This is a genomic window from Microcoleus sp. Pol8_D6, assembly GCF_036700965.1.
GTDB lineage: Bacteria > Cyanobacteriota > Cyanobacteriia > Cyanobacteriales > Microcoleaceae > Microcoleus.
In genome coordinates, this window is sequence record NZ_JAUBPW010000004.1 from 1 (window position 1) to 115,343 (window position 115,343).

A 115,343-nucleotide genomic window follows, 5' to 3' on the forward strand; every position below is an offset into this window, starting at 1 on the left:
TTTATAATCTTTCCAATAACATGGTTCACCCTTGCTTTCATTGCGTAGCCTGACTTTACCTCCATCTAAGGTAATTTTCTGAACTCCTTGTTTAGATGTAGGTAATTCAAATTCTTGGTTCTTTACTAATCTATGTAATGTACTATGAGACACGGGGATTCCTGTGAAGGTTTCTAAATCTTTTTCTCCTTTTTGATAAGACTCATTGGCACTGATTATCAGAGCACACTTTTCCATCATGGGACTGAGTTGACTATAAGGTTTTAACCCGAAATATTCCGCCTGATTATTTGTAATCCTGAGCGACCCAACTACAGATTTTACTGTTCGCGTTCTTCCTGTTTTTATTCCTGATGCTGTTGAAAAAAAAAGCTACCTAATTCTGGCCCCACTTCTGATAATATTTTTTGACGGAGAGATTTTTCGATACTTTCAAAATTTGACAGTTCGGTTGAATCTGTATTTCTGTAAAGAATGGATGCTACCTCTTTTAAGTGTGCTTTTAGGCGCTTTTGGTCTTCGGGTGTCATTTTTTTCCTCATCTTTTTTCACAGTTTTACTAGCTTTTTCATTTTCGCCCTTTTTTCATATATTTGCAAACGTGAGATGCACCCTTGTTGCAACCGTCGGATGGTTAGGTGAGTTTCGACACGAGCTAATACTTCTTCAACTTGAAACGGCTTAGCAATATAATCTACGCCACCAACAGCCAGCCCCTGAACCTTATTGAAAGTTGCATTTAGAGCACTCAAAAAAATTATTGGAATGCCTGCGGTTTTCTCGTCAGATTTTAATTGTATACAAACTTCATAGCCATCCAAATCGGGCAATTTAATGTCGAGTAAAATTAGTTCCGTCCATGGCGATTTGGCGGCTCGGATCGCCATGGCACCTGTTGTGGCACTGCGAACTTTATAACCATGTGCGCTCAAAGTACGGCCCAGAAGACGCAGGTTATCAGGCAGATCGTCAACAATTAAAATATTGCCTCGGTAGTTGGTAGCTGGATCGCTAACTATATCGCTAGTTATATCGAGAATCCTACTGCTTTCCATACTTTTCTGGTAGAGGACTACAACCCTATGAACAAGAGTATACTTTAATTATTAGGTTATCCACTCACTTGACGTAGAAACAAGTCATGCGATCGCAGAGTTCTAGGAGTGGCACGCTGGCACAGCCCCTACAATATCTGACTTGTTGAGGTAGGAATAATCCCTCCGTGGTTGCCCTTCTTCGTTTCGGCTAGCATGAGGAGAAGATTTTTGCAACCCAAGCAGCCGATTTATGAACAAGCACATTTCTTAAAGGGCAAGTCTACTCGTCATTGCGATCGGATGTCTCGTGCTGCTGGGTTGGCAATTTGACATCTCCGTACTCAACATTGGTTTTCCCGGTATGACTTCGATGATGAAGCGGGCAATGGCAGAACTCAATCGCTAAACACTTCAGCACTCATTAATAATGCAGGTTAGATATGATTACACAATTTTTTGAGACTGGAGGATTCATTCCTCATGGTCACTGCTATCTCTGGCAAACAAACTTAGTAGGATTACATATTTTATCCGATGGTTTAATCGCTTTAGCATACTACTCCATCCCAATCATGCTAATTTACTTTGTGCGACAGCGCGAAGATACTCCTTTTCAGAAAGTATTTTTTCTGTTTGGCACCTTCATAATTGCCTGTGGTACAACTCATATCATGGAAATTTGGACGCTTTGGTTTCCTACTTATTGGCTTTCTGGAGGACTTAAAGCTATTACTGCTCTGATTTCTATATATACTGCATCTGAGCTAGTGTTTTTAATTCCATCAGCCTTAGCTTTACCTAGTCCAGCTCAACTTATTACGGCAAATCAAGCCTTAGAACAGGAGATCAATGAGCGCAAGCGGGCTAAAAACGAACGCAAACAAATTGAGGTGGCTTTACGAAACAGTGAAGAGCAGTTTCGCAATGCGTTTGAAAATGCGTCAATTGGAATGGGGATCGTTTCACTTGATGGGCACTGGGTGAAAGTCAATCCTGCCTTATGTCAGATTCTTGGCTACTCCTCAGAAGAGTTGTTAGCGTTAACTTTCCAAGACATTACCCATCCCGACGATTTAGACCTGGATCTTAGTTATGCACATCAACTATTAGCAGGAACAATTTCAACTTACCAAATCGAAAAACGGTATTTCCATAAACAAGGACATATAATTTGGATTCTTCTTGATGGCTCGCTAGTACAAGATGAACAGGGAAATCCGCTGCATTTTATTGCTCAAATCCAAGACATCACCGCTCGAAAAAAAGCTCAAAAGACGCTAGAGCTTCAGAGTGTTATTATGAATAACATGGCAGGTGGAGTGTGTTTAATTAAAGCCTCAGATCTCAGGATAGTCTACACTAATCCCAAATTTGATGCTATGTTTGGCTACACAGATGGCGAACTCGCAGGTCAATCGGTTGTTGTCTTGAATTATGTCGATACAGAGGTTACACCAGACGCAAGCGTTGTAGATATTGTCACTCAACTTGAGCAGAAAGGGGAAGCACAATATGAAGTCTACAATAAGAAAAAAGATGGAAGACTTTTTTGGTGCAGGGCTCATACGTCTAGGTTTGAACACCCTGAATACGGAACTGTCTATGTTTCCGTTCAGGAGGACGCAACAGAGCTAAAACTGGCTGAGCAAGCTTTGCAGGCTACCACAAATCGCCTCAACTTTCTCCTGAACTACAGCCCGGTAGTTATTTTTAGCTGTAAACCGGGTGGCAATTATGGAGCAACGTTCATCAGCGAAAATGTCAAAGATGTATTGGGCTATGAAAGCATTGCGTTTTTAGAAGATTCTGAATTTTGGGCGCATAACTTACACCCCGATGATGTAGAACGAGTAATTAAGGGCTTAGCAAATCTATTCGTCAATGATTTTTATTTCCATGAATACCGTCTTCGTCGCTCAGATGGGGTTTATCGCTGGATACTCGGTCAACTCAGACTAATTCGAGATCGTGCAGGTATACCAGTGGAAATCTTGGGATATTTAATTGACATTAGCGATCGCAAACAAGCCGAGTTGGAACTTCAGCAAGCTAAAGAAGCTGCAGAAACAGCAAGCCGAGCCAAAAGTATGTTCCTGTCCAATATGAGCCACGAACTCCGTACTCCTCTCAATGCTATTTTGGGATTTACGCAATTGATGAGTTACGATCCGGTTCTGACTCCCGAACTCCAACAAGATCTGGCGATCGTCAATCGTAGCGGCACACATTTATTGGAATTGATTAACGACATTTTAGATTTATCTAAAATTGAGAGCGGACAGATGACACTCTCTCTTTCTGACGTTGACCTCAAGTTTTTGCTGATTTCTCTTGAAGAAATGTTGCAAATTAAAGCCCAATCGAAAGGATTGAAACTAATTGTCGAGCGAGATACCAATCTTCCCCAATTTGTGCATACCGATGAGAAAAAACTGTATCAAGTTTTAGTCAATCTGCTCGGTAATGCAATTAAGTTTACTAATCAAGGAAGCGTCACCTTACGAGTAAGATCAGAACATATCGACCAAACGTCCTGTCGCCTATGTTTTGAAATTGAGGATACTGGAGTGGGAATTGATCCTGCAGAAGTTGAGAGCTTATTTAAGGCGTTCGTGCAAGCTGAAGCGGGGAATAAATTGAATCAAGGTACTGGTCTAGGTCTTGCTATCAGCCAAAGATTTGCCCAACTCATGGGTAGTCAGATTCGGGTTCAAAGCACATTGAATCAGGGCAGCATTTTTTACTTTGAACTTGCGGTAAAGATACCTCAAGGAGTCTGCCTTGCTTCAGAATTGCTTAAACAAAGAGTGATTGGTATAGCTTCAGGACAACCAACTTACCGCATCCTTGTGGTTGAAGATGTAGAGGAAAATCGCCGCTTATTGGTCAAACTCCTTACCTCAGTCGGTTTTGAGGTGCGCGAAGCAACACAGGGAGTTGAAGCACTATCCCTGTGGGAAAGTTGGTCCCCACACCTGATTTGGATGGATCTACGAATGCCGATCATGGATGGCTACACAGCCACTAAACGCATTAGAGAACACTCTCAGGGACAAGAGACTGTCATTATTGCTTTAACTGCCAGTGCTTTTGAAGAAGACCGAGAGAAAGTTCTTATGGCTGGTTGTGACGACTTTATGAGCAAGCCATTTCAGGAATGCCTCGTCTTTGACAAACTCGCTCAATACTTGGGAGTAGAGTACATCTACACAGTTGTAGGAAAAGATTCCCAAAAACTATTTGTTGATTCTTTATCTCCCAAAGATCTAGCCGTAATGTCCTCTCAGTGGTTAGAAGAAATGTATCAAGCTGCCTACTATGTTGATCCTGAAGTCATGAACGAGCTAATCAAACAAATTCCCGCATCTCAATCAACCCTTTCCAGTTCGCTAATTGATTGTGTCAATAACTTTAACTATGACCAAATTCTGGAGTTAATTCGACCTCTGCTCCCGAATCCAGTTTAGTTATCGATTTTAAGGACAAAGAAGCTATAGGGAGCATCTCATATTTGTAAAAACACTTTTTGTGGCTTCTTCGTTCTTCCTCTTCCCTCTTCCCTCTTGCCTCCTGCCTCTTCCCTCTTGCCCCGCAGCCTCAAAACCCTCCCGCTCCAACTCGCTCTGACTTGCATTCCTCACTATGAAATGGTAACGGTTATTTTATTGAAGATGATATGATATAATAAGTCAAAAGTTAATTCTGCTAATTCCAAATTTTTTGCAAATTGAGAACAAATCCCGGCAAAACATTTTCCCCAGAAAGAGTGAGAGGAGATTGTAAAACTTCCACATCTTGACCGGGGCGATAAATTTCAACTTCGCGTTTGTTGCGGTTAATCAGCCAACCCAAACTGCAGCCATTTTCCATATATTCTTGCATTTTTTCCTGACTTTTTTTCAAACTGTCGCTGGGCGAGACTAATTCAATGACAAAATCGGGACAAAGGGGGATAAATTTTTCTCTTTGTTCTGGCGTCAAAGCTGACCAGCGAGATTTTTCTACCCAAGAAGCAGCGGGAGATTGATCGGCTTTGTTGGGAAGGGTAAATCCTGTGGAGGAATCAAACACTTCTCCGAGTTCGGTTTGTTCGTTCCACACATCCATCCAATTGGGTAGTCAATTTGACATTGCGTTTCCCTGTTTCTCCTCCGGTTGGCGGCATGGCGATTAATTCTCCATTGGCGTTGCGTTCGAGTTTCACGTCTGGGTTTTCTTCGCACAGTTGATAAAACTGTTCTGAAGTTAGTTTAATCAGGGAGTTGAGGTTTAAGGTGATAGCAGTCATGGTTATTTACCTGCTGTTTTTATGAACTACATTAAGAATTAAAAATGGGATTACTCATTTTTAATTCTTAATTATTAACTTCTCATTTTACTGCAATTGTTTGATTCTGTTGAGCGCGTCTTGATAGGCGCTGGTTCTGCCGCCTTGCTTGTAAAGTTCTGCTGCTTTTTGAAAGTCGGCAATTGCTTGGGGTTGGTCTTTGTTGTCCAGGTAAGCTAAAGCTCGGTTGTAGTAAGCGTCGGCAAAACCGGGATTGGCTTCGATCGCCCGCGTGTATGCTTGAATAGCAGTGGAACCGCGTGTGGGTTCGGTTTGAGGCAAGCCGGCGGTGATCAAAGTGCGGGCATTGCCGATATTAAAATACAATTCAGGGGTATATTTGGGCTTGAAAGCGAGTGCTCTGTTGAAATCGGCGATCGCCTCCCAAGCATCTCCTTGATCTAACAGCGAAAGTCCTCGAAAATAATAGGCTTGGGCGTCTTGCGGATTGGCGGTGGATACCGGGCCGATCATTGCGGGAGTATTATCTACTTTTAAATCGGATTTGTTTATTCCCGCCGCCACTAGCTTCGCGATAAATGTATTGATGGGAACTGCTGCGTTAAATCCAGTTTTAATTGGGGCGACTTCGCCGGAACTGGTTTGAGCAAAACCAAATTCCCCTTGTCCGTGTAAACCGATGACTCGCGCTTCGGAGTCAAAAACTGGGCCGCCACTCATGCCACTCCAAGTTACGGCCTGATACCGCAAAGTGTAACCTTCCGGGCGGTTGCGCGGGCGGCTGGTAACGAGTCCGGGAGAGAGTTCGGGTTCTCGTTCGGCGCCGAAAAGTCCGCCCGTAGCGGGATAGCCGTAAACGAAGATTTGAGTGCCGATGACGGCTTGATCGGAATCTGCGATCGTCGCGACTGGATATTCTTCGGGGCTTTCAAATTTGACTACGGCTAAATCCGGGTCTGTTTCGGCGGTTTGCAAACGGGTGACCGAGGTTGCTTGATAGTTTTTGCCTTTAGACGTGCGAACGGTGTATTTCACGTCTGCTTTCTCTACGACGTGGTTGACTGTTAAAACTGTGTAAGTTTTGCCGTTTTTGGCAATAATTACCCCAGAACCGTCTCCGAGGGAACTGTTAATTTGTACAGTCAGTGGCCCAGCAATGCTGGCGACTTCTTGGGGGGTTTTGGCGATCGCACTTTGGCTGATGACTATGGTTAAGGCTGCCGTAGTTCCTGCTAGCAGGGTGGTTAAGGTGTCGTAACGAGAAAAATTTATATTCATGGCTATTGCTAATTAGTAGTTGGGTAGGGGGATTTGCGGGAGAAAGGGCGATCGGCGGTTGGTGCTATTTTCTGTTTAGTTTTATTACTGATTTGACGCAAAGGATCTCGGCTTTGTTCTTTAGTGATAATTTTACTCGCTTTTTTGTTCCGCGATTCGCTATTTCCATTTAGGGTGAGTACGCCACACCTTACTTAATCTCCATGAAGGCTGCCCAACTTACTTATTAACACTCAATAATACATGACTTAAACTCGGTGGTTAGTTCTTCCTTAGTCATGGTTCCCCGTGCGACTCCCATCACTAAATCATATACTCCATCGTCCGTCAAATTTAGAGTGCAACCATTTAAACGCAAAAAGGTATCTGTCACCGCAAAACCCGATCGCTTGTGACCGTCAATAAACGGATGATTCATCGCTATATGATAGAGATAAGCAGCAGCTTATTCGGCAATTGTCGAATGCAACAATTGACCGCCAAAAGTTGATTTCGGTTGAGCCAAAGCCGACTCTAACAAGCCTTCATCTCTGACGCCGGGAGTGCCACCAAATCTTTCTATCTGTCTGGCGTGGATATTGACAACCATACTTTTGCTGACAAAATTAGGAGTTGGCAAGGCGACGATAAACCTCCTTTCTTTCGCGTTCTGAATCTAGATATGCCTGCCATGCTTTGGCTTCTAGTTTTTGTGGTTCTTCTTCTTCAGTCTTTAAGGAACGGACAAATTCAAGCACTTTCAGCAGCAAGGGTTCTGGCACTTGGTCGAGTTCTTGAAGAAGTTGGTCTTTTGCGGTCATGTTTCTTTCCTCCTAATGATCGTACAACTATTTTACAACCTCGCTTGTGCCCATTGGACGATCGCCTCAGTCAATCCGTCTAAGGTATATTCCTTAGCTTCCACATCTAACTGACCCAATAATTTCTGACAGCTTTTGGAAGTTTCAGGACCGATGGAGGCGATGCAAACGCTTTCCAACCAATCCTTAGACAAGGACAATTTTGGGCTTTGTTGTATGAGATTGCAAAAGTTATGTACGGTTTTGGAACTGGCAAATGTTATGATATTTATGGCTTGATTTTGGAGTGCGGATAGGGCGATCGGATCAATATTTTCTGGACAGCAAGATTGGTAAGCTGGCACTTCTATTACTTGCGCTCCTTTGGCGGTGAATTCTTTTACTAAAACTTCTCTGCCGCCGCTTTCTACTCTCGGAAATAGGATTTTGCAGTTTGTAGGGGCGGTGCCCCCGTGCCCGCCCTGCCAGGGGAAGTTCTCGACTAGGGAATCGGCGACAAAGTTGGGGGGAATAAAGTCTGGTTGTAGAGAGTGCGATCGCAAACTTTCGGCTGTTTTTTTGCCGACAACTGCAATTTTAATACCAAACAAGCTGCGGGCGTCTTTGCCTTTTGCTTGTAATCGTTGGAAAAAGCAGTCTACAGCGTTGTGGGAAGTGAGAATTAACCAGTGAAAGCTTGACAATTGTGCGATCGCACTGTCTAATGGTTCCCAACTCGAAGGTGGCCCAATTACCAAGGCGGGCATTTCGATAACGCGGGCTCCTTGTTGCTGGAGTCGATCGCTAAATTCAGCCGACTGAGAAATGGATCGCGTGACTAAAATGGTTTTTCCTGCTAGCGGCAATTTGCTGTTATTAGTGTTGACTGGTGTATCGATCATATTTGTGCTTTCTGGCTGGATTAAATATTCGCGCAATCTAACTACTTCCCCAATTACGATCACGCAAGGCGATAGAGATTGACCTGCTGTTTGCTGTACAATGTTGGAGAGAGTGCCGAGCCAAATTTGCTGTTCGGGGCGGCCACAATCTCGGATAATGGCGATCGGAGTTTCGGTCGATCGTCCGTGCTTTTGCAATTGCCAAATTATCTCGCTTAAATTGCGCCCTCCCATCAATATTACCAAAGTTTCTATCTGCACTAATGCTTCCCATTCCAAAGCATCCGGTTCATGGGCGCTCATCACTGCAAAACAGCGGCTCATTACCGGATCGGTGAGGGGAATTCCTGCTAATAAAGGTGCGGCTAAGGCGGAGGAAATTCCGGGTATTACTTCAAACTCACAGCCCGCTGTGATTAATGCTTGAATTTCCGAACTGGAGCGACCAAAAATAAACGGATCGCCACTTTTTAAGCGGATTACTTGTTTTCCAAGTTGGCAATGTTCTACCAGCAAACGGTTGATTTCTTGCTGCTGGGTGGACGGTTTACCGCCACGTTTCCCGACTTCGATTTTTCGACAAGTTGCTGGGATTAATTCGAGTTGCGGGATGTCGATTAGAGCGTCGTAGATTAAGACTTCGGCTTGGGATAGCAGTTTGTGCGATCGCACTGTCATCAAGTTACAATCTCCGGGCCCCGCACCGACTAGATAAACTTTCCCTTTTTGGTTTTTCACAATTCCTCCTCGATAGTATAGTTGTATGAATATTGCTAGCCTATAGTAAGACGCGCCAAGGCGCACCCTACACTATAGTAAGACGCGCCGAGGCGCACCCTACGGTATACTCCGCAGTTTATTGTATTAGAAAAGCTATTTATGCAGATTATCATCATCACGGCCGCCGATGCAAATTACTTTGAATTGGTGCAAGGTACTATTTTATCGGTGCGGGAAAAACCAGAGGGTGAAAATGTGGCGATCGGCTTTTTCGATCTCGGCTGTACTCGCGAACAGTTGCAGTGGCTGGAAAGACAAGTTAATATCATTCAAAAACCAGATTGGGACTTTGACTTTCCGGGCAGAAATGAATCTCCCGAACATTTAAAAGGACTATTAGTTAGACCTTGTTTGCGAAAATACTTTCCCAATTTTGATATCTACCTTTGGATTGATGCGGATGCTTGGGTTCAAGACTGGAGAGCAATTAATTTGTTGGTTGAAGGAGCATCGCGCCGGGGACTGGCAATTGTTCCCGAAGTTCACAGGGCAAGCTTGCAGCAGTACGGGCAACTGCCTCAGTTTTGGCAGTGGGTTTATCAACAATATGAGGCTAACTTTGGTGAAGAAACTGCTAAAAAATTCTACAGTTATCCTATATTAAATGCCGGAGTTTTTGCCCTCCGAAAAGATGCTTTGCACTGGGAAATCTGGGCTGAAAAACTCCATCAAGGATTGCAGAGATCTGGCTGTGTCATGACCGATCAATTTGCCCTCAACCTCGCTGTTTACAGTGGGGAATTGTTCAATATGACTGAAATGCTGCCAGCTTGGTGCAATTGGATATTCAACGGTTTTCCGGTTTGGGACAAGCAGCGAGGCTGTTTTGTGGAGCCGTACTTGCCGCAGGAGGCGATCGGCATTTTGCATTTAGCTGGCCGCCAGCAGTTTGACCAAGTACAATTGATGGCAAATGACGGCGATATCCTAGAAATTAGCGTCCGTTATCAACCTAAAAAACAGCCAGCAATACGAATATTTCAAGAACCAAAAATGACTTACCAACAACCTGAACTGAGCAAAAATAATTTATTACAACCAGGGGATTACGTTTCACCAGGGTTCCAAATAATTATACCTGACTCCTATTTCCCCAATATGATTATTGCCGATCCAAATGCGAGTAACTGGCCTTACTTGCGCCGGGAAATTCCGCATAATTGGTATGCAGACAAGCGCTATCCATTCATCGGGTTTTTGAATCGCGACGAAGCCCACATCCTTTACAATACAGCTCTGCAATTCAAAGGTAAAAAAGCCTTAGAAATAGGCTGCTGGCTAGGGTGGTCTGCCTGTCACTTAGCCCTGGCAGGAGTTGAATTAGATGTCGTAGATCCGCTGTTAGAAAGAGAGGACATTAGACAAAGCATAATCGACTCAATTCAAGGTGCTCTAAATGCGTCTGGCGTTAAAACATCTGTCGAGCTAATACCAGGCTACAGCCCCCAAAGAGTAGAAGAATTTTCCGCTCAATTCAACCGCAAATGGTCGTTAATTTTTATTGACGGAGAACACGGAGGTGATGGGCCGTTAAATGACGCAATTGTTTGCGAAAAATTGGCGGAAGAAGATGCAATAATTTTATTTCACGATTTAAGTGCTCCCGATGTTGCTAAAGGTTTTGATTACTTAAAGCAAAGGGGATGGAATACTGTAATTTATCAAACAATGCAAATTATGGGTGTGGCTTGGCGGGGAAATGTCGAGCCTGTAAAACATCAACCCGATCCCAATATTTCCTGGCAGTTGCCAGCACATTTACACGGTTACAATATTAGCAGTTTAGAGAAAATTAATTATCAAACAGCCAGCCAAATTAATCAAAACCAACAGTCATCTTATACCAGAGATTTTCACCAATTAATCGGAGAAGGAGCTCGCAGTTCTGCTAGAGAAATTATTCCCCTGCTTTTAGACTTGCTGCAACCCATTTTACCTAAAAGTGTGGTAGATGTGGGCTGCGGTACGGGAAGTTGGTTAGCTGCGTTCCACAAGTTGGGAATTGCTGATTGTTTGGGAATAGATGGTGATTATGTCGATCGCACTATTTTACAAATTCCTTTAAATCAGTTCCAATCCGCCGATTTAAAGCAACCGCTGCAAATAAACAGAAAATTTGACTTAGCAATTTCTCTGGAAGTTGCCGAACATTTGCCGGCTACCTGTGCCGAAAACTTTGTTAATTCTCTCACTCAACTAGCACCAGTGATTCTGTTTTCTGCTGCGATACCATTTCAAGGAGGCGTGGAACACGTTAACGAACAGTGGCCACAATATTGGGTTTATTACTTTCAGAAAAACGGGTATGCAGTTATTGACTGCTTGAGAAAAAAAATATGGAACAATGACAAAGTAGAGCCTTGCTACGCTCAAAATATCTTGATTTTTGTTAAACAAGAATACTTGTCGAGATATCCGAGGTTAGTAAATGAATATCACAATACCGATCTGAATCAATTAGCCATTGTCCATCCCAAGATTTATTTTTACAGCTTGCAATCGGCTAGAAATTCGGCACATAATTTACAATCAGAAAGTGTCAAACAAGTTACAGCCTCGCCACAATTGGCAGATCGACCTTTGGTATCTGTGATTATTCCCTGCTACAATCAATCTCATTTTTTGGTGGAAGCAGTAACTAGCGTGATTAACCAAACTTACAAAAATTGGGAAATTATCATTGTCAATGACGGCAGCTTAGATACTACCAGTACAGTAGCAAAAAATGCGATTGCAGCAAATCCCCAGCATCAAATTAGGCTAATAGAACAAGCTAATCAAGGGATATCAATGGCTAGAAATACTGGCATATCGGCAGCAAAAGGTCAATACATAATGCCCTTAGATGCCGATGATATTTTAGCTCCAAATGCCTTGATGTGTCTTTTAGAAATATGTCTAAAATCCAAAGTACCTTGCATAGCATTTGGTTCTTATCAACTTTTTGGCGGCAATGAAAATCACACAATACCCAGTTATGATTTATATTCACCAAAAAATATCAAACAATTTAATATGATTTGCACGTCTTCATTGTATCACAAATCTGTTTGGAATTTGGTCAACGGTTACAAAGCAGAGATGAAAGAAGGTTATGAGGATTGGGAATTTTGGGTTAATTGTCACAAACATAGCATTCCTTTTTGGGGAACGAGAGAAATAGTTCTTAATTATCGTAGCGTTCATGGTTCTAGGAATGCAACTGCTCAACAATATCATCACAAATTGGTAGCACAAATTGTTTCTTACAATCCAGAACTATACGAGATTGAAAGTGTAAACAGTGCTAACAAACTATTGGAATCAATCGGAAATCAATCTTTTTTATAATGAGTAAAGTCTTTACTACGAAGAATTTTCCGAAAGTTTGTAGTCAGGATTTTAGTGTTATCTACATATCTGCCATCACATCCAAAAAACGCTTAACCTGTTTTTCCCAAGTCCAATCCAGCATAAAATTAGCCGCAGCTAAACCGATCCGTTTTGCTTCTTCGCGATTAGTATAAACTTGCTCCAAAGCCTCGACAACTTCTGCCACATCAGACTCTCCCCAACCTTCTACACCAGAAAAAGGAGCCGTCAGTTTAACTCGTCCTTGATTCCATAAAGGATAGCAAATGTGGCTGTAAATCAAGTCTAAATGACCAGTATTTGCTGATAAAATAGTCGGAATTCCGCAAGCCATACTTTCCATTGCGACTAAATTAGTGCCCCCTTCACAGCGATTGGTGAAAACAGCGCAGTCGGCTTCTCGCAAAATTTGTCCAGCGAGGTGATTGGGAATTAAGCCGATGTCGATAAAAGAGTCAATCGGCAAACCGTTCGCCACTAACCATTGGGAAATTCCTAAACTTCCGTCGCGGTTGATATTGGGAAGCCCAGCCACGTTTCCAGTTTGTTCGATTCCTAACATATACTGAGGCCAGAAGTTGTGCCATGTTGTTAGTAACAAAGCCTCTGGATGTTTGGCGCGAAATCGTTTGAAAGCGGCAATTACAATATCTTGACCTTTGCGATATTCTAGTTTGCCGCCGGAGAAAATCACGAAGCGATCGCCAAATAGATTAGATTTGGGTGCAGGATGAAAAATTGTTGGGTCAATTCCTTGATGTACCATCGCTACATTAGTCAAGCCCCGGCTTCTCAAAACATCTGCATTCCAGTTGGAACCTGCGACAATCGCGCTATATTTTTTGGCTGTTTCTAGTGCTTCTGCTTTGATTCGTGTGTCTTCAAAAAATATGACTCCTATTTGACAAGCGCTGGTAATTTGATTGTCAACTCCAGAGGATGCTAAATTATTCCCCAAAGCGTAAAGTACGGGAAAATTACAACTGATTTGTTTGTCGGAATTTGCTGCTACTAATTCCTGAAAAGTTTTTTGCTTTTCAATTACAGGTAGTAACAGGGATTTATGCAGCGGATTCATCGCTTCTGAGGTGATTGATGGCGCTGCTAAAAGTGCAACTTCCCAGGCAGGATTTTGCCGCAGTTGTAGTGTTAAATTCATGGCGTAAATTCCCCAGCCACTGGTTATACTGAGGGGCCAAGTAATGCCGATTCCGGTAATTTGTGCGGGAGTTTCTGGGGGTTGGATTTGAGGCTGAGCCTCTGGATTGGCGTTACCAGGCTGAGCCTGAGAACGAGTAGATTGTAGGGGCGGTGTCCCCGTGCCCGCCCTCTCTAGCAAGGCTGCTTTTATACGATCGCAAACTCCATCCCAATCACCGGCTTTTTGCTGCCTAAACAACCGCACAGTGGGATACCAAGGGCTATCTTCGCGTTCCAGCATCCAGCGCCAATCGGGAACAAAAGACAGCAAAATCCAGACTGGTTTGCCCAAAGCACCGGCCAAATGCGCCACAGAAGTATCTACGCAAATTACTAAATCGAGTTGCGAAATAATTGTTGCCGTGTCGGCAAAATCTACGCAATGGTCGCTCAAATCTTCAATTTGGTGTTGCTTTAATAAAGTAATATCGCCTCCTGACAAATCTTTCTGAAGGCTGTAAAAACTCACTCCCGGAACATCTACAAATTTCACAAAATCGCTCAATTTACACGATCGCCGATGGTTGTTGCGGTGCAGCGGGCCGCCCGCCCACACAATACCTACTTTTAGGTTATTATTCGGATCTAGGGAAAATTTAAAATCCTGTGGCGGAGCTAAATAAGGAATATTCGCCGGTATATTTTCCAAAGTCGTTCCCAGAATTCTGGGCAAACTTAGCAGCGGGGCTTGCACTTGAAAATCTATCAAATCGCTCGGCTTGACTCCAACTCTATCGACTCCTGCAATTCCTTCAAATAAACGCTTCAGCAAGACATGACAAGCAACAATAACTTTGCCACCTTTTTGCTTAACTAAAGGAGCGTAGCGGATAAACTGTATCGTATCACCAAAACCTTGTTCAGGGTGCAATAAAATTGTTTTTCCCTGCAAATCAGAGCCATCCCAAAGCGGTTGCTCAAAAGAGCGCCGATCCAATTGTTCAGTTTGCCAGCGCGATTCGTACTCCGCAAAACCACGCTCAAAATTTCCAGTTAAGAGCAAAGCTAAGGCTAGTCTCAAGCGCCAATTTGGCGAGTTGGGACGTAGTTGAATTGCTTTATTGTAGAAGTCGATCGCCTCTGCTACTTTTCCTTCTTCTTCGAGGGCAGAACCCAAGTATAAGTTTGTTTCGCTCAGGTTGGAATTGGTTTCTAACGCTTGTTTGTAGTGCGAAATTGCCTCTGTTATTTGCCCGTTTTCCTGTTTGAGATAACCTAAATAACTGTGGGCTTCGGCGTAGCTGGGTGAGGTGGCAATTACTTGTTCGTAGCGAGCGGCTGCCTCTGCTTTTTTACCTTGTTTTTCTAAGGCTTTTGCTATGTGAAATTGTACCTGTGCGGGCGATAAAGAAAATCGAGGCGGAGCCTCTGGATCTGCGTTACCAGGCACAGCCTGGAAACGAGTAGATTGTAGGGGCGGTGCCCCCATGCCCGCCCTCTCTAGCAAGGCTGTTTTTACGCGATCGAATACTTCTTCCCAATCGCCCGGTGTTTGCTGCCGAAACAGTCGCGCCGTCGGATACCAAGGGCTGTCTTCGCGTTCCAGAATCCAGCGCCAATCCGGCATAAAACACAGCAAAATCCATACGGGTTTACCCAAAGCACCGGCTAAGTGCGCGACAGCGGTATCCACGCAAATTACTAAATCTAGTTGCGATATCACCGCCGCAGTGTCGGCAAAATCGTTCAAATTGTCGCTCAAATCTATCACGGGAATTTGAGTTAACAAACTACGATTGTCAGGCGATAAGTCTTTCTGAAGACTGTAAAAACTTACACCGGGAATATCTAACAATTGCAGAAAATAGCTTAAATCGCTCGATCGCTGAAAATCCTTCAAATGTTCCGAACTTCCAGCCCACGCAATCCCAACTTTAAACTTACCATCGGAATTTAGGGAAAATTGCCAATTCGGTGGCGCAGCTAAATAAGGAACATTTGTCGGTATATTTTCTAAATTTGTTCCCAGAATATGAGGCAAACTCATCAGCGGTGCTTGCACTTGGAAATCCGGCAATTCATCCATGCGAACAGCCACTTGTTCGATGCCAGGAATCTGCTTAAATAAACGCTTCAGTTCTTGATAGCAAGAAATGATTACTTTGCCACCTTTTTGCTGCACAATTGCCGCGTATCGCACAAATTGAATGGCATCGCCTAAACCTTGTTCGGATCGGAGCAAAATAGTTTGTCCGTTCAAATCTGAACCGTCCCAAACTGGTTGATCAAAATTCAACCGTGGTAATTTTGTCGCCTGTTCAGTTTGCCAGCGCCACTCGTATTCTGTTAAACCGCGCGACAAATCCCCAGTCAACAGCAAGACTAAGCTTAAATTGAAGTGAGATTTAACACAATTTGCATCAAGTTCTATAGCTTTACTGTAACACAAAATTGCTCGATTTACGTCTCCTAATTGTTCAACAGCACTGCCTAAATTAGTAAGAGCTTCTAGATAATTAGGGTTCAAAGATATGGCTCGTTCCAAGCTAGAAATTGCCTGTTCTATTTTTCCCGCCCCCAAGCATAACGTTCCCAGGTGATAGTGTCCTTTAGGATTGTTTGGTTCTGCTTCAATTGCACGCTCGTAAAGGCGTTCAGCCTCGGCTAACTGAGATTGTGTTTGCATCGCCGCACCCAAATTTACCAGCGCGGGCGCATAATTGGAATTGACCGAAAGCGCCTGATGAAAACACGCGATCGCACTCGGCAACTCGCCCTGCTGCTGGAGTATCGCACCGAGATTGTTGAGAGCTTTGACGTAAAGGGGATTCAGGGCGATCGCCTTTTGAAAACAAGATACAGCATCGGCTATATTGCCTTTATCTTGCAGCAAAATACCCAAGTTATTCTGCGCTTGAGCGCAGTTAGGGTCGATTTCGATCGCGCGCTGATAATAGGTGGCAGCTTCGGCTAAATTGCCTGTTTGGTGGAGTGTCACTGCCAAATTAGTGGCGGTTTCGATCGAATTCGGCTGCAAAACTAAAGCATTTTTAAAACGAGCGATCGCCTCGGAAAATCTACCTTGTGCTTTCAGCACATTTCCGCTATTAAACTGTTTTTGAGCTAAGTCAACATTGGGCTGACTTTCTATTAGTGATTGAGCTTCCTGATGCTGATAAATTCTGTCTCTGAGCGCGAAACCCGCTTCTTCTAAAACTCCTTCCCAATCTCCCACTGTTGACTGGCGAAACAGTCGCGCCGTCGCATACCAAGGACTATCTTTGCGATGCAACATCCACCGCCAATCCGGCACAAAACAGAGCAAAATCCACACTGGTTTGCCCAAAGCACCAGCCAAGTGTGCCACACAAGTATCTACAGAAATAACTAAATCCAGAGCGGAGATAGCCGCCGCAGTATCCGCCAAGTCGTGCAAATAAGAGCTTAAATCTGTTACTGGCATTTGCTCTAACAAAGCGCGATCGTCTGTCGTCATTTCCTGTTGCAAACTGTAAAAATCTGCTCCGGGAATATCTAACAGTTTTGTCAATAAATTCAGGGGTAACGATCGCACCTTATTTTGGGAATTTTTAGGATTGCCAGACCACACAATCCCTACTTTCAAATTAGTAGTTGGATTGAGAGTAAATTCCCAACCGGGCGGCGGAGCTAAATAAGGAACATTCGCCGGTATAGTTTCTAAAGTTGTTCCCAGAATGTGTGGCAAACTCATTAGCTGCGCCTGAACTTGAAAATCCGGCGCATCCTCTGGATTAACTATTAACCCATCGATTCCCAAAACTTGTGCAAACAAGCGCTGCAAGTGCGGCAAACACCAAACAATTACCCTGCCGCCTTTTTGCTTGACTAAATCTGCATAGCGGATAAACTGAATTGCATCGCCTAAACCCTGTTCCGGGCAAAGCAAAATAGTTTTTCCCTCCAAATCTTTACCATCCCAAAGTGGCTGAATAAAGTTGTGGCGCCGGAACTGTTTTTCTTTAACTAGGAGTCGCCATTCGTACTCGCAAAAACCACGCTGCAAGTCTCCAGACAGCAGCAAAACTAAACCTAAATTTAGGTGAGCTTCCGGGTTAGCGACATTAAATTTTACTGCTTGGCTGTAGCAGGTGACAGCATTTGTAACTTCGCCACGATCGTGCAAAGCACTTCCCAAACTGGTGAGGGGATTGATATAACCGGGTTTGAGTTCGATCGCCCGACGGTAACAATCGATCGCCTCTGCCATTTTTCCCACTTCCTCAAAAGCTTTGCCGAGATTGTTCAAAGCTTGTGGAAAGTCGGGTTCCAGGCTTAAAGCTTGCTGATAGCAGGCGATCGCATCTTCAATTTTGCCCTGTTTATGCAGGACAATTCCTAGATTGCCGTGAGCCTGTGCACTGGCTGGCGATGCCTGAATCGCTTGCTGGCAAACAGCTAAATCCTCATCCAACTTATCTGGGCTAGACAGCGAACTCCCGCAAGCGAGATCAGTTTCTGCCCCATCCGGTTGCAGCGCCAGAACTCGATCATAGTATGCGATCGCGCGGTCAATTTTGCCCTGTCGGATCGAGGCGTATGCTAAATGCTGCAAAGCCTCCACATCATTGGGAGCGATCGCGATCGCCCGTTCGTAATTCGCGATCGCGCGTTCGTAATTCGCGATCGCATCCTCCCCTTGTGCCTCCAAAGCAATTCCCAAATTCAAATAAGCCACCGCGCAATTAGGATTGACTTTAATCGCTTGCTCGTAGCAGCTTATAGCCTCCGCCACATCCCCTTGCTCTTCCCGCAACAGGCCCAAATTAATCAGCGCTTCCGCGCAATTCGGGTTCAAAGAAAGCGCCCGCTCATATTGTGCGATCGCCTCTTCAGTCTCCCCTGCTTCCGCGAGCGCGCTGCCCAAATTGCTCGCAGTTTCCGCCAAATTCCCGTCGATTGCTAGCGCTTCTCGGTAGTGCGCGATCGCCTCTGTTAGCCTGCCCGCTTGCTGTTTGACAACGCCTAAATTGCTGTGAGCGGCCGCGTAATTAGGATCGATCGCGATCGCTCGCTCATAACAAGCGATCGCACCGCCAAAATCGGCTTGCTGCTGCAAATCCACGCCCAACCGAAACTCTGCATCCGCCGCATCCGACGGCACAAATGCTGCTGCAACCGCGCCTAGAGCTGCCGCAACCCGATCGAAAACGTCCTCCCAGTCGCCCCGCTGATGCTGGCGAAACAGCCGCGCCGTGGGATACCAAGGACTATCTTCCCGTTCTAGCAGCCACCGCCAATCCGGCGAAAACGCCAGCAAAATCCATACTGCTTTGCCCAAAGCCCCCGCCAAATGGGCGACAGCGGTATCGACACTAATGACTAAATCCAGTTTGGCGATCGCAGCAGCAGTATCAGCAAAATCGCCAAAATACGGGCTCAAATCTACGATCGACGTTTGATTCAACAGCGCGCGATCGGTCTCGGAAACCTCTTTCTGCAAGCTGTAAAAACTTACCCCCGAAACGTCCAAAAGCGGCAGAAACTGGCTTAAACTGCACGAACGCTGCTTGTTTTTGCGGTGTTTTGGATTCCCCGCCCAGACAATGCCAACTTTCAAATTGCGATCGGGCAAAAGTCCAAATTCAGCACCCGCAGGCGGAGATAAATAAGCAGTATTTGCCGGTATTGTTTCCAGCTTTGTACCAAGAATATACGGCAAACTCAACATCGGCGCTTGCACGTCAAATTCCGGCAGTGGCTCGCCTTTAACTATTAGCAAATCAATGCCATCAACCGTTGCAAACAAACGGTGCAATTGCGGGTAACAGCCCACAATGACCCTACCGCCTTTATTTTTGACGATCGCAGCGTAGCGAATAAACTGAAGCGAATCGCCTAAACCTTGTTCGGCGTGCAGCAAAATAGTCTTTCCCACCAAATCAGAACCGTCCCACAGCGGTCGGTATTCTCTCGCCGAAACACTATTATCCGGCCCCGTCAAAAAACAGGAATGACCAGTGTGAAATTCTTTAATTTGCCAGCGCCACTCGTATTCAGCGAGACCATTTTCCAAATCTCCCACCAACAGCAAAGCCAAGGATAAATTCAGGTGAGCGCTCGCGTGATTGGGGTTTAAATGAATCGCTCGTCTGTAGCAGGTGATCGCATCTTCTACCGCGCCTTTTTCCAAAAACGTCCTGCCTAAATTGTTAATAGCTTCCACAAAATCCGGCAGCAATTCTAGAGCTTTGTGATAATACTCCAGTGCATCTTCTAAATTGCCCTGTTCTTGCAACACTGTTGCCAGATTGTTGTAAGCTTCCCAGCTATGCGGATGAATTTCCAGCGCTCGTCTATAAAGGTTTACAGCCTCTAAAAGTTCGCCTTTTTCTTGCAGCGCCACGGCTAAATTAATCAGGGCGGGTACGAAATCCGGTTGAGCTACAAGAGCTTGTTCGTAATGTGCGATCGCCTCTTCCACTTGACCTTGTTCCTCAAAAATCTTTGCCAAGTTGTAAGCTGTCTGAGGAATATTTGGATCGATGACTAAAGCTTCTCGATAATGCGGGATGGCTGCCTCCAATTCGCCCTTTTCTTGCTTGAGAAAACCAAAATTAATCCGCGCTTGAACGCAATTTGGCTCAATAGATATAATATGTTCGTAAAGGGCGATCGCCTCTTCCCGATCTCCTGTTTCCATTAACTGTTCTGCTTGCCGCAATAAATCCTCTAAAACAACCGGGTTATCGCCACCCGTTCCGATCGCAACCGAGGTCTCAATTCCCTGCGATTGCTTAGCTGCGGAGCCTTCTGCTAACCCTTCGCTCCCCATCACAAATATTTGTTTACTCTCTTTAACCACGCTTGCACCTGTCATTTTGAGAGCCACAGAATCGAGGTCAGGCGTATTATTAGCAGTCATTGCGAGGGAAACGAAGTCAAGCTGGCCGTGGGCAGAACCCTCGGAATAACTAGCAGTATTGGCGATCGCAAATAAACTCAAAGCCGCCTGTACTTCCTCAAACAATTCTTGCCAACTTTCCGGCTGACTTTGGCGGAAAAGCCTCGCAGTTGGATACCAAGGATTATCTTCACGATCCAGCAGCCAGCGCCAGTCAGGAGCAAAAGAAAGCAGCACCCAAACCGGTTTTCCTAAAGCACCGGCTAAGTGCGCCACAGCCGTATCGACAGTAATGACTAAATCCAGTTGAGATATAGCCGAAGCGGTATCAGCAAAGTCGTTCAAATGCTGAGTTAAATCCGGTACTAAGTGTTGGTGCAACAAAGTGCGATCGCTCTCGGACAAGTTTTTTTGTAAACTATAAAAAGCAATTCCCGGAACATCCAAAAATCGAATAAAATCGCTCAAGCTGCAAGAACGCTGATTGTCTTTGCGGCGCTTCGGACTCCCCGCCCAAACAATCCCCACCTTCAATTTGGCATCAGAAGAAAGCGCAAACTTGCACTCAGCAGGCGGATATAAATAAGGAACATTGGCAGGTATTGTTTCCAGAGTTGTCCCGACAATTCGCGGCAAACTCATCAGCGGTGAGTGAACGTCAAATTCTGGCAAACCTTCCAGACTAACTGATAAATATTCAATACCAGGAACTGTCGCAAACAACCGCAGCAGTTCTGGATAGCAAGCCACCATAACTTTAGCGCCTTGGCTGCGAAGAATTGGGGCGTAGCGAATAAACTGAATCGAATCGCCAAAGCCTTGCTCGACGTGGAGTAAAATAGTTTTCCCATGCAAATCCGAACCATCCCAAACTGGCTGTTTAAATTGCCTCGGTTGTAGTTGCGGAGTACGCAACCGCCACTCATATTCAGCAAAACCTCGCTGAAAATCTCCAAACAATAGCAAAGTTAAGGCGAATTCCAGGTGGGCGGTGGCGTTGTCTGGCTGCAATTCCAATGCTCGACTGTGACAAGAAAAAGCCTCTTGAAACTCTCCTAAATCGACCAAAGCGTGTCCGAGATTGTTAATAGCCTCCACGAAGTCTGGCTTTAAGTTTAATGCTTGTCGGTAGTGGGATATTGCTGCTTTTGCATTGCCTTGTTCGTGGAAAAATGCTCCTACATTGTTGTGAGCTTCGGGATTGTTGGGGTCGATTTTTACCGCTTGCTGGTAGCAGTTGAAAGCTTCAGCTAATTTACCTTGCTGCTGCAAAACTGTTCCCAATCCCATCAGAGAATATATCAAATTAGGATCTATTTTTAAAGCGTGAACGTAATAAGCTACCGCCTCGTTTAATTGATTTTTTTGTTTAAATAAATTTCCTAAGTTGTGCGCTGTTTCGTGCAGGTTGGGGTCGATTCGCAGCGCTGTTTGGTAATATAAAATAGCCTCGTCTATTTCACATAATTGCTGTTTAATCCAGCCCAAGTTATTGTAGGCGATTGCGGAATTTGGCTGAATTTTGATGACTTGTTCGTAACTGGCGATCGCCCTTTGATACTCGCCTACATCCAGCAAAAGATTAGCCTTATTTAAATGTGCTTCTACAAAATCTGGCTTTTGGGCGATCGCTTCTTCGTAAAAGTCGATCGCCTCGGCAATTTTTCCCTGCTGTCTCGACGCTATTCCCAACAAACACAGCACGTTTGCTGATTCCGGCTGCACTTCTATTATTTGCCGGTACAAATTCTCAGCTTCTAACAAACGGCCCGCTTGGTGATGTTCCCAAGCTAATTTCAAAGAGTCTTCGGCACCCAGTTTGCAGGCAGATTTCCGCGATTTTTTTTGAGAAGCCATAGTTGTCTTGCTTGTTTGGGAGTTCGCTAACTTGTAATTGCCAACTTGTTCTAATGTGTTAACTCTTCCTTCCTTCTTCCTCCTTCCCCCTTCCTTCTTCCTTCTTCCTTCTTCCTTCCTTCTATCCTTTACATCCGTTACATAATCCGTTGCCGAACTTCCTTCTTCCCTCTTCCTTCTATCCTTTACATCCGTTACATCCGTTACATCCGTTGCCGAACTTCTACCCCAACAAACAAGCTGCGGGAAAAATCAGATATTCTAAGAAAAACAACTTCCAGATAAACTGATAAAATGCAGCAATTTCTATTTTATCGTCCAAATCAACTTTCGTGCTCCAAAACCACATCAAACCCAAAGCCGCCAAATGAGAAACTGCCAGAAACACTAAATTAACATTAGACAATACGATCGCTCCCGCCAAAGTCGCGCCCAAATAACAAACCGTCAATACCCAGCGAGATAAATTAAAGACGGCAGGCTTGCCCAGCTCAATGGTAAACGTAGTAATATTATATTGCTTGTCCCCTTCCATGTCGGGGATATCTTTAAAAATGGCGATCGCAAACGTAAACACCACAACAAAAACCGTCAGCACCCAAACTTCCGCAGGAATCCGAAAAGACATACTCTCCAAACTCCAGCCAGAAAAAGCGCTTTTCGCCCTTCCCAAACCCAACACCCAATTAAAGTGCAAAAATAACCCTAAATTTACGATCGCGCCCCGCACCGTAAAAATGCACAGCGCCGCCCAAAAAGGAAACCGTTTCAGCCGAATTGGGGGCAGAGAATAAGCAGTCCCGATTGCCAAACTAACGCCAACGGTAGCCAGCAAAAACGGGCCTTGTAAAACCGCCGTCAAAATTGCTATAATGCCCGTAGCAATTACAATTAATTCCCCGGTTTTCTGAGAAAACACTCCCGAGGCGATCGGCAAATACGGCTTATTTATTTTATCAATTTCAACATCTTCTAACTGGTTCAATCCCACAATATAAATATTGCCGCAAATGCAAGCCAACCAGGCAAAAGCTAGGGGCCCAAATACAGGATTCACAAACAGCCGCGCACTTTGGGAGATCGCATACAAAGCCAATACACTCAAGCTAGTACCCACAATTGTGTGCGGCCGAGAAAACTCCCAAAATGCCCTCACCCAGCTTTGCGGAGCCGAGCTATTTTTATCACTCCAAGACTTGCCAATCGAATCATTGCCCATAAAACTCACACCCACGCCAAACAAATAATATTCTGTAGGGTGCGTAATACGCACCTTACTCATCAACTCAAGACTCAAAAATTCTCTGATATATGCCTGTTATTTTACAGCACAAATCAGCCCAAAACGAATCAACCCGCTCTGATATCCACGGCTCATCAATCCGAGAGCAAGTGCTGCTTGAATAGTCGTCCAACCGCTAGTTAGCAAACCCCAAATCGCGCTCGGAGTCAAAGCAGAATCGATCACCACATCCCAAAAAGGAGCCACAGCTTTTGACCAATCAGCGGTGCGAATACTTGTCAAAGGCAAACTGCGGACAATTTCCTCGTATTCCGGTAAAGAAATCACATAAGGCAAAGCATAAACCCGGTAAATTTCTGCCAATTCCTTTCTCTCTTCATCAGTTAATTCTCCCGCCGTTTCTCCCAGCGGGCGGTGACACCAAGTTGCCAATATCAAAGTTCCTCCCGGCTTGAGTACGCGGCAGCATTCCTGCAAAAACTTAATTTTGTCTGGCATATGTTCGCCACTTTCGAGCGACCAAACCAAGTCGAATGACTCATCAGGAAAAGGCATATTCAAAGCATCGGCAACCAAAAAATTCACATTGCTTTCAAGCCCAGCAATTTTAGCGCGTTCGGTCGCTCTGTTGGCCTGTACCGGACTCAGAGTAATCCCGGTAGCTGTAACGCTAGCGCCCGTTTTGTTGAGTTCGGGCGATCGGCTATAATTTTGATCCGCCTCGCCATCCAACTTTAAATTATTTTGAGCGATCGAACTAAACTTTTCGGTCAAATACAGTGTGCTGCCGCCGATCCCGCAACCGACATCGAGAATGCGGTAAGATTCACACAGTGCCTTCTCTGAGGGTACTCCAGCCCAGCCCAGCAGTTCTTCTATCAAATCTATCTGAGCCTGTCGGCGCTCTTTTTTCAAATTGCCATCCGGGCCGTAGTAACCGTGGTGCATATGTTCGCCCCACACCTGCTCCCACAAACCGCTAGAAGCGTCGTAAAGTTGCTGAATTTGCTGGTAAAGTGTTGATGTCATCGCCGGATCGCAAGTTATTAAAGGAATTCTACCGTTATTTTCCCGCTGTTGTCATAGAAATTGGCGATTGAGTTTGATCGGTCTCCGGCCTTCGCCAGATAGAGATGTCCTGATTTCAAGCCCGACGCTCTATTTGTGGGTTCCCTCTCAAACCTCAAATCTCAAATCGATTTGTGGCTTCCCTCTCAAACCTCAAATCCAAAATCGATTTGTGGGTTCCCTCTCACATCCAAAATCTCAAATCTAAAACCTAAAATCGAATGACTGTCTCGCGAACCATTGCTTTGGGCTTTCTCGCTGTCATCCTCGCAGGTGCTTTATTGCTGATGATGCCCTTTTCCACAATTGATGGAACTTGGAGCGATCCAATAACAGCACTGTTTACCTCTACTTCCGCTGTCTGCGTCACGGGCTTGTCGGTTGTGGATGTCGGAAAATATTACTCTTTTTGGGGGCAACTGTGCCTAGTTTTACTGGTGCAAATAGGAGGCTTGGGCTACATGACAGCCACGACTTTCTTGCTGCTGTTATTGGGGCGCCGCTTTGGCTTGAAAGACAAAATTGCTCTGCAACAATCTCTCGACAAATCCGGGCTAGCCGGCGTAGTACAACTCGTGCAGTCAATTCTAGCAACAACGCTTTTGTTTGAATTAACAGGAGTGTTTTTGCTGATGACGGTTTTCGTCCCCCAATACGGATTTAAAGAGGGTGTGTGGTCTGCTATATTTCACAGCGTTAATTCCTTTAACAACGCGGGTTTTAGCATCTATTCAGATAATTTGATCGGCTACATCAGTTCGCCTATGGTTAACTTCACAGTCAGCGGTTTAATCATATTTGGGGGAATCGGCTATCAAGTAATTATGGAAATGTACCTGTGGCTGCGCGATCGTTTCAACAAAAGCCCTATCTGCACAGTTTTTTCCCTGAACTTCAAAGTTGTTACCACTACAACGGCTGTCCTTTTAATTTTAGGAACCCTAGCCTTTTTGGTGCTGGAATACGACAACCCAGACACTTTCGGCTCTCTAACTTTTCCTCAAAAGCTGATGGCAGCTTGGTTTCAATCTGTTACTCCCCGCACGGCGGGGTTCAATACAATTAGCATTGGCCAAATGACCGAAGCCTCGCTATTTCTGACTATCGCCCTGATGTTTATCGGCGCCAGTCCTGGCAGCACCGGCGGCGGAATCAAAACCACAACTTTTAGAATATTGTTTTGCTGTACCACAGCAGTTCTCGAAGGCCAGGAAGATGTAGAGTGCTATCAGCGTCAAATCCCGCCAGCAATGATTCTAAAAACCATTAGTGTAGTCTTCGGTTCCATGTTGGTCGCGTTCACATCTGCAATTTTAATCGAGCTGACCAATCCCCAAGTAGAATTTATCGCAGCGCTGTATGAAGCAGTTTCAGCTTTTGGCACGGTCGGTCTTTCCACTGGGATTACACCCACGCTTTCAGCGCTCGGTAAGCTGGTTTTGATTGCTACAATGTACATAGGTCGGGTTGGCGTGTTGCTGCTGATGAGTGCTGCCTTCGGCGATCCTAAACCCAGGTCTTTTAAGTATGCCGAGGAAAGTTTGTTAGTGGGATAAAAAATTCTCCCTCGTTGCTGATAATCTAAACAATGGGTGACAACCCAAATCCACTTTTACTACTTACCCAAAAATCAAAAGGAGGCGGCGCTGTCTCTGCTAAAATTTAAACAGCAAGACGCTCAGCGCTGGATATTCAGTGAACCTGTCATCTTTAAATTTTTTTCGCACTTTGCGCGCCGACAACAAGCAGTTTGCAGTTATTGGTTTGGGACGCTTCGGCAAAGCTGTGTGTTCGACTCTGCACGGTTTGGGTTACGAAGTCCTGGGAATTGACACCGATGAAAAAAAAGTAACTCAAGCTTTGAACGATCGTATTGCTGCTCACGTTGTGCAGTTAGATTCTACTGAGCCTAGCGCTCTTCAGGAAGCTGGTATATTTGAGTTTGAAACAGTGATTGTGGCGATCGGCAATTACCTCGCAGAAAGCATTACCACCACCCTAAATCTTAAGGAAGGCGGGGTAAGTCACGTAATAGCCAAAGCTTCTTCGGAAACTCACTTAAAACTGTTGAAAAAAGTCGGCGCAGATCATGTAGTTTTTCCAGAACGAGAAATGGGGTGCTCTTTGGCCCGGATTCTTACACAACCCAGCATTTTAGAACGGTTTGACCTCGACCCAGAGCACAGCATCGTTGAGGTGCTCGTTCCTGAAAAATTTGACGGTAAAACCATCTCGGAATTGGAGCTCCGGCGCAAGTATGGTTTGAACTTGCTAGCAGTCGGGCGCGCCGACAAGTTCGAGATCAATCCGCAGCCAAGCGAACGCTTGAAAAAGGGCGACGCGATGGTAGTAGTTGGTTCTAATAAAGATATCAGTCGCTTGCCAATTTAACAGCTCGACATTTTACGCAGATACAGCAACACTCCTGGACTCAGAAACCCACTTTCTTGTATTCCGAGTGTCGAAGTCCTCAGCAATTCTTGCGGGATGTGTGAAAATTTCAGAGCTTAACAAACCCGGTTGATCTAAAATAAACCGGGTTTCTCTGTCGATCTTTATGTTCTAATTTTTAACTGAAATATGTAAATTGAATTTCACCAGTTCTGGGGTTGGTTCCGTCTTTGCGACCCCCTCGGAGAACCTAGCCAGAAAAATCGCGAAAAATTTTAACAAGGTAGCAGCACTCGATCATCGCGCTCCCACAAATCATAGGAGCGCTAGCCCTGAAAATTCAGCCGACTTTCAAGATTTTTTGCAAATAAGCTTTGCCGAAAACCAGCACCGCCAATACTAGAGCAAGTTCAACAGGCCAAGGACACGCCGCCACCAACCAAATTAACGAACACATTCCAATAATTGCAGCTATGGGAGCCGGAATTCCGTCTAGCGTTCTGTTGTCAGTCCCGGCAGTCACCCACCAAGCAATCAAGCATACAGTCAACGGAATCAAGCAACTTGTGATCATGATTTTTACCCCATCAATTTTTTGACATATGGCATCTGAGCATATTGTAACAATACATCAAAGATTCGGAAATGCACCAATAATTACGATAAAATTTAAGGTTAGGTAATTCATACGCTGGAGTGATAAATTTTTTAAATTTTTAGCTTTGGCTCTCTCCGAAGGCATAATTAGGCGGGCATCAAGCATGATTTAGGGATTTTTATTTCTATAAAAGTGCTTTTCTTTTCTACCTTCAGATGAATTGCGATGCGCTCATCTCTGCAAGTTATACTCAGGATGGCAGTCAGTTACTGTAGAGCGTGAATCAATGGTGGGCAAATTTTTTCGCAAGCCAGAATCAGAAAACATCGATCGCGTCCCCCCGGGTCAATACATCGCCAACGGCTTTCCTGTGCTGACCTACGGCGATACACCCTCCGTCAGCATTGAAAGTTGGGAATTTAAAGTCTGGGGATTGGCAAAACCACAAACTTTCACTTGGTCGGACTTCCAGGCCATGCCCCAAAATAACTTTACGGCGGATTTTCACTGCGTCACCCGGTGGTCAAAACTCGACGTGCAGTGGACGGGAGTCAAAGTCACAGATTTTATGAATTATATAGAAGTCGATCCGAAAGCTCTGCACGTCCTAGAACACTGCTACGGCGGCTACACTACCAACATTGCGATCGCCGACTTCCTCCGAGAAGAAAACTTTTTCGCCCACACCGTCTTCGGCGAACCTCTATCCGCAGACCACGGCGGCCCAATGCGGCTCGTAGTTCCCCACCTGTACGCTTGGAAAAGCGCTAAATGGATTAACGGCCTGGAGTTTACAGAAACCGAAGAACTCGGTTTTTGGGAACGCAACGGCTACCACCAGCGGGGCGAACCTTGGGCAGAGGAACGCTACAGCGGTCTGTTTTGATGCGGGCGATCGGGAGCAAGGACGGAACCACAGCTTCTCTATAGAATCTTTGTTGAGGGGCAATCCGCTCTTTTACCGCTTCAATCTGCGGAAATTGCATCTCCTCGATCGCATCTTGGGGATATCTCACACCAGGGGCTCTATTTAATTCAACCAAAATACGTAGACCCAACGATCGCATTTTGTACGTAATTTACCCGATAGATAAACTACTTTAACTCCCCTACACCAGCCCCAAAAAACACATATTCCCAGTTTCTGGCTAATAGAAAACTTCTGGAACTGTCAGTACCCACGAATATTACCGTATTTATACTTAAGTGTTTGCTATTGAGAATTTAGACTTGAGAATATCATAAAAAATTAGCATAAACCCGATCCAAATTACTTGGGCTGACCCGCGCTCCATGCCCGCGAATGCAAGGTTTCAAGCCACAATATTGATAATTATTTAGTGGGTATTATTAGGGAGCGCTCGCCCGTCGGCAGATGCGATCGACAGCATTTGTGAAGGTTATGTAAAGGCTTGATAAAGAATATGTCAAAATTCACCTAAAGTGAACCAAATACAAACAAAGTATCGCATAATGAAAATATTAAGACCATCGCACAAAAGGAACAGGTTATGAATACCAAACTCTTATCCGCCCTAACAGCTACCGCCGCCGCCACAGCTCTGTTTGGCGCCGGAGCTCCAGCTCAAGCCTTCTCCTTTGGTACCAACGGCATCACATTCAGCCAAGATACAAGCGTCAAGTTTAGCTTCAAAGAATCTCACGGTATGTACCAATCCTCTTTGGGAGTCTACAGTGTGAAGGACTCGGCGGTCTCTCTAGTTAGCACCCTGTTTTCGGAAACTAAATCCTCAGACAACCAGTGGGAAAACGAATGGAAAGGAACTCTGGGCAATACAGTCGTGGGTTCTGGCTCGGCAGTATTCACATTCCTGGCAAATCAAGTTTACACTTTGGGGCTCGACAGTGGCTGGGGTGGCAGTGTCTACTCGACCTCAAGCTTGAACACTGGCAGCCAGCAAGCGGTGTTTGGCGCGCAATCGCAACTGTGGGACGCACTTGGTAAAGAAGACACCAAAGTCTTCCAAGCTGCCGGACAATTCACAAACGGCACAAGTTCTCTGTTTAATGGAGGCACGCTAATCTCCTTCGACGATCGGGGTAACAAAAACGACGCAGACTTCCAAGACTTCGCAGTGAGCGCAGAAGCAGTTCCAGAACCGATGACAATGACTGGTTTGGCTCTTGGTTTGGGTGGCTTGGTTGCAGCACGCCGCCGCCGCGCTAGCAAGACGAGTTCATGATTTTTTTCAAATGGGAACAATCTCCTCATTTACGTTTTACAAAATAAAATTCAATTAGGAGGCGCGCTAATGAGAAATCGGCTCGCCTTTTGCTTGATTTGAAAAGTCAGAAGGGAGAAGTCATATCAATTCTGGTTGCACTCCTCATGATTGTTGACTGTTGACTGTTGACTAGGGGTCGCCAAACTGAATAATGGTTGAGTGTTGGATGTTGACTCGATTTTACGCCCGACGATGAAGCGCGGATTTGATATCAGAGGGAAGTTCGGCAACGCCCAGTCTACGGGATTTAATCGATTTAACAGATGGGTGTTGAGGGAAGAAGTCAAGCGTGAAGAAGTCCAGCGTGAAAAAAGAGGATTTGTCCCACTCTCCCACTCTCCCACTCTCTTCCTCTCCCAACTCAAAATTCAAAACTCACTCACGGTAAATTGTTCGATCGTACAAAGTCACCAGTATCGGTTGAGGAATTTTAATGTCCGCCCGGATGCACGCTACTTTAATCGCCACCACAGCCCTAGTGTTTGTCCGTCGCACCTGTGCTTGTTCGCGCAGCGTCCAATAGCGGACAATAAGATGCAAAGAACCATCGCTAAAGCCTGAATTATCAACATCGGCGTTGGTGAATTAGGGTATGATGATTTGAGAGTGCGATCGCCAAAAAATAACACTTCAAAAAACGCAGAGCTTATGCAATGTCCTGAATGTCTGTCAACTCATGTTAATAAAAATGGTCATAAAAAAGGTAAACAGAATTATATTTGTGTCGGTTGTGGCAGACAATTTATAGAGGGCTATCAACCTCATAAAGGTTATTCTGAAGATGTGAAACGTGAATGTCTCAAAATGTATGTCAATGGTCTGGGTTTTCGAGCAATTGGGAGAGTCAAAAATGTGCATCATACGACAATCATTAATTGGGTCAAACAAGTAGGAAAACTCTTGCCAGATTTTTATGAGGCCGAAATAACTCCACAAGTGGGAGAATTAGATGAATTAGAAACATTTGTTGGCTCAAAAAAAACTTGCACCTGGTTATGGACAGCAGTAGACCATTTTAAACCAGGTATTCTAGGATGGGTTTTAGGATCCCATAGTGCCAAAACCTTTGAACCACTATGGGAGATTGTTAATAAATGGAAATGCCATTTTTATGTGACAGATGGATGGAAAGTTTACCCTAAGTTTATTCCTGATGGAGATCAGATTATTAGCAAAACATATATGATAAGAGTTGAGGGTGAAAATACAAGATTAAGACATTATTTGGCTCGCCTAAAACGAAAAAGTCTTTGTTATTCTAAATCTGAACAAATGCTAAGATATTCAATTCAGTTACTAATTCACTATCTAAAATTTGCCGATGTTCCAGTTCCGTATCAAAATCAAAGAAATCATTTTCTGGCGTTGCTTAATCAGGGTATGAAAAAAATAACTTTAAAATCCCACAGCTTTGTGGATACTCGTTTCTATGACGGTCATATTTAGCGTTTCATACCGTAAATCAGCAACGCCACTTCACCAATAATCTCTGGATATCTCAGCTCATCTGGCATTTCCATAATTGCTCGTATTACTGGTTTCGCCATCGGGTTATCATATTCCAAATCATCAAGCCGATAGCGCTTGGCACGCTTAGCAATTTGAACAGTAATGCGGTAGCGATTGGAAGATTCCACCAAATCTTCAGCACGTTGGATGACTTTAAACGAATCAAATTGAGGACGTTTATATGACATAATTGAGTACCTTCTGGTAGAAATTTACAAGTAATAGGAGGGTTACTTCTTAAGATTAAATAAGAGCTAGTCGAACTTCTCAACAGGGTAGGCAAGCGACGCTTTTTTTCCTACCCTTATCGCTTAAAATCAGCGCTTTTTCAGTTTCTTCAAGTGCGATCGTCTCAAATTTTCCACCAACCCCCGCAACTGGTTCAAATTACCCGCTTCGCCCCCGTACTTCCACCGCACGTATGCCTGCGAAACCTCATCAATCACCTCAGCTTCATCAGTTGCATGATTCCCGCGCATAGCCTCAGCATACTCCAAAGGCGTTTGAGCGCGAGGTTTCACAAATCCCCTACTCGCCAAATCCTTCAGCATTTCCTGATAAACCCCCTCCACGGGCGGCAACTTCGCCAGCCAGCGGCGGTGGCGCCACTTGCGCCACAGTTGCCAAATTAACCAGCCAATAAAGCCAAAGCCGATCGCAGCAATCAAACCAGTAAATAACCCCACCCAACCCTTAGCAAACTGTCCCAGAAACCAGCCCACAATCAAAGTTATCCAGCCAATTACAAAACCTATGACTGAATCCAGCCCGCTTCTGAGAGGAGTCGGTAGCCAACCCGCGATCCAATTCCAAAACGATTCCAGCGCACTAAAAGTCTGGTTGTCTTCCACCGATGCCGGAATCAGCGGATAACCGGGAATCGGATTAAAAGCAAACCAGCCGTGATTGGGAAAATATACCTCCGTCATTAAAAAAGCGTCGGTATTTTTCACAACATAGTAACCAGTAAACGGGTTGAATTCCCCCGTATCGAACCCGCCAGCCATTCGGGCCGGAATCCCGATCGATCTGAGCATAATTGTCAGTACCGTCGAAAAGTGGTCGGGATATCCCCCTGTAACTTTTTTGCCGCCCTGAGTGTTTTTGTAGCCAAACAGAAAACCCTCCACTAAATCTTCACCTTCCTCTAAGTAAGGCAAAGCTTTCTCAATTTTATAATTAGGGTTTTGCTTCAAATATTGAGCTAAGTACAAAGCTTTTTCGTAAGGAGAATCAATCGGTCTGTCCGACTGAGATACTCTAGTTCTTGCCGCCAAGATTTCTTCAGTTTTTTCTCGCACCTTCTGGGCAACTTTCGGCGGCACATTCAAATAGAAGTTGCGAATATTTTTCGGGTAATTAGTACCAGTTTTCCCCAACAAAGAGCGATCGCGAAAAGGCACATTAGAAATTACCGTATAAGTCACACCCTCTCCCAATTCCGCAGGCGCTCGCAAACCCCCCTCCGCATCAATCGCCGCCTCTGGACTCGGAAAATAAAGCTCCTTCGGCTTGTTTAAAGCCGGAATCAAATTCGGCATTGGAGCAACAATAGTATAACTTTGAATCACCTCTTGAGTCCGAGGCGCATTGGGAAACGGATTCAAATAAAATTGATAAGACCAGCTAGGTCGAGTCAGCTTTTGAGCTTGTTCGTTGCGAGAAATTTCCCAACCCTGACCAGTGTATTTGTCAAAGCCTAATACCCGCCAAAAACCCGCAGCCTGCGATCGTACCCGCATCACCACTTGAGGTTTCATTTCCCCCCGCAAATTTTGATTAATTCGCTGGTTGAAACCGTAATAAAAAGTAGAGTCTACCTCTCCTGGCCCAGAGTCTGGGTTTCTCCCCCTTCCTCCGCCAGTCCCTTTTTCATTTCCCCCTCTAACATACCCCGGATTCAGAATGCTGCGCGAGTCAAACTCCCCCTGATATTGAATAGGAGCACTCACCGGAAAAGTCCGCAACTGATAGCCAGGGATGCGTGGCAAAAACGTAAAAATAGTCAGCCCCAACCCGACAGTTATCAGCAGTAGCCAAGCAAAATTCTTTGGGGATAAAGTAGCCGCAAATAGCGACAGGCTATCATTTTTTCCTTTACCTTGTGCTTTTTCGCCAATGGCTTCTGGCTTCACAAATCCCAAGCGCGATCGATAATCCAACACCAAAGTCGGAAGCGCTAAAGCCAAAAACACCAATAACAGCGGCCCAAAAGTCAAGGTTTGGCTAAGAGTCGCTGCTACCCCTAACAAAATTAGCCCGATTACCATCGAATAGCCTAAATCCTTGCGGCGAGGCAAATCGAAACTGTGCAGCACTTGAAGTTGGATTAACAGTTGCGCCAAAACTAACCGCGTATCATTCAATTCTCCCACCAAACGGCTAAAAAAAGCGAACAGCGCCACCAGCATTCCAATAGCTATGCAGAACTTAGCAGCTACATTGCGATCGCGGCGGCGGTACCAACTCCAAGTTGCTCCCACAATACTAACAGGCACAGCCCACAAGTTCAGAGCTTCTTCAGCAGCAACGTCAGTAGCTACAATTCCCACAATTACCAACAACTGAACTAGGATTCGCAGCAGTAAAGAATCCTCAATCACCGGCGGAGGCATGGCCTCAATCTGCTCCCACAGCTTACCCAACACAGGTATATTTCGCAGGTTATCAGTTGTCATGTGCACCCATCCAACTATTTTAGATTTTAGATTTTAGATTTTAGATTGAATCCACAGATAAATCTGGATTTTAACTAATATCTAAATCTTATTTCCCTGTCAAACGATTTTAGATTTTAGATTGAACCCACAGATAAATCTGGATTTTAACTAATATCTAAATTTTATTTCCCTGTCGTTAGATTTTAGATTGAACCCACAGATGAATCTGGTGGCTTTAACTAATATCTAAACTTTTTCGCTTTCCACGACCGAAGTCGAGGGATTGCATCTGTTTTTGTGTGAGGTCAAACCACAGAGTAAACACCTAGATTATTTACTCTAAATCGACCTTTCTAGTTGCTATCTTGTCCTGCCCAAATTGGACGAATAGCAAACATCAAAGGTCTGGTCTCGAAGTTTTGGAATCGAACTTCTAGGGCATAAGTCTTGTTAGGTTGCGGGTCAAACAACTCCACACTTAAATGCCCGGAATTCGGACGGTGTGCAGTTGCTTCGGCATCTCCTCCCTTGAGTTCCAAACTTCCTGCCCCGGGAAATTGGCACTCAACTCTTAAACACGGCATTGGCTGTTCTCTGTTGGGGTTCGAGAGGTATTGAGCCTCCAGAGTCAGCGAACCCAAACCAGTCAGCCACTCCCGCGAAACCGGCGGCTGATTCACAGGACAATCGAGAGTTAGAGACTCAATGATTTCCTTGGCGGCCAACAGCGACAGCACCATTTGTTGATCGGTACTGGCTGCTTCGTAATTTGGGAAATCTTCTAAATCTAGAAGTCCTCGCAAAGAACCTCGGAGCACTAAACCAGCTAACTCGTTGAGTTCCTGAGACTGGCCCGGAAATAAGCCATCTACAGCACGAACTAACTTTGAGCCTTGCCGCAGCGACGACATTACCAGTTCCTGACAAGGTTCTAGCAGTTGAGCAAAAACCCCTTGGGCGATCGGAATTGGCAGGCGGCCCCACCTGATATTTTGTAGTTGGGGAGTCCAGATGTGTAGGGGAGGAACCCATTGCGGGGCTACATCGTCTGGGTAATCGTGGTCGTAGCTTTTGAATTCTGTTTCCCAGGGGAACAGCGGCGGGTTAGATTCAATTTCGGCTCTAAGCCTTTCTTTTAACAAGGTCTGAAAACGGTCTTGCACGGTCGGTATTTCTCCAATTGTCAGCGGTTGTGCGGGTGCATTGTTGTGCGCCCCCACTTGATAGTCCAGCGGGTCTGGTTCGTCCCATTCCCAGTATTCCACCCCGGAATTGTCTTCTGTGTCGCCCCACTCTTCTGAGCGAGGGGATGGATTGAGGTTTTCCTCATTTTCGTTAGAGGTATTCGCGATCGGCACCTGCAATATCCAGTCTAAAAAATGGCGATCGAAAGCCTCTGCATCCCTGTTCGTTTCGTTATTCATCACTAGATGCCCCTTCTCCGGAATCTGAACGATTTCGCAATTCCCACGCAAGTTCCAGCAATTTAAACCACCGCTTCTGTACCTGGGCTACCGTGCTACCCAGGGTTTGGGCGATCGCTGACTCTGACAGACCCTGTTGTTTCAACTTTAGCAAACGCTGTCCCTCTGGACCAATTTGCTCGCCAAACGCCTGCCACTGAGAAGGCAGCAAACCCAAATTGCGGTCTAAGTCTGCTTCCAGCCACTGGTGAACAAGTTCCCAGCGGTGCGACATGGCGAACCTGAGCAAATGGTACTTGAAGCGCTGCTGTAAATAGTCTCTTTGGCGGGGAGTTATGCCCAGAAGCGACTCTATTTCATTAGTCGGCAAGTCTTGCAAGCGCAGCACGAAGTAATCGGCGCAGTCTTGTTGATTGCGCTCTTTCAAGTAAGCCACTAATTCGTCAATCACGTTTAGCCGCAGAGATTCTGACTCGTCGCCTTGGGGGCGAATTGCAGCGGAACCCTGTCCGGCCATCGCTTCCCGCACGGAGTGTACCGAGGTGTCGTTCCAAGTTTGGTCGGAATCGGAAGCCCCTCCGTCAGCGGCTTGTTCCATATCTACGGAGGTTTCTTTGGGCTGCTGCTGGGAAAAGGTTTGGGCCCGTAAAATAATTAGTTGCTGACTGCGGTTCCGAGGTAAAGGAATGCGCCGCTTGCCGAAGCGCTCTACAAAGGCCATGTACTCTGCTAGTTCTAAGCGAGTGCGGGGACTGTAGGTAGGTGGCAGTTGGGTTTCGCGCCGAAATGCCTTTAAAGCTTCCAGATAAAATCCTTGCAAAAAATCTTTGATCAGTTCTACTCGCGCCTGATAGCTAGACTGCACCTGCGGAGGGGTGATGTAGCGATAGACGATCGCGCTGAGGGTACTGTGCAATTCTACTCGCCCGGGCCCGGAGCCTAAATTGTAATAGTGGAGGCATTGTTGCAAGCGGTGCTGAGCTAGGCTCTGGGCTGAACCTTCTATATCTCCAGAGGCCTGAATCCGCTGGCTTTCAGTGCATATCCTGTTGACTTCTGCTGTGAGTCGCCCTGCTACATCTTGGCAGTTCTGCTCAGACGCGCGAGTGGACTTTTTGAGTTCGTCTAACAGCAGTTGAAATATGGTTTCCACGCTCTGGCAGATTTCCCGCATGATGGTTTACAGCTAACAATGAAAGTAGCACAGTTAGTCAAAGTATGGATAAATATTTCCTACCGCTACTTTACCCCGTCTTCCCCAGATAGGACAAACTGCAATGCCCTCTTTCTCCTCCTTCGCGCAAACACAGAGGACTGCTTTTTTTATCTGTCCTGGAGACGCCATCCGCCAAGAGCCAGGTTTAAACAGTTGCCATAACGATGGTTCATCAGAGTGTCGGGTTTGACAAAGCATTCATGGGGGCCCAAAACGCTACACGGCCGTTGATACCTTCGGCTGAGTGCTGTGGTGGTCACAGCAGCGCAAGTCCTTCCCAAGGTGAAGCGAGCACACAGGTTCTCTCTTTCGGTCTACTAGATGGGGTCAAGGGTTATATTTAATTGCAAGTTCCTTATGCCCTCATTTAAACCCGCCCGCACAATTAAGTGTGTGTGATGTTCGTTAACTTCGGCATAAATTCCTTGATTTTTACTAACAATCAGAGTGCAGCCTTTTTATATAGCGGGATTGAGCGGGGGATCCCCTGCTGCCCAATCGATGCGATCGGCAAACAAAGGCGCTTCGGAACAATAAGTTTGATTGCATCTATCTAAGGGTATCAATATTGCAATTACTTTAACCTGAAAAGCAGATATTTTACTAAAATGCGATCGTCTTCGATCGTCCTCTGGGTTGATGTAAGTGGTTGGGGAAATTTGTTCTAATAAATGTAAAGTTAGATTTGAAGGAACAATTTCAATGCGTAAGTTAAACATAGGTCTATCTGACGAGCAGCGTGCAGGCGTTATCGAACTATTGAATCACGACCTGGCAGATGCTTATCTGCTGTTAATCAAAACCAAAAAGTATCACTGGGATGTAGTTGGCCCGCAGTTTAGATCGCTCCACCAATTGTGGGAAGAACACTATCAGGCGTTAACACTAAATATCGATGCTATGGCTGAACGGGTGAGAACTTTAGGTGGCTATCCAATTGGTACTGCTGAGGGTTTTCTGAAGTATGGCTCGATAAAAGAACATATCGGCGATTTGCCTTTGGCTACGGAAATGGTATCGCGTTTAGTTGACGACCACGAACTGATTATTCGCAATCTCCGCAAACACGTTGAACAGTGCGGTGAAGAGTTTAAGGATGACGGAACCGCAGACTTTTTGACTGGTTTGATGGAACAGCACGAACAAATGGCTTGGATGTTGCGATCGTTTATTGAAGGGGAATCTATTTCGCCCGATGGTAAGCAGCCCCAAGCTCAAACTGCTACAGCTTCTCACGCTTAGAGAGATTAAGTAGACGGAAGAAGGAAGTTCGGCAACGGATTCGCTCCACGGATGTAACGGATGTCAGGAAGCAGGAAGCAGGAAGAAAAGGAAGAAGTAAGAATGGAAAATTCATTTTTTTTATTTAACCCTCTTTCCTGATTCTCGATAGACCAACCAGTCATAATTAAACGCCCTCTAGCTTCCTCAAAAACCCGGTTTCTTCAAAAAACCGGGTTTTTCAACGTAGGGTTTATGTAGATTTTCGATTTCCTAAACTATTGAATCGCATTCTTTCGTATAGCTGCGATGGCAACATTCTGTGAGCCTTGGTTCGCGCCTCAATCCTAGCAAGTGTCGTCCCTTCACTCGATTCTGATGCTTGTTTTAACTCTAACCCTGATTCAGTTGGCGGTGGGAGTATTATTTTTAATATACTTTCTATTGACAGCAGATACAAATTGTGGCGTAAAACTGCCATTAATAAATCTTCTTTGAAAGCTCGATACAGCCAAGATAATGTACTGCGGTGATTGCCGCTGCGGTTGCTTTTAACAGCTAAGTAAATGTAAAAATTGCTGCTAGACCAGTGATAAATTCTGCTGGGAATTTCGGGATGTTGCTGCCGGACATCTGCCATAATTAAAGAGTGAGATTTGGCCATTGCTGCATAGTTGCTAGACATACTGCTGGCAATCTGCCGATAGCCAACTAAGTATTCTGGTACGACTTTAAATTGATAATGTTCGGCTATGCGGAGGTGCAGTTCCCAGTCTTCGCAGCCTTGAGCATTTTCTAGTTTAAGTTTGCCGTTGTAACCGCCGACTTTTGCAAAACAAACGCGGCGGATTAGAGATGAGCTGGCATTGCCTATAAAATATTTATAAATTAATGCTGTGTAAATTTCTCCTTCGATGGTGGAGTTATAAAATCCACCTGTGAGCAAGTCTTTTTCATTTATATCAACTGACCAGGAATAGACAACTCCGACAGATGGTGCTGAGGAATTGAGGCAGTTAACTTGTTTTTCTAGGTTTTGCGGATACCAAATATCGTCGGCATCGATGGGAGCAATATATTCGCCTTTTGATTTTTCAATTGCTAGGTTGCGGGCGACGGCGACGCCGGAATTTGGCTGGTGGAATAAGCTGACTCGGCTATCTTTTTGAGCAAAAGATTGGACGATTTTGGCTGTTGTATCTGTAGAGCCGTCATCAACTACTAAAACTTCTATGTTTTGATAAGTTTGAGATAAGACAGACTCTAAGGTTTTAGCAATAAAATTGTCAGCGTTGAAAGCTGGTATGATGACTGAAACTAAGGGCTGATTTAAAGTGTTTTGGGAGTTGTTCATGTAATATAAAAAAGGGTTTATGTAAAAGTTTTGGTTCAAAGGGAGCTAGCTAAGGGTATGTTAGCAAATTACGAAAGCTCGATCGTACAGCGTCAGAAATTTTAAGACGTATATTTGACGTATATTTAAAATATATTGCCAAAAGTAATAAAATGTGCATTGACTCGGCAGTCGCGATCGACACTTGGTGCAGGAGTCACTCGCGGATGAGGTCTGTAAAAGAAATTGTACCGCGCAAGTCCTGACAGTTCCCGGGTATCCGTAGAAACTATGTTTTATTTTATACGGTGTACTTACTTATAAAATCACAATCTTGTGCGGTGCAACACAGCCGCACAAAAATGCTGTGGGTGCTTTTTCGCAAGTTTACACAAACAATCCTATATTTAAAGATTTTGTAAAGCTGTTGTCGGCGTCAGGTCAGTCTCAGCAAGATATGGCGTAGAATGCAGGTATGAATTGGGGAAAATCCAATCCAGAATGCCAGCAAAAAATCTAGTTGAATACAAACAGCAATCGAGTTATAAATAAAAAAGTAGAGCTAATTTTACCCTTCGTAAAGTAGCAACAATAAAATTCCAGCAAACTTTAGCCCCTGCAATTTAAACAATTTAGGTAATGATTTCTACCGCCGACCCCACTGTATCCGTTATTATCCCAGTCCACAACGGGGGCTCTTACTTCCGCACCTGTTTGTCAAAACTGGCTCAAGCTGTGCCCAAACCGATCGAAATTATTGTAGTAGCAGATGGCGAAAGCGACGGTTCTTGGCGTCTAGCCAAGGAATTCGGTGCCAAAGTCATCAGGATTCCCGAATGCGGGGGGCCAGCGCGGGCAAGGAATTTGGGTGCTCAAGCTGCAAAGGGAGATATTCTGTTTTTTGTGGATGCTGATGTCGCTGTTTGTCCAGAAGCTGTGGGCTATGCGATATCGGTGTTCAAAAATAATCCCTACTTAGCTGCTTTTATTGGCTCTTACGACGATGCTCCTGGAGATCCTGATTTTCTATCGCAGTACAGGAACTTGCTGCACCACTACGTGCACCAAACAGGTAATGAAGAAGCTTCGACTTTTTGGGGCGCTTGCGGAGTGATTCGCCGGGAAATCTTTTTGCAGATGGGTGGCTTTAATGAGAGTTACCGCCAAGCTTCGATCGAAGATATTGAGTTCGGCTACCGTTTGAAACAAGCAGGTTATAACATTCGGCTGTGCAAAACATTGCAGGTGAAACATTTAAAGCGGTGGAAACCTATGGGTATGGTGAAAGCTGACTTTTTCTACCGAGCACTGCCTTGGACAGAACTGATTTGGCGCGATCGCCAATTGAATAACGACCTCAACTTGCAAGTTTCAAACCGCATCAGCGTGATTTTAACTTATGCAGTGCTGCTGGCAGTTTTGGGAACGTGCTGGTCGCTGAGCTTTCTGTTACTGGCTAGTTTGCTGGCCATACCACTAGTAGCAATTAATGCACCGCTTTACCGATTTTTTCACCGTAAACACGGTATCCTATTTGCCCTGAAAACTATTCCGTGGCACTGGCTTTTCTACTTTTACAGCGGACTGGCATTCGCGATCGGCACTGGTCGTTACTTATACCAAAAAAAGCCTGTGACTGGCAAAGTTAGCTTGCCGGTATCCGCTCAATAAATCAAGGTAATTTGTGCTTAAACATCAGGTAGATCGATAGTTTATCAGGGTATTCACTGGTGCATCTATCCCTTTGACAAGTTATAAATAACTGTATAGTTTCGATAAAAAAGCTGGAGGTAGGCTGAGTGAAACATTATCCTGTTGCGATCGTCGGTGCAGGCCCTGCGGGCTTGACTGCTGCCTATGAGCTCGTCAAGCAAGGCATCATCCCTGTTGTACTAGAAAAAGGTGATAAAGTTGGGGGAATAGCTCGCACAGAAACCTACAAAGGCTATCGTTTCGACATTGGCGGCCACCGCTTTTATACTAAAGTTGAAGCCGTGCAGCAGTTGTGGCAAGAGGTGCTGGGAAATGAGTTTATTAAAGTGCCACGATTGTCGCGAATCTTTTATCGAGGTAAATTTTTTAACTATCCGATCAGTGCCTTCAATACTCTCTTTAATTTGGGCATAATTGAGAGTACGCTGATTATTTTGAGTTATCTGAAAGTGAGAATTTGGCCACTTACCGAAGAAAAAACTTTTGAACAGTGGGTGATCAATCGTTTTGGCGAACGCTTGTATAAAACATTTTTTAAGACTTACACTGAAAAAGTTTGGGGCATTCCTTGTTCGGAAATTCAAGCAGATTGGGCGGCGCAACGGATTAAAGGATTGTCGCTGACGACAGCAATTATTAATGCTTTGTTTGGCAGCAACGACACTAAAACATTAATCAAAGAGTTTGATTATCCGGCTTTGGGGCCGGGGATGATGTGGGAAAAGTTCGCGGAAGCTGTGGAGAATAAAGACGGCAAAGTTTATCTCGATACTAAAGTGATTAGCTTTGAGCGTGAAGGGAATAAAATTAAAAGTATTACTGTTGAGCAAAACGGAGAATTAATTCAATATTCGGCGGATAATTTCATTACGAGTATGCCGATATCGGCGCTGGTAGCAAGAATGAAACCGCAGCCGCCCGAAGAGGTATTGCACGCCGCGCGATCGCTCAAATATCGAGATTTTTTGATTGTATCGCTGATTGTAGATCGCAAGAATTTGTTTCCTGACAACTGGATTTACATTCACTCTCCCGAAGTCAAAGTTGGACGAATTCAAAACTTTAAGAATTGGAGCGTCGCTTTAGTTCCCGATGTCAGCAAAAGTTGTTTAGGAATGGAATATTTCTGTAGCGTAGGCGACGAGATTTGGGAAATGTCGGACGCGGAACTTATCGAATTAGCAACTCGCGAATTGGTTGGTTTAGGGTTAGCAACAACGGCTGATGTGGAAGATGGAGTTGTCATACGGCAACTTAAAGCTTATCCAGTTTATGATGGGGAATATCGAGGACACTTGCAGGTACTTGAAGGTTTTTTGAAGGGATTTGAGAATTTGCAGACGATCGGGCGCAACGGTATGCACCGATACAACAACCAAGACCATTCCATGCTAACGGGGATGCTGGCTGTGAGAAATATTCTCGGCGAAAAGCACGATTTGTGGGATGTGAATACTGAGCGATCGTACTATGAAGACTTTAGTGTCGATCGCTCAAAAGAAAAGAAGGATTCGGATTTGATTTCGCAGTCAATATAGCCAACCGAAATAGGGATTGCCATGAAAAAAGCGAACCTGCCAAACTTAATCGGCTTCGCAGCAAGCATCTTCGCGATCTTGCTTTCAGTGCAGTGGTTTGTGCCTATCCAACTCGACTTAATGGAAGCGATAGCCACGATCGCTTCTGCTTGGAGCGCTTGGCTGCTTGCTAAAAACAATCCCCTAGGCTGGTGGATCGGCTTAATCGGAGTGATCGCCTACGCTGCGGTGTTTTATCAAGTTAAACTTTACGGCGAAGTTGCGATTCAATTCTTCTATTTAATCACGAGCTTGCAAGCAATTTATATTTGGCTGCAGGGCGGTGAAAACAGCACAGAAAAACCTTGATGTCGCCTTCCCCAACGCTGGCTCATCCTCACCGCAGTCTTAGTTACAGTAGGCGTATTGGGCTTGCGAACAGTATTAGTATCTTTGGGCGGTGCAGCACCATTCTGGGACGCCCTGACCACCATCTTAAGCGCGATCTCCCAGTTGTACCTGATGGAACGCTATCTCGAAAGCTGGTATTTGTGGATTGTTGCAGACACGATTTACGTTCCCTTGTATGCCTCGCGCGGGCTATATCTGACGAGTATTTTGTACGCGATATTTTGGTTGATGGCAATTTACGGACTGCAAAATTTTCAGCGAATTTACTCCGAAGAAAAGTTAAAACAGCAGCAATCTTTATGAGATTCGGTGTTACTGTAGGCAAATTTTACCCCTTCCACAAAGGATACGACTACTTAATTCGAGAAGCTAAAAAAAGGTTGACCGTTTAATCGTTCTCGCCTGTTACAAAACAAATCAAGCAGTTGCAGGAAGCGTTAGAGCCGACTGGATTCGGTTTTTGCATCCCGACGCAGAAGTTATCGAAATCCTCGACGATTTGCCGGAAGCCACCGAACCTTGGGCTCAGAGGACTCTAGAGGTGCTTTCCGGGCGAAAACCCGATATCGCTTTTACTTCAGAAGATTACGGCGAACCTTGGGCCAAACTGATGGGATCTCAACACTGTGCAGTCGATCGCGAACGGCTCAAATTCCCGATTTCTGGAACGCAATTGCGATCGCACCTAGCCGAACACTGGCAAATGCTGACTCCCCCAGCCAAAGCCTACTTTGCCAAACGAGTCTGCGTGCTGGGTGTAGAATCGAGCGGCACAACTACCCTGGCACGATCGCTCGCACAGCAGTACCAAACTGTTTGGGTTCCCGAGGTATCAGAAGAAGGAGGCTGGACTCCGGCGGCACTGAGCCGCGTACTCATCCGCTTCACGGCCCCACTCAAACTTTTGTCGGGAGCGAGTACCTGGGATATCATCGCCCACAATGTGACTATCGGTGTGTAGATGCTTTGGTCGTAGGTGATTTTCTCATTCGCTAGAAGCTCCTGGACTAACGAACCTGGCAGCAGCTTCTCCCAAGGTGAGGCAACGCTCGGCAAAAATTGTTGTTTGAGAATGCACGCACGATTTGGCATAATCGAGAGAGATATTTTGGTTGGTCAGGCAATTATCTATGTAGATATTGCCTTACAGATTTTTTGGGGCTCACTTTTTCAGTGCCATTGGACTACAGTCCTCACTACGAACCAATGTGAATGTGGTTGTTTGACCGGAGATAATAGGACTCTACGATTCTTTAAAGAAGCGGATGATTTCGCGGACGTGGTTGAGAAATTGTCCGTCATCGGTGAGTTGGGCGATCGCACTTTCTGCATCTCTTCTCAGTTTAGTGTGCTCTGCCTGATTTGTCGCTTGCAAAGATTGTAGAGATGCGGATAAAGTAGTTAGTTCTCTTCTGATAGCTTCCCGTTCCCGATTTTGGACAGCCGCCCACGAATTCGGATCGTCTGAATTTAATTGATCGGTCAAATTTCTAACAGTAGATTCTAAGTTTGCAAAGCGGCTGCGGAGTTCGACAATATCTTCGCGGGGGTGCAAAAATTGGCGGCGGATACTTGTCAGCCTTTGGGCTAAATACTGATAACCTCGGATAGCTGGACGCAGTACAGTTAACAGCAGTGCAGCACCGGAACTGAGATAGCCAATAGCACTAATTCCGGCGGCGGCTAGGGCGTAAAGTGCGATCGCGCTAAACAGGTGAAGTGCGATCGCCACAAAGAGCGATCGGCTAACTAATACAGTAACGTATTTGACTTGTTCCTGATCGACAGCAATGTTTTTTTTAGTCGATTCTGCGGCTTGCGCTAAAACTTCTTTAGCTTCAAAATGGATATTCCAGGGAACTGTAACTATCAGCAACAGCCATTCAAAAATAGCAATGGCAATTATCCAATCAATAAAACTGCCGGCGGAGACGTGCAGCCATTGCAGAATGGCAAAAACTAGCAGCAAAAATATGCCTGTGGCGGCACCAAAACCTGCGAAAGTGTAATACATAGCGATCGCCTTGGTGGAATGTTGTTTTGATTGTGGGTAGGTGTTTTATGTCTGGAGTAATAAACTGTGACAGTTAAGTGAGCGTCCTATTAATCCCGCTTCATTAGTTATGAGTAAAAGTGCAGGGCAAGGGTTGCGATCAACCTGTTTTTTCCCACAAATGCTTGCTCTACCTCAATCCTGCAAGTTAGTTGAGATTTGGGGTAGGTTGTTTAGGTATGGATTCATAAGGTGTGACAGTTAAGAAATCGTCCTATTGAACCCAGTTTATTAGTAATTAGTAATACTCCCGGAGACAAGGGTTTCCAGACGCCTAGTTTGTTCCAGGAACGTACACGGGCTTGAGCCCATCCATAATAGTTAATTAAATGAAACGATTTGCTGGTTTGGAAGTGCGTAAGTCCTCAATAATTACTCATTGGCGATTAACTAGAGTGGCACAAACAACATTGAAAATGTAACAAAATGTAAACGAATCACAACCTCTGGGATTGCTTCATTTCACTGGCAATGACATACTTATGTTTTTCGCAGTTCATCTAGTTAGTAATCAGGATGAAGTCAATCGATTTTAGATTTTAGATTTTAGATTAAAGAATTGAAGCATTGACCCCACGGATGAATCCGGGGGCTTGTATCCTGGATGCTTTCGGTCACTTTCTCCCCTACTCATACCATTTGAGATTTGAGATTTGAGATGGGGAATAGTTGATTATGTATGGGTTTCCAGTTTGTCTACAGTTGCATTCATTTTTTGAACTGGTATCGCTAACGGCGTTACGCGGTGCTAGTGCTAGAAAAGCAGGAATCTCAAAACGCTCCCTCTATCGATTTTTATTTTCCAGAGCTGCTAAATCACCTGTGGCTGAGATAAACTGATTTGGAAGTAGAGCGCGCGTTTTGCAAGTTGCCTCTGTGTAACCGAGACACTGCTACTGCAACCTGCCCTCAGCCACAGCAAGATAGATGCCTAAATTAACTCTACATTCTCGGATTTCCATTAACAGGGCGTCTACAATCTAAAATCAAAAGTGAGCAGCAAGGACAAACCGATGGCGAACTCAACTCTTGGCCTAGAACATCAACTTTACGATTATCTGTTATCTATTTCTCTGCGGGAGCCAGATATTCTCGCTTCACTACGAGAAGAAACTGCTAAGCATCCTATGGGGATGATGCAGATTGCTCCCGAACAAGGTCAGTTTATGGAGCTCATGGTGCAGCTTATGGGAGCGACCAAAACCTTAGAAATTGGCGTTTTTACTGGTTATAGCGCGCTGTGCGTAGCTTTAGCACTGCCTCCTAACGGTCAAATTATTGCCTGCGATGTCAGCGAGGAATATACTGCGATCGCACGACGCTATTGGGAAGCTGCGGGCGTTGCTAATAAGATTTCTTTGCAGTTGGGCCCAGCAATAAATACTCTCGACAAACTAATAGCCGAGGGACAAGCAGGAACCTTTGATTTTGCCTTCATCGACGCCGATAAAGAAAATTATGAGGCTTATTTTGAGCGATCGCTGCAACTTGTACGCAATGGCGGTTTAATTGTAATTGACAATGTTCTGTGGTCTGGACGAGTTGCTGACCCTCAAGTACAAGACGAAAGCACCACCGCCATTCGTACTTTTAACGAGAAATTGCGTAACGATCCCAGAGTTACTCTCAGTGTTGTCCCCATTGCTGACGGGCTGACTTTGGCCCTGAAACGCCGTTGGGCTAATCTGATGGAACCTGAACAGCATAATTAAAGAGTTATTTGCGGTTTGTGGTGGATTTCTAAGGACTTATACAAAAGCTATGAAGAAACGAGATTTCTGAGTCAAGCTTCTGGGATAAAACGGATATTTTTTTTTCAGAAACCCCGTTTATGCGTTCAGGACTATTTTTATTTGCTGCAAACCGCGAAGGAATAACAATTTAAGAATATTATATCTAAACAACGTAATTAATTGATTTGAGGCGTAACTTCGGGTGTCTAATTTACAACTAAAATTACCAATTCATGAAACTTTTCAGTGTACTGTTCAAGGCGAAGGTTACTGGACGGGGACTTTAGTTGATTTTATCAGATTGGCCGGTTGCCCTGTGCGGTGTCCTTGGTGTGACACCGGTTATGCCAATGGGGGCAAAGGTTTGCCGTCTGTACCGCAGTCGATCGCACAATTGCTCGCTCAATTGCAGTCTCCGAGAGTGGTAATTACTGGTGGCGAACCTTTCATTCACCAGAATTTGCCTGAGTTAGTTGAAGCTTTGTTACAAGCTGACAAGCAGGTGAGTATTGAAACTTCGGGTGCTTGCTGGCAGGATGTTTCCCCGCAGGCTTGGATTACTCTTTCTCCGAAGGAATACGTCAATCCTAAATATCCGGTGCAAGAGCTTTTTTGGACTAGAGCAAATGAAATTAAGTTAGTGATTAGCACTGGCGAAGAAGTTGAATTTTATCACAAGTATTTGCCAAATAATGTGAATGTTCCGGTTTTTTTGCAACCAGAATGGAACTCGAAAGATTCAGCGATTCCCATTATCTTAGAATTGCTGAAACAAAATCCTAGTTATAGGTTATCTTTGCAAACTCATAAGTTTATTGGCGTGCAATAATTTGAAAAATCAGTCAGAGATGTTCGTCTAGTTGGCGGTGCAGAATGGGGAGTGCATCGCCTTAAAATATGTGGAAATATGCGCTATAATTAAAGCAGTAATTTATTGTATTATGAAAGTTATGCAAGCAGCTACTGAAAATCAAATGGGAAAAGTTATCACAACCCTAGTAATTACGAATCGGATCGATGAAGCTAAAGCAGAAGATGGTCTGATTCCAATCGAGCAAGTGAGGTCTGTTACTCTAGAAAATGTTTTGGTGGATACGGGCGCGACTACTTTGTGTTTGCCTAAAGATGTCATCGCCAGACTGGGTTTGAAAATCCTCAAGCAAGTGGTTGTGGAAACAGCCACGGGCATTAGTGAGGCGAGGATTTTTCGGGATGCTTCGATTTCTCTGTGCGGGCGCGAAGGGACTTTTGAGTGTTTGGAATTGCCGGAGGGGAAAACGCCACTTTTAGGCGTGATTCCGATGGAAGCGCTGGGAATTGAAGTGGATTTGAAGCATCAAAGTTTGAAGGTTTTGCCCGACGGGCCGACGGAAACTTATTTGACTATTCTTTGATATTCTTGAGTTTGGATGCCAGCTATTCGATCGGCAGCGCTAAGATGGTTAAGCACTGTTTTGCACTACTCTCATGTCCCAACGCGCCGAAACCTCAAACAGCCAGCCAAGTGCATCCCGCAACGGGCATAATGTGACGAATTCTCACTCTAACAACCAAAATACGATTCGGGTTCGCGGTGCGAGACAGCACAACCTGAAAAATATCGATCTGGAACTGCCGCGCGATCGACTGATCGTTTTTACTGGCGTATCGGGTTCTGGTAAGTCTTCCCTGGCTTTCGATACAATTTTTGCCGAGGGACAGCGCCGCTACGTGGAGTCTCTCAGCGCCTACGCGCGCCAGTTTTTGGGACAGTTGGACAAACCGGATGTGGACGCGATCGAAGGCTTGAGTCCGGCTATTTCGATCGACCAAAAGTCAACTTCTCACAACCCGCGATCGACTGTTGGCACTGTTACAGAAATTTACGATTATCTCAGATTGCTCTACGGCAGAGCCGGCGAACCGCACTGTCCGATTTGCGATCGCTGCATTGCGCCGCAGACAATTGATGAAATGTGCGATCGAGTCATGGCACTTCCCGACGGCACTCGCTTTCATCTTCTGGCACCAGTTGTGCGCGGCAAAAAAGGCACTCACCGCAAATTATTGTCGAGTTTAGCTTCCGAAGGATTTATTCGCGTTAAAGTTAACGGAGAAATTTTAGAACTGTCGGAAAATATCGAATTAGATAAAAATCATACGCACAATATCGAGATAGTTGTCGATCGGTTAATTAAAAAACCCGGTTTAGAAGAACGTTTAGTTGATTCTCTGGCAACTTGTTTGCGCCATTCTGAGGGAATTGCGATTATTGAAGAGTTACCGACGGATGAAAATTCCGAACCACAGGGGCCGATGGTATTTTCCGAAAACTTTGCTTGTCCCGAACACGGCGCAGTAATGGAGGAACTTTCACCCAGGTTATTTTCGTTTAATTCGCCCTACGGCGCGTGCCAAAACTGCCACGGTTTGGGGAGTTTGCGGACTTTTGCGCCGGAGTTGGTAGTTCCCGACGAGAAAGCGCCTCTTTATTGTGCGATCGCGCCTTGGTCAGACAAAGATAATTCCTATTATCTCTCTTTGCTTTGCAGTATTGCTGATAGTTGTGGGTTTGATATCGACACTCCTTGGTATCGATTAAAGCCCGAACACCAGCGGGTGATTTTGTACGGCAATGAGCAAAAGCGCAGCGCAGAAAGTAAAAAGCGCGACGGCAGCACTGATTTTAGGAGAGATTTTAATGGCGTAATTTCCATGTTGCAGCGCCAGTACGACGATACTGGTTCCGATCTGATCAAGCAGAAGTTGGAACAGTATCGGGTCGATCGCTCTTGCGAGGTTTGTCACGGCAAACGCTTGAAACCCGAGGCGCTTTCGGTGCGGTTGGGACAGTACGGAATTGTGGATTTAACCAGTATTTCGATTCGCGAATGCCGCGAAAGAGTCAATAATTTGGGATTGAGCGATCGGCAATTCCAAATATCGGATTTAGCCCTGAGAGAAATCAAAGCAAGGCTGCAATTTTTGCTCGATGTCGGGTTAGATTACCTGACTTTAGACCGCGCAGCAATGACGCTTTCTGGCGGAGAAGCCCAGCGAATTCGGCTGGCGACTCAAATCGGTTCTGGTTTGACGGGGGTTCTCTACGTTTTGGACGAACCGAGCATCGGACTCCACCAAAGAGACAACTTTCGCCTGCTGCAAACCTTAACAAAATTGCGCGATTTAGGCAATACTTTGATTGTGGTAGAACACGATGAAGAAACCATGCGAGCGGCAGACCACATTGTCGATATCGGGCCCGGTGCTGGCGTGCACGGCGGCAAAATTATCTCGGAAGGAAGTTTAGAAAATTTGCTAAAGGCAGAGGAATCTTTGACCGGGGCTTATTTGTCGGGAAAGCGAGTAATTGAAACGCCTAATGAAAGAAGAAAAGGCAACGGCAAAGCTCTCTCAATCATAAATGCGACGCGCAACAATTTAAAAAATATTGATGTAGAAATTCCCTTGGGAAAACTCGTCTGCGTGACAGGCGTTTCCGGTTCGGGAAAATCCACTTTAATCAATGAATTGCTGTACCCGTCGCTGCAACATTATATCACCAAAAAAGTGCCTTTGCCACCCGATATGGACGCCCTCAAAACTAAAGGCGAACGCTCTCTAGAGGATGTGGTTGATAAAGTAATTGTAATTGACCAATCTCCCATCGGTCGTACTCCGCGCTCTAATCCCGCTACTTACACGGGAGTCTTTGATGTGATTCGGGATTTGTTTGCCGAAAGCATTGAAGCGAAGGCAAGAGGTTACAAAGCGGGGCAGTTTTCTTTTAACGTGAAAGGGGGAAGGTGCGAAGCTTGCGGTGGCCAAGGCGTGAACGTGATTTCGATGAATTTTCTGCCGGATGTTTACGTACAGTGTGAGGTTTGCAAGGGTGCAAGGTACAACCGGGAAACGCTGCAAGTGAAGTACAAAGGCAAGTCGATTTCTGATGTTTTGAACATGACTGTCGAGGAATCTTTGGAAATGTTTAAAAATATTCCCAGGGCTGGCGTCAGACTGCAAACTTTGGTTGATGTTGGTTTGGGTTACATTCAGTTGGGACAGCCGGCGCCGACGCTTTCTGGGGGCGAAGCGCAGCGCGTAAAATTGGCAACGGAACTGTCGCGCCGCGCTACTGGGAAGACGCTTTATTTGATCGATGAACCGACGACTGGTTTGTCGTTTTATGATGTTCACCATTTGTTAAATGTGCTGCAAAGATTGGTGGATAAGGGTAATTCAATTTTGGTAATCGAACACAATTTGGATGTGATTCGGTGCTGCGATTGGGCGATCGATTTGGGGCCTGAAGGGGGAGATAAGGGCGGCGAGATTATTGTGGCGGGGACGCCGGAGGAGGTGGCGGCAAATCAGAGGTCTTATACTGGGAAGTATTTGCAAGCGGTTTTGCAGCAGCATCCTTTGGGGGAGGCTGTAGCCGCTAGTTAATACTAACAGGAATTACGCCATTCTCATAATTAATAAGGTGCGTCAGATATTTAAACCTTCAATAATCGTTTAAGAAACTCCCCTGACGCACCCTACAATTAAAATACGTCGTATAATTGATAGAATATAGGTGCGAATCCTTCGCCCTTCCGGATATATTTACAAAATTGGGATAATCGTTCATGAATCGGAAATACTATTCTAATCGTACTGGCAAAAATCCTGATGCGAGTCGCTACGAGCTACCCATGTTCGTTCAACTTTTCAAAGCTTTTTATCTTGATTTCCGAAATAAAGATTATTTTCAGCAAAACTTGGGTTATCAAGGTGCTGATATAGAAGCACAAATGTTTCTCGCCATCAGGAAATCTGACTTATGGCCAATTGAGGAAAAATGTAAGAATTATTCAGAGGATGACTTGTTTGATGTCATCGAGTTTCTTTACGATAATGTTTCTGAGCCGATTTATCGAGACGATGAATGGAGTAATCATGGAGATTCTTATGACACCTTCGATAGGGATACTGGTAAGCAAGAATTTAGAGATAGGATTAATCAGCTCTTGTGTGACTATAGAGAGGGATATGAACTCTCCGAAAAGGGTGAAATTCTAGAATTTCCCGAGCAAGGATTGAAGGAGTTAGTTCTTGCAGAACTGCCTCCTTACGATCTTGAAAATGTTGAGCAGCGAGTTGAATCCGCAATTCTTAAATTTAGACGTTCTCGCTCATCTCTAGATGAAAAGTTTGATGCAGTTCGAAACTTATTTGATGTTCTTGAGTGGCTGCGCGATCAAATTAAGGAAGTAAAATTAAGCGAAGCCGAGAGCGCTTTATTTAATATAGCTAATAACTATTCAATACGACACCACAAGGATGGCCAAAAGCAGGATTATGACAAAGCCATTTGGTATAATTGGATGTTCTATTACTCTCTGGCAACGATACACGCTTGTTTAAAGCTAATTAAAAAGGATGAAAGCCAGTCACCATAAGCGCTAGGGGTAACAGTTTATGGCAGCGGACGAGCAAAAACCACTGCTGATGAATTCGAGGTTATTTCTCGCCGCTGCATTTTACGGCTGATTGTCTCAATCCGTTATGACATCGGAAGCTGAATCAAGAGTTAGGAATTCCCGCTGAGATTCTCATCCAGCCCTATCAGTCAATACAAACCCCCGCTTAACAATAGAACACCATTCCAGCAACAGCACAGTAAACTGAGAGCAATTCCATTAACCCCAATTTACCTATGCCACGCTGGTTCAATACCGCAGGCCCCTGCCAAGCAGACATTCATTACGTGCTACCCCCAATGCTGCGCTTACCGGGCTTAGAAAGGTTAATTGATCAACGCAGCTATTTCGTCATTCATGCACCCCGACAAGTCGGTAAAACCACCGCCATGCTAGCTTTAGCCAAACCACTCACCGACAGCGGACAATACACCGCCGTCATGGTTTCGGTGGAAGTCGGTGCACCCTTAAGTTCCGATGTAAATCCTTGGGTAAAATCTAAAAATGGCAAAGAACCTCTTCCACAACACGGTCAAAATCGCCCTACAAAAAGATGGCTGAAAGATTACCCACGATCCCTACCAGTTACGTTATGGTGTTGCTGATGTCTACATCGATCTTCTTGCAGCCGAAGAAGCGATCGCCGCTGAAAAAGAAGGACGTAAAATAGCTGTAGAAGTCAAAAGTTTCGCAGGTGGCTCCACCATTTCTGAATTCCACACCGCCCTCGGTCAATTCCTAAACTATCGCATTGCCATCGAAGTCTCTAGCGAACCAGAACGGGTCCTGTATCTGGCAGTGCCCACCGATACCTACCAAATGTTTCTCAGATTTGAACCCGCAAAAACTGTCATCGAACGTTATGAAATTAGACTAATTATTTACCATCCAACTCGTGAGGCGATCGACCAATGGATAGACTAAACGAATACCGCAAAATTGTTTGTGACTTTCTCGAAGACTTTTCTAAAAATGACGCAAATGCTCAGCTAATATTCGATTTCGCCCGCGATAGATACCTTGTTATGCACAACGAATGGCGCGACGAATATCGCATCTATGGGTGTGCCATGCAGCTCGATATCATCGAAAATCAAATCTGGATTCAACACAACAGTACCGAAATCTACATCGATCGAGAACTGATTCAACGCGGTGTGTTTTCTCAAGATATCATTTTTGGGTTTCGCTCCCCCAGTATCCGAAAAATCCTTGCCGCCAACTCTTGCTAGAGAGAAAGGTTTGGAATAGTTAGATGGATATCTGGCTCGATTGGGAGAGGATTCTGGTTGGTTGGTAATATTCGATCGCCTAGAGAATGCACCCGAACTCGAAGAACGGTTGAACACTGAGATTCATCCTACTCCAATGGGGGGATCGATTACAGGAATTCGAGCGTGAAATCCTGGTATATTATGTACTAATAATAGAGGCGATATTAACTATCTTGAATTGTGGGAGACATTGCCATATTTTGTGCTTGTTGCTGCATGAATTCAATGTCCGATCGCGACCAAGTGCGGGGCCCGCTACACTGATGAGCAATTAACAGCCCCCACAGTCCTTTGTTCGTTAAAATTGGCACGACTAAATTGGCGCGAACTTTCAGGCTACGCAGAAAATCTCGGTGGCATGGGTTAATTGGTTCTACTTCAATATCTGCAATTGCTTTAACTCTGCCGGCTTCGTACAAAGCAGCGTAGTCGCCGTTAAAACAATCATCTGGCCCTGTTGAACCCAAGATTGAGAGTTCGATCGCACTCAACATCTCGTAAGTCACTCGACCTTGCCACTGTCTGTAAAAATAGTACAGTACGGCGCGATCGCTCTGCAAAACTTCTCGAATGTCGTAGAGGGATTTTTCAACTAATACATCGCGCTTTAGACGATCTGTCAAGCGGTTAACAATGTTTTGCAGCCGATCGCCCGACATAGTATTAACTCCTTTAATTCCTAGTACACTCGCCAGATATTAATTATTGAACTGGCACTTACACAAAAGCTCAAATTGTTGCGCTTCGGGATTTTAGCGCGCTCAAAAATGAGTAATTTTTGGCTTAACAGTTGTCTGGATGCCAGCAACATTATACTATTATTTTGACAGAGATAGCAATCTTTTTGGGAAACGGGCGATCGCGTCGGGCACCGCAAGCTATGGCTTTTTTTGCGCGAAGAACCACCGATGGGACGCCTGTTCCACAAATGAAGAGAAAAGGAAGAGTTTACAAGTGCTGGGAGAATTGCTAGATATGCCTAAAGTTGGTTCCTCTGAAAGAGAGGAATTGCTCAGCTATAGCAATCCTCAATGAGTCGTAAAGGTTTGACCCCACCCCAACCCTCCCCTTATCAAGGGGAGGGAGTAAGAACTTTACAAATGATTTAGGATTGCTCTATCTTGATAGCTAGAGGAAGCATCAAATATGTCTGTGCTAGAAGCTGCTTGGAAACACGAATTTATCCCTACAAACGGCATTAAACTGCACTATGTCACTCAAGGTTCGGGGCCGCTGATGCTGATGCTGCACGGATTTCCTGAATTTTGGTATTCTTGGCGACATCAAATCCCAGAATTTGCATCAGATTATAAAGTCGTCGCTGTAGATCTCAGGGGTTACAACGACAGCGACAAACCTCGTCCTACTTGCTGCAAAAGTTCTTGTATTTCTTTTGAACTCATTTCATCAATGTCTAACATTTTTATGCTCCTTTAAGACTTATTATAGAGAAATCCATCGATGTTTTAGGTTGCTTCACGAGGAGGGCTTTTGGTCTAATTATTGCGTTTTTGATGCGCCTGTTTTGTGGCTATAAACAAGTAGATAATTTCCGTAAACATAACCTGGGTTAGTCACAAATATCATCTACCTTGAGACCGAGATATTTTTTGTTGGAAAACTTGTAGGATTTTGAAAATAAACCCTCGGCAATTGCTGAGGGTTTATTGTTTTTGTTAAATGGCGATCGTCTAATTAATTAATAAAAGCGTTTTTTCCTAACGGGACTTAAACAAATTTTCAGCCTTGATCAAGCCCAAACTCGCTTTATCTGCAGCTTGGGCGTCCATGTTTTCTTGTTACCAGTGAACAAAAGGCGATCGTCCCTTGGAATGCTCTGACACCAGATATCATCCGTGCTCAAAAAACATTGCCGCATAACCGCAGCGCGCAATTTAAGGATGGTTCACGCTGCGGTTATGCGGCAAATGCGATCGGCTTGATGCTGATGACCCGCCCTGTCTGGCGTGACTGCCGATCCTGGTCTATAACTCTCTTCAACGCCTGAAATCTCGTAGTTTGTGGGTGCACACTGCCCTCATAGCGTATTGGTGCGATCGACCGGCTTTACCTCATCCTACCGGCTGGCGATCGGCAATAAACCTAGTTTATGCTTAATCACCTGTTAAAAGAATCAGATTTAACGATCGCAGCCTTCGATATTTCAAGGGTTTGAGGGTCTTCTTCAGCACCTTGACAGGGCTGGCGCTTATAACATAGAGTAGAATTTTTGCAGCATCCTAAGAGCGATCGAGTACGGCCTAGGCTTGACATTGTAAATGTTTTGACTGTTGCTATAAGTTTGAGTTAAACTGATATTTTTATTTATGAAGTATCATCGATTTCAAGAATTAGATATGATGAGAGGCTTTGCTGCCTGCTGGGTAGTGGGGGTTCATTTTTGGTTGTTCAATTTCTTGCCTCCTTTTTTTGGATATAGCCACTTTTTCGAGTATGCAAACGTAGTAGGTCCAGCCTCGACGATTGCTAAGTTTTTTCCCCTACCCTTTAATAGTGTAGGCAATATAGTTTTTGATTTGGTGAATATATTTTTCTTGCTTGGATATCAGGGAGTTCATATTTTTTTCATTCTCAGTGGTTTTGGACTGGCTTATTCAAGAATTTTAAAACCTGATGAAAACTGGATAAATTTTATGAGGAAAAAATTTTTCCGGCTCTACCCTACCTACTGGATACTTTTAGCTGTATCTTTGATAATTCCTCGGTTAAGAGCGGATTTATTTTATGGCTATTTTGATTGGTGGTCATTTTGGAGAAGTTGGATAATTCTCGATAAAGCAATACCATTTTCTTGGTTTATGTTTCCACTAATTCAATTTTATTTGTGTTTCTTTTTTATATTGAAGTTTTTACAAACATTTTCTATTCGACAGTTTCTTTTAACTTCTTTTTTCATTAAAGTAACCTATACATTTTTAGTTTTACTGTTAGGATTTAACCTGTTTGAACCAATATTGGGGGACATGATTTATCCCGGCTATTTAGCTATTTCAAGGTTATTTGAGTTTTGTTTAGGAATGGCAATGGCGAAAGTTTATGCAAGTAATCCTACTTTATTAATTAATTATCTAACCAAGCCAGTCACAATAACCCTAGCAATAATTTTTGAAATATTGGGGATTATGGGTTCCTTCACATTTTCAAATCAAATAAAATTTTTTGGCGTGATTTTACCTGTTGGACTGTCTTTTTATGATGCTTTCATTGGATTTGGCATATTTGTAATTGTTTTTAATTTTTGTAGAAATTTAATAAATTTGTCTGATTTGACAACGAGATTTTTAACATGGATTTCTAATATTTCCTATGAACTATATTTGACGCAATTTATAGGGTTAATTGTTATACCTAAATATTTTACTGTGGTTGTTCGAGGTGAACCTTCACTTTTGACTGCTACCCGTGCTATTTTACTTTATGTATTAATTATTGAAATTGGTATAGTTAATGCTTTTTTATTACAACAGCTAACAAACTCGATCGCCCGTCGAGCTAGATTAGCGATGGGTGTCTTTACCTCGGGCAGAAAATAACCTAAATTAGTAGTTAATAATCACGTGTTATCAAAAACTAGAATTCTGAATTTGTTTCTAGGCCTTTTAATTGCCCTTAGCCTAGAGTTGTTCATCGGAACGACAACTTTTGCTCAAAACATCGAAACAATTAAAATTTCCGGTACTGCTGCGGGTGTCAGCACTCGCTACATCGGTGCAGTCGAGGGCAATATCAATTTCGACATCAAAGATTTGCAAGATTTGGGAATTAATACCTACCGCATTTACGGCGGGATGTCCCGGTGGGAATCTGAAGACGACGACGGTAAATACGGTTGGCCATCTATTGACGAAATTAAGACAAATCCAAATATAATTAATTGGGCGCATTGGGATCAGATTATGACTAATCCGCCCGAGGGTAGCGATTATTGGTGGTCGGGACAACCCGGTACTGTTTGGCAAGGCAATGCCAGGACTATTTTTAATAGTCTTAAACAAGCAAATATTCGCCCGGTGGTGAGTATTCGGAATGTAGATAATGGCTGGAAGCCGAGTTGGGCGCTGCAACTGAATCCGCCGCGCACAGGAGAAGATTGGAACGAGTGGTGGGAACACGTTTTTGGTACGGTTTATTGGCTGAATGTTCGCAATGATTACCGCGTTGATGATTGGGAAATTCACAACGAACCGGACAATCGCGATCAGGGTTGGGGCGGGACTAGGGCTGACTATTTTGAATTGGTTAAGGTGGCAAAAGATGCGATCGACTTTGTTTATAAAACTTATTTGCCCGATCGCACTTATCGCATCCATGGCCCGAAAACCGTAGGCGGCAGCAATTGGCCGGCTAGTGCTTTGCAGGAAATACCGAATTATTTCGATACAGTCAATGTCCACAACTACGATGCAGATATTTCTAACTACACCCGCAAAGTCCGCGGCTGGATGAACGGTACTGTCCGCGCTAACTCGCAGCTTTGGGTAGGAGAATGGGGAACTTACGAAATTAGCTACGGCGATTTATCTTTAGCTTTAAATTTGATTAAGAATTTGATTCGAGGTTCCCAACCAGGGGATAATTATATTGACGGCAGTCACATATTCTGTTTGTACGACTGGGGAAAGCAGGGACTGGCGGAAGGTTTGCTAGGAGACGGGGGAAAACGGCGCGCGGGCTACTATGCTTTGCGGATGGGAATTAGGGCTTTGCAGGGCGGGAAAGCTACCTTTTTTCCTATCACTAACAGTTCGGATTTAATGGCAGTTGCAACTCTTGATGCTAGCAAGAATGTTTACTTGCTGGTTGTCAATGACAGAGCAACATCTTACACTGTTAATGCTGATATTTCGGAGCTGATAAAAACTGGTAATGGCACGGTGCGAGAGTTCAGTTCTCAAACAATGGATGAGGTTGTTGGTAGCTTAAGGCTGAGGGGCGGAAATGCGAGTTTTGCACTGGCGGGGAACAGCGCTATTCTCATCAAGTTCGATCGCCAGAAGTGAAGCTTAAATCCTCTGGGCCATAATTGGGATAAGATAGAATTAGTTATGCTCAGAATTATTTATTTTCTGCCTGTTTGGCCCTGGAACCCTGGAACCCTCGAACCCTCGAACCCCTAATTGCACAGTTGCCATACCTAAGTCGTCCTGTTGTGATTCCCCTCCTGTCGCTGGTAAATTGGTAGGGTGCAGGTATCTTGCCTCAAACAGAATGCGAGCGAGAGTTCCGTTGAGGGGCAGAAAGTAGGGTGCAGTCCAGACAATCGCAGAAATTCTTGCTCGTAAACCCGCAGCAGTTATGCTAAGCGAGGAATTGCCCGCCAGCCTTCAAGTCCGCCCTCTGGCAGATAGCATTGGTTCTGAAAGTCAGAAGCCGTCAATTATCAGGATATGGCACGGAATTAATTTTAAATGCCAAGATGCTGGAAGTATGGGTGAGTTGAATCGTACAGAAACTTTGAGCGCGCTTGGAAATCTCGCGGGTAAAGCCTCTCAATCAACCTGCTGCTCGCGATCGGCTTTTTCCAACAAATATCACTTTTATGCCCCCTGATGTTTATTCCCTCCCTCAGTCAGGTCATCAACCGCAATCCCCTCACCGTCACCCCTGAGACGCCCGTAGAAAAGGCGATCGAGCTGATGAGTAGCACAGGAGCCAGTTACGTCCTCGTGGTAGAACCGCGCGGGCATTCTCAACTCGGAAATTCCACCAACGGGACTTCCCCACAATCGCGGGAACAGTCGGGTTTCTACAACGGCATACGGCCTGCGATACACGCAGGAGGCAACGGGCTGCGTCTCAACGGCTCAAAAGCTCCCTATCCGAGCAGCCAGACAGTGCTGGGGATTTTTACAACGCGAGATATCGTACAGCTAAATTCCATCGGCGCTGCTTTGAGGGGATTTGCGATCGAGCAAATCATGATCAGAACCGTAACTGTAGCCCGAGAATCGGAAATTCCCGACTTTTTTGCCTTAGCAAATCTGCTGGAGAAAAATCAGATCAGCCATCTGCCCGTCGTCAGCGAGGCTGAAGAACTTGTCGGTTTAATTAGCTCTCAAAGCTTGGTGCAAATGTTGCAGGGAATTGGGGAATCGACACCAAAAGCAACTAGCAGCACTTCGCCACCTGCGGCTTTCGCCTTCCCTCCGCCGCTGCCAATTGTGCATCAGAAATTAGAGCTGCCCGCAAGTTTAATTAAACTTTATCAAATCCCTCAAATCGCAGCCTCACGAATTATTCACGCTCCTGCTAGTTCTTCGGTTCGCTATTTGGCGCAACTGATGTTTAGACACAATGTTAGTTATGTATTAATCACTGAAACCCCCGATCAACACTCGACTGGTGCGGCTCACAATTCCAAATTTACAAATCCCAACATTCACAAACTGGTTGGGGTGGTAAGTTCGCGGGATATTGTGCAGTTGCAGGCGCTGGGAAGAGATTCTAACAAAATTAAAGCGGGAGCAATTTGCAGCAGTTCGCCGCCGCTGGTGCGATCGCACTCTACCCTCGAAGCAGCCGTCGCGCTGCTGCAAAAACACTACTGCCAGTTGCCTTTATTAGTCATCAACGAAACAAATCACCCGATCGGGATTATTAATCCTAAAACTATCATTTTACAAGCGCTGGATTCAAAATCTCTGCATTCTGGCTTAATTGCTTTGCAGCGCCAGCTAGAATCTAGCAACGCTCAATACAAAAAACTCTCAGCAGAAATACAGCGGACAGCAGCAAATAGCCACGAGATAGCTGAAATTTCTCACCACACTTTCGTAGAGCGGCCAAATCTCCCCCCTGCAGTCAACAATCAGGGGATTTGGGACTGGAATCTCGAAACAGATGAGTTTTTTTATTCGGCGCGGTGGCAAGAAATGCTGGGCTACCAAGAAGGGGAAATCTCGAATCGCCGATCAGAATGGTGGAGTCGCATCCACAGAGATGATATTGACTCGGTAAAGGCAGCTTTAGAAGAACACTTCGCCCAAAAGACACCGGATTTTGCAGCAGAATATCGGATGTACTGTAAAGACGGCAGCACTGTCTGGGTGCTGAACCGGGGTCAAGTTTTACGTAGCGCTACTGGCAAACCGCTGCGGGTAGTAGGAACTCATACAGATATTACTCTAAACAAGGAGTTTGAAGTCACAAACCGCGAGCAGGACCGAGAACAATTCCATCTATTTGACTCTTTGAAAGCAACAGTAATTTTCCACATAGATGCGGCGGGGGTTTGGAAATTTCTCAACCGCGCTTGGACGGAAATTACGAATTTTCCGGTTTCCGAAAGTTTACAAACTAATTTTTTAGACTGGGTGCATCCAGATGAGCGCGAGCAATGTGCAAATTTATTGGAGTCTTTGCTGTCGGGGAAGTCGGAATTTGAACGGCGAGAACTACGATTTAAGTCCAAATCGTTGGCTGGGAAAAACTCCTTGGGAATTCACAGTGATTCCGGCTTTGTTTCCGTTGAAATATTTGCCCAAGTCCGGCGGAGTTCCCAAGGCGAAATAGCTGGAATTTTTGGGACTTTGCACGATGTCTGCAACCGCCTCGAAGGAGTTGAGGAACTGCGGGAAAGTGAGCGGGCAATTCGATCGCTCTACGAGGTAATGGTGAGTTCGGAAGGCTCTTTTGACGATCGAACGATCCGGTTGCTGGCAATGGGTTGCAGTCAGTTTGGGATGGATATCGGGCTGTTGGGCAGGGTTTTGGGCGATCGCTACGAAGTGATTGCGGCTTATGTACCGGAAGATTTTCCCTTTGGATTTGCTAAAGGAGACGGTTTTGCTTTGAGCAGAACCTTTGAGCGAGAGGTTTTGCGATCGAGCGAACCTATTTCTGTGGAATCAGCCGGCACTACTCAGTGGCGCAACCACCCCGCTTACAGCGTCCGCAAGTTGGAGGCTTTTGTGGGGACGAGGGTAATAGTGCAAGGGCGGATTTTTGGCACTTTGAGCTTTACTTCCCGCACCACTAAATCTCCTTTTAAACCGCTGAATTTTGAAATTTTAAAGTTGATGGGCAATTACATCGGCGCAGAAATTGCCCGCGAAGAGCGAGAGCGAACTTTGCAACGTCAGTACCAGCGCGTTTTACTACTCAAACAAATTACTCAAAAAGTGCGATCGACCTTAGACACTCAAGAAATTTTCCAAACTACCGCCACCCAAATCGGCCGCGTATTTGGTGTCAATCGCTGTACAATTCATACCTATCTTTCCGAACCTTATCCCCACCTTCCTTGCGTTGCCGAATACTTGGAACCCGGTCACGAATCGGCTTTAGATTTAGAACTTTCTGTCACTTATAACCCGTACACCGAAAAACTCCTCGCTGAGGATATAGCCCTAGCATCTCCCGATGTGTTTGCCGATCCTTTGCTGGAATCTTCGGGGCCGATGTGTCGCCGCATCGGATTAAAATCTATGTTGGCTGTTCGCACTTCCTATCAAGGAGAACCGAATGGAATTATTACTTTGCACCAGTGCGATGCAACTCGCCAGTGGAATCCCGACGAAATTGAACTTTTAGAAGATGTGGCCGCGCAAGTTGGAATTACCTTAGCTCAAGCACAACTTTTAGAAACCGAAGTTCAGCGACAGCGACAGTTAGCAGAGCAAAATGAAGCTTTGGATCAAGCGCGACAAGCGGCGGAAGTTGCTAATAGAGCTAAGAGCGAATTTTTAGCGACTATGAGTCACGAAATCCGCACTCCGATGAATGCGGTCATCGGGATGACGGGCTTGCTTCTGGATATGGAACTAACTCCTGAACAGCGAGATTTTGTGGAGACAATTCGTACCAGCGGCGATGCTTTGCTGACTATTATTAACGATATTCTAGACTTTTCCAAAATTGAATCTGGAAAATTGGATTTGGAACGCAGCCCCTTCGAGCTGCAAAACTGTATAGAAGAATCTCTGGAATTACTGGCTCCGAGAGCCTCAGAAAAAGGTTTAGAGCTGGCTTACTTTATTGATGATTCTGTTCCGAAAAACATTTTAGGAGATGTCACGAGACTGCGCCAAATTTTGGTAAATCTGCTGGGCAATGCAGTTAAGTTTACAGAATCTGGAGAAATTGTGGTGTGCTGTACGGCTAGGCAAATTGAACAGGTAGCTGCTAATAGTTCACCAGATAAAATTAATATTCTAGCGCCACAACCGCTATTAATTAACCAGGGAGAGTTGGCACGTAGCAAACAATACGAGATTCAATTTGCTGTCCAAGATACGGGAATTGGCATTCCGCCAGACCGGATGGATCGCCTCTTTAAAGCTTTTTCGCAGGTGGATGCTTCGACAACGCGACATTACGGCGGGACGGGTTTGGGACTGGCTATCAGCCAGCGTTTGAGCGATATGATGGGCGGTACAATGTGGGTGGTCAGCCAGGTTGATCCGCGAAGTTCTAAGTCTCAACCGGGAGTTTCTGCGATCGGACAAAGTATCGCTGGAATGTCGCCTGCAGAATTTACTCCGCCGTCGATATCGGGTTCGGGTTCGATTTTTTATTTCACGGTGACTGCTGAAGCGAATGACATCCGGGCTGAGGAAAAAAGGCCCGAATTTGCCGCTGGTAAGCACTTGTTAATTGTTGAGCATCATGCCATTAATCGGCAAGTTTTGATCCGGCAGGCAGAGTCTTGGGGAATGATACCCGTGGCTGTAACTTCGGGTGCTGAGGCTTTGGAAATCATCAAAGGAAACTCGCCGCTCGATTTAGCTATTTTGGCGATGAATCTACCAGATATGGACGGTGTGGCTTTGGCTGTGGAGATTCGGAAATTTGAGCTGAGCAATTTGTCTGGCGGCGACGGTCTAAATCCGAATGTCATCGTTAAAAACACTCGCAAAATAGCACTACCTTTGGTGCTGTTTACTTATTTAAGTAAGGCGGAAGTTTGGAAAAAACTTGAAACTACAGAAGTACATTTTTCTGCTTTTTTAACTAAGCCTTTAAAACAGTCCCAGTTTTATAATGTGTTGCTGCAAGTTTTTGGATATGTTACTGGCAGAAGCGGCAGGGGAGAAGTTTCAAATGTGGTGACTGTGACTTCGGGATTGAAGTATTTTGAAAATTCTCAAGAACAGCACCGCGTGCAGCGGACGCCTGCTGTTTTGAGGCAGGTTGCGGCGAATTCTGCCGGACAAGATGCAACTAATTCTAGTCAGATTCGGATTTTGCTGGCTGAGGACAATGTGGTGAATCAAAAAGTCGCTACGCATTTACTCGACAGGATAGGATATCGGGCTGATATTGCCGCTAATGGGTTGGAGGTTTTGGAGGCCCTGAAGCGGCAATCTTACGATGTTGTGCTGATGGATGTGCAGATGCCGAACATGGATGGGTTGGAAGCGACGCGCCGCATTTGTCAGGAATGGCCTGCTAACAAGAAGCCGAGAATTATTGCGATGACTGCTAATGCGATGCAGGGCGATCGCGAAAAGTGTCTGGAAGCAGGTATGGACGATTATATTACTAAGCCGGTGCGCCGGGAAGAGTTGGCGATCGCCTTGAGCAAGTGTTCACCTCTGATTCGGGATGAATTGGATACGGTAACAGAGGAAAACAATCAAGATATTTCTGATCAAGTTGACAGTGATGCTGCGGCATCTTCGAGCGTTCAACCGGGAGCCGATTCGCCGATTGATTTTCATATTTTGCAAAATCTTCGCGAACTAGACGATGATGAAGACCCAGATTTTTTGGGGGAGCTGATTAAGATATATTTGGTAGACGCGCCGCAACATTTAGAAACTATTAAGGAGGCTATTTTTCTGGGCGATGCTGATAGTTTGAAGCTGGCTTCTCACACGCTGAAGTCGAGCAGCGCCAATTTAGGAGCGGTGTCTTTTTCTGCTGTTTGCAAGGAGTTGGAGTATATGGGCCGCGTGGCGGTTGAGTCTGGAGGGGAACAGGTTTTTGATGTGAGTACGGCGCGCGATCGCCTGTTGGAAGCCCAAGCGGAGTGGGAAAAGGTGCGGGCAGCTTTTGAGACGGAATTGGAAACGGGGAAGTTGCGATCGCAAATAGGGTAATGGCTAATTGGTAATTGGTAATTGCCAATGGGGAATTGCCGTTACCCCTTACCGATTACCGATTATCAGAATAGCTATTTAACTTTCACCTAAGTATGCTTTGCGAACAGTTTCATTTGACTGCAAATCGCTAGCAGTACCAGCGACTACTACCTGACCGGTTTGGATGACATAGCCGCGGTGGGCTACACTTAAAGCCATGCGGGCGTTTTGTTCCACCAGTAAAATAGTTGTTCCTTCAGCATTAATATCGCGGACGATCGCAAAAATTTGACTGACTAACATCGGTGCTAATCCCATACTCGGCTCGTCCAATAATAACAAGCGGGGGCGCGACATCAAAGCCCGGGCGATCGCCAACATTTGCTGTTCCCCGCCGCTGAGAGTTCCCCCTTTTTGACTAATTCTTTCTCGCAAACGAGGAAATAAATTTAATGCTTTTTCCATATCGGACTTGATACCGAGAGTATCGTTGCGGAGATAAGCACCCATTTCTAGGTTTTCTTGCACCGTCATTCGCGGAAAAATTAGCCTCCCTTCGGGACTTTGAGAAATCCCCAAACGGACGATCGCCTCTGTAGATAGTGCTTCTAAAGGCTTTCCCTCAAATAATACAGTGCCCTGGCGCGGGCGCAGCAGTCCTTGAATCGTGCGGAGAGTGGTCGTTTTCCCCGCCCCGTTGCTGCCGATTAATGTCACAACTTCTCCCTGCGACACTGTTAGCGATACTCCTTTGAGAGCGTGGATATTTCCGTAGTAGGTGTGAATGTCTTTAATTTCCAACATAATTACTCTTTCTGCTTTGTGCTTTATTATATTATCCAGACTAATTATAAATTTTTATTGCATTTATTTAAAATTAACTTTTTTTATAGTAATCAGTAATTTTACTTAGGTCAACACCCGCCCTAGCTTCCATACAATGTATTTTTAGTAGCGGTGGCGACCAACTTTACAGAATTTTTACTTAAACACTAGAATTCTTGACAGTAGCTTTACAAAAAACTCTAAGTAAGTAGGTAGTATTAATACGTAAGCGAAATCAACCGCTACAAGTTACCAATAATAGCACTTAAAATTTTTCAATTTTCAAATTTAAGGAGATTTACCATGAAATTCAATCACATTAGTGGATCGATCGCCTTTTTATTAGCAACTCCTTTAGTAACCAGTTTGACTGTAGGCATTGCCCCTAGTAGTGCTGCAATAATCGCAGGTTCTGCAGCAGCAGTAACCATTGACAACTTTAGTCACATACCGACTGACACAGGTACAGTTACTAACACTTACGCTCAGACAATAGCTAACACCGATTCAGTTATTAGCAAAGCGAACGCTGATGCAGTTTTTATATCTAACTGTCACCAATTGCTGGCCGCAAATCTCTCGCAAAGTGGAGTCATAGGCAGCGGGAATAACTATTCCGGTTTAGCCCAAAGTCAAGCAGCAGTTATCGGCGAGTTCTTCATTGATTCCGAAGAAACTTTTTCCTTCAATTTTCAGACATTTTTAGCTCTTTTAACATCAGTTGACAACCCCCAATCCGAACGCGCCAAGGCGAATGGCAGTATATCTTTCTGGGTAATTAACACTGTTACTAACATTTTGTTAGACTCTTTTCAATTTGCCAGCAGTTTAGACTCTTCTGAGGGAATTTATTTGAGTGGGTTCGCCAGCCCAAGCTTTAAGCCAACAAACATTAACTTTAATTTTCTGGCTCAAGGAAGTGCAGCAACAAGCCTCCTTTATACTTCGGGAGTGTATTCCCGGACATTCAACAGCGCTACTAACTTAACATTGGTAGAAGTTAAAAACAATATCGCCAAGGCAGAAGCAGAAGCCGTTCCCGAACCGAGTACAGTATTAGGTACTGCAATCTTTTTAGGATTGTTTTTCAGGCAGAGAAAACACCAGAAAAAAATGTCGGAAGTCAAATCAAAAGTTTAGGAAAAACCCCGAATGTTAATCCGTAGGGTGTGCGAGGCGCACATCCTATCGTTTCCGTTGAATTGCTCGTTATAAAATACTGTCGCCGTGGGCGGGTTGATAAATATTATCTGTTTGAATGACAGATTGTTTGTGAAACCCGCCCCTACTTTTATTGGGTTAATTAGCTGAACATTATATCGCTTCTTCCGAGGATAACACTGCCCACCTCACTTATCTGTCGGCACACAATACCCATTATCCATGTCCATCTTCTTCTTTTCCCAAATATGCCTCAATTACGCGAGGATCGGCGCGAACTTCGGCCGGAGTTCCCTCAGCAATTTTAGTACCGTACTCCATAACACTCACGCGATCGCTAATTCCCATCACCACCTTCATATCATGTTCAATCAGCAAAATACTCAACTTCAACTCATCGCGAATCCGATAAATAAAGCGAGTTAAATCAGCCGTTTCGTTCGGGTTCATCCCGGCAGTCGGTTCGTCCAAAAGCAACACTTTCGGATCGGAAGCCAAGGCCCTCGCAATTTCCAATCTCCGCTGGTCGCCGTAGGAAAGGTTTTTGGCCAACTCCGGCGCTTTAGAAGCACCTAAACCGACAAAATCCAGCATAGTTAGCGCTTTTGTTTTAGCTTCCCGCTCCTCAATCATCGCAGCCGGAGGGCGGAGAATTGCACCCAACAAACCTGTTTTTAATCGGCAGTGTCTACCTACTAAAACATTATCCAGCACAGTCATGTTGTTAAACAAGCGGATATTTTGAAAAGTTCTAGCAATTCCGAAAGTTGTGAGGCGATCCGGCGGTAAACCCGTGATATTTTTATTTTCAAGTACCAACTGTCCGCCACTCGGTTTATAGATCCCCGTCAGCATATTAAAAAAAGTAGTTTTGCCCGCACCGTTGGGGCCGATCAAACTGGCGATCGCTCCTTTTTCTAATGTTAAACTAACCTGGTTGACGGCAGTCAAACCACCGAATCGCATTGTAAGTTGCTGTGCTTGTAATAATGACATTTTGGTTCTGTTTTCTAAGATTAGTTAAGTTGTTATAGATCGGATTCTATATAATAATACCAAATCCGGTCGGTTAAAGTGCGTCAGTTTGGCTGTGATGGGATGCTGGTTACGACACCGAAAGATTTGGGCATCGGAATGCATTATAGAAAGTCTTTGGCTCAGCTTCATGACTGCATTTCGGTTTAAGGTTTCCCCTTGAGTGTAAGGACAAAAAGGGTGGAAAATTAAATTAGATTGCTAGTTTTTCATGGGGATGGGCTACTCTAGTAAGGGGTAGTGTAGAGGCCGAAACTATGATGAAGCTTGGTTTGCTGGTGCGATCGCGAAGCGTCTCCGCAGAAAAATCGCCAAACAACGACTTAGGAATCGGAAAAGTTACCGCTCTATCCTACTCTACAGCAACAGTTGAATACTTCTGCTCAATTGGGCAACGCCTTGAAAAAACCTTACCCTTAACTTCGCTTTATAGAGTTCAACTCCCGCCTCAGACACGATGCTACATCCAGCCCGAAAGCCAGGATACATGGATAATTGGCAGAATTTTTGACTGGGATCAAGACAAAGGTCAGTATCGAATCGATCTACCCGATAAAAAGATAGCATTAGTTGCTGAACAGGAAATTTACGTTCGTTGCAACCTACCCATCGATGACCCCATCGAAACTCTAGCGATGAAAGGTCAAGAAACGCCCTACTTTCACGATCGACGTTTAGCTTTTGTCCAGTGTCTCATCCAACAACGCGCTGTCAGTCGCGGGATGACAGGGCTGATTTCTGCCAATATTGACCTTTATCCTCATCAAGTTGAAGTTGTCCGCCGCGTACTCGAAGACCCCATTCAACGTTACCTCTTAGCTGATGAAGTTGGACTGGGAAAGACGATCGAAGCAGGTGCTATTCTTCGCCAGTATCTCCTCGATCGACCGCAGGGACGTGGAGTGGTGCTTGTACCGCAATACCTGCGGGAACAGTGGCTTCAAGAATTAGAAAATAAATTCTATCTCTCTGACTTGGACAATCGTGTCCAGGTACTTGCAGTAGAGGATGTCGATCGGGTCAGCCCGAATGCGGATTTAGGCTTTTTAATTTTAGATGAAGCGCATCACATCGCAGCAATGGCTACCTCTTTCGATGCGGTACAGCGCCGGCGTTTTGAAACTTGCAAACACCTCGCTCACAAAAGCGATCGCCTACTTCTATTATCTGCAACTCCAGTTCTCAATCACGAGCAAGATTTCCTGGCGATGCTGCACTTACTCGATCCGATCACCTACCAACTTAACGATTTGGAAGGTTTTCGTGCGAGGGTACAAAACCGCCAACAAATTGGTCGAGTTTTACTTTCATTTAAGGAGGGAGCAAATCCTTTTGTTCTTAAAACTAACCTCAATCAACTGCGAAATCTTTTTGCGGAAGATCCGTATCTGCTAAACCTCGCAGATGAGTTGCAAAATTGCTTGCAAACTAAAGAAACACCTGCGGCGCTTCGAGATCGAATTGTGCGATCGATTCGCACCCACATCAGCGACACCTATCGGTTACACCGTCGAATGCTCCGCAACCGTCGCGCTGCGGTGGAAGATGTAATTTTTGCCCGAAATGTCACACCAAAAGTAGAGTATGACTTAGATGAGCGATCGCCCCAACTTCACGAACTCATCGACGAATGGCGCACAATTGCCCCCAAAGAACAACAATATCAGCACATTTTCCTGCTTTTATTCCGTGCTGCTGGTACTTGGCTGGGAATCTTACAACAGATAGTTGCCGTCCGTTTAAGTTGTATCTCCCATCCTGACATCATTCAGGATTTTGGGATTGATAGCGCCAGAATTTTGACGGAAACCCCTAAATTTTCAGGAGAAGCAGAAATTCTGCAATCTTTGCAGCGAATTATTCAAGAACCTTCGCAAGAAGGCGATCGCATCAAATTACTCAAGATAGTTCTACTTTATCATCTGTCAGAATGTTTGAAACTTCAATCTTATCGCAGCAACCTTGATAGATTGCTGGAACAGGTGCAGCAGCGAATTCGCCGCCCGATACCAGGAGATACCCTACCAAAAGTTATCATTTTCACCAGTTTTATTCAAACTGGTGCTGAGATTGTCCGGTGCTTATCAGGTACTTTCGGTAGCGGAACTGTAGCTAGCCATCAATTAGGGATGAAACGCTCTGATGTTGAAAAAAACCTCGATAGCTTTAAAAATGACCCCAATTGTTTTATCCTAGTGTGCGATTTCTCTGGTGAAGAAGGCCGCAACTTCCAATTTGTGAATTGGATGATTAATTTCGATATTCCCTGGTCGCCAAATCGTTTAGAACAAAGGATTGGCAGGATCGATCGCATTGGTCGCCCTTTAAATGTTCAATTTACAGTATTCGCAGGCTCAGACTTAGAGGATAGCCCTCACAGTGCTTGGTATGAATTATTAAAAGATGGTTTCGGCATTTTTAATCAATCAATTGCCAGCCTTCAGTTTTATGTAGATGAAAAACTGCCGGAACTAGAAACAGTGCTGTTTCAATCTGGTACTAGCGGACTCTTAGAAAAAATCGAGTCAATCCGGGAAGGAATCGCTGGGGAACAAGTGAAAATTAGCGAACAAAATGCTTTAGATGAAATTGATGCTCAGGATGAAAATGCTACCCAATATTTTCAAGCTTTAGATGATTGTGACGCTCGGCATCAGGAAATCCAACGAGCAACTGAAGACTGGATTTGTCAAGCGCTACGATTCAAGGCAATTGACGATCTGAATTTAGCAAAAGTGCAGCATTATCAACATACTGCGCGCACTTTAATTCCCATTCACGATCTAAGAACTCACTTTGCTGATTGTGGAAAACTATCTGGTACTTATAACCGGAGAATATCAACTCAACATCCCGGTGTCAATCTCTACCGTATTGGGGAAGGATTTGTGGAAGCGCTAGCATCTTACATTCATTGGGATGACCGAGGTCAAGCCTTTGCGATGTGGCGGTGCGATCGATCTTGGGATGCTGGAGAAGGGATGGAATGGTTCGGTTTTCGCTTTAATTATGTAGTCGAGGCTGATTTGGAATTAGCCCAGCAAGTTTTAACAGATTTTGAGGTGGATCGAAGTAGATTTCTATCTGTTAAACGGCGCGCTGATGCGTTATTTCCTCCGATCGTAGAGACAATTTTTATTGATACTCGCTACGAACCAATGAGCGTTGTTAAAGATGAAGCTGTTTTGAAGATTCTGCAAGGTTCGTACAAGGATAAAAGTTCTCATCCATACCGAGATTATAATTTAGCAAAAAGTCGATTATCAGTTCTCAATGAGTTTGTTGATGAGAGTAAGTGGCCTGATTTGTGCAGTCAGGCGCGTGAGAGTTCGGAAATACTGTTGCGCGATCGCACTTTTTTCATCTCGCTCTGCCAACAGCGCGCCCGAATCGCCGACCAGAAACTAGGAAATAGACTAGACCAACTGCGGCTGCGCCTCAACCGAATGCCTGAAAGCGAACAAACTTCGCATTCTTTACTAGCAAAAGAAGTCAACATAGAAACTGCGTTAAGTCAAGCTATTTTAGAAGGAATTCGCCATCCGCGAATCAAGCTTGATTCTGTAGGATTCATTGTAGTTTCTGGGCGACCTCCGGTTGAATCTCAGGAAGGGGGAAATGAGTGATGGCTGATTCTTTTCAAGAACTCAGAGAAATTCTCCAAACAGATAAGAGTCCTGCCGATACAAGTCAGTTTTCAGAAGTCTGTTACAGGCGCTTGCTGGAAACTTTGGATGCTGCGGGAACTTCTTATGCGCCGGGAATGGGAGATATTGTGGCTCTGATCCGTCAGGTTCTACGGCGGGAATACGAGCAAAAGGGTGGGCTACCCCCAACTTTGAAAGTACCTCGGACTTCTCTTTTTCCCGATCGCAAAATGTGGCAACAAAGCGGTATCGATATTTTGAGCGAAGGTGCGGATTACTATCTGATTAGCGCTCATCCTTGGCAGCCTGATTGGCTAGATTTTTTCGCACAATATCCGCCATAAAAACCCGTATTTGATGAGAAAAAACGCCGCAATTGCGAGCCAGTAGAGGGAGATCCGTTTCTGGAATTGGTGGATAGGAAAAATTACCGGAGTGTGGGACAGCGCGAGGCAATTCGTGCTGTTTTAACTGCTCCTGACAATTCGACACTAGCGATTAATCTGCCTACTGGATCGGGGAAAAGTCTTTGCGCTCAACTGCCGGCGCTGGTGCGATCGCAAAGTGCTGGTGTTAGTGTCATTGTTGTGCCGACTACAGCACTAGCTATTGACCAAGAACGAGCTTTGAAACCTTTTATCGACCATCCCACTGCCTATTATGGCGATGAGTCTTGGGAAGGACAAGAGAGACGGCAGGAAATTCGAGATCGCATTCGCAACTGCACCCAGCGAATCGTTTTCACCTCACCCGAAAGCTTGATGAATTCTCTCGCACCTGCTCTTTACGAAGCCGCCAAATCAGAAATGCTGCGGTATTTCGTAATAGATGAAGCGCATATCGTCGAACAGTGGGGCGATGAATTCCGTCCCGCTTTTCAAGAACTCCCAGGTTTGCGAAGAGATTTGCTGCGCTGGACTTCTTTTACAACTTTATTGCTGACTGCGACCTTAACAGAATCCTGTTTAGATACCCTGGAAAATTTATTTGGGAAACCCGGCCCTTTTCAAGTGATATCTGCCGTACAATTGCGACCGGAACCGTCTTATTGGTTTGCTTGGTGTCAAAGTGAAGAAGTCAGGAAACAGCGATTAATTGAAGCGGTTTATCATCTTCCCCGCCCTCTGATTGTTTACGCCACAAAACGCGAAGATGTCAGGCGATGGAAACAGGATTTATTGTCTGCTGGATTCCAACGGTGTGCCATTATGACGGGGGAATCGAGTTCGCTAGAACGCTCTCAACTGATTCAAAACTTGCGCGAGAGACGAGTTGATATAGTTGTTGCTACTTCTGCTTTTGGATTGGGTGTGGATCAGTCAGATATTCGGGCAGTAATTCATGCTTGCATTCCCGAAACGATCGATCGTTTCTATCAAGAAGTGGGTCGAGGTGGTCGAGACGGCAAGGCAACAATCTCGCTCACCTTACACACCAATGAAGACTTAGAGATTGCCAAATCGCTTAATGACAAATCTGCCATTACGATCGATCGGGGTTTTCAGCGGTGGAAAAGTATGTTTTTGAGGAAAGAAATTCTTCCCGATGGGCGGTTTCGCGTTCCCGTCAATATTCCTCCATCCTTACAACCAGGAGACATTGACATGAACAGCCAACAGAATCAGGCTTGGAATATCCGCACTTTAACGCTGATGAGTCGATCGGGTTTAATCGATATTGATGCCGAGGAACCGCCGCGAAGAAGAAATTTTAAATCCGAAGCAGCTTATAACGAAGCTTGGGAACTGCACAGAGAGTCCCGGTTCATCCGCATCCGAGATGAATCGCATCTGAATCGTCAAACTTGGGAACATAAAGTAGAGCCAATTCGCCAGCAGCGCCAAAACTGGAGCTATAAAAACCTCCAATTAATGCGCGAGGTTTTGCTGCCGAAACGCTGTATTTCCGAAATCTTTGCTGAAGCTTACACTATTCCCGCCCGTGTAGTGCCAGAACCGAGAAAACTGGTCAGAGTTTCTCCCGCTTGCGGTGGATGTCCTGTTTGCAGAAAAAACAGGGAACCAGAGTTTTCGGGAATTATGCCCGCGCCATTACCTGTATGGCAAAAACCGAATTTTTTTGTAGGTGAAGAACTAAAACGATTGCTAGGAGGAAATAAATTAATGCTAGTTTTCTATGAGTCTCTTGAAGCTCAAAGCTGGAAACTCAAAAGCCCTAAACTTTTTAACTGGTTAATCGAGCAGGGAATTAATAATCTGGTGGTTTCTGATGAATTTCCGAGTATATTGATAGCAGAAACAAATCGGATAGCCGATGCTTGTATATTTTTGTTTCAAAAATACGAGCCTCTGCTGATGCCGCCCATTCCCACCCTGATCTTTCATCCGCCCGGAAAGGCTATCCCTCACAACTATCTGTCACTCAACAGAACTTCTCAAGCTCCGTTGATTATCGTGCTTCCTGTCGATACACCCGATCCGAGCCGCGATGACCGCAAGCTGATTGATATTTTTCCTAGTAAATTTTTTATGTTTGACCACTTTTGCAGGGAGGTTAATTTATGAGCGTCTTAAAAACTGCTTTGGCTACTCCTAGCAGAATGCGAGGAATATTTAGATATTTACTTGAAGCACCCAAACAGCGCGAAAATAAGGAAAAACTCACTCGGCTGCTTTCTCCACATGAATTGTCAGAAGGGAGAAACAAAAGTGCCGAACATCCGATGTTTGATGCTGCACTGCGAGAAAGCATAAAATGTCGCTTATTAATAGCAGACAATGATGATATTGCTATAAATTTTGAGCTTCCCGAAGCATCTCGACATCCTAAAATGGGTGATAAATTGTTACCCGATACGCTGGTACAGTTATTGTTTGCTTCTGATAACGAAGATGAAGAAGATTTAGGTCGGTTAATAGCATGGTATTTAGCACAGGATATTTATGATGCTCCCGGTACATGGCAAGAAGTAGAACAGCGCGTCGCAGAGCAGGGAGTTGCTGAGTCTTTAGATTTGAAAATATCCAGCAATAGTTTGTTTGGTCAAGTCGAGGACTGGATGTGTTATTTAGGGTTTGCTTGGGGTCATGCTTCAGATTCCAACAAAAAACTTGTTGTGGCTGAGCCAACTGCTTATCTCAGACGAAATTTAAATAATTTATTTCAAGGACAAGCAAAAGCTAAACTTTCAATCCGAGATTTTCTCGATCGCCTAGCTAAAAAATGTCCTCTGTTTGAAACGGGAAAATTTCGAGAACAGGTAGAAGAAAAACTTGGTTTTCGCTTACCCAATCACTTATCAACTAGCACGGCTTTTGCTTTATTTCGCCTTCAGGATGATGGTTTCATCAAGCTTGTAAAAGAGTCTGATGCGGATTTATTCATCTTTACCGGGGTAGGAAATGAAGAAGGATTTTCTCATATTATTTGGACGGAAGTAGAACTATGACATTTACAAAATTTGTTTGCTGGGATGTCGATCGCGTTCGCCGCGTAATGGGTGTGGAGGCTACCCAAACTCCAGATAGTATATTTGTGGCAACTCACCATCCGATCGCCATGTACCGCCAGGAACTTATCGATGCACCGTCGCGAGTTACCTACAGTGAGTCAGAATTTCTGAAAGACTTTCTCGCTGAAAAAGATTTCGCTTTCGTGCCAGTTTTAGGAAGTTCGGGGACGGGAAAATCTCACCTGATTCGCTGGCTGGCTGCGAATATTGCATCGAGCCCAAAGCGCCGAGTTTTGCTGATTCCCAAAATAGGAACGAATCTCAAAGATATTATCAGTTTAATATTAGAAGGGATGGCAGGAGCAACTTTTGATGAATACCGGCAGCGTTTAAATCGAGCCACTAGCAGCTTGACAGAAGCCCAAGCGCGGGAACAACTTCTGAATCAGCTTGCGGCTGCTGTTGGCCCAAACGGTCGGGGCGATCGCACTAAACTTTCTGATGTGGAAGATTACCTCGTCGGTGCTGTGGATTCTCTACTCTACGATCCATTTTTCCGAAAACACTGGCTAAAGGATGGGGGTATTATCCATCAATTAGTTATCCACATTCTCGGACAGCGAGATACAGTAGAAATTGTGGAAGAACGGCGGCATTTTTCGCTCGGTGACTTGCCTCTTAATGTTTTAAACTTGGGAAAAGCTGGCAAGCAAGCACAGGATTTTTATAGCTTCCTCATCGGCGATGAGGATACTCAAAAGGCAACTGTAGATTGGTTGAACCGGCATTTAGATGAAGCCATAGCTCAGGTTTTGAGTCTGGGGCGCGAAGATTTACAAAGATTAATGCGGGAAGTTCGCGAAACTTTAGCAGAACAAGAAATAGAGTTAGTTTTGCTGATTGAAGATTTTGCTAAATTGCAAGGCATCGATCGCGAAGTTTTAGAAGCAGTTTTAGCGCGACCTCAACAACCGGGACCCAAACCTTTGTGCGCGATCCGAACGGCGCTAGCTTGTACTACGGGCTATTTTGACAGTCTGAGGTTAGATACAGTAAAACAGCGGATTACTTTTAGCGTTAATCTTGACCTTGGCACAGTTGGCGAACAATCTTTAGTGAATTATGCAGATATCAAACAATTTGTGGGTCGATATCTCAACGCGGTGCGTTTGCAGGATAAAACAATTCAAAATTGGTGGGCTGACTCTCGCAATCGCGAAGGTTCGGATCGAGAATCTCTACCTAGTGCTTGCAATGAATGCGAACACAAACTAGCTTGTCATGCAGGTTTTGCAGAAGCCGAGGGTTTGGGTTTGTATCCTTTTACTTCAGAAGCCTTAGAACAAATGCTTTCTAGAGTCAATCCCGGCAATTTTAACCCTCGGATTTTGATTAAAGATGTTCTTAAGTGGACGCTAGAAAATTCTGCTGCTGATATCGAGGGCGGAGAGTTTCCTGCTATTGCTGTGCGAGAACACTTTGGCCAAATGCGGCTGAGTGCAATGGTTCAGGGAGATATTCAAGCGAAAGATCCAGAAAATAGCGATCGCCGCCAGATTCTCCTAGATTTGTGGACGGATAGTAACGATCTTTGTGATTTGCACCCAGAAGTTCACTCTGCGTTTGATATTCCCCCGCTGGGCGTGAAGCTTCAGCCTACAAAAAAATTATCCTCTGTTTCGGGTGCTAAAGAGTCTAGGTCTTCTGTTAGTAAGTATCAAGTTGAGTCACAATCTCAAACTAAAAAAAATCTGACAGCAGCCGGACAAGTTCCCGATAAGCTTACTAGACAAAAAGAAATTCTTGATAGGTGGAACAATCAAGAATTTCTCCCGCAAGATATCGCTGGGGACCTGCGCCCGTTGATTTACTCAGCTATCGGCGAGCGGATCGAATGGGACACGGAAATGCTACTTAAGGGGGTTTTTGCTAGTAGTGGGACGACATATTTTAAAAGCAGAAATATTACTTTTTTTAGTCCAAAAGTGACGAGGGAGACGATTTCTGGAGTTAAACTATCTCTTCCTCTGAATCCTGACGATGCAGATGAGTTTCGGGAAACGGCGATCGCCTTCCAAGGCATTTTACAATACAACCATTACAAGCATTGGAAGTTCCCCGATGGATCTCGCTACTTTCGCACCTACGCCAAACAACTGGAAAAATGGAGTCAATATGTTTTAGAGCAAATTCGCCTGTATCCCCGCGAGTCTGGGGAACCCTGGAGCCCTGTCCCTGCTGCTGTTGAGCTACTGGCGATCGCGGCCACAATGGCAGGACATTCTACCAATTCTACTGAAGATTCGATCAATGCTTTGTTTCTCAAACTAGATCCCAAAGATTTAGAAAATCGTTCAGCTAATTGGAAAAAGCTATTTGGTACTTTACAAAAACACCGCGAAGCTTTACTAGACATTGTTAGGAGTCGAACCGCTTGCACGAAAGGAAGCTCTACACAATTTCAAATGATTGATACTGTTCAAATTTTGGAACCTTTGAAGCAGGTTAGCAAATCTTGGCAGCCTCAATCTGAAATTCCGGCTGATGTTCGGGAGAAGTTCTCGGAAATCGATAAACCCCGTCAAGCGGTGGATGAAATGCTAGAAAAAGCGATTCAAGAGGAGTGCGATCGGCAACTTGCTGTTTATTATTCTTTAGTATCTGAACTAGGAGAAAATTTTAATAAAAAGGAGGTTTCTGATGTTGTAAAACAGGCAATGGATCGAGCCACAGAAGCAGGTGTATTTCGGGGAAGGAAGAGTTTCGATGACCTAACATCTGTCTTGAAACAGTTTAAGGCGATCGGACTTTCTAGCTATGTAGATACCATGAAACGCTTGCAAATTGAAAAAGATTGTCCAGACATTCAACGTGGGAAGCTGCTGAAGTATCTCAGCGAAAATTATCAAAAAGTAATGACAGAATCAGCCGATTTTATCAAGAGTACCAATAATTTTCTTGATGCTTCTCTAACGGAGGTAAAAAACCGGATTGAGGAGTTAGAAGCGTCAGGTGGTGCAACAGTAGAATCGAGCCATAAATGTATTGAAGATGGATTAGCAAAATTGCGGGATCTAATTAGTGAGATTAAATAAAGGATAAACAATATGCTGATCGAAAACTCCCATGAATTGAGAGATTTGTCTCAAAAGCTAATTAATCTTCGGAAGTATGCAGAGCATTATCAAGGGTTTCAATCTAGACAAAAACAGATCGAGCAAGCTGTTACTGGAACTCTACCTCTTGTGCAATCTTTAAGAGCTTTTCGCGAAAGAGGAATGGCCAATTTTGATTTAACTCAAAAGGCTGACAGTTTACTGAAATTTATTGCTAATGTTGAGGCAAAATTTCAGGAAGATCGTGAGTGGATTATAGACAATGAAAATTTTAACAACAAAAATTTTACTTATACGGTAAATCAATTACAAAAGTCTCTGAAAGAGGAATTGAGTCAAGCTTGGGGGCTGTACCGAACTGAAAAGATGCCGAACACGAATAAGGAAGTCCTGAATGTGCTGGATAAAGTTTCGGCATTTAAGCCAACTATCCAACGAATTAGAAATTTAGATTTGCAAATTCGGGAGTCTAACTCAATACCCCAAAGCAGTGAGGATTTTGATAAAGTCGATCGGCTAATTGAGGAATTAAAGCAGTGCTGGGATGGCTTAAATGCTGATGAGGTTCCTGAAGCAGTGCTTCGTTTTCTGAGAGTGGCTGCTAATGAGGGTGCTACCCGGGGACTTTTAACGCCAGAGGTAGAATATTGGTTGACTAAATACCGTCTGATTGATTCTTTACGAATTCGCTTGACCTAATAAATGGTTTGCGATTGTCCAAGAAATCACTGACGCACCCTCCTGCATTTTCTAGCGTACAGACAAAGTGCGATCGTCTTTGTTGCGGTAAGGTGCGTCAGTAGCAAATTGTGTTAGTTTAGTCAAATCTCTTGACTGACGCACCCTACTGCATTTTCTAAGGTACAAACAAAATAGAACTTAAAAAGATTAGATTCTAGCGAACGGCGAGGGCGATATTGTGCGTGTAAATCAGCAGTCGAAAAGTTTTCAATAACTTTGAGATTTAGTTCGTCAGCCAAAGTTGCAATCTTTTCAAACCCAGTAATCCAGGGTGCATACATACTTTCGTATTTATCTATGTAATCATTGATATCTTGGTAGCCCGTCGTTCTCAAAATCACCTTTTCCGACATATAATCAAAGGACAATCGGAAATTATGAACATTGTCACGAATTTGTTCTAACACAAATATTACATCTTTTTTCTCAAGCAAGGTTGTGTTGCCTTCCCACAAAAAATAGGTCGGTCGAGTGAAATCAAATTCACTCTGTTTCAGCAAGGAGATTAAACCGTCTTTTACGTAATCGCCGGGAAGATAGCGAACATTAGCAGTAACTTTGTTCAATTTGAGAGTTTCTTCTTTTAATTGAAGAGTCGCCTGGTCGTCTATTTCAAAATAAGTCACTCCTTCTCCATTAATTCTAGCAGCGCGAGTATCCAAACCCGAACCTAAAATAACTACTTGCTTGCAACCTCCTAAAATGTGATTTGACAAAACATCATCAAAATATTTAGTCCGCAACTTAACCATTTCTTTAGCCGCAGGAGAGTTTTGTGCTATTTGGCTAGCTACTTTTTTTGTTTCCTCATTCAGCCATATTTTTACTACATGATCAGTGTAGAGAGGAGTTGCCTCTTCATTCTCTTCGGCTCTAAATTCCGCAACGATAAAAGCAGTACCAGTTACATTCTTCATGGCTAATCTTTCACCCTTACTAAGTAGTTGGTTACAAATAAACATTAGATGAGGACGGGGGTGTTTATACCCCTAAACTCCCTTGCATCCTAGATTATTAGCTAAACCTGCCTACAAAATACTATGGTTTTTGCCCTTACCTATTTATTGACTTCTCGCATCGGCTAAAGACTCATTGCTCGCTTCAGCATCCGAATGCAGTTCAGCTTGGTGTATCTTATCAGGAATCAGCCCCTCTGGCCGCACGAGCATCATGACAACAAGAGTTAGGCCGAATAGAAATAAGCGCATTTGAATCGGGTCTAAACTGGTGGCCAGAAAGTCTCGCAACTGGGGAATTGCAATCCTGGGGAGTACAAAAGTATTCAGAAAACCCTTGAGGACTTGCGCTAATTGTGGCAGATAAAGCCGATCGGCAGACATGATAATGATAGCGCCCAAAATCACCCCCGTCATGTTCCCCAAACCGCCTAAAATCACCATACACAGGATGATTACCGACACAGAGAAATCGAAAACGCTGGGAAAAATTGCGCTGATATAGGCGGCGTAAAATGCGCCTGCAAAGCCCGAAAACGTCGCTCCCATCGCAAAAGCCGAAAGTTTGGTTTTGACCAGGTTAATGCCCATCGCACTAGCGGCTAATTCATCTTCGCGCATGGCATTCCACGCCCTGCCCAAGCGGGAATCTCGCAGCCGCGAAATCATGAAGTAAGCGAAGACAACTAGCAGTAAAATTAGGTAGTACCAGGGAAAGTAGTTGCCGGTGCTGAAAGTGCCGACGATGGGGAGAGATGGACGCCCGATCGGGTTTATTCCCGCTTCGCCGCCAGTGAGGTTAAAAGGTTGATCGCACCCAACCAGACACAGCACTAACTCGGGTTTTCCCAAAACAGCCGCAACAATCTTCGAGACTGGTTCGTCAATCCGAATCGCGGTTAAATTCCTAAAGACAACCGGGATAATTTCGCCAAAACCGAGGGTAACAATAGCCAAATAATCGCCCTTGAGCCGCAGTGTGGGAATACCCAGGATTACGCCCGCGATCGCAGCTACACCGGCCGCGATCGGCAATACCACCCAAAAATTCCAAGCAATATTTAACTGCCCAGAAGATAGCAAAGCCGTCGTGTAAGCGCCGATCGCAAAAAACGCCGCATATCCCAAATCCAACAAACCCGCAAAACCCACAGTAATATTCAAACCCAGCGCCAGCATAATAAAGATTTGAATCTGTACTACAGTAGCAATCCAGCCAGTCTGAGCCTGAATGTCGATAAACGGAAACAGAATTAGAATAAAAGCTAATGTCACCAGAGTTGCCAGCCGCTGGCGTTCTCCCTGCAAACCCTGCAAAGCACCCATTAACGTAGCGGTCAAAATTGCGATCGTCAAACTGCAAATCCCGTACAGCAGCGTAGTCGGCAAAGCCACAGCCGATTGACCAGAAAAAGGTCTAATCACAACCCCTTCTACCACACTCGCAACTAACAGCCAAACTCCCAATCCTAATCCCGCTAAACTGCCAATAGTCGCGCCCATTTTCGGGCTGTAAACCTTCTGCTCCCGACAGCTAATAAAACCCGCCGCCGTACCCATCAGCCAGCCGATCACGGTGCCACTCCAACCGCCGAATAACAAAACAGTCAAAGAGGCGATTGCCCCTAAAATACCAGTCGATTTAATTGCTTTAATTATTTTTTTTGACATAGGAACAAGTTATGAGTCATTAGTCAGTAGTTAGAGGAAAGAATGCTAGCAATCGCAGTTTATAGATGCGACTGACGCGGGCAGTGCCAAATTCTGCATCAATGAATGTGATAGACTGCTTATAGTGGAAACGGTCGATCGGGCTAGCTACAGTTTAGAGTCTTTTGAGTTCGATTATTGCACCAAAAGTGACGAAACTTCAAATATACTGGAACTGTTACCCCAACACACTTCAAACGGGCGATCGCTATATGGTACAAGCACCTCAAAAAACTATCACCCTCGACGAGTTTTTGCAACTCCCAGAAACCAAACCCGCTAGCGAATACATCAAAGGTGCGATCGTCCAAAAACCTATGCCGCAAGGAAAACACAGCAAACTACAAGGCAGACTCGTAACAGTCACCAACGACATCGCAGAGAAACCGCAAATTGCCCTAGCCCTACCAGAACTTCGCTGCACCTTTGGCGGACGTTCTATTGTCCCCGATGTCGCGATTTTTGTTTGGAATCGCATTCCCCTCGACGCTGACGGCGAAATTGCCAATACATTTAATGCTCACCCAGACTGGACAATAGAAATATTGTCCCCAGCCCAAAGCCAAACCAAAGTCACAAACAATATTTTGCACTGTTTGAATGCCGGTTGTCAGATGGGTTGGTTGCTCGATCCCGATGAAAAAAACATTTTAGCCTATCCCGCAAGGCAGCAGCCTATTTCCTTGCAAGAACCAACAGATATACTTCCGATGCCCAAATTTATGCCGGAAATGCAGTTGACTTTAGGCGAAGTTTTTGGCTGGCTAAAACCAGGTAATATTTAATTGGGTGTACAGTATTCCACTCAATTGAGTAGCGCTATGTTCTACTGGGCAATAAAACTTCAATGGTGCCCATCGCCCCATTAAGTATTTTTTCAGTAATAGGAAGATGACGGCGAACGCTGACTATTTTTTGTCCTTAACATATAATAGTTTAAGGTAGCGTTGCTGAATATAGCGATTCTAAATAAATTGTGTAATTTTTGTAGGGGCAAACCCCCCGTGGTTGCCCCGATCCGTGGGGGGTAGGCACGGGGGCACTACCCCTACATATTTTTACAACTGATTTAGGATTGCTATAGAGGTATCATAAGTGCGTTCAACGGATGTTTTGGCTACCCCATTTGCCTCGCTTTCTGCGCAATTGGAAGGATGCTCTCGATAGAGAACCGGAACATCTTATAACTTAAAATACCGACGGTTGGAGCGTCTATCCAGGATTTATTTCCCCCGGATCTCAGATTGTCGGCAAAACTTACATAACAAGGGTGGAAGGGGAGAACACCCGGTTACCACACTATCTAGCCAGACTGCATCGCCAGACGCCTTGTTACTCTAAACAATTACAAATGCTGACATACTCAATTCGCTTGCTATTGCATCCACTATTTCAAGTTTCGAGATGCGCCCCTTCATATCTGATCCATACCTAATTTCAGCAACGCGTTTTTTCACTCTTTCCCTAGGCTTGAGCATATCTAATTTCAGTAAAGCCGGTTTTCTCTAACTGCGATCGCTTGGGGAGAATCCTTCAGATACATGATAAAACTGTTGACTCTTCCTATTTCTATTTGGCACTTATAAATAGGAATTTTCAAGCACAACTCGAAATCAGACAATAAAAAAATTACGCAGGAGAGAACCTGCAACCTTTTGGGGGAGCAGGCTGTGAAGGCTCCCCCTCTGTGCTGGTTAGCTTACTCCACTTGACCAAGATATCTTCCAAGGTGTAAGGTTAGTTAGCTAGCGCTGCCCTTGTCTAGGTTCTACTACCTTACTGCGTAGCTTTACAGGTCAGATATTTTTTATATCATCAGAGCCAAGATGAAAATTCCAATTTATAGGAACACCACTTATCTCCTTATCTCAATTATGGTAGTGGCTGCTATTGTGCGATTGATTCATATCAATCAGCCATTTATTGATAGCTTTAGTTGGCGTCAGTCAAGCACAGCCATGATGGCCGAAAATTTCTATCGCAGAAATGGGAATATCTTCTACCCTGAAGTTAGCTGGGATGGGCCAGGGCCTAGCTATAATGGACGCGAATTTCAAACAGTTACTTATATTACAGCCCTTCTCTATACTGTATTGGGACAGCATGATTGGGTGGGACGCAGCGTCGTTGTCCTGTTTAGCTTGTGGGGAATATTTGCCTTCTATCAGTTAGTTTCTCGTATTTGGGATCGAGATCGCGCTCTTATGAGTGCTGCAATTATCGCAATTTTTCCAGGAAATATATGTCTGGATCGGTCTTTCCTTCCAGACCCGGCAATGGTTGCATTAGTTGTCACAAGTTTCTGGATGCTGATTGCTTACCTACAAACTGACCGCTGGTATTATTTATTACTTGCCACCCTCTTTGCAATTTGGGGCTTTTTAACCAAACTACCAGGTTTAATCATTGGCATTCCGATGCTCTATACAATATTTGTTGTCCTGGGTCATCGAGGATTACTGCGCCCGAAAAAGCTCATAGTAATTGGAGTAGCTGCCATTTCCATCCTCCTCCCAGTAGCTGCCTATTATTTGTGGGCGAGGCATATTTCTCTCACCTATCCGCCTTACCACTTTGCTGGCAGCGGGAACTGGCTCTGGGATCCTCCTTCACGTGAATGGTGGCAACAAAAATATTTCTTTCCTCAACTATATAATTATCTTTATCGCTGGCTTTGGACATATCCCATTATGATCCTTGTGGCTATTGGTTTCTTCCTTCCTCCTGATTATAAACTTCCTACCCAGGAATCAGAAGAGCAGTCAAGTAATGTAGCTGTACCAGTACCAGGGATGTTTCATTGGTGGATACTTGCTTTTGCCATTTATTACTTCATTGGCGCTCAAGAGCTCGTCCTAAATCCCTCTAACTTAAATATTATCAACCCAGCCGCCGCAGCTCTAGCAGGAAATGGTTTGATAGCACTTGCTTCATTCGCCAAGCGAATTGGAGGTTCATCTTCAGCATTAGCACTCATAGTGGCAATACTACTAATCATTTCTGGAATTAGTTATAGACAGTTAAACCGATGGTGCTATTCTAATTGGGCAAAAGATGGTTACGAACTAGGGAGAGCTTTGCAGCAAATAACTCAACCAAGTGACCTTCTTGTTACTATAGCTAATCGTGGAGGTGGCGATCCCGTAGCTATCTATTATAGTCGCCGACGTGGCTGGGTTTTTCCTCCTGCTATTTATTGGGGTTTGCCTCCTTCTAGTCCTCAAGAGAGCAAGAAAAAGAATAGTATTTATTGGAAATATCCCATGACAGATGATACTTTAATTGCCATCTTGGAAGATTTGATTGCCAAGGGAGCAGATTGGATGGGAATTGTTAAATATGACAATAATCAAATTGCAAAAGATAACCCTAAATTAGTTGCATACATTCAAAAAACATTGGAACTCTATCAAGAAACACCCAACTGGGTTATTTATCGAATTCCTCCCAAACTTAAAACAACCAACCGCTAGAACCATGAGACTTTGGGGGCTTCTTTGTCGGGAGTAGATTGTTGAGATGGCATGAGTGAGTGGGCCACTGGACAATCCATATAAGCTGTTGTGCATTTAAACTGTGATACAAGCATTACCCCTGAGGGGGTGACAACAAGAGTCAAAACCTTGAGAGAATCAAGGACATAGCCATCATACCCTCTGAAAAAATCGTAGTTTATTGCGCCTAATTCCGATTAATGAGCGTAATAATTTCTTGACTTGCATTCCATGCCAACTCCCTCCGCTTCGCGGAACCCAACATTGACCATATAATCCAATTCAAAAACTACTAGGGCGACGTGTCGATCGCCCGTATTCAGTTAACTTAGCCACATATTTTAGAAGTCCCATTGCCTTGATTTTTTGACCTTGAATCACAGCACAACTTTAAGCAATGCCTATCAATAATATCAAATTGCTGATGGGTTGACAATCCCGTCAGGGCGCGACAGTTAAAAAATGGTGTAATTTGTGCTAAATTACTCCGACGGCGTTTGTCGCCATCTGCGAGAGGTTTTTTCGCTCCTGATCTCCCAATAATCCGCCTAAATAGTTCCTAAACTCCTGTTTTTGGGCTTGATGACCAAAGATATCGTCAAATCTTTGACACCATCTATCAAAGCAGGGGGCATCGCGGTCTGACAGATGTAGGTTTTTTGGTAAAAGCCTTATCCGATAAGAGTTTGAGATTTTAGCAAGGCAAAAGCCTAAAACCCTTGCACTGTCGTTTGTTTGCAGGGTTTAGCAAGGGAAAACCTACACATGTCAGGGCATCGCGGCGGGGGTCGTCTCTTTCATTGCTCATTCTTTAACAACGTTATATGCTTGCTCTTCAAGCATTAGAACTCATTTAGCTCGTATTTTTTGTTTAAGTCCCGATAAGTATCTCTTGCCATTATTTAAACCCAGCAATTTCAAACCTTCTCCTGAACATTTTCGCCCAACAAACCCCCTGGCCGAAAAGCCAAAATCACCACCAAAACCCCAAACACCCAAGCATTAGTCCAGCGACTCGACAAATACTGATCGCTCAAAGACGACAGCAACCCAATCAAAACCCCTCCTAACATCGCCCCCACAATATTGCCAATTCCCCCCAAAACCGCCGCCGTAAAAGCCCTCAAACCCGCCGTAAACCCCATCGTAAAAACAATAGTATTGTTGTACAGACCAACCAGAATCCCAGCCGAACCCGCCAAAGCTCCCCCAATCAAAAAAGTCAGAGCAATAATCTGATCCACATTAATGCCCATAATTTTAGCAGCATCGCGGCTTTGAGCCGTTGCCCGCATCGCCTTTCCCAGACGAGTGTACTGGACAAAAACATGAAGCAAAACCATCAATACCACAGCAACCACCAACACAATTAAATCTTTCGTAGTAAATACAATACTCGTTTGAATTCCCAAAGCTTTGAAAATATCAACTCGCGGCAACAAATCGGGAAAACTTTTCGGCGCAGCAGAATTAGAACCCATCACCGGAATAAAAGCTTTCAATCCTCCCCAAAACAGCCCCATATTTTGGAAAATAAAAGAAACTCCAATCGCTGAAATTAAAGGAGCCAAACGGGGAGCATTTCGCAAAGGCCGATAAGCGTACTTTTCCACAACAATATTGAGTCCAGCACAAAATACCGAACATACAATTAAAGCAACTAACATCACCGGTATAGCAATAGCCAAAGGTGCGCCATCTTGCATCCCAAAAGCCCCGAACACGGTTAGGGAAGCAAAAGCACCCAACATATACAAGTCGCCGTGAGCAAAATTGATTAACTCAATAATGCCATAAACCATAGTGTAACCCAAAGCAATAATTGCAATCAGCGCGCCGTTGACCAGACCAACTAATAATTGTTGGATAAAAACTTCAGGATTGCTGACTATTTCTCCAACAATTTTTGGCAGGTCAAATCCTGCGATCGGCCCTAATAGCAAAACTATATAAACTACACCTAGATATAATAGAATACTTTTCCAGTTCTTCATGTTTTTGAGTAATTGGGAATTGGGAATTGGGAATTGGGAATTGGGCATCGAGAATCGAGAATCGGGAAGTGGGAATTGGGCATCGGGCATGGGACATTGGAGGGAGAAGGAAAAAGGCATAATTTTTATTATCCCTTCTTCCTTCTTCCTTCTTCCTGATATCCGTTACATCCGTTATAAAATCCGTTATAAAGTCCGTTGCCGAACTTCCCTCTTCCTCCTAATTAATTATTCCGTCTTGAGCGCATTCACGAACTCCCACTTGCCACCTTTAACAACATTTCCTGACATTGTAGTCAAGCTCGTATCGCCGTTGGTGTCAAAACTCCAAGTCCCGAGTACCCCGTTAAAATCTTTAGTTGCCAAGACAGCTTCGCGGATAGCAGCACGGTCATTTTTGCAAACTTTATTAATTGCGCCGATCGCAACTTTAGCAGCTTCATAGGCGTAAGCTGCATAAGCTTCCGGTTCAGCATTATATTTTGCCTTGTAACTTGTGTACCACTTCGCACCCGCACCAGTCAATTCTTGAGGAGGCAAGCCACCAAAAGTAGCGTAAACTCCTTCGGCATCTTTGCCTGCCGCGTCAATTAAAGCTTGCTCTTTAATGCCGTCGGGCCCCATGAACTTAACTGCATCAGGCGTCATTCCGACATTTCTCATGTCTTTAATTATTTGTCCCGCATTGCTTTGAGTAGTGCCTCCAAGGTAAATCATGTCGGGATTTAAAGCTTTGATTTTATTCATTAACGCCTTATAGTCGCTAGCTTTAATATCAATTCCCTCTCTTCCGAGGACTTGAATTCCCAACTTTTTAGAAGTTGCTTCAAAAACATCAGCGATGCCTTTGCCGTAGAGTTCTTGGTCGTCGAGAATGTAGACTTTTTGCACGCCCAAAGATTTCGCCCAGTTGCCAGCTACAGCACCTTGAAGGTCGTCAGCGGGGACAACGCGGGTGAAATTCCGAGTACCAGCGGGATAATAAACGTTGGGTTCTTTGGCTTCGCCTTTTCCTGGTTTAGTCAGTCCCGGATAAGTGTTGGCCGGACTGATCATGACGATGTTAGCTTGGTTGAGCACTGGAATGGAAAGTTTGGCTGCACCGGAGTTATAGTGACCGATGACGGCAACTACCGAACCGTCAGCCACGGCTTTGTTGGAGTTTGACGTTACTTGGGCTGGGTCCCATTTGCCGGCGGCGGCGGTGGCGTCATCATAAACTTCGTATTGGATTTGGATTTTGCCGTCGCAAGCTTTCGAGTTGGTTTCGGCGAGGGCTTGTTGGATGCCGTTGACCATTGTTTGAGCTTGACCTAGGGCGCTGCCTGTCATGGGCAGCATGGAGACAATTTTGACAGTATTTGGGTCGCCGGGGCTGCTGACTGCGACGGGAGTGGCTGCGGGACTGCTTCCGGGGCTGCCTCCGGGAGTTGTGGCGGTGGGTGCTTCAGGATTTTGACAGCTAGCGCACAGAGAGGCTATTCCGGCGGCAAAAAGTAATTTCCGTAATCCTGCGGCGGTGAGATTCTGTGTTGAGTTGATTTTTGGGGGTGTGGCACTTTTGCCGCCTGACTTCTGGGAAAAGTTCATAGGTTGGTTTGTTTGTTGCTTGCGTTTTTGCATATTTTTCACTCTAGTCAGTATTATGTAGTCAAGAGTTAGCACAAGTTTAAAAAATTTGTGTCAACTCTCAAAGATACACTGCTGCCGCAAGAAGGTCGGGACTTGGGCCATATATGATATCAATGTCGGCGATATCCAAAGTTTAGACTTGAAAAATGTCTTATTCGCCTGGTTCTGCGTGGTATTGTGCGATCGCAGTTTGGATTTCCTCGGCCGAGACGTTTGCTTGTTCTGATTTCGAGTAAATCAGGTGTAAAACAACCTGAGTCGGTGATTCAACTTGATAAATCAAACGATAGCCACCGCTCTTACCAACTTGGGCATCACTGTTTTTGGCCCGGACTTTGTAAACGGTGTATGGGTGCCTGTAATCTGGTTTCCGATGAAGTTTCCTTGGATAATCTGATCGAGGACGGGCTTAACATCGGTTTGAATTTGGCGATACCTTTTAGCGAGTCCTTTGAGGCGACATTTGAAGAGTGCCGTGAATTTGAGTTGGACTGGCATATCAGACATTGATGCCGTCCCAGAGCTGATCGATGGGGAAGGTTTGTCCCGCTTTGACTTGGTGGAGGGAGGCTTTCAGGTCAGCGAGGATTTTGTCGTTGGAGTCGGTGTCTGAGTCAAAATCCGAGTCGAAGTCTGGGGCGAGCGCGGTCTGTGTCCGACTGGTCAAAAATTCCAGGAATGTCAGGGTTTGCTCTAAAAGCGATTCAGGAGTCCGTTCGATCGCTTCTAGAAGGCGTTGTTTTATCGGCGACATAAGATGACCTCTCAATCTAGCTCCTCTCATCTTATCAGTAAGTGTAGTAAATTTTGTTTGCATCGAAAACTTAAATGTGTCTGGGATGCTCAAGTGTGGTAAATTAGCGGCTGCTATAGCAATGCTTGGATTCTCTGAATTTTGTAGTCTGAGGTTGACTCGCCCATGATTGAGTTACAAGCGGATTTACAATATGTAGTGAGCGATCACCTAAAAGTTTCTTTAGATGAGATCGCGCAATTTTGCCAGCGCTGGAACATTGTCGAGTTTGCCCTGTTTGGCTCGGTGCTGCGGGATGATTTTCGCCCTGATAGCGATGTGGATGTATTAGTTACTTACGAGTCCTCGCACCGCCTCACGCTGTCTCATTTATTGAGTATGCAGGAAGAGATAGAGGATTTATTTCACCGTTCTGTAGATTTGGTGGAAAAAAGCAGTTAAAAAATCCCTATCGGCGATCGAACATTTTGAAAACGCATCGAGTGATTTATGCCAGCGAACGATCGGGATAGTGCTGCACTTTGGGACATGGCGCAAGCAATCCCTCGGATTCAACAGTTTACTGCTGATGCTTATTACGACACTTACCTGGAAAGTGTTTTTATGCAAAGTGCCGTAGAGCGGCAGTTGGGGATTTTGGGCGAAGCAGCTCGCAGATTTTTGATCGAGTTTCAGCAGTTTCATCCCGAAATTGATTGGCGAAATGCGATTAACTTACACAATATTTTAGTTCACCGTTATGACCAAGTGAGACCAGAAGTTATGTGGAATATTGTTACAAGTGTTTTGCCTGGTTTACTGGTGCAATTAGAGGCATTACTGCCACCGTTACCTGATGATACTTGATATCATGCCTGGTCAAATTCCTCCGCTTAGCGCTTGAGGGCGATCGATCCGGTTCTTAGTGAGGAATTTAGTCCAATGGCACTGAAAAAGTGAGCCCCAAAAAATCTGTAAGGCAATATCTACATAGATAATTGCCTGACCAACCACAATATCTCTCTCAATTATGCCAAATCGTGCGTGCATTCTTAAACAACAATTTTTGCCGAGCGTTGCCTCACCTTGGGAGAAGCTGCTGCCAGATTCGTTAGTCCAGGAGCTTCTAGCGAACGAGAAAATCACCTACGACCAAAGCATCTACACACCGATAGTCACATTGTGGGTGATGATATCCCAGGTACTCGCTCCCGACAAAAGTTTGAGTGGGGGCCGTGAAGCGGATGAGTACGTGGCTCAGTGCCGCCGGAGTCCAGCCTCCTTCTTCTGATACCGGGGCAGACAGTAAAGCTCGTCAGCGACTACCAGATAAACTCGTTCAACAGTTAGTACCCATAGTCGCAGAGGAAGAGAGAAAAGCAAGTTCTCATATAACAACAATGGTGTGGACGACGGGTGCGGGTACTAGATGGGACAACAGTGTTGATGAATCATACTGCTGCTAATCAAGCCGAGTATCCGCAACACAGCAATCAAAAAGCTGGGTGTGGATGAACCGTCGCTAAAATAGTGGTACTCTTTTGATTGCTCACGCTTGGCTGTAGTATCCGCTGGCATAGCTGACGCAGGCGAGCAGTGAGATTGTGCTCAGCCGTTTGATTGATGCAAATTTAATCCCCGACGATGTGATATTGCCAGAGCAAACTTATGGTAATTATGTCGATTTAGTTGTGGTGAAACAGCCAGGATAAGATGCTGTTTTCCGTAGAAATCATTTCCGTAAAACTGACTTAAGAGCGGGGAAAAAAGTTGGAAATTGGCGCTCATAAAGTCGTCGAGAATCAGTCCCAACAGTGTCCCAACCACATGAATTTAGAGGAATTCCAGGCATGAACGTCTAGTTTCAGCGTCCGGGAAGTATGGCGAATTAAGCGCCGTGGCTTCAGAGCTGAGCCTATCATTGTAGTGACGATATTGGTGGATACCAAACGCTATACTGTTGAAAACTTGACTTGTTTATCTGGGTTTCGTTGGTCGGCAGCAGCAGTTAATTGACGCTATCTCAAAACCACGTTAAAAATGGAGATGTTAACAGCTAAAACTCCGGTGATGGTGAGAAAATAAATCTGGACATACTGATTAGCTTACACTTGATTACGTACCATTATGTGGCAGGCTGTATCTTGGTCAGAAAATACAGTTTTTCAACTCTCATTCCAATCAACCAGGCAGCAGTTTAATCTGTTATTGATGCTGTTGGCAACTACAGGAAAACGCCAACAGCGACAATGGCGTCAATTACTTTTGGAACAGGTGGCAACTAATTTACTCACGATTCGACCTGAGCATTCTGAATCTAGTGTTTAGAAACCCAGGCTGAAACCGTATCCTTGAATGCAGGAACCTCGCTCTGTCTTAAAAGCTAAACGGAGGGCGTGATTAAGCCTTTTTCTGTGCCATTGGACTTTAGTCATGATAAAAATCTTCTGAAGACCAAAGTCCTCACTACAAACCCCTTGATTAGAGGTAATTGACCTGAAGGGATATTATCTGTCTTTAGATAGATGTCAAAGAGTAAGAAAATGTGAAAATTTCAATAAAAAGAGAAATTTATCAGTCTTGAGGAAGACTCACTAAATGTATGGGAGATCGCAGCAATTTCTCGCAAACTATAACCAAAGATAGTTTGTTAATGAGTTAGCTTACACTTATTATTTAAACATAAGCCAAAGACCTTTTTGAAAAGATAACTCAGGAATAAATCATGACTAATCGCCAACCAATACCCCCCAAAAAAGAAGTTAGCAAATCAACACCTGCCGACGAACAAATCGAAGCCAATATGGAAGCCCCCCACTACGACAGGGGCATTACTCCTGCTGAGACAGCAGCGCGGCAAGAACGGGAAGGTGCTAACTTCATGCACACAACCACCGAAGGGAAGCAGAAAAGTGCAAAAACTGATGACCAAACCGATGACGAAAGCATTCACACTACAGATGGTTATACAGTAGACAAAGAAGGTCTGGTTAACAATTACGCGGTCGAACCGGAAATGTACATCAACGAACCGGGCGATTTGAGAGCAAAAGAAGAAGCCGAAGCTGCAGAACGCGCTCGAATTCTCGCAGAAATCAAAGATAAAAAAGGCGAAGAAGGAAAACTGACAATGGATGCAGACACCCGCGGCAAAGGGCCGGGCATTATCTAGATTGTCTAGTTGGTAGTTGCATTTGGGCGCACGAGGTTGCAACGGCAAAGCACAGGGGCGGGTTTTTATAGTTTCGGCAATTATCGATCGATATTTCCGGTACGACCCGCCCCTATTTTGTTTTGCACATCTGTTTTTTGAGTTGAGAAGTTACATCGTACATCTCTCAATGACCGTATCAATCGGCAAGTTTTCAGACCCAGCTTAAAAACGCCTTAAAATTCCTTAAGCTTTAACATTTTCCCTCAGCCAATTAAACTTAGCCTCAGCTAGCGCCAAATTTTCCATAACGTTAGGATTGATATCCTCTCGTTCAAATTCTGGTTGATCTAATTCTAGATTGCGACCATATTCTATATGTCGGATCGTACCGCGCATTCTGTCTGCCAGACACAGTGAAATTCCATAATAAAACCGGGATGCAAAGCCCATATCGTTTTGAAGTTTGATGACTAACTGCCGCCTAGGAATTGCCAGCAAGTGAGTTTCTTCGATCGCCTTCACCGTTGCCAAAGGAGGGCGAGCATCAATGAAAGAGACTTCTCCCACCAGTTCTCCGCTGGCTATTTTAGCGAGTTCTCTAGTCCGCTCAGCCTCGATTAAAACGCTCAAACTCCCCTTCAAAACAATGTAGAGCGCATCTATCTGTCTCCCTTCATAGATCAAAATCCCGCCCGGATCTAGAACTTCCTTTTTGCCTTTTTGGACGATCCAGTTGATATCGTCATTATTTAACTGGCTCAAAATAAAAAGTGCTTTTTTTCTGCTGCTGTCGGCCATAAGTTTTAGCTCTCGATCGCTTCTTATTTATATAAAATTTAGATGACGCGCGATCGCAACTTCTTCCGAAGCAGCCCTCGCTTAATACATTTTTTTTATCCTGCCTAAATTCTTCGCAAAACCCATATCGGGAAGGCTTTGCCAATAGCAGATAAATCACGCTGAAACATAATCTCTCAATACTAGCATTTGTTAAACAATCTTTTTTAACTCGATCAACCTCCCCAACATCCCGCGAAATTCCCGTCTCAAAAGCAATGGGGTTCACCCGCCCAGCTTGGCTGCAGGATGGGGCGCGGCAGATAATGCTCCGCGCCCAGTCTTGCTCACTAAATCGATCGCAAATCAGGATAGCCGGCCAACATATCGTCAGCAGTCAGAGTGTCCCCGTTGGCTTGAGGAGTCCACAGCACCTCAACCGCCAGCAACTGCTCGCTCGATACTCCCCCAATCTGACGCAAAGCTTGGCGCAAATCTTCAGAGTTTTTCACTGCTGGCAATTGCAATTTACCTTGAGTACCGACAATCACCGTCACCACAATAAATTCCCCAGGATCTGAATTCAAATCAGAAGCAACTAGCGCCCCATTTTCCTGCAAACCTGGCAGGATATTGCTGCTCCCTGCTTGCCGGAGCTGATTGTTATAATTCGAGAGCGTTTCTTCAGTAAATTTGCTGCGTTCTGCCAAAGAAAATTGATTAAACTTAGCTTCGGCTGCTTCCAAGCGAGTTTGCACAGATTCAGCGCCCGCGTAAGCCCAGTATTCAGGATGCCGCAGCAGCGCCAGAGTAGATTCTTGCAGCACTTGAGCACGACCTGCTGCGGTATCGGTATCCGCTTTTAGTGCTAGGGAGTCGAGTTCGGCTTGCAAACCGCGGGCCTCTGCTAGCAAACCAACTTGCAAGCGGGCGACAGATACAGTGGTAGTGGAAGCGCTGTTGCCGAGTTCGTCAGTTCCGCCCCCGGCGCGACGGAAGCTTTGGACAAGGAAATTAGCGATCGAGATAAAAATCAAAATCGAGAACAGGCCGCCAAACCCGCCCCCAAAGCCAAAAAACGGCAGCAAGAACGGGAAACCGAAGCCACCGCCAAAGCCGCCGCCCGGGTAGTAGCCTCCTCCCGACGGCGCGTAAGTGCGACTCGGGGATGAGTAACTGCGCGCTGGAGCACTAAAAGATCCGCCACCGATGCGTCCTCCGCTGCGGGCAGCCAGAGCTCCATCAGCGTTACCGAGGGCTAGCGTCAGTACCAGACCGATCGCAAATAGTGATTTCAAAAGCGGTTTGATCTTTGAAATTAGTTGCTTGTACATAAGACCGTTACTATTCGATACATTTATAATTTACAGTCTATCCTCGCTTCTGGGCAGCCTGGTTATAGGTATGAAGCCAGCGAGATATCCGTACCAACCCATCCAACCATAGTTAGGCCTGAGTCTGCAAACGAGAAAACCTAGAAAGGACTGGCATTCCTGACTACGAACAATGGACATCGCGGGTTTTACAGAAGTTTACTTATGTAAAGGGCGATCGGCCAACAATAAGCTCTAGACTTTTAAAGAAACGCCGCGAGTCCTCAAAAACAGGGCTTTATCTACCGTAAAAAAAACATTATGTTTCCAACTCACCGCCCCCGCCGCCTCCGCAACCATCCCCAACTCCGCCGGATGGTACGCGAAAATATCTTGACAACCAGCGATTTAATTTACCCCCTATTTGCTGTACCGGGGGAAGCTTTTGCTAAAGAAGTCACATCGATGCCGGGAGTTTACCAGCTATCGGTAGACAAAATAGTAGAAGAAGCAAAAGAAGTCTACGACCTCGGCATTCCCGCGATTATTTTATTCGGCATTCCCGCAGATAAAGATACAGACGCAACAGGTGCTTGGCACGATTGTGGCATCGTCCAAAAAGCGACGGAAGCAGTTAAAAAAGCCGTACCAGATTTAATCGTCATGGTCGATACTTGTCTGTGCGAATATACCAGTCACGGTCACTGCGGCTATTTGGAAGTCGGAGATTTAAGCGGCCGCGTCTTGAACGATCCGACACTAGAATTGCTGAAGAAAACCGCCGTTGCTCAAGCTAAAGCCGGTGCAGATATTATCGCCCCTTCGGGAATGATGGACGGTTTTGTCGGCGCAATTCGCCAAGGACTGGACTCCGCTGGATTTGAAGATATTCCCATCATGTCTTACGCGGCCAAATACGCCTCAGCTTATTATGGCCCGTTCCGGGATGCTGCAGATTCTGCTCCGCAATTTGGCGATCGGCGCACCTATCAAATGGACCCGGGAAACGGCCGCGAAGCTCTTAAAGAAATAGCTCTCGACATTGCCGAAGGCGCAGATATGCTCATGGTTAAACCCGCTTTAGCTTACATGGATATCATCTGGCGCGTGAAAGAAGCAACTAACCTGCCAGTTGCTGCTTACAACGTTTCTGGGGAATATGCGATGGTGAAAGCCGCCGCCCTCAACGGTTGGATAGATGAAGAAAGAGTAGTGATGGAAACTTTGACAGGATTCAAGCGTGCTGGTACTGATTTGATTTTGACTTATCACGCCAAAGACGCCGCCCGCTGGCTGAAAAACTGATTCACTCGATTTGAGATTAGACGTTAGAGAATTGACTCCACAGCACAATCTTCGGGTGTTCCCGTGGAGTCAACACCTGTCTCGATCGATAGATGATTTTTGAGCCATTACGGCATATACTAAGCTCTCACCTACGCATCAAAACTGTTAGAAACCGAGTTTTTTGTCAGTGCGGTGGGCTGTAACTACAAAAAAATTGGTTTCTCTGTAAGCGAACTCTAAACCCATACCAAATCAGTCATTCGCATCTAAAATCTCAACTCTCAAATCTCAAATGGTAGGAATTATAAGTTGGGAATTTTGAGCCAAAGACTTTTTTACAAAATTTACCCCAAAAAGTATTAATAATCACCCAAGCACAATCTTCGGGTGTTCCCGTGGAGTCAACACCTCTCTCGATCGATAGATGATTTTTGAGCCATTACGCCATATATTAAGCTCTAAATTACGCATCTAGACTTTCAGAAACCGGGTTTTTTGTCAGTGCGGTGGGCTGTAACTACAAAAAAATTGGTTTCTCTGCAAGCGAACTCTAAACCCATACCAAATCAGTCCTTTGCCTCTAAAATCTCAACTCTCAAATCTCAAATGGTAGGAATTATAAGTTGGGAATTTTGAGTCAAAGACTTTTTGACAAAATTTACCCCAAAAAGTATTAATAATCACCGAAATAAGTTAGAAAATATGTATGAATAAAAATAGTTTTGTAAATCGGGAATTAAATCATTGATTGTTCCCAAGCAAAATCAACGATACCCGCTAAGACAGTAAAATCAACACAGTTTAGATACAAGTTGAAGGAAGATTGAGCATGACATCAACGACTAGGGATTCCAGTCACATTCAATTTTGTATAGGTCGCGATCGCGCAGACATCGCACAGATCCAAGAACTATTTAAAGCCGCCGCCTTTTGGGCGAGGGAACGCAAGATAGAAGATTGGGAAATTGCGATCGCCAACAGCGAACCCGTTGTTACAGTTTGGGACGGCTCACGGGCGATCGGCTTTGCCAGAGCCACCTCAGATGGGATTTATCGAGCTACCATCTGGGATGTCGCCATTCACCCGGATTACCAAGGTGCAGGACTCGGCCGTAAATTAGTGCAAACCGTCTTGAGTCACCCTCGGATGTGCCGAGTAGAGCGAGTTTACCTGATGACAACTTACAAACAAAGCTTCTACGAGCGCATCGGTTTTCAGAAAAACGCTAGCACCACAATGGTACTTGAAAATCAGCTTCTAGAAGAGAATCTCGAATTAGAAATTAGCAACGGCGAATTGCTAACTGCTAATTGTTAAATAATCACCCGATTGGCATCAAAATCTATAATATGTAGGGTGCGTAAGGGCGCACCTTACTCCCTCTAAATAATTTCCTTCTTTCATCTTCCCTCGAACCTCTTCCCCACCTCCGTTAAATCTGTTAAATCCTTAGTCCTCTTCCCCACCTCCGTTTCATCCCGTAGATTGCTCGTGGCCGAACTTTCTTCATCACAAAGTTGCCAGAGGAATAGAACACTGAGTCCGGTTAAAATTGCACTCTTCGGACTCAGAAGGCACAGCCAGAACCTCCAACTTTCCGCTCATCAAACTTAAAAGAGTCTGATTCATCAATAACCTCATTCCAGAAGACACCTGAGAATTATCGCTGCTCTTAGTAACATCACACTCCAAATCGTGCTTCAGCAAATCCCAAGACTCGCTCCAAGCACTCACTGAACGCTGATCGTCCACCCAAATGTGAACGTATCCAGATTCCGGCGAAGCATGGGCAGACACAGAAATACTCCCCTCCTCCATCTGAGCAACAGCAGTATCTACCAAATTGACTAAAACTTGCCTAAACCTCGGCAAATCTGCCAATACATAAATCCCCGGATCTGGCGGCAATATCTCCAAACGAATGCCGCGATTAGCAGCTTGCAAGTAAGTTAAATCATCAACCTCGTCAAAAACCTTAGCTAACTGAATCGGCTCAATCTCCATCCTTTCAGTGCCGTGTTCAGTTTTAGCAACAGAGATAATTTCATCTATTAATTTCACCAGCTTGAGTGCCGCGGCGTGAGCTTGCTCGACAAACTCTCGTTCCTCAGCAGGATCGTCGCACAAATCCGAGAGAATTAATTGCAGCGTACCAATCATAGTGCTCAGGGGCGATCGCAACTCGTGAGAAGTTCGAGCCAAAAAACCCGCCTTAAATTGGCTCATCTCCGATGCCATCTGATAAGCCAATTGAGTTTGCTTAAGTTGGTCAGAAAGGGCATCAAACTTCTCTAAGTGAATTTCTTGAGGAGGAGGTGCCACTTTGGGCGCAGGTTCGGGCTGTTGCGAGCTTTTTTGCCGCCGGCGCCAAATCAAACTGCTTCCCAAACCCAGCCCCAGTCCCATACCTAAATATATAAAGTCGCTCCAGCCGATCGGCGCCATATTGCTTTGCCTTGGAGTTTAGCTTTTAGCATTCTAACTCGATCGCGCCTTGTCGCAATATTTCCCACTCGCTGCCCGTCCATTTAGCGACAGTCGAAGGCAAACTCGAAGCTGTTGTCGCTGTTGCTAATTCAGAAGGAACTAATGTCAAGACTTCGGGAAACACAGCCTCAATTTCTGTCACCGACTCCAGAGGCGGCTGGCCGGATAAATTGGCACTGGTAGTAGCCAAAGGGCCTGTCTGCTCTAAAATCTTTAGGGCAAGGGGAAAGTCAGGCACTCGTACTCCGATTGTACTCGGATCGATGGGATTGAGAGCCGCCGGGACTTTTGGCGAAGCCGGCAGCACCAAAGTTAACGCCCCCGGCCAATAGAATTCGGCTACTTGCTGCCACAATTTTAACTCTGCTGGACTTCCCTGCACGTAAGGCCACAAGGCCTGGGCCGATGCGGCCATCAAAATCAACGGTTTGTCTTGACTGCGACGTTTAGCTGCAAAAATCAACTCCGAGCGATCGGGACGCGCAGCCAAAGCGGGTACAGTATCTGTAGGAAAACTGACGATATGATTACCAGAAATTGCCCCTTGAATCAAGGAGTCGATCAAAACTTGTGTCATGCAATTTGAGATTTGAGATTTGAGATTTGAGATTTTAGAAGTACGACATATTCTTTAAACCTAACGTCGATACGCTAAGGCAAACCGATCGATTCCTGCTAAATCGGAAAATATCTGAACTTCACCGTAACTCCCGTGACTTTGCAGCATATCAGCTACCGCCGTTTCTTGTCCCGCCATCATCTCCACCAACCAAACTCCCCCGGATTCTAAATAATCGGGAGCCGTTTCTACCAAATGCCGGATGCAATCTAACCCGTCAAAACCACCGTCTAAGGCCAGATGAGGTTCGTGCTTCAAAACTTCCGGTTGTAGAGTCAGAACCGTGTTGCTGGGGATGTAAGGCGGGTTAGACACCATGCCGCTAACGCGACCTTTGAGAAATTCTAGCGGTTCCCACCACGAACCTTGATAAAAATTAATTCGCGATTCAAAGCCCAAATTCTCAGCATTCAGTCGAGCCACTGCCAAAGCTTCCGAACTGCAATCTACCGCATAAACCCTAGCATTTGTCAACGCAGAAGCCAAGCCGATCGCGATCGCCCCGCTGCCCGTCCCCAAATCCACCCAATGCGATTTGGCAAATTCTCCCCCCCGCACCTCGGAGAAGTTTAAATTTTCTCCCCCCCTTACTAAGGGGGGGTTAGGGGGGGTAGATTTTTGATTGATATTTTCTGCTTCTAAACGGCTTTTAACAGCTTCTACAGCCAAATCGATCAGCAATTCCGTTTCAGGACGCGGAATTAGCACCGCCGGCGTTACTTTGAGCGAAAAATGCCGCCAATGTGCAACTCCCGTTAAATACTGCACCGGCACCCGTTCCTGCAAGCGCCACTGCCACAATTGAGCAAGTTCCGATAAAGACAACTTTAATTCTATTTTTGGCAAATCTTTAAACGACTCCAAACGCAGAGCCAACCTATCCAAACCCGCCAGCTCTTTCAGCAGCCAGTCGATTTCTGCTAGGGGAATGTCATAGGTAATCGCCTCTGTTTTAGCTTGATTCACCCACTGCCAAAGCTCTAAACCAGAAACAAACATAATACTTTTTTGGAAGGGGTAATTGTTAATTGCTAACTGGTAATTAGTAATTAGTAAATAGTAGGTTGAGTCGAGAAACCCAACCTACTATTTCATGAGTAATAACTGATGACTGATGACTAATGACTGCTGACTAACTATTAGCGAGCTGGCCGAGCTGGAGCCGGAGCTGGAGCCGGTCGAGCTGGAGCCGGAGCTGGAGCCGGTCGAGCTGGAGCCGGAGCAACCTGTGGATTTTGGCCCGCACCGGCAGGTTGGAGCGAGCGCACAAATTCCAGAGACTCCCGCGACGGAATCAAAATCATTTGGCTCAAAAACGGGTCGTTCTCAGTACGCAAAGCTTCCAAAACCCTCTCCAAGTTCACCACCTCAATCTTAATTGAAGTAGTTACATTCGGCTGCTGCTGCTTGAAAAGTTCCACCATTGCCTGCAATTCCTCCTTGTTAAAAAACAGGGGAATTTCCTCTTTCTGACCCTGCTGAATCGTCAAATAGCCATTTTCCGGGCCCCCAGTGGCAAAAAACAGAGGTACACCGTTTAACTCGTTAACTTGTTGCCCAGCTTGCTGGAGTACAGTTTTAGCCGACTGCACTTGCTGCGGAGTCGGAACAAAAGCAAACTGCACCTCATCCGGCTTGCCTTTATTTGCTTGAGCGATCTGATAAACTGCTCCCAGGGACAAGGGTCTCACGCGCGCCAACGCCCCCAACTGAGGATCTGTCGTTTTTAGTTTTTCGGCGTAAGCTTGAGCATCTTTCTGGCTGATAAAAATTACCACTACCGAAGTATTGCCGCTTTGACCTTGACCTTGTTTGGGGACAGAACCCGTCAGGAACGCACCCTGAGCATCCGTAATCGTAAATACAGGCACAGATTGCAACTTTTCCAAAATTTGCGCCTCGGGGATTGCTAGCGCCGACATATTGTCTGTTGCTAAGGAACCCAGCAGAGTGCTGCCGACAATTCCCAATATTGCGCCCAAACGAACTAATGATTTCATGTTTTTTCCATCAGGAGCGATCCTGAAACACATTAACGCAAAGACTGGCGACTTAACACGATCGGCAAAAACTGCCTCAATTTGTTTTCATTTTGACGAAATGTAAACATCAGAGACAGTTCTGCTTCAATCTATTCTTTAACATTGTGCGATCGGGATGACAGGATTTGAACCTGCGACATCCTGCTCCCAAAGCAGGCGCGCTACCAAGCTGCGCTACATCCCGGTGTTATAGTTAGCTAACCTCTAACAATTAACGCACAAAACCGCTTGCTTGTCAAGCTTTATTAAATATTTAGTTCTCGATGCAGCTAAGGCGAAGTTTTTTTTAGGTTGTGCGGTTTGATCCCACCCAAAAACCCATACCAGCCCCTAGCTCCTATCGTGCTCTGCTCAAATCGACTGACAATACTTGCAGAGCTTCATAACGGCCCTGATGCCGAGATACATCCACGCCTCACTGACTGCAGCGCACAGGTGCATTCGGTGTTGGCAGCGTCAATATTGTATTGTATATCCTCAACAAATCAACGCCGACCTGCACCTCGCTTGCTAATCTGGATACCAAAACATACCTTTAATTCCCTCTGGATCGGACATAAAGCCCAAATTGCGGTAAAAATCCACCACTTGAGGGTCAGCAAATAAGGTAATGTTGCTGATATCTTCACTGCGGAGTTTTTTAATGATGTATTTCATCAGCGCCTTGCCCATGCCTTTGCCCTGGTAGTCAGGATGAACTACCACATCCCAAAGCGTGGCATTAAAAGCATGGTCTGAAGTCGCTCTGGCGAAACCCACCAGCCGTCGCTGGCTGCCCCGCATCTCCCACATAGAGACGACTAGGAAGCTGTGCTGAATAGCTTTTTTGACTTTACGCAGGGGACGGCGGGACCAACCCACTGCATTACAAAGTTCTTCGAGTTCGTAGAGGTCAATGTCCCGATCGCAACTGAAAAAGATGCGAGCGTTGCCGCTGGCGGGTTTGCGAAACGTTGGGGAAAGCGGATCGCCTAACCCAACAGCCACATCTTCCTCAAAATCCGCTGTTTGGGGCACAGAGGCAGACTCAGAACTACTAAATAAGTTTTTCCAAAAACCCATGCAGGCGCGGTTAAGGTAGTAGAAGTTGGACGACGAGAAAGAGAACCAGACAGATAAACCCACCCCAATCGGCGTAGGATCAATTGCCGTTAGCCTCTTGAGGAACAGTTTACGGTACACTCATCTTACGCCGAAAACAGGGATTTGTCGTCCAACATTGAGTCTGCGCTTTTTTTGATTCTGTCAAGTTTGGTAGAACTGTTCTGCTAGCCAGTGCCCGGACAACCCGCTTTTAAGGTAAAATTTGTTGCCGAACCAGGACAGAGGCATTTTGGGAAATGCTTCTTTTGAGTGCCGACAATCGCGCCGGAACTTATACCCTTGGTGGGAAATACCACTGGAATGGCGCAACGGTGACATTCTCGTGATAAGTTCTCTGACAGATTTGACTTTTGCTTTTAGTGAGGAGACGGGCACAATTTAAGTCGAATCGTCGAATCAAAAATCCCATTGCCATAAGGCATGGAAGAGTCCATACCTATTATATTTCCCGCACCTTCTCCTCAATTATGGCTTCGGGTTTAAAACCATCTACACTAGAACTTCTCAAGCGCTTTAACCGAGCGTTTCCGCAGTTTTATGAGCAATTTGTCAGCAGCGAAATCCAACTGCAAAACCTCAAATTAGCTTACCAACTTTACAAAACTCGGCAAGCAGTCATCGAAATCCGAGCCGAAGGTAATAAAAGTGCGCTGCATTTTGCTTACCGGAACCAGTCTTTTCTACTGAGCGATATTTTTGGAGTGCTCGCGGCCTACGGACTGACAATTCACAGTCTGAGTCTGTACGGTCAAATTTACCCGCCCATGCTGGTATTTATCAAATTGGTAGTATCTCGCGGTGGCAAGGTACTGGCAGATAAAACAGCAGAAAATGTCTGTAGAGCCGTTCGAGAGGCATTGGCGGGGCATTTTGAGGTTGAAGAGATGTTGGCGGTGGAATTTAATTTAGACGCGGGTTTGGAGGATGTGGCAACTGAATTCTACGTCGATCCGGTTTTCCACTTGCCAGCTTTGCTGATTGAAGCAGATAATCAACCTGGACTTTTTTACAAAGTTATGTATGCCATCTGGCAAGAGGATTTGTTGGTCGTAAATGCTAATTTGTTGGTTTGGCGGGGGCGAACTCGCCTGATTCTCTACTTGTTGGGACCCAATGAAAGTTTAATTCCTGAGTATCTGGGACAGAAAATCGCTGAGGGGGTGCGACAAAGATTGCTAGGCGAGCGATTTTAGGGATACCACTGACTAGGCGTGAAACCTGGTTTTTGGTCAAAACCTTAGTGTGGAGAAAGTTAAACCAAGCCGATCGCCCGATCGAACTACTGATACCTCTGTGTTGATTTCGGGATAGGATAAAATTATGGCAACCATCGACATCCTAGGGGTTCGGCACGCTTACGATTTGACGGCTCCGACGGCAACTTCCCCGGTTCTGGTATTTGTCCACGGCTGGCTGTTAAGCCGTCGCTACTGGCAACCTTTGACCGATCGCTTGGCATCAAACTATCAGTGCCTTACCTATGATTTACGGGGGTTTGGCGATTCTCAATCGGACTCCGGCGACGATCGCCCATGTTCCGAACCGCTAAATTCCTGCTACACTCCCGCAGCTTACGCTCGCGATTTGGAACTTTTACTCGAAAAACTCGATATATCTTCTGCTTGGCTGGTGGGACACTCTCTCGGCGGTACGATCGCTCTCTGGGGAGCCAGCAAATTGTCCGATCGCGTTAAAAGCGTGGTCTGCATCAATGCAGGGGGCGGCATCTATCTTAAGGAAGAATTCGAGCGATTTCGAGCGGTTGGCAAGCAGCTAGTGACAATGCGTCCCGGCTGGCTGCCTCGCTTGCCGTTAGCAGATTACGTGTTTGCCCGCGATTCTGTAGCCCGCTCGATCGGCAGATCCTGGGGACGGCAGCGCTTAATAGATTTCGTGGGAGCTCATCCAGAGGCAGCTTTGGGGGCTTTGTTGGATTCCACCACAGAAGCGGAGATTCACCTATTGCCACAAATTGTCTCCCAACTCAAGCAGCCTGTTTATTTTATTGCCGGTACTAAAGACAAAATTATGGAACCAAAATACGTGCTGCATTTGGCTAGCTTTCACTGGATGTTCCAAGGTTGTGGCGAGAATGTCCTTCAGCTTCCCGATTGTGGCCATTTGGCAATGGTGGAACAGCCGGATGCAGTGGCTAGTTATCTGCAAAATATTCTGAAAGAACATGATTAGAGGGCATGGGGCATGGGGCATGGGGCATGGGGCATGGGGCATTAAAACTTACAAATAACCAATAACCAATAACCAATAACCAATAACCAATAACCAATAACCAATAACAACTGACTTCTTCCTTAATCTAAAATCTGTTATGTTAAATAGATAAGTCTGCCCGATCGCCCTCTTGGGACAGACGTTTCAATTAAATAGTGGCTTTCAACTCTAAATTCTAATTCTGCTTAAATATCTGTGCGCGTTAACCTCACCGATCGGCAACAACACATCCTTTGGGCAACGGTTCGCCACTACATAGCTACAGCGGAACCCGTTGGCTCAAAAGCTTTGGCTGACGAATTCAACCTCAGCGTCAGCCCAGCTACCATTCGCAATGCGATGGGGACTCTTGAAAAAGCTGGACTGCTTTATCAGCCCCACACTTCGGCAGGACGAGTCCCCTCTGACTCCGGCTACCGAATTTACGTAGACCAGTTGATTCAGCCGTCTGATACGCTGGCCCGCAAGGTGGAACAGGTACTAGACCAACTCAATTGGTCGGATGGTCGCATGGACGCGGCACTCCGTGGCGCTGCTCAAATCCTGGCAACTATCAGCGGTTACATAGCAATGATCACCATACCGCAAACCAATATGGCTTGCTTGCGCCACTTGCAACTGGTGCAGCTAGAGCCGGGAAAGGTGATGCTGATCGTGGTGACGGATGCCTACGAAACTCAGTCGGTTTTGGTGCAGTTGCCGAGGGACGCAGAAGGTAACACGCCTGATGTCGAAATCGTCGATCGCGAATTGCAGATTTTGTCAAATTTTTTGAACACCAAGTTGCGGGGACGATCGCTCTCGGAACTCTCGGCTGTAGACTGGAGCGAGTTAGACCGGGAATTTGAGCTGTACGCTGAGTGGATGGGAACCATGCTGACTGCTTTGAGCAGCCGCCAAAGCCATCCAACCTACACGCGGATTCTGATCGGCGGTTTGGCAGAAGCGCTGCGCTTGCCTGAGTTTTCGCAGTTGCAGCAAGTTCAAACCCTGGTGCAATTGCTCGAACAAGAGCAGGAACTGCTTTGGCCTTTGATTTTTGAATCACCTGAGTTAGACACCCCCGGCAAGCGGGTAACTGTGCGTATTGGTTCGGAAAATTCCTTGGAACCAATTCGTGGCTGTACTCTAATTTCTTCGACTTACCGCCGGGGATCAGTGCCAGTGGGTAGTGTTGGGGTTTTGGGGCCGACGCGGATGGTTTACGAAAATGCGATCGCGGTGGTGGAAGCTGCGGCCGATTATTTGTCAGAAGCTATTGGCGGAAATCGAGTGAGTTTTCCTGATGGCGATCGAGGAGGGCGATCGGATCATCCCTTGTTAGATGCACCCTAATGTGATAGCCCCAAGCTTAACTGGCTTGGGGTTTTATTGTCTGTGGATGTACTCGCAACCTTTAAAAACCGGGTTTTATGAGAAAAAACCTACGCTTTTATCCCACATTCCACACCCTGGGATGTCATACAGCATAATTACGCAGAAAACTATATATTCAAAGTAACAAATTATGTATTGAAAAAGTTCTTTATCCGTTAATCTACGGTATTATAGTATGATTTATAGTTTTATTGCTGGCTCAAAATAAGTAAAAACCGATAGTAACAGTTGAGGGTTCGGAATGCGGGTTTGATACTCTTTTTGGGGCAAGAAACTAAAGCTTCGCGGTTGACAAGAGAGTTTCGTAAACAACCCTGTTTCTGCGTCCATGAGCGGCTCGGAAAGTGGCAGGAGTTAGGGGGAAGCGACTTTCCGGCGATTGGGAGAAAAAGATTGCGATGGGGAGCGATCGCGCATTTACAGAAAGTGGTAGCGGAGTGTTAGTCAAATGGCAGGTTTAGCAGCCGAACTGATGAGTTCTGTTGCAATCCTGGTGGGCGATCGCCCGCTCTAGGGATAGCGGCTGCGACAAATAAATTGAGGAGGCGCGAACCCTGCGCTCGTCGCTTCCCAAGGCAGCAGAATGTCAAAATATTAAGACATTTTAGAGAGTTCGTCAAAAACAACTAAAAAAGATTAGTGTGGAGATGAAAGCAATATTTCTTTTGGGAATAGCCCGGGTTAGACAATTGCACATAACTTGCAGTAAATTTGGCTTGATTGCCACTCCATAAAAAATTTAACCGCTGAGTTAAGATCGAAACGAAATTTAGGGAATTTTCTTTTAACATTCAATGAAATCGACTGATAAAACTAAGAATACCTTTGCGATAACAACGCCTCTGTATTATGTAAACGATTTACCTCACGTTGGCAGCGCTTATACGACTATGGCTGCGGATGCCCTAGCCCGATTTGAGCGGCTGCGGGGCAAATCTGTTTTGCTGGTGACGGGGACGGACGAACACGGGCAAAAAATTCAGCGCACAGCCGAGAGTTTGGGACGATCGCCCCAAGCTCACTGCGATTCAGTGGTTCCGGCGTTTGAGGCGCTGTGGGAGCAACTCGACATCCAGTACGATCGCTTCATCCGCACAACTTCGCGGCGTCACGAGTACATTGTCAAAGAATTTTTCCAGCGCGTCTGGAACTCCGGCGACATCTACTTGAACCAGCAACAAGGGTGGTACTGCGTCTCCTGTGAAGAATTCAAGGATGAACGGGAATTGTTGCCGGGAAATCGGTGCTCCGTCCACACCAGCAAGGAAGTTGAGTGGCGCGACGAGGAAAATTACTTTTTCCGTCTGTCGCGGTATCAAGACCAACTGCTGGCCTTGTACGCAGAACGTCCCGACTTCATCGCGCCGGAAAGCCGACGCAACGAAGTGCTCAGTTTCGTCAACTCTGGACTGCAAGACTTTTCGATTTCTAGAGTGAATCTCGAATGGGGTCTGCCAATGCCAGTTGACCCCAGTCACAGCATCTACGTCTGGTTTGACGCTTTGCTGGGATACGTCACCGCCTTGCTAGATCCGGACAGCGACCCGATTTTGGAGAATGCTTTATCTAAATGGTGGCCGGTTGACTTGCACTTGATCGGCAAAGATATTCTTCGCTTCCACGCTGTTTACTGGCCGGCAATGCTGATGTCAGCAAATCTACTGGTGCCGGGTCGCGTCTTCGCACACGGGTTTTTGACCAAAGACGGCAAAAAAATGGGGAAAACGGAGGGTAATACTTTAAACCCTGTCGAATTGGTCAACAAATACGGCGCTGATGCAGTGCGTTACTATTTTCTTAAAGAAATTGAGTTCGGAGAGGACGGCGATTTTAACGAAACTCGGTTTATCAATATATTGAATGCTGAGCTAGCAAATGATTTGGGGAATTTGCTTAATCGTACCCTAAACATGGCTCGCAAATATTGCGGTGGCTGCGTACCGAATGTGTTGGGAGAAAACATTGAGGGCGACAACCTTCTCAAAGCTATGAGCCGGGATTTGGGCGAGCAAGTAGCGGGTTTTTACGAAGACTTGGCTTTTAGCAAGGCTTGCGAAGCCGTGCTTGCATTAGTTCGAGCCGGGAACAAGTTTATTGACGTGCAAGCACCTTGGAGTTTGTACAAGCAGGGACAGATCGAAAGTGTCGAACAAGTGCTATATTCTGTTCTGGAATCTGTTAGACTAGCATCTTACCTTTTATCGCCGATTATTCCCAATATCAGCAACGCTATCTATCAGCAGCTAGGTTTTTCAATTGACTTTAACGATCGAGTTACAGTTAACAGTTTAGCGAATTTTGCAGCTCATGCTGCCTGGGGCGCTTTGCCGGCAAACCAAACTCTGGGGGAACCCCAACCTGTTTTTAAGCGGCTCGAACTGCTGTAAACAGTACCTTCATAGTTGGCAGCCAGAGCTCTGGGTGTTATGACAGACTACGAATTAGCAGTTATTTCCTTACCAATCTTTCATAAAAATTGAGGCATAACAATCATGTTGAATAGAATAGAAAGCAACGACCTTTTTACGCCGGAACAGGTTCTAGAAAATCGTGGTAGAGTGGCAATTTTTATTGACGGTTCTAACCTTTTTTACGCGGCTTTGCAGTTAGGAATTGAGATTGATTACACTAAGCTGCTGTGCCGTTTAACTGCGGGTTCGCGGCTGCTGCGCTCTTTCTTCTACACGGGTGTCGATCGCACTAACGAGAAACAGCAGGGGTTTTTGCTGTGGATGCGCCGCAACGGCTACCGGGTGATTTCTAAGGATTTGGTACAGTTGCCTGACGGTTCTAAGAAAGCCAATTTAGATGTAGAAATCGCTGTTGATATGATGGCTTTAGTGGGGTCTTACGACACGGCTGTTCTGGTCAGCGGTGACGGCGATTTGGCTTATGCTGTGGATGCTGTCAGCTATCGCGGCGTGCGGGTTGAGGTGGTGAGTTTGCGATCGATGACGAGCGACAGTTTGATTAATGTAGCCGATCGCTATATCGATTTGGAAATGATTAAAGACGACATCCAAAAAACATCGCGCCCTAATTATGCTTACCGCCCTTTGTCGGGTCTGAGCTTGATGGAGGAACACGACGACAGATAGGGATTTGGTAATGGGTAATGGGTAACGGGTAAGGGGTGAGGGTTAATGGGTTGAATCATTGAGAATTAAAAGTTAAAAATTTAGACCAAAAATGACACATTTTTAATTTTTGATTAAGTGTTTTCCAATAGCCAATTATCAATTACCAATTACCAATTCCCACTTTTCAATTACCGATTACCAATTCCCCATTGCTAATGATTAATTTCAAATCCAAAATTCTCAATCTCAAATCCCCAAAATTGAGGCTGCTATTTTTAGCAGCACTGATTTTGGGGATTGGTGCTTGTGCGGTTCCGCAAGAGACTCAAAAGAACAAATTAGCTGAGGATCTCAAAACTGCTCAACAGTCAAACAGCACTTTAACTTTGAACAAAGTAACTCTAGAACAAGCAAACGAAAAGGGCGAGACGTTCTGGAAAGTAAACTCGCAAAATGCCGTTTACAGTAAAGACCAAAAAATAGTTAACGTTCAGAAACCTGTGGGCAAATTGTTTCAAGACGGCAAAGAAATTTACGACATTCAGGGAGAAACTGGCCAGGTATTTCAGGAAGGAAATCAAGTTTTTCTCAAAGGTAACATAGTCGCTACAGACCTGAAAAATGGAGTGGTATTGCGCGGAAATGAGTTGGAGTGGCGACCAAAGGAGGATGTTTTAGTTGTCCGCAACAATTTGACGGGAGAGAACAAACAGGTGACGGCTTCAGCGAAGGAAGCGCGGGTTTTCAGCAGGGCTAAGAGGATGGAGTTATTCGGTTCTGTGGTGGCAAATGTTAAAGATCCGATTTTGCAATTGCGGACCGAGCACTTAGTGTGGTTTGTGGATCAACAAAAGGTAAACAGCGACAAACCGACTCAAATTGACAGATACAAAGATAAAATAGTAACAGACAGCGGTTTTGCCGACCAAGTAGATGTAGACTTAAAAACCAAGATTGCGACGCTGACAAAAAACGCTCAATTGATGCCATCAGACCCGCCGCTGCAAATAGAAAGCAGTTTGATGAGTTGGAATTTTCCGGCGCAATCTGTGGTATCACCTGGGCCTGTGAAGGTTTTTCACCGCGTGGAAAAGGTGACGATGACTGGGGATACGGGGCGGGGAGATTTAGAGAAAAAAATTTTTTATTTGACTGGGAATGTGGTAGGAATTGGCGAAAAACGTCAAGCTCAATTAAATACAGATAGCGTAACGTGGTATTTAACTAATCAGACTTTCGACGCCGAAGGAAATGTCGTTTACAAGCAACTAAATCCGGTGTTTAATTTAACTGGACCGAGGGCGGCGGGAGAGTTGAAAAATCAAACTGTGATTGTCAAAGGCGACGGTGGCGGCGGCCAAGTGGTTACGGAATTTGTACCGGACGAGTACAAGGGAAATTTGGGACAGTAGATGGGATTGCAACCGCTGATAAAGGCAGATGAGCGCAGAGGAACGCAGATATAATTAAGATTGGATTGAGTAAGGAGGGGTTGGGATGACGACAACTTTAGAAAAGTTAGAAGGACTCGATGAACCTATCTTAATTGACGAGCTGAGTTGGAGAGAGTTTAAGGCTGTTGAAGAGTTGCTCTCGCGTCCGGGGGTGAGGCTGTCGTTTTTAGATGGGGTATTGGAGATTAGACGTATGCCTGGAAGAAAATACCAAACTGCCAAACAGCGGATTTCAACGCTGGTGGATATTTATTTGGAATACGCAGGGATTGACTTTACACCAACGGGTTCGGTGACGCTGGAAAGTGAAACGGGAATGGTGAAGCGACAAGCGGATTTGTCTTACGAATTAGGGGCTAATCGAGAATTTCCTGATGTGGCGGTGGAAGTGGTGGTGACTAGCGGCGGTATTAACAAGTTGGAAGCTTACAAACGTCTCGAAATTCCTGAAGTTTGGTTTTGGGAAAATGGTAGGCTGCGTTTGTATTCGTTGGGCGAAGATGGATATGCAGAGGTCGATCGCTCTCAAGTTCTGCCAGACTTAGATATTGTATTATTGACCCGGTGTATCCATATTGAAAATCACCTTCAGGCAATGCGGGAATTCAGGCAAGCTATTCAATAGAAATTGATTGTGCAATTAATTTTGTAATAATGATTTCTGCCTTTTCTTAAACCTTTTAGTTACTAATAACTAAAGTTCCTTACTACAACACATCCCAACGGGCCGCATACACTGCAAGAGCGGAGCGAAGTCGATCGTCCGAGACAGTAGTAAGTAAAAATACTTGGCGGGGTTACAACGCCTGTGAAACCTTGATGGTAAAAGCATTAAAGCCCCTGAGTATCAAAAAAGATAGGGGATTATGGACAGGCTGATTGACTCATAATATCCTCCAAGCTCGCCTTGAACCTGATTCAAGGGATCTCGCCACTCTCTTTTATTAACTCATATCAAATCCGTTAGCATCGGTAATAGTAAATTCGAGTTTACTGTTGACGGTTGACGGTTGACGGTTGACAGTGAACAGTCAACCGTCAACAGTAAACATCATGTATGAGTGTAACCGGAAATGATATCACGCCCGCAAAGATCTTTTTGCTTGGTCAATCAACTCAAAACCTTGACGAAGCTTTGCTTTTAACCTGCTTGTCACCCCGTCAAAGTGTTAAGTTTAGGGTTGGTTTAGGCACTATGCACGATAGACTATTAAGTTATTGTGCATCTAGGTTCCTATTTCCTCTATTTGAGAATCCTTGTGGGACGGGTTAGAGAGCTCGTTGAAAAAAAAAGCGCAATTTAGCTGGCATAAGCTTAGGACTTACGCATAGAACCCCCAAACCCTTTTTCCAAGAGGGCTTTCAAGTGCCCCGTTTTTTGAAGCGGTTCCCCCCTTTTTTAAGGGCAGCACGGGGAAGCTGGGTTTCAGACCCTATAGTTCGTAAGTCCTGATTATAGTTGTATGCTTAGATCAATTAGTATTGAGGTCAAGACCTACAAGTGAATAAAGGTGTACTCAATATCCATGAAATCGGCAGGTAGGCTTACACTGCAACCCCAAGCAAAATATAGCGCATTTGACATTTATGGAGATTTCGTCTTAAATGGGGAGCTGTTTTTTTTCATAAATTTGCAAACTGTAGGATTATTACCCACTCATTTCAGCCTGGTTATTCAACAATAAGATATCATTAAACCAATGGGCGTTCAAGAGAAACGGAATCAATAATTTACCGAGAGCTGACTTTAAATGACCAAGGGTGAGGGACTGTTGTTATAGAAATAATCCAAATACTAAAATGACTCCGCCATGACACTAATCGCAAGTGAGAATGAACTTGCAAAAAACCCTCAAAAAATCCCGCTGCGCCTCGTCTTAGTCGTACCCTTCGTGCTGCAAATCTTTCTCGCTGTGGGACTGACAGGTTGGCTCTCGCTACGCAATGGTAAAACTGCCGTCAACAACGTTACTAGCCAATTACGAACGGAGGTACTCGCCCGCATCAATCAACAACTAAACACTTATTTGGAAACGCCCCATTTGGTCAATGCCATCAGCGTTGACGCCATTGGCCGCTTTGGATTATGGAATCCAGACAATATGAGTTCTATGAGAAGCTACTTCTACTGGCAGCTCAAGCAATTTCCCACAGTTAGTTACATCAGTTTTGGAGGGGAAAGAAAAGAATATGCGGGTGCTGGATATAAGGATGATGGCAGTGTTGTTGTTGAAATAACTGATCGATCTACTAATTTCATTAATACGATCATCAGGGCTGATAAAGAGGGGAACCCGACTCAGTTTAAGGAAACCCACCCAGAGTACGATCCCCGCATTCGACCCTGGTATAAAGCTGCAAAAGTGGCAGGTAAACCCCAATGGAATAAAATTTATCAATATTATATTCAACCCAGCCTAGGAATCTCCGCTAGCCAACCTGTTTACGACCAAAATGGCATTTTTCGAGGAGTTGTAAGTACCGATCTGTTTCTCTCAAAAATCGGCGACTTTCTCCAAACTTTAAAAATTGGTAAATCGGGAAAGACTTTCATCATCGAACGATCGGGATTGCTAGTGGCTTCTTCTACCGCCGAGAAGCCCTTTATGAGCAGCCAAAATCGCCAAGAAACGCAAAGATTAAAAGCGATTGAAAGCAGCGTGCCTTTGATACAGGGAACAGCGCAAAATTTAATAGAACGCTTTGGTAACTTTACCGAAATAGACAGCAACCAGCAACTAGACTTCATGCTAGATGGTCAGCGGGAATTCGTGCAAGTATCCCCATTCCAAGATGGTAGAGGCCTTGATTGGCTGATTGTTGTAGTCGTTCCAGAAGCCGACTTTATGGAGGAAATCAATGCCAATACCCGCAGCACTATCTTACTCTGCCTTTTAGCGTTAGTGCTAGCGACGTTGTTAGGAATCCTCGCCTCCCGCTGGATCACCCATCCTATTTTTCTTTTGAGTAGAGCGAGTAGAGCGATCGCTAGCGGTCAATTAGACCAAAAAGTAGAGGTAAATGGCATAGATGAACTGGGAAGTCTGGCTCAATCTTTTAACCAAATGGCACAGCAATTGCGCGAGTCTTTTGCTGCTTTAGAAAAAACCAACTCCGAGCTAGAAAATCGAGTAGAAGAACGAACAATTGAGCTAAAAGAGGCAAAAATTGCCGCTGATACTGCTAACCACGCCAAGAGCCAATTCCTCGCCAACATGAGCCATGAACTCCGCACACCCCTGAACGGAATTCTAGGATACTCTCAAATTATGGAGCGCGATAAAACTACCACTCCTAAACAAAAAGATGCTATCCACATTATTCACCAGTGTGGTTCGCACTTACTTACGCTGATTAACGATATTTTAGACCTTTCTAAAATTGAAGCCAGTAAAATGGAACTTTACAGCTCAAGTTTTAATTTTTCTTCTTTTTTGATCGGGGTTGTGGAAATGTGTCGCATCCGAGCTGAACAAAAAGACATTACATTTAGTTATCAAGCCTTAAATCAACTTCCTAACGCTGTAATTGCTGATGAAAAACGACTGCGCCAAGTTTTGATTAACCTTTTGGGCAATGCTATTAAATTTACAGAAAAAGGAGGTGTTATTTTTAAGGTAGGCGTAATAGGTACGGGGGAAGACTCCGACCAATTACAACTTACTAAAATTCGTTTCCATATCCAAGATACGGGGGTTGGAATGGCACCCGAACAGTTAGAAAAAATATTTTTACCGTTTGAACAAGTCGGAAATAGCCAGCAGAAGGCAGAAGGCACTGGGTTAGGATTAGCGATCGCACAGAAAATTGTTCAAATGATGGGAGGCGAAATAAAAGTCGAAAGTATACTGGGTCAAGGCAGCAGTTTTTTCTTTGATTTAGAGTTGACTCAATCATCTGAATTTGTTGAGCCAACTTCGCTAACTACTTCAATTAATTTAAGGGGTTTTAAAGGAACTAAAAATAAAATTATGTTAGTAGATGATCGATTAGAAAATCGAGGTTTTATTAGAAGTTTTTTAGAACCACTAGGTTTTAAAATTATGGAAGCTTGTAATGGAAAAGAGGGTTTAAATAAAGCCATTGATTTTCAACCAGATCTGATTATTACAGACTTAGTGATGCCAGTAATGGATGGATTTGAAATGTCGCGGCGCTTCCGAAAGTCATCAGACTTTAAGGATGTAATATTGATAGCATCCAGCGCCAGCGTGTTTGAATTCGATCGGAAAAATAGCCACGAAGCAGGTTGTAACGAGTTCCTAGCCAAGCCTATCCAAGTAGAAGAATTGCTAGAAGTCTTAAAAAATTATTTACAAATAGAATGGATCTACGACCCCCCTGCGGATTTGGCGATCGCACGCCAGGAAGGTTTCACGGATTTATTAAACGTTCAGAGTGATGAGCTTGTGATACCACCATCAGCAGAGCTGGTAGCGCTGTTTAATGCGGCTCGGATCGGCGATATTGAAGTGGTTGAGCAGGAAGCCAATAGACTCAAGCAGATAGACGGCAACTATCTACCCTTTGCTAATAAAATCTTGCAATTTGCCAAAAATTTTGAAGAAAAAGAACTACTAGCTTTTGTAAAAAAACATTTGGGCTAATAAAATGGTTAACCAAAAAGACAATGTAATTTTAATTGTTGACGATAACCCGAATAACCTCAAACTTCTGTTCGATTTTTTGAAGGAGTCAGGCTTCAAGGTTCTAGTAGCTAAGGATGGGGAAAGTGCTATTGAGAAGTTACAAGAAGTTTCGCCAAATATCATATTGTTAGATGTGATGATGCCGGGGATGGATGGCTTTGAAACCTGCTACCACTTAAAAGCATCGGTAGCAACGAAAGATATCCCTGTGATTTTTATGACAGCTCTTACGGATCGCGTCGATAAGGTTAAAGGTCTGTCAATGGGGGCAGTAGATTATATTACCAAACCCTTTCAGCAAGAAGAAGTCCTAGCCCGCGTGCAGCTACACCTGAGACTGCGAAATTTGACTAAGACGCTGGAAGAGCAAAATGTGCTTCTCAAACAGGAAATTGAAGCGCGAAAAGAGGCGGAAGTGGCCTTGCAGAAACTCACTTCTGAGTTAGAGGAACGGGTGGCTTCTCAAACGGCTGAACTTAGACAAGCCTGCAACGAGCTTCAACAGGCTCAAGTTCAGTTGTTGGAAAGAGAAGAAAAATTAGGACATGATGCTTTTCACGACGCGCTAACTGGTTTGCCTAACCGCGCTTGGTTTATGAATCGGCTGCAACAGGCGATCGACTTGTCGTACAGACATGAAGATTATCTATATGGGGTGCTATTTATTGACCTAGATCGCTTTAAAGTAGTGAATGATAGCCTCGGACATTTGGTTGGGGATGAATTACTAAAAAGCGTTGCTCGTCAACTGCAAGGTTGTTTACGCCACACAGATGCAGTTGCGCGGTTTGGAGGAGATGAATTTGTGATCTTGCTGGAAGATATTCAAGATATTGATGAACCAAATAGGGTGGCTGAACGCATCCAAAATCAATTAAGGCAGCCGTTTAATTTGAATGATTATGAAGTATTTACCG

At 44.9% G+C, this 115,343-nt stretch carries 79 protein-coding genes, 1 tRNA gene and 9 pseudogenes (1 of these 89 running past the window's edge); 53 read left to right on the top strand and 36 right to left on the bottom strand.

Annotation, left to right across the window (positions count from 1 at the left end; all coding sequences use genetic code 11):
- Together QUA10_RS02700 and QUA10_RS02705 are read right to left on the bottom strand one after the other, a co-directional pair.
- Window positions 1-530: pseudogene (locus QUA10_RS02700) on the bottom strand (ISKra4-like element ISMiva1 family transposase); the annotation flags it as partial.
- Window positions 531-548: 18 nt separating this feature from the next.
- Window positions 549-1,055, bottom strand: coding sequence for a response regulator (locus QUA10_RS02705; protein WP_333080924.1), 507 nt, complete (start codon window positions 1,053-1,055; stop codon window positions 549-551).
- Between the two features lie 422 nt (window positions 1,056-1,477).
- On the opposite strand from QUA10_RS02705, the gene QUA10_RS02710 reads away from it, so the two are divergent.
- Window positions 1,478-4,504 (top strand): PAS domain S-box protein, encoded by a 3,027-nt coding sequence (locus tag QUA10_RS02710; protein WP_333080925.1) that lies wholly within the window; start codon window positions 1,478-1,480, stop codon window positions 4,502-4,504.
- 238 nt (window positions 4,505-4,742) lie between these two features.
- Here QUA10_RS02710 and QUA10_RS02715 read toward each other — a convergent pair.
- The 6 genes and pseudogenes from QUA10_RS02715 to cobA form a co-directional block, all read right to left on the bottom strand.
- Window positions 4,743-5,325 (bottom strand): annotated as a pseudogene (locus QUA10_RS02715) (Uma2 family endonuclease).
- An 87-nt stretch (window positions 5,326-5,412) separates the two neighbouring features.
- A complete protein-coding gene (locus tag QUA10_RS02720; RefSeq protein ID WP_333080926.1) occupies window positions 5,413-6,603 on the bottom strand; it encodes a tetratricopeptide repeat-containing serine protease family protein in 1,191 nt (396 codons plus the stop codon).
- Between the two features lie 226 nt (window positions 6,604-6,829).
- Window positions 6,830-7,036 (bottom strand): annotated as a pseudogene (locus tag QUA10_RS02725) (type II toxin-antitoxin system death-on-curing family toxin); the annotation flags it as partial.
- 12 nt (window positions 7,037-7,048) lie between these two features.
- The gene (locus QUA10_RS02730; protein ID WP_333080927.1) at window positions 7,049-7,192 is read right to left on the bottom strand and encodes a hypothetical protein; all 144 of its coding nucleotides are present in this window, start codon (window positions 7,190-7,192) and stop codon (window positions 7,049-7,051) included.
- A gap of 16 nt (window positions 7,193-7,208) precedes the next feature.
- Window positions 7,209-7,403 (bottom strand): DUF2281 domain-containing protein, encoded by a 195-nt coding sequence (locus QUA10_RS02735; RefSeq protein WP_333080928.1) that lies wholly within the window; start codon window positions 7,401-7,403, stop codon window positions 7,209-7,211.
- Window positions 7,404-7,435: 32 nt separating this feature from the next.
- On the bottom strand, window positions 7,436-9,022 hold the full coding sequence (gene cobA, locus QUA10_RS02740) for a uroporphyrinogen-III C-methyltransferase (protein WP_333080929.1): 1,587 nt from the start codon (window positions 9,020-9,022) through the stop codon (window positions 7,436-7,438).
- 141 nt (window positions 9,023-9,163) lie between these two features.
- On the opposite strand from cobA, the gene QUA10_RS02745 reads away from it, so the two are divergent.
- Entirely contained in the window at window positions 9,164-12,394 is a 3,231-nt protein-coding gene (locus QUA10_RS02745) for a glycosyltransferase (protein WP_333080930.1), read from the top strand.
- A 61-nt stretch (window positions 12,395-12,455) separates the two neighbouring features.
- On the opposite strand, the gene QUA10_RS02750 is transcribed toward QUA10_RS02745, so the two are convergent.
- The 3 genes from QUA10_RS02750 to QUA10_RS02760 all read right to left on the bottom strand — a co-directional run bounded on the left by QUA10_RS02750 (window position 12,456) and on the right by QUA10_RS02760 (window position 24,567).
- Window positions 12,456-22,295, bottom strand: a complete 9,840-nt coding sequence (locus QUA10_RS02750; RefSeq protein WP_333080931.1) for a tetratricopeptide repeat protein — start codon at window positions 22,293-22,295, stop codon at window positions 12,456-12,458.
- 223 nt (window positions 22,296-22,518) lie between these two features.
- A complete protein-coding gene (locus QUA10_RS02755; protein ID WP_333080932.1) occupies window positions 22,519-23,577 on the bottom strand; it encodes a homogentisate phytyltransferase in 1,059 nt (352 codons plus the stop codon).
- Window positions 23,578-23,613: 36 nt separating this feature from the next.
- Window positions 23,614-24,567 carry a methyltransferase domain-containing protein gene (locus tag QUA10_RS02760; protein ID WP_333080933.1) on the bottom strand — a complete coding sequence of 318 codons (954 nt, stop codon included), beginning with the start codon at window positions 24,565-24,567 and terminating at the stop codon, window positions 23,614-23,616.
- Window positions 24,568-24,827: 260 nt separating this feature from the next.
- On the opposite strand from QUA10_RS02760, the gene QUA10_RS02765 reads away from it, so the two are divergent.
- Together QUA10_RS02765 and QUA10_RS02770 are read left to right on the top strand one after the other, a co-directional pair.
- A complete protein-coding gene (locus QUA10_RS02765; protein WP_333080934.1) occupies window positions 24,828-26,162 on the top strand; it encodes a TrkH family potassium uptake protein in 1,335 nt (444 codons plus the stop codon).
- A 139-nt stretch (window positions 26,163-26,301) separates the two neighbouring features.
- Window positions 26,302-26,997 (top strand): TrkA family potassium uptake protein, encoded by a 696-nt coding sequence (locus QUA10_RS02770; protein ID WP_333080935.1) that lies wholly within the window; start codon window positions 26,302-26,304, stop codon window positions 26,995-26,997.
- A gap of 340 nt (window positions 26,998-27,337) precedes the next feature.
- Here QUA10_RS02770 and QUA10_RS02775 read toward each other — a convergent pair whose 3' ends face one another.
- Window positions 27,338-27,571, bottom strand: coding sequence for a hypothetical protein (locus QUA10_RS02775; protein WP_333080936.1), 234 nt, complete (start codon window positions 27,569-27,571; stop codon window positions 27,338-27,340).
- A 310-nt stretch (window positions 27,572-27,881) separates the two neighbouring features.
- Between QUA10_RS02775 and QUA10_RS02780 the strand changes: the two genes are divergently transcribed.
- Window positions 27,882-28,481: a sulfite oxidase-like oxidoreductase gene (locus tag QUA10_RS02780; protein ID WP_333080938.1), complete on the top strand. Its 600-nt coding sequence runs from the start codon at window positions 27,882-27,884 to the stop codon at window positions 28,479-28,481.
- Between the two features lie 625 nt (window positions 28,482-29,106).
- On the top strand, window positions 29,107-29,799 hold the full coding sequence (locus QUA10_RS02785; RefSeq protein ID WP_333080939.1) for a PEP-CTERM sorting domain-containing protein: 693 nt from the start codon (window positions 29,107-29,109) through the stop codon (window positions 29,797-29,799).
- A gap of 417 nt (window positions 29,800-30,216) precedes the next feature.
- Here QUA10_RS02785 and QUA10_RS02790 read toward each other — a convergent pair whose 3' ends face one another.
- On the bottom strand, window positions 30,217-30,381 hold the full coding sequence (locus QUA10_RS02790) for a hypothetical protein (protein WP_333080941.1): 165 nt from the start codon (window positions 30,379-30,381) through the stop codon (window positions 30,217-30,219).
- Between the two features lie 108 nt (window positions 30,382-30,489).
- Here QUA10_RS02790 and QUA10_RS02795 point away from each other — a divergent pair.
- Window positions 30,490-31,176, top strand: a pseudogene (locus tag QUA10_RS02795) (IS1 family transposase); the annotation flags it as partial.
- A 107-nt stretch (window positions 31,177-31,283) separates the two neighbouring features.
- On the opposite strand, the gene QUA10_RS02800 reads toward QUA10_RS02795, so the two are convergent.
- The 4 genes from QUA10_RS02800 to hetZ form a co-directional block, all read right to left on the bottom strand.
- Window positions 31,284-31,538 carry a DNA-directed RNA polymerase subunit omega gene (locus tag QUA10_RS02800; RefSeq protein WP_333080942.1) on the bottom strand — a complete coding sequence of 85 codons (255 nt, stop codon included), beginning with the start codon at window positions 31,536-31,538 and terminating at the stop codon, window positions 31,284-31,286.
- Between the two features lie 129 nt (window positions 31,539-31,667).
- A complete protein-coding gene (locus tag QUA10_RS02805; protein ID WP_333080943.1) occupies window positions 31,668-34,028 on the bottom strand; it encodes a DUF3488 and DUF4129 domain-containing transglutaminase family protein in 2,361 nt (786 codons plus the stop codon).
- A 335-nt stretch (window positions 34,029-34,363) separates the two neighbouring features.
- Window positions 34,364-35,434 carry a hypothetical protein gene (locus QUA10_RS02810; protein WP_333080944.1) on the bottom strand — a complete coding sequence of 357 codons (1,071 nt, stop codon included), beginning with the start codon at window positions 35,432-35,434 and terminating at the stop codon, window positions 34,364-34,366.
- On the bottom strand, window positions 35,427-36,608 hold the full coding sequence (gene hetZ / locus QUA10_RS02815) for a heterocyst differentiation protein HetZ (protein ID WP_333080945.1): 1,182 nt from the start codon (window positions 36,606-36,608) through the stop codon (window positions 35,427-35,429). The genes QUA10_RS02810 and hetZ overlap by 8 nt, the downstream gene beginning before the upstream one ends.
- Window positions 36,609-37,352: 744 nt before the next feature.
- On the opposite strand from hetZ, the gene QUA10_RS02820 reads away from it, so the two are divergent.
- Window positions 37,353-37,892, top strand: coding sequence for a Dps family protein (locus QUA10_RS02820; protein WP_333080946.1), 540 nt, complete (start codon window positions 37,353-37,355; stop codon window positions 37,890-37,892).
- 232 nt (window positions 37,893-38,124) lie between these two features.
- On the opposite strand, the gene QUA10_RS02825 is transcribed toward QUA10_RS02820, so the two are convergent.
- A complete protein-coding gene (locus QUA10_RS02825) occupies window positions 38,125-39,225 on the bottom strand; it encodes a glycosyltransferase family A protein (protein WP_333080947.1) in 1,101 nt (366 codons plus the stop codon).
- Between the two features lie 618 nt (window positions 39,226-39,843).
- Here QUA10_RS02825 and QUA10_RS02830 point away from each other — a divergent pair.
- From QUA10_RS02830 to QUA10_RS02845, 4 genes and pseudogenes are all read left to right on the top strand, one after another.
- On the top strand, window positions 39,844-40,875 hold the full coding sequence (locus QUA10_RS02830; RefSeq protein ID WP_333080948.1) for a glycosyltransferase family 2 protein: 1,032 nt from the start codon (window positions 39,844-39,846) through the stop codon (window positions 40,873-40,875).
- Between the two features lie 128 nt (window positions 40,876-41,003).
- Complete coding sequence (locus tag QUA10_RS02835; protein ID WP_333080949.1) at window positions 41,004-42,455, top strand: NAD(P)/FAD-dependent oxidoreductase; 1,452 nt, start codon at window positions 41,004-41,006, stop codon at window positions 42,453-42,455.
- 120 nt (window positions 42,456-42,575) lie between these two features.
- Window positions 42,576-43,148 (top strand): annotated as a pseudogene (gene pnuC, locus QUA10_RS02840) (nicotinamide riboside transporter PnuC).
- Window positions 43,149-43,305: 157 nt separating this feature from the next.
- Complete coding sequence (locus QUA10_RS02845; protein ID WP_333080950.1) at window positions 43,306-43,806, top strand: AAA family ATPase; 501 nt, start codon at window positions 43,306-43,308, stop codon at window positions 43,804-43,806.
- A gap of 282 nt (window positions 43,807-44,088) precedes the next feature.
- Here QUA10_RS02845 and QUA10_RS02850 read toward each other — a convergent pair whose 3' ends face one another.
- Entirely contained in the window at window positions 44,089-44,859 is a 771-nt protein-coding gene (locus tag QUA10_RS02850) for a hypothetical protein (RefSeq protein WP_333080951.1), read from the bottom strand.
- Window positions 44,860-45,911: 1,052 nt separating this feature from the next.
- On the opposite strand from QUA10_RS02850, the gene QUA10_RS02855 reads away from it, so the two are divergent.
- The 9 genes from QUA10_RS02855 to QUA10_RS02895 all read left to right on the top strand — a co-directional run bounded on the left by QUA10_RS02855 (window position 45,912) and on the right by QUA10_RS02895 (window position 53,476).
- The gene (locus QUA10_RS02855; RefSeq protein WP_333080952.1) at window positions 45,912-46,610 is read left to right on the top strand and encodes a class I SAM-dependent methyltransferase; all 699 of its coding nucleotides are present in this window, start codon (window positions 45,912-45,914) and stop codon (window positions 46,608-46,610) included.
- A 223-nt stretch (window positions 46,611-46,833) separates the two neighbouring features.
- A complete protein-coding gene (locus QUA10_RS02860; protein WP_333080953.1) occupies window positions 46,834-47,460 on the top strand; it encodes a 7-carboxy-7-deazaguanine synthase QueE in 627 nt (208 codons plus the stop codon).
- Window positions 47,461-47,581: 121 nt separating this feature from the next.
- Window positions 47,582-48,025, top strand: coding sequence for a retroviral-like aspartic protease family protein (locus tag QUA10_RS02865; protein WP_333081043.1), 444 nt, complete (start codon window positions 47,582-47,584; stop codon window positions 48,023-48,025).
- A gap of 73 nt (window positions 48,026-48,098) precedes the next feature.
- Window positions 48,099-51,059, top strand: a complete 2,961-nt coding sequence (gene uvrA, locus QUA10_RS02870) for an excinuclease ABC subunit UvrA (RefSeq protein WP_333080955.1) — start codon at window positions 48,099-48,101, stop codon at window positions 51,057-51,059.
- 182 nt (window positions 51,060-51,241) lie between these two features.
- Window positions 51,242-52,054 carry a hypothetical protein gene (locus tag QUA10_RS02875; RefSeq protein ID WP_333080956.1) on the top strand — a complete coding sequence of 271 codons (813 nt, stop codon included), beginning with the start codon at window positions 51,242-51,244 and terminating at the stop codon, window positions 52,052-52,054.
- Window positions 52,055-52,311: 257 nt separating this feature from the next.
- Window positions 52,312-52,680, top strand: a complete 369-nt coding sequence (locus tag QUA10_RS02880; RefSeq protein ID WP_333080957.1) for a hypothetical protein — start codon at window positions 52,312-52,314, stop codon at window positions 52,678-52,680.
- Window positions 52,640-52,999: an element excision factor XisH family protein gene (locus QUA10_RS02885; RefSeq protein WP_333081044.1), complete on the top strand. Its 360-nt coding sequence runs from the start codon at window positions 52,640-52,642 to the stop codon at window positions 52,997-52,999. The genes QUA10_RS02880 and QUA10_RS02885 overlap by 41 nt, the downstream gene beginning before the upstream one ends.
- Window positions 52,987-53,307 (top strand): element excision factor XisI family protein, encoded by a 321-nt coding sequence (locus tag QUA10_RS02890; protein WP_333080958.1) that lies wholly within the window; start codon window positions 52,987-52,989, stop codon window positions 53,305-53,307. Before QUA10_RS02885 ends, QUA10_RS02890 begins: the two co-directional genes overlap by 13 nt.
- Window positions 53,308-53,347: 40 nt before the next feature.
- Window positions 53,348-53,476, top strand: coding sequence for a hypothetical protein (locus QUA10_RS02895; RefSeq protein WP_333086164.1), 129 nt, complete (start codon window positions 53,348-53,350; stop codon window positions 53,474-53,476).
- 37 nt (window positions 53,477-53,513) lie between these two features.
- Here the strand turns inward: QUA10_RS02895 and QUA10_RS02900 are convergent, their stop codons facing one another.
- The gene (locus tag QUA10_RS02900) at window positions 53,514-54,008 is read right to left on the bottom strand and encodes a GAF domain-containing protein (protein ID WP_333080960.1); all 495 of its coding nucleotides are present in this window, start codon (window positions 54,006-54,008) and stop codon (window positions 53,514-53,516) included.
- Between the two features lie 139 nt (window positions 54,009-54,147).
- On the opposite strand from QUA10_RS02900, the gene QUA10_RS02905 reads away from it, so the two are divergent.
- The 6 genes and pseudogenes from QUA10_RS02905 (at window position 54,148) to QUA10_RS02930 (ending at window position 64,412) form a co-directional block, all read left to right on the top strand.
- Window positions 54,148-54,384, top strand: a complete 237-nt coding sequence (locus QUA10_RS02905; RefSeq protein WP_333080961.1) for a hypothetical protein — start codon at window positions 54,148-54,150, stop codon at window positions 54,382-54,384.
- Window positions 54,385-54,495: 111 nt separating this feature from the next.
- A pseudogene (locus QUA10_RS02910) lies at window positions 54,496-54,711 on the top strand (alpha/beta fold hydrolase); the annotation flags it as partial.
- A gap of 965 nt (window positions 54,712-55,676) precedes the next feature.
- On the top strand, window positions 55,677-56,903 hold the full coding sequence (locus QUA10_RS02915) for an acyltransferase family protein (protein ID WP_333080962.1): 1,227 nt from the start codon (window positions 55,677-55,679) through the stop codon (window positions 56,901-56,903).
- A gap of 24 nt (window positions 56,904-56,927) precedes the next feature.
- A complete protein-coding gene (locus tag QUA10_RS02920; protein ID WP_333080963.1) occupies window positions 56,928-58,370 on the top strand; it encodes a hypothetical protein in 1,443 nt (480 codons plus the stop codon).
- A gap of 295 nt (window positions 58,371-58,665) precedes the next feature.
- Window positions 58,666-58,920 carry a hypothetical protein gene (locus tag QUA10_RS02925; RefSeq protein WP_333080964.1) on the top strand — a complete coding sequence of 85 codons (255 nt, stop codon included), beginning with the start codon at window positions 58,666-58,668 and terminating at the stop codon, window positions 58,918-58,920.
- Complete coding sequence (locus QUA10_RS02930; RefSeq protein WP_333080965.1) at window positions 58,920-64,412, top strand: response regulator; 5,493 nt, start codon at window positions 58,920-58,922, stop codon at window positions 64,410-64,412. Before QUA10_RS02925 ends, QUA10_RS02930 begins: the two co-directional genes overlap by 1 nt.
- Before the next feature lie 78 nt (window positions 64,413-64,490).
- On the opposite strand, the gene QUA10_RS02935 is transcribed toward QUA10_RS02930, so the two are convergent.
- Window positions 64,491-65,198, bottom strand: a complete 708-nt coding sequence (locus QUA10_RS02935; protein WP_006631855.1) for an ABC transporter ATP-binding protein — start codon at window positions 65,196-65,198, stop codon at window positions 64,491-64,493.
- A 324-nt stretch (window positions 65,199-65,522) separates the two neighbouring features.
- On the opposite strand from QUA10_RS02935, the gene QUA10_RS02940 reads away from it, so the two are divergent.
- Window positions 65,523-66,359 carry a PEP-CTERM sorting domain-containing protein gene (locus tag QUA10_RS02940; protein WP_333080966.1) on the top strand — a complete coding sequence of 279 codons (837 nt, stop codon included), beginning with the start codon at window positions 65,523-65,525 and terminating at the stop codon, window positions 66,357-66,359.
- A 237-nt stretch (window positions 66,360-66,596) separates the two neighbouring features.
- Here QUA10_RS02940 and QUA10_RS02945 read toward each other — a convergent pair whose 3' ends face one another.
- Window positions 66,597-67,376 (bottom strand): ABC transporter ATP-binding protein, encoded by a 780-nt coding sequence (locus QUA10_RS02945; RefSeq protein WP_333080967.1) that lies wholly within the window; start codon window positions 67,374-67,376, stop codon window positions 66,597-66,599.
- A gap of 296 nt (window positions 67,377-67,672) precedes the next feature.
- Between QUA10_RS02945 and dpdE the strand changes: the two genes are divergently transcribed.
- The 6 genes and pseudogenes from dpdE to QUA10_RS02975 all read left to right on the top strand — a co-directional run bounded on the left by dpdE (window position 67,673) and on the right by QUA10_RS02975 (window position 78,289).
- Window positions 67,673-71,041, top strand: coding sequence for a protein DpdE (gene dpdE / locus QUA10_RS02950; RefSeq protein WP_333080968.1), 3,369 nt, complete (start codon window positions 67,673-67,675; stop codon window positions 71,039-71,041).
- Window positions 71,041-71,406 (top strand): hypothetical protein, encoded by a 366-nt coding sequence (locus tag QUA10_RS02955; RefSeq protein WP_333080969.1) that lies wholly within the window; start codon window positions 71,041-71,043, stop codon window positions 71,404-71,406. The genes dpdE and QUA10_RS02955 overlap by 1 nt, the downstream gene beginning before the upstream one ends.
- A 15-nt stretch (window positions 71,407-71,421) precedes the next feature.
- Window positions 71,422-73,587, top strand: a pseudogene (dpdF, locus tag QUA10_RS02960) (protein DpdF); the annotation flags it as partial.
- Entirely contained in the window at window positions 73,584-74,471 is an 888-nt protein-coding gene (gene dpdG / locus QUA10_RS02965; RefSeq protein WP_333080970.1) for a protein DpdG, read from the top strand. The pseudogene dpdF and the gene dpdG, both read left to right, overlap by 4 nt.
- Window positions 74,468-77,569 carry a protein DpdH gene (gene dpdH / locus QUA10_RS02970; RefSeq protein WP_333080971.1) on the top strand — a complete coding sequence of 1,034 codons (3,102 nt, stop codon included), beginning with the start codon at window positions 74,468-74,470 and terminating at the stop codon, window positions 77,567-77,569. The genes dpdG and dpdH overlap by 4 nt, the downstream gene beginning before the upstream one ends.
- Window positions 77,570-77,581: 12 nt before the next feature.
- Window positions 77,582-78,289, top strand: a complete 708-nt coding sequence (locus QUA10_RS02975; protein WP_333080972.1) for a hypothetical protein — start codon at window positions 77,582-77,584, stop codon at window positions 78,287-78,289.
- Between the two features lie 122 nt (window positions 78,290-78,411).
- Here the strand turns inward: QUA10_RS02975 and QUA10_RS02980 are convergent, their stop codons facing one another.
- Window positions 78,412-79,293 (bottom strand): SAM-dependent methyltransferase, encoded by an 882-nt coding sequence (locus tag QUA10_RS02980; RefSeq protein ID WP_333086165.1) that lies wholly within the window; start codon window positions 79,291-79,293, stop codon window positions 78,412-78,414.
- Window positions 79,294-79,392: 99 nt separating this feature from the next.
- On the bottom strand, window positions 79,393-80,958 hold the full coding sequence (locus tag QUA10_RS02985; protein WP_333080974.1) for an ABC transporter permease subunit: 1,566 nt from the start codon (window positions 80,956-80,958) through the stop codon (window positions 79,393-79,395).
- 251 nt (window positions 80,959-81,209) lie between these two features.
- Between QUA10_RS02985 and QUA10_RS02990 the strand changes: the two genes are divergently transcribed.
- From QUA10_RS02990 to QUA10_RS03000, 3 genes and pseudogenes are all read left to right on the top strand, one after another.
- Window positions 81,210-81,782, top strand: coding sequence for a Uma2 family endonuclease (locus QUA10_RS02990; RefSeq protein ID WP_333080975.1), 573 nt, complete (start codon window positions 81,210-81,212; stop codon window positions 81,780-81,782).
- Window positions 81,783-82,192: 410 nt separating this feature from the next.
- A pseudogene (locus QUA10_RS02995) lies at window positions 82,193-82,432 on the top strand (IS1 family transposase); the annotation flags it as partial.
- A 391-nt stretch (window positions 82,433-82,823) separates the two neighbouring features.
- Complete coding sequence (locus tag QUA10_RS03000; RefSeq protein WP_333080976.1) at window positions 82,824-84,470, top strand: glycosyltransferase family 39 protein; 1,647 nt, start codon at window positions 82,824-82,826, stop codon at window positions 84,468-84,470.
- 938 nt (window positions 84,471-85,408) lie between these two features.
- Here QUA10_RS03000 and QUA10_RS03005 read toward each other — a convergent pair.
- The 4 genes from QUA10_RS03005 to QUA10_RS03020 all read right to left on the bottom strand — a co-directional run bounded on the left by QUA10_RS03005 (window position 85,409) and on the right by QUA10_RS03020 (window position 88,871).
- The gene (locus QUA10_RS03005) at window positions 85,409-86,605 is read right to left on the bottom strand and encodes a branched-chain amino acid ABC transporter permease (RefSeq protein WP_333080977.1); all 1,197 of its coding nucleotides are present in this window, start codon (window positions 86,603-86,605) and stop codon (window positions 85,409-85,411) included.
- 108 nt (window positions 86,606-86,713) lie between these two features.
- Complete coding sequence (locus QUA10_RS03010) at window positions 86,714-88,075, bottom strand: branched-chain amino acid ABC transporter substrate-binding protein (protein WP_333086166.1); 1,362 nt, start codon at window positions 88,073-88,075, stop codon at window positions 86,714-86,716.
- A 321-nt stretch (window positions 88,076-88,396) separates the two neighbouring features.
- Window positions 88,397-88,624, bottom strand: a complete 228-nt coding sequence (locus QUA10_RS03015) for a hypothetical protein (protein ID WP_333080980.1) — start codon at window positions 88,622-88,624, stop codon at window positions 88,397-88,399.
- Complete coding sequence (locus tag QUA10_RS03020) at window positions 88,617-88,871, bottom strand: hypothetical protein (protein WP_333080981.1); 255 nt, start codon at window positions 88,869-88,871, stop codon at window positions 88,617-88,619. The genes QUA10_RS03015 and QUA10_RS03020 overlap by 8 nt, the downstream gene beginning before the upstream one ends.
- 165 nt (window positions 88,872-89,036) lie before the next feature.
- Here QUA10_RS03020 and QUA10_RS03025 point away from each other — a divergent pair, with 165 nt between their 5' ends.
- The 4 genes and pseudogenes from QUA10_RS03025 to QUA10_RS03040 all read left to right on the top strand — a co-directional run bounded on the left by QUA10_RS03025 (window position 89,037) and on the right by QUA10_RS03040 (window position 92,022).
- Window positions 89,037-89,312, top strand: coding sequence for a nucleotidyltransferase domain-containing protein (locus QUA10_RS03025; protein ID WP_333080983.1), 276 nt, complete (start codon window positions 89,037-89,039; stop codon window positions 89,310-89,312).
- A gap of 48 nt (window positions 89,313-89,360) precedes the next feature.
- A complete protein-coding gene (locus tag QUA10_RS03030; protein ID WP_333080984.1) occupies window positions 89,361-89,717 on the top strand; it encodes a HepT-like ribonuclease domain-containing protein in 357 nt (118 codons plus the stop codon).
- 163 nt (window positions 89,718-89,880) lie between these two features.
- Window positions 89,881-91,205 (top strand): annotated as a pseudogene (locus tag QUA10_RS29055) (IS4 family transposase).
- 370 nt (window positions 91,206-91,575) lie between these two features.
- Window positions 91,576-92,022: a hypothetical protein gene (locus tag QUA10_RS03040; protein ID WP_333080986.1), complete on the top strand. Its 447-nt coding sequence runs from the start codon at window positions 91,576-91,578 to the stop codon at window positions 92,020-92,022.
- Between the two features lie 225 nt (window positions 92,023-92,247).
- Here the strand turns inward: QUA10_RS03040 and QUA10_RS03045 are convergent, their stop codons facing one another.
- Together QUA10_RS03045 and QUA10_RS03050 are read right to left on the bottom strand one after the other, a co-directional pair.
- Entirely contained in the window at window positions 92,248-92,802 is a 555-nt protein-coding gene (locus tag QUA10_RS03045; RefSeq protein WP_333080987.1) for a cyclic nucleotide-binding domain-containing protein, read from the bottom strand.
- Window positions 92,803-93,131: 329 nt separating this feature from the next.
- Window positions 93,132-94,115, bottom strand: a complete 984-nt coding sequence (locus QUA10_RS03050) for a DUF1517 domain-containing protein (RefSeq protein WP_333080988.1) — start codon at window positions 94,113-94,115, stop codon at window positions 93,132-93,134.
- A gap of 300 nt (window positions 94,116-94,415) precedes the next feature.
- On the opposite strand from QUA10_RS03050, the gene hemB reads away from it, so the two are divergent.
- Both hemB and QUA10_RS03060 read left to right on the top strand, forming a co-directional pair.
- Window positions 94,416-95,399, top strand: a complete 984-nt coding sequence (gene hemB, locus QUA10_RS03055) for a porphobilinogen synthase (protein ID WP_333080989.1) — start codon at window positions 94,416-94,418, stop codon at window positions 95,397-95,399.
- Window positions 95,400-96,210: 811 nt separating this feature from the next.
- On the top strand, window positions 96,211-96,699 hold the full coding sequence (locus tag QUA10_RS03060; protein ID WP_333062152.1) for a GNAT family N-acetyltransferase: 489 nt from the start codon (window positions 96,211-96,213) through the stop codon (window positions 96,697-96,699).
- A gap of 192 nt (window positions 96,700-96,891) precedes the next feature.
- Here QUA10_RS03060 and QUA10_RS03065 read toward each other — a convergent pair whose 3' ends face one another.
- From QUA10_RS03065 to QUA10_RS03090, 6 genes are all read right to left on the bottom strand, one after another.
- A complete protein-coding gene (locus tag QUA10_RS03065; RefSeq protein ID WP_333080990.1) occupies window positions 96,892-97,827 on the bottom strand; it encodes a HAMP domain-containing sensor histidine kinase in 936 nt (311 codons plus the stop codon).
- 25 nt (window positions 97,828-97,852) lie between these two features.
- Complete coding sequence (locus QUA10_RS03070) at window positions 97,853-98,446, bottom strand: L-threonylcarbamoyladenylate synthase (protein WP_333080991.1); 594 nt, start codon at window positions 98,444-98,446, stop codon at window positions 97,853-97,855.
- 60 nt (window positions 98,447-98,506) lie between these two features.
- Window positions 98,507-99,487: a HemK/PrmC family methyltransferase gene (locus tag QUA10_RS03075; RefSeq protein ID WP_333080992.1), complete on the bottom strand. Its 981-nt coding sequence runs from the start codon at window positions 99,485-99,487 to the stop codon at window positions 98,507-98,509.
- 140 nt (window positions 99,488-99,627) lie between these two features.
- Window positions 99,628-100,488 (bottom strand): Tic22 family protein, encoded by an 861-nt coding sequence (locus tag QUA10_RS03080; RefSeq protein ID WP_333080993.1) that lies wholly within the window; start codon window positions 100,486-100,488, stop codon window positions 99,628-99,630.
- A gap of 152 nt (window positions 100,489-100,640) precedes the next feature.
- Window positions 100,641-100,714: transfer RNA gene (locus QUA10_RS03085), tRNA-Pro, on the bottom strand.
- 326 nt (window positions 100,715-101,040) lie between these two features.
- Window positions 101,041-101,592, bottom strand: a complete 552-nt coding sequence (locus tag QUA10_RS03090) for a GNAT family N-acetyltransferase (RefSeq protein WP_172187348.1) — start codon at window positions 101,590-101,592, stop codon at window positions 101,041-101,043.
- Between the two features lie 247 nt (window positions 101,593-101,839).
- On the opposite strand from QUA10_RS03090, the gene QUA10_RS03095 reads away from it, so the two are divergent.
- From QUA10_RS03095 to QUA10_RS03140, 10 genes are all read left to right on the top strand, one after another.
- Complete coding sequence (locus tag QUA10_RS03095) at window positions 101,840-102,016, top strand: hypothetical protein (protein WP_333080994.1); 177 nt, start codon at window positions 101,840-101,842, stop codon at window positions 102,014-102,016.
- An 85-nt stretch (window positions 102,017-102,101) separates the two neighbouring features.
- Complete coding sequence (locus tag QUA10_RS03100; protein WP_006631881.1) at window positions 102,102-102,827, top strand: hypothetical protein; 726 nt, start codon at window positions 102,102-102,104, stop codon at window positions 102,825-102,827.
- Between the two features lie 127 nt (window positions 102,828-102,954).
- Complete coding sequence (locus QUA10_RS03105; RefSeq protein ID WP_333080995.1) at window positions 102,955-103,824, top strand: alpha/beta hydrolase; 870 nt, start codon at window positions 102,955-102,957, stop codon at window positions 103,822-103,824.
- A 231-nt stretch (window positions 103,825-104,055) separates the two neighbouring features.
- Entirely contained in the window at window positions 104,056-105,201 is a 1,146-nt protein-coding gene (gene hrcA, locus QUA10_RS03110) for a heat-inducible transcriptional repressor HrcA (RefSeq protein ID WP_445243550.1), read from the top strand.
- 836 nt (window positions 105,202-106,037) lie between these two features.
- The gene (gene metG, locus QUA10_RS03115) at window positions 106,038-107,630 is read left to right on the top strand and encodes a methionine--tRNA ligase (RefSeq protein WP_333080997.1); all 1,593 of its coding nucleotides are present in this window, start codon (window positions 106,038-106,040) and stop codon (window positions 107,628-107,630) included.
- Between the two features lie 105 nt (window positions 107,631-107,735).
- Window positions 107,736-108,341, top strand: coding sequence for a LabA-like NYN domain-containing protein (locus QUA10_RS03120; protein ID WP_006631885.1), 606 nt, complete (start codon window positions 107,736-107,738; stop codon window positions 108,339-108,341).
- Window positions 108,342-108,538: 197 nt separating this feature from the next.
- Window positions 108,539-109,735 (top strand): LPS export ABC transporter periplasmic protein LptC, encoded by a 1,197-nt coding sequence (gene lptC / locus QUA10_RS03125; RefSeq protein ID WP_333080998.1) that lies wholly within the window; start codon window positions 108,539-108,541, stop codon window positions 109,733-109,735.
- A gap of 85 nt (window positions 109,736-109,820) precedes the next feature.
- On the top strand, window positions 109,821-110,402 hold the full coding sequence (locus tag QUA10_RS03130) for a Uma2 family endonuclease (protein ID WP_333080999.1): 582 nt from the start codon (window positions 109,821-109,823) through the stop codon (window positions 110,400-110,402).
- Between the two features lie 1,186 nt (window positions 110,403-111,588).
- Entirely contained in the window at window positions 111,589-114,384 is a 2,796-nt protein-coding gene (locus QUA10_RS03135; RefSeq protein ID WP_333081000.1) for an ATP-binding protein, read from the top strand.
- Between the two features lie 4 nt (window positions 114,385-114,388).
- Window positions 114,389-115,343: the 5' portion of an EAL domain-containing protein gene (locus QUA10_RS03140; protein WP_333081001.1), read on the top strand. It continues 938 nt past the right edge of the window; 955 of the gene's 1,893 nt are visible here — the first part of the coding sequence; the start codon lies at window positions 114,389-114,391; its stop codon lies beyond the right edge, outside the window.

What these genes read in the sequence shown, in the direction of transcription:
- QUA10_RS02705 (WP_333080924.1), bottom strand. Translation starts at nt 1,055, where the DNA reads ATGGAAAGCAGTAGGATTCTCGATATAACTAGCGATATAGTTAGCGAT.
- QUA10_RS02710 (WP_333080925.1), top strand. Translation starts at nt 1,478, where the DNA reads ATGATTACACAATTTTTTGAGACTGGAGGATTCATTCCTCATGGTCAC.
- QUA10_RS02720 (WP_333080926.1), bottom strand. Translation starts at nt 6,603, where the DNA reads ATGAATATAAATTTTTCTCGTTACGACACCTTAACCACCCTGCTAGCA.
- QUA10_RS02730 (WP_333080927.1), bottom strand. Translation starts at nt 7,192, where the DNA reads ATGGTTGTCAATATCCACGCCAGACAGATAGAAAGATTTGGTGGCACT.
- QUA10_RS02735 (WP_333080928.1), bottom strand. Translation starts at nt 7,403, where the DNA reads ATGACCGCAAAAGACCAACTTCTTCAAGAACTCGACCAAGTGCCAGAA.
- QUA10_RS02745 (WP_333080930.1), top strand. Translation starts at nt 9,164, where the DNA reads ATGCAGATTATCATCATCACGGCCGCCGATGCAAATTACTTTGAATTG.
- QUA10_RS02750 (WP_333080931.1), bottom strand. Translation starts at nt 22,295, where the DNA reads ATGGCTTCTCAAAAAAAATCGCGGAAATCTGCCTGCAAACTGGGTGCC.
- QUA10_RS02755 (WP_333080932.1), bottom strand. Translation starts at nt 23,577, where the DNA reads ATGAGTAAGGTGCGTATTACGCACCCTACAGAATATTATTTGTTTGGC.
- QUA10_RS02760 (WP_333080933.1), bottom strand. Translation starts at nt 24,567, where the DNA reads ATGACATCAACACTTTACCAGCAAATTCAGCAACTTTACGACGCTTCT.
- QUA10_RS02765 (WP_333080934.1), top strand. Translation starts at nt 24,828, where the DNA reads ATGACTGTCTCGCGAACCATTGCTTTGGGCTTTCTCGCTGTCATCCTC.
- QUA10_RS02775 (WP_333080936.1), bottom strand. Translation starts at nt 27,571, where the DNA reads ATGATCACAAGTTGCTTGATTCCGTTGACTGTATGCTTGATTGCTTGG.
- QUA10_RS02780 (WP_333080938.1), top strand. Translation starts at nt 27,882, where the DNA reads ATGGTGGGCAAATTTTTTCGCAAGCCAGAATCAGAAAACATCGATCGC.
- QUA10_RS02785 (WP_333080939.1), top strand. Translation starts at nt 29,107, where the DNA reads ATGAATACCAAACTCTTATCCGCCCTAACAGCTACCGCCGCCGCCACA.
- QUA10_RS02800 (WP_333080942.1), bottom strand. Translation starts at nt 31,538, where the DNA reads ATGTCATATAAACGTCCTCAATTTGATTCGTTTAAAGTCATCCAACGT.
- QUA10_RS02805 (WP_333080943.1), bottom strand. Translation starts at nt 34,028, where the DNA reads ATGACAACTGATAACCTGCGAAATATACCTGTGTTGGGTAAGCTGTGG.
- QUA10_RS02810 (WP_333080944.1), bottom strand. Translation starts at nt 35,434, where the DNA reads ATGAATAACGAAACGAACAGGGATGCAGAGGCTTTCGATCGCCATTTT.
- hetZ (WP_333080945.1), bottom strand. Translation starts at nt 36,608, where the DNA reads ATGCGGGAAATCTGCCAGAGCGTGGAAACCATATTTCAACTGCTGTTA.
- QUA10_RS02820 (WP_333080946.1), top strand. Translation starts at nt 37,353, where the DNA reads ATGCGTAAGTTAAACATAGGTCTATCTGACGAGCAGCGTGCAGGCGTT.
- QUA10_RS02825 (WP_333080947.1), bottom strand. Translation starts at nt 39,225, where the DNA reads ATGAACAACTCCCAAAACACTTTAAATCAGCCCTTAGTTTCAGTCATC.
- QUA10_RS02830 (WP_333080948.1), top strand. Translation starts at nt 39,844, where the DNA reads ATGATTTCTACCGCCGACCCCACTGTATCCGTTATTATCCCAGTCCAC.
- QUA10_RS02850 (WP_333080951.1), bottom strand. Translation starts at nt 44,859, where the DNA reads ATGTATTACACTTTCGCAGGTTTTGGTGCCGCCACAGGCATATTTTTG.
- QUA10_RS02855 (WP_333080952.1), top strand. Translation starts at nt 45,912, where the DNA reads ATGGCGAACTCAACTCTTGGCCTAGAACATCAACTTTACGATTATCTG.
- QUA10_RS02865 (WP_333081043.1), top strand. Translation starts at nt 47,582, where the DNA reads ATGCAAGCAGCTACTGAAAATCAAATGGGAAAAGTTATCACAACCCTA.
- uvrA (WP_333080955.1), top strand. Translation starts at nt 48,099, where the DNA reads ATGTCCCAACGCGCCGAAACCTCAAACAGCCAGCCAAGTGCATCCCGC.
- QUA10_RS02875 (WP_333080956.1), top strand. Translation starts at nt 51,242, where the DNA reads ATGAATCGGAAATACTATTCTAATCGTACTGGCAAAAATCCTGATGCG.
- QUA10_RS02880 (WP_333080957.1), top strand. Translation starts at nt 52,312, where the DNA reads ATGCCACGCTGGTTCAATACCGCAGGCCCCTGCCAAGCAGACATTCAT.
- QUA10_RS02890 (WP_333080958.1), top strand. Translation starts at nt 52,987, where the DNA reads ATGGATAGACTAAACGAATACCGCAAAATTGTTTGTGACTTTCTCGAA.
- QUA10_RS02900 (WP_333080960.1), bottom strand. Translation starts at nt 54,008, where the DNA reads ATGTCGGGCGATCGGCTGCAAAACATTGTTAACCGCTTGACAGATCGT.
- QUA10_RS02905 (WP_333080961.1), top strand. Translation starts at nt 54,148, where the DNA reads ATGCCAGCAACATTATACTATTATTTTGACAGAGATAGCAATCTTTTT.
- QUA10_RS02915 (WP_333080962.1), top strand. Translation starts at nt 55,677, where the DNA reads ATGAAGTATCATCGATTTCAAGAATTAGATATGATGAGAGGCTTTGCT.
- QUA10_RS02925 (WP_333080964.1), top strand. Translation starts at nt 58,666, where the DNA reads ATGCTAAGCGAGGAATTGCCCGCCAGCCTTCAAGTCCGCCCTCTGGCA.
- QUA10_RS02930 (WP_333080965.1), top strand. Translation starts at nt 58,920, where the DNA reads ATGTTTATTCCCTCCCTCAGTCAGGTCATCAACCGCAATCCCCTCACC.
- QUA10_RS02935 (WP_006631855.1), bottom strand. Translation starts at nt 65,198, where the DNA reads ATGTTGGAAATTAAAGACATTCACACCTACTACGGAAATATCCACGCT.
- QUA10_RS02940 (WP_333080966.1), top strand. Translation starts at nt 65,523, where the DNA reads ATGAAATTCAATCACATTAGTGGATCGATCGCCTTTTTATTAGCAACT.
- QUA10_RS02945 (WP_333080967.1), bottom strand. Translation starts at nt 67,376, where the DNA reads ATGTCATTATTACAAGCACAGCAACTTACAATGCGATTCGGTGGTTTG.
- dpdE (WP_333080968.1), top strand. Translation starts at nt 67,673, where the DNA reads ATGATGAAGCTTGGTTTGCTGGTGCGATCGCGAAGCGTCTCCGCAGAA.
- QUA10_RS02955 (WP_333080969.1), top strand. Translation starts at nt 71,041, where the DNA reads ATGGCTGATTCTTTTCAAGAACTCAGAGAAATTCTCCAAACAGATAAG.
- dpdG (WP_333080970.1), top strand. Translation starts at nt 73,584, where the DNA reads ATGAGCGTCTTAAAAACTGCTTTGGCTACTCCTAGCAGAATGCGAGGA.
- dpdH (WP_333080971.1), top strand. Translation starts at nt 74,468, where the DNA reads ATGACATTTACAAAATTTGTTTGCTGGGATGTCGATCGCGTTCGCCGC.
- QUA10_RS02975 (WP_333080972.1), top strand. Translation starts at nt 77,582, where the DNA reads ATGCTGATCGAAAACTCCCATGAATTGAGAGATTTGTCTCAAAAGCTA.
- QUA10_RS02980 (WP_333086165.1), bottom strand. Translation starts at nt 79,293, where the DNA reads ATGTTTATTTGTAACCAACTACTTAGTAAGGGTGAAAGATTAGCCATG.
- QUA10_RS02985 (WP_333080974.1), bottom strand. Translation starts at nt 80,958, where the DNA reads ATGTCAAAAAAAATAATTAAAGCAATTAAATCGACTGGTATTTTAGGG.
- QUA10_RS02990 (WP_333080975.1), top strand. Translation starts at nt 81,210, where the DNA reads ATGGTACAAGCACCTCAAAAAACTATCACCCTCGACGAGTTTTTGCAA.
- QUA10_RS03000 (WP_333080976.1), top strand. Translation starts at nt 82,824, where the DNA reads ATGAAAATTCCAATTTATAGGAACACCACTTATCTCCTTATCTCAATT.
- QUA10_RS03005 (WP_333080977.1), bottom strand. Translation starts at nt 86,605, where the DNA reads ATGCCTTTTTCCTTCTCCCTCCAATGTCCCATGCCCGATGCCCAATTC.
- QUA10_RS03010 (WP_333086166.1), bottom strand. Translation starts at nt 88,075, where the DNA reads ATGAACTTTTCCCAGAAGTCAGGCGGCAAAAGTGCCACACCCCCAAAA.
- QUA10_RS03015 (WP_333080980.1), bottom strand. Translation starts at nt 88,624, where the DNA reads ATGTCTGATATGCCAGTCCAACTCAAATTCACGGCACTCTTCAAATGT.
- QUA10_RS03020 (WP_333080981.1), bottom strand. Translation starts at nt 88,871, where the DNA reads ATGTCGCCGATAAAACAACGCCTTCTAGAAGCGATCGAACGGACTCCT.
- QUA10_RS03025 (WP_333080983.1), top strand. Translation starts at nt 89,037, where the DNA reads ATGATTGAGTTACAAGCGGATTTACAATATGTAGTGAGCGATCACCTA.
- QUA10_RS03030 (WP_333080984.1), top strand. Translation starts at nt 89,361, where the DNA reads ATGCCAGCGAACGATCGGGATAGTGCTGCACTTTGGGACATGGCGCAA.
- QUA10_RS03040 (WP_333080986.1), top strand. Translation starts at nt 91,576, where the DNA reads ATGACTAATCGCCAACCAATACCCCCCAAAAAAGAAGTTAGCAAATCA.
- QUA10_RS03045 (WP_333080987.1), bottom strand. Translation starts at nt 92,802, where the DNA reads ATGGCCGACAGCAGCAGAAAAAAAGCACTTTTTATTTTGAGCCAGTTA.
- QUA10_RS03050 (WP_333080988.1), bottom strand. Translation starts at nt 94,115, where the DNA reads ATGTACAAGCAACTAATTTCAAAGATCAAACCGCTTTTGAAATCACTA.
- hemB (WP_333080989.1), top strand. Translation starts at nt 94,416, where the DNA reads ATGTTTCCAACTCACCGCCCCCGCCGCCTCCGCAACCATCCCCAACTC.
- QUA10_RS03060 (WP_333062152.1), top strand. Translation starts at nt 96,211, where the DNA reads ATGACATCAACGACTAGGGATTCCAGTCACATTCAATTTTGTATAGGT.
- QUA10_RS03065 (WP_333080990.1), bottom strand. Translation starts at nt 97,827, where the DNA reads ATGGCGCCGATCGGCTGGAGCGACTTTATATATTTAGGTATGGGACTG.
- QUA10_RS03070 (WP_333080991.1), bottom strand. Translation starts at nt 98,446, where the DNA reads ATGACACAAGTTTTGATCGACTCCTTGATTCAAGGGGCAATTTCTGGT.
- QUA10_RS03075 (WP_333080992.1), bottom strand. Translation starts at nt 99,487, where the DNA reads ATGTTTGTTTCTGGTTTAGAGCTTTGGCAGTGGGTGAATCAAGCTAAA.
- QUA10_RS03080 (WP_333080993.1), bottom strand. Translation starts at nt 100,488, where the DNA reads ATGAAATCATTAGTTCGTTTGGGCGCAATATTGGGAATTGTCGGCAGC.
- QUA10_RS03090 (WP_172187348.1), bottom strand. Translation starts at nt 101,592, where the DNA reads ATGGGTTTTTGGAAAAACTTATTTAGTAGTTCTGAGTCTGCCTCTGTG.
- QUA10_RS03100 (WP_006631881.1), top strand. Translation starts at nt 102,102, where the DNA reads ATGGCTTCGGGTTTAAAACCATCTACACTAGAACTTCTCAAGCGCTTT.
- QUA10_RS03105 (WP_333080995.1), top strand. Translation starts at nt 102,955, where the DNA reads ATGGCAACCATCGACATCCTAGGGGTTCGGCACGCTTACGATTTGACG.
- metG (WP_333080997.1), top strand. Translation starts at nt 106,038, where the DNA reads ATGAAATCGACTGATAAAACTAAGAATACCTTTGCGATAACAACGCCT.
- QUA10_RS03120 (WP_006631885.1), top strand. Translation starts at nt 107,736, where the DNA reads ATGTTGAATAGAATAGAAAGCAACGACCTTTTTACGCCGGAACAGGTT.
- lptC (WP_333080998.1), top strand. Translation starts at nt 108,539, where the DNA reads ATGATTAATTTCAAATCCAAAATTCTCAATCTCAAATCCCCAAAATTG.
- QUA10_RS03130 (WP_333080999.1), top strand. Translation starts at nt 109,821, where the DNA reads ATGACGACAACTTTAGAAAAGTTAGAAGGACTCGATGAACCTATCTTA.
- QUA10_RS03135 (WP_333081000.1), top strand. Translation starts at nt 111,589, where the DNA reads ATGACACTAATCGCAAGTGAGAATGAACTTGCAAAAAACCCTCAAAAA.